The 93143-nt window shown below is 33.5% G+C and carries 61 protein-coding genes and 1 pseudogene (1 of these 62 only partly in view); 38 read left to right on the top strand and 24 right to left on the bottom strand.

Annotated elements, in window-relative coordinates; all coding sequences use genetic code 11:
- Positions 1-146 (bottom strand): annotated as a pseudogene (locus KO527_RS12560) (transposase); the annotation flags it as partial.
- A gap of 477 nt (positions 147-623) precedes the next feature.
- Here KO527_RS12560 and KO527_RS12555 point away from each other — a divergent pair.
- The 13 genes from KO527_RS12555 (at position 624) to KO527_RS12495 (ending at position 10881) form a co-directional block, all read left to right on the top strand.
- A complete protein-coding gene (locus tag KO527_RS12555) occupies positions 624-3845 on the top strand; it encodes a S41 family peptidase (RefSeq protein WP_216040643.1) in 3222 nt (1073 codons plus the stop codon).
- Positions 3846-4038: 193 nt separating this feature from the next.
- The gene (locus KO527_RS12550; protein ID WP_216040642.1) at positions 4039-4950 is read left to right on the top strand and encodes an aspartoacylase; all 912 of its coding nucleotides are present in this window, start codon (positions 4039-4041) and stop codon (positions 4948-4950) included.
- A gap of 334 nt (positions 4951-5284) precedes the next feature.
- Positions 5285-5845: a hypothetical protein gene (locus tag KO527_RS12545; RefSeq protein WP_216040641.1), complete on the top strand. Its 561-nt coding sequence runs from the start codon at positions 5285-5287 to the stop codon at positions 5843-5845.
- Between the two features lie 76 nt (positions 5846-5921).
- Entirely contained in the window at positions 5922-6215 is a 294-nt protein-coding gene (locus KO527_RS12540; RefSeq protein ID WP_216040640.1) for a YciI family protein, read from the top strand.
- A gap of 184 nt (positions 6216-6399) precedes the next feature.
- Complete coding sequence (locus KO527_RS12535; protein ID WP_216040639.1) at positions 6400-6798, top strand: hypothetical protein; 399 nt, start codon at positions 6400-6402, stop codon at positions 6796-6798.
- A gap of 162 nt (positions 6799-6960) precedes the next feature.
- Positions 6961-7317 carry a hypothetical protein gene (locus tag KO527_RS12530; RefSeq protein ID WP_216040638.1) on the top strand — a complete coding sequence of 119 codons (357 nt, stop codon included), beginning with the start codon at positions 6961-6963 and terminating at the stop codon, positions 7315-7317.
- Positions 7318-7402: 85 nt separating this feature from the next.
- On the top strand, positions 7403-7756 hold the full coding sequence (locus KO527_RS12525) for a 5-carboxymethyl-2-hydroxymuconate Delta-isomerase (RefSeq protein ID WP_216040637.1): 354 nt from the start codon (positions 7403-7405) through the stop codon (positions 7754-7756).
- 134 nt (positions 7757-7890) lie between these two features.
- The gene (locus KO527_RS12520; protein ID WP_216040636.1) at positions 7891-8136 is read left to right on the top strand and encodes a hypothetical protein; all 246 of its coding nucleotides are present in this window, start codon (positions 7891-7893) and stop codon (positions 8134-8136) included.
- 115 nt (positions 8137-8251) lie between these two features.
- Positions 8252-8467 (top strand): hypothetical protein, encoded by a 216-nt coding sequence (locus KO527_RS12515; protein ID WP_216040635.1) that lies wholly within the window; start codon positions 8252-8254, stop codon positions 8465-8467.
- A 12-nt stretch (positions 8468-8479) separates the two neighbouring features.
- Complete coding sequence (locus tag KO527_RS12510; RefSeq protein ID WP_216040634.1) at positions 8480-8926, top strand: GNAT family protein; 447 nt, start codon at positions 8480-8482, stop codon at positions 8924-8926.
- Positions 8919-10016: a serine hydrolase domain-containing protein gene (locus tag KO527_RS12505; protein ID WP_216040633.1), complete on the top strand. Its 1098-nt coding sequence runs from the start codon at positions 8919-8921 to the stop codon at positions 10014-10016. The genes KO527_RS12510 and KO527_RS12505 overlap by 8 nt, the downstream gene beginning before the upstream one ends.
- A gap of 58 nt (positions 10017-10074) precedes the next feature.
- The gene (locus KO527_RS12500) at positions 10075-10551 is read left to right on the top strand and encodes a DM13 domain-containing protein (protein ID WP_216040632.1); all 477 of its coding nucleotides are present in this window, start codon (positions 10075-10077) and stop codon (positions 10549-10551) included.
- Positions 10552-10626: 75 nt separating this feature from the next.
- Complete coding sequence (locus KO527_RS12495) at positions 10627-10881, top strand: nicotinamide mononucleotide transporter (protein ID WP_216040631.1); 255 nt, start codon at positions 10627-10629, stop codon at positions 10879-10881.
- A 277-nt stretch (positions 10882-11158) separates the two neighbouring features.
- Here the strand turns inward: KO527_RS12495 and KO527_RS12490 are convergent, their stop codons facing one another.
- From KO527_RS12490 to KO527_RS12480, 3 genes are read right to left on the bottom strand one after another with little or no spacing between them, the layout of a single operon-like run.
- On the bottom strand, positions 11159-12313 hold the full coding sequence (locus tag KO527_RS12490) for a Rieske 2Fe-2S domain-containing protein (RefSeq protein WP_216040630.1): 1155 nt from the start codon (positions 12311-12313) through the stop codon (positions 11159-11161).
- Positions 12314-12335: 22 nt separating this feature from the next.
- A complete protein-coding gene (locus KO527_RS12485) occupies positions 12336-12536 on the bottom strand; it encodes a hypothetical protein (protein WP_216040629.1) in 201 nt (66 codons plus the stop codon).
- A gap of 1 nt (position 12537) precedes the next feature.
- Positions 12538-15636, bottom strand: coding sequence for a hypothetical protein (locus KO527_RS12480; RefSeq protein WP_216040628.1), 3099 nt, complete (start codon positions 15634-15636; stop codon positions 12538-12540).
- 133 nt (positions 15637-15769) lie between these two features.
- On the opposite strand from KO527_RS12480, the gene KO527_RS12475 reads away from it, so the two are divergent.
- From KO527_RS12475 to KO527_RS12465, 3 genes are all read left to right on the top strand, one after another.
- Positions 15770-16351: a TetR/AcrR family transcriptional regulator gene (locus KO527_RS12475; protein ID WP_216040627.1), complete on the top strand. Its 582-nt coding sequence runs from the start codon at positions 15770-15772 to the stop codon at positions 16349-16351.
- A 75-nt stretch (positions 16352-16426) separates the two neighbouring features.
- Positions 16427-17008, top strand: a complete 582-nt coding sequence (locus KO527_RS12470) for a hypothetical protein (protein WP_216040626.1) — start codon at positions 16427-16429, stop codon at positions 17006-17008.
- 9 nt (positions 17009-17017) lie between these two features.
- Positions 17018-17908, top strand: a complete 891-nt coding sequence (locus KO527_RS12465; protein ID WP_216040625.1) for a sterol desaturase family protein — start codon at positions 17018-17020, stop codon at positions 17906-17908.
- A gap of 34 nt (positions 17909-17942) precedes the next feature.
- Here KO527_RS12465 and KO527_RS12460 read toward each other — a convergent pair whose 3' ends face one another.
- Positions 17943-18512, bottom strand: a complete 570-nt coding sequence (locus tag KO527_RS12460) for a helix-turn-helix domain-containing protein (RefSeq protein ID WP_216040624.1) — start codon at positions 18510-18512, stop codon at positions 17943-17945.
- Between the two features lie 99 nt (positions 18513-18611).
- On the opposite strand from KO527_RS12460, the gene KO527_RS12455 reads away from it, so the two are divergent.
- Positions 18612-19148 (top strand): dihydrofolate reductase family protein, encoded by a 537-nt coding sequence (locus KO527_RS12455; RefSeq protein WP_216040623.1) that lies wholly within the window; start codon positions 18612-18614, stop codon positions 19146-19148.
- A gap of 19 nt (positions 19149-19167) precedes the next feature.
- On the opposite strand, the gene KO527_RS12450 is transcribed toward KO527_RS12455, so the two are convergent.
- Entirely contained in the window at positions 19168-20058 is an 891-nt protein-coding gene (locus tag KO527_RS12450; RefSeq protein WP_216040622.1) for a LysR family transcriptional regulator, read from the bottom strand.
- A gap of 110 nt (positions 20059-20168) precedes the next feature.
- Here KO527_RS12450 and KO527_RS12445 point away from each other — a divergent pair, with 110 nt between their 5' ends.
- Positions 20169-21035: an MBL fold metallo-hydrolase gene (locus KO527_RS12445; RefSeq protein ID WP_216040621.1), complete on the top strand. Its 867-nt coding sequence runs from the start codon at positions 20169-20171 to the stop codon at positions 21033-21035.
- A gap of 49 nt (positions 21036-21084) precedes the next feature.
- Here KO527_RS12445 and KO527_RS12440 read toward each other — a convergent pair whose 3' ends face one another.
- The gene (locus KO527_RS12440) at positions 21085-21462 is read right to left on the bottom strand and encodes a hypothetical protein (RefSeq protein ID WP_216040620.1); all 378 of its coding nucleotides are present in this window, start codon (positions 21460-21462) and stop codon (positions 21085-21087) included.
- Complete coding sequence (locus KO527_RS12435; RefSeq protein ID WP_252733670.1) at positions 21452-21778, bottom strand: monooxygenase; 327 nt, start codon at positions 21776-21778, stop codon at positions 21452-21454. Before KO527_RS12435 ends, KO527_RS12440 begins: the two co-directional genes overlap by 11 nt.
- A gap of 121 nt (positions 21779-21899) precedes the next feature.
- Here KO527_RS12435 and KO527_RS25905 point away from each other — a divergent pair, with 121 nt between their 5' ends.
- Positions 21900-22796, top strand: a complete 897-nt coding sequence (locus KO527_RS25905; protein WP_216040619.1) for a LysR family transcriptional regulator — start codon at positions 21900-21902, stop codon at positions 22794-22796.
- Here the strand turns inward: KO527_RS25905 and KO527_RS12425 are convergent.
- The gene (locus tag KO527_RS12425; RefSeq protein WP_216040618.1) at positions 22793-23686 is read right to left on the bottom strand and encodes a LysR family transcriptional regulator; all 894 of its coding nucleotides are present in this window, start codon (positions 23684-23686) and stop codon (positions 22793-22795) included. The two genes, KO527_RS25905 and KO527_RS12425, sit on opposite strands and share 4 nt — an antisense overlap.
- A 103-nt stretch (positions 23687-23789) precedes the next feature.
- On the opposite strand from KO527_RS12425, the gene KO527_RS12420 reads away from it, so the two are divergent.
- The 8 genes from KO527_RS12420 (at position 23790) to KO527_RS12385 (ending at position 31456) form a co-directional block, all read left to right on the top strand.
- Positions 23790-24779 carry a zinc-dependent alcohol dehydrogenase family protein gene (locus KO527_RS12420; protein ID WP_216040617.1) on the top strand — a complete coding sequence of 330 codons (990 nt, stop codon included), beginning with the start codon at positions 23790-23792 and terminating at the stop codon, positions 24777-24779.
- A 111-nt stretch (positions 24780-24890) separates the two neighbouring features.
- A complete protein-coding gene (locus KO527_RS12415; protein WP_216040616.1) occupies positions 24891-25697 on the top strand; it encodes an SDR family NAD(P)-dependent oxidoreductase in 807 nt (268 codons plus the stop codon).
- Positions 25698-26200: 503 nt separating this feature from the next.
- Positions 26201-26953 (top strand): DUF3450 domain-containing protein, encoded by a 753-nt coding sequence (locus KO527_RS12410; RefSeq protein ID WP_216040615.1) that lies wholly within the window; start codon positions 26201-26203, stop codon positions 26951-26953.
- A gap of 99 nt (positions 26954-27052) precedes the next feature.
- The gene (locus KO527_RS12405) at positions 27053-28423 is read left to right on the top strand and encodes a MotA/TolQ/ExbB proton channel family protein (RefSeq protein WP_216040614.1); all 1371 of its coding nucleotides are present in this window, start codon (positions 27053-27055) and stop codon (positions 28421-28423) included.
- A gap of 3 nt (positions 28424-28426) precedes the next feature.
- On the top strand, positions 28427-28954 hold the full coding sequence (locus KO527_RS12400; protein WP_216040613.1) for a MotA/TolQ/ExbB proton channel family protein: 528 nt from the start codon (positions 28427-28429) through the stop codon (positions 28952-28954).
- 75 nt (positions 28955-29029) lie between these two features.
- Positions 29030-29440 (top strand): biopolymer transporter ExbD, encoded by a 411-nt coding sequence (locus KO527_RS12395; RefSeq protein WP_042143242.1) that lies wholly within the window; start codon positions 29030-29032, stop codon positions 29438-29440.
- Between the two features lie 23 nt (positions 29441-29463).
- The gene (locus KO527_RS12390) at positions 29464-30069 is read left to right on the top strand and encodes an energy transducer TonB (protein WP_216040612.1); all 606 of its coding nucleotides are present in this window, start codon (positions 29464-29466) and stop codon (positions 30067-30069) included.
- A gap of 79 nt (positions 30070-30148) precedes the next feature.
- On the top strand, positions 30149-31456 hold the full coding sequence (locus tag KO527_RS12385) for a hypothetical protein (protein WP_216040611.1): 1308 nt from the start codon (positions 30149-30151) through the stop codon (positions 31454-31456).
- A 9-nt stretch (positions 31457-31465) separates the two neighbouring features.
- Here KO527_RS12385 and KO527_RS12380 read toward each other — a convergent pair whose 3' ends face one another.
- Positions 31466-31930 (bottom strand): RES domain-containing protein, encoded by a 465-nt coding sequence (locus KO527_RS12380; protein ID WP_216040610.1) that lies wholly within the window; start codon positions 31928-31930, stop codon positions 31466-31468.
- Positions 31931-31975: 45 nt separating this feature from the next.
- The gene (locus tag KO527_RS12375; RefSeq protein WP_216040609.1) at positions 31976-32419 is read right to left on the bottom strand and encodes an antitoxin Xre-like helix-turn-helix domain-containing protein; all 444 of its coding nucleotides are present in this window, start codon (positions 32417-32419) and stop codon (positions 31976-31978) included.
- 580 nt (positions 32420-32999) lie between these two features.
- On the opposite strand from KO527_RS12375, the gene KO527_RS12370 reads away from it, so the two are divergent.
- Together KO527_RS12370 and KO527_RS12365 are read left to right on the top strand one after the other, a co-directional pair.
- Positions 33000-35780 carry a hypothetical protein gene (locus tag KO527_RS12370; RefSeq protein ID WP_216040608.1) on the top strand — a complete coding sequence of 927 codons (2781 nt, stop codon included), beginning with the start codon at positions 33000-33002 and terminating at the stop codon, positions 35778-35780.
- Between the two features lie 83 nt (positions 35781-35863).
- Complete coding sequence (locus KO527_RS12365) at positions 35864-38512, top strand: TonB-dependent receptor (RefSeq protein WP_216040607.1); 2649 nt, start codon at positions 35864-35866, stop codon at positions 38510-38512.
- Between the two features lie 679 nt (positions 38513-39191).
- Here the strand turns inward: KO527_RS12365 and KO527_RS12360 are convergent.
- Complete coding sequence (locus KO527_RS12360; RefSeq protein ID WP_216040606.1) at positions 39192-39530, bottom strand: hypothetical protein; 339 nt, start codon at positions 39528-39530, stop codon at positions 39192-39194.
- Between the two features lie 342 nt (positions 39531-39872).
- Between KO527_RS12360 and KO527_RS12355 the strand changes: the two genes are divergently transcribed.
- Positions 39873-44072 carry a response regulator gene (locus KO527_RS12355; protein ID WP_216040605.1) on the top strand — a complete coding sequence of 1400 codons (4200 nt, stop codon included), beginning with the start codon at positions 39873-39875 and terminating at the stop codon, positions 44070-44072.
- Between the two features lie 55 nt (positions 44073-44127).
- On the opposite strand, the gene KO527_RS12350 is transcribed toward KO527_RS12355, so the two are convergent.
- Positions 44128-45432, bottom strand: coding sequence for a hybrid sensor histidine kinase/response regulator (locus KO527_RS12350; protein WP_216040604.1), 1305 nt, complete (start codon positions 45430-45432; stop codon positions 44128-44130).
- Between the two features lie 311 nt (positions 45433-45743).
- Here KO527_RS12350 and KO527_RS12345 point away from each other — a divergent pair, with 311 nt between their 5' ends.
- From KO527_RS12345 to KO527_RS12330, 4 genes are read left to right on the top strand one after another with little or no spacing between them, the layout of a single operon-like run.
- Entirely contained in the window at positions 45744-50027 is a 4284-nt protein-coding gene (locus KO527_RS12345; protein WP_216040603.1) for a response regulator, read from the top strand.
- 14 nt (positions 50028-50041) lie between these two features.
- On the top strand, positions 50042-50872 hold the full coding sequence (locus tag KO527_RS12340; RefSeq protein WP_252733668.1) for a CheR family methyltransferase: 831 nt from the start codon (positions 50042-50044) through the stop codon (positions 50870-50872).
- A complete protein-coding gene (locus KO527_RS12335) occupies positions 50865-51443 on the top strand; it encodes a chemotaxis protein CheB (protein ID WP_216040602.1) in 579 nt (192 codons plus the stop codon). The genes KO527_RS12340 and KO527_RS12335 overlap by 8 nt, the downstream gene beginning before the upstream one ends.
- A complete protein-coding gene (locus tag KO527_RS12330; RefSeq protein WP_216040601.1) occupies positions 51436-52707 on the top strand; it encodes a hybrid sensor histidine kinase/response regulator in 1272 nt (423 codons plus the stop codon). The genes KO527_RS12335 and KO527_RS12330 overlap by 8 nt, the downstream gene beginning before the upstream one ends.
- Before the next feature lie 2 nt (positions 52708-52709).
- Here the strand turns inward: KO527_RS12330 and KO527_RS12325 are convergent, their stop codons facing one another.
- Together KO527_RS12325 and KO527_RS12320 are read right to left on the bottom strand one after the other, a co-directional pair.
- Positions 52710-53504 (bottom strand): transporter substrate-binding domain-containing protein, encoded by a 795-nt coding sequence (locus KO527_RS12325; protein ID WP_216040600.1) that lies wholly within the window; start codon positions 53502-53504, stop codon positions 52710-52712.
- Between the two features lie 169 nt (positions 53505-53673).
- Positions 53674-56514 carry a pitrilysin family protein gene (locus KO527_RS12320; RefSeq protein ID WP_216040599.1) on the bottom strand — a complete coding sequence of 947 codons (2841 nt, stop codon included), beginning with the start codon at positions 56512-56514 and terminating at the stop codon, positions 53674-53676.
- A 150-nt stretch (positions 56515-56664) separates the two neighbouring features.
- Here KO527_RS12320 and KO527_RS12315 point away from each other — a divergent pair, with 150 nt between their 5' ends.
- The 3 genes from KO527_RS12315 (at position 56665) to arsH (ending at position 59256) form a co-directional block, all read left to right on the top strand.
- The gene (locus KO527_RS12315; protein WP_216040598.1) at positions 56665-57330 is read left to right on the top strand and encodes a transporter substrate-binding domain-containing protein; all 666 of its coding nucleotides are present in this window, start codon (positions 56665-56667) and stop codon (positions 57328-57330) included.
- Positions 57331-57460: 130 nt separating this feature from the next.
- Positions 57461-58288: a prolipoprotein diacylglyceryl transferase gene (locus KO527_RS12310; protein ID WP_216040597.1), complete on the top strand. Its 828-nt coding sequence runs from the start codon at positions 57461-57463 to the stop codon at positions 58286-58288.
- A gap of 266 nt (positions 58289-58554) precedes the next feature.
- Positions 58555-59256 carry an arsenical resistance protein ArsH gene (gene arsH, locus KO527_RS12305; RefSeq protein ID WP_216040596.1) on the top strand — a complete coding sequence of 234 codons (702 nt, stop codon included), beginning with the start codon at positions 58555-58557 and terminating at the stop codon, positions 59254-59256.
- 67 nt (positions 59257-59323) lie between these two features.
- On the opposite strand, the gene KO527_RS12300 is transcribed toward arsH, so the two are convergent.
- The 9 genes from KO527_RS12300 to KO527_RS12260 form a co-directional block, all read right to left on the bottom strand.
- Complete coding sequence (locus KO527_RS12300; protein ID WP_216040595.1) at positions 59324-59731, bottom strand: hypothetical protein; 408 nt, start codon at positions 59729-59731, stop codon at positions 59324-59326.
- Positions 59732-59922: 191 nt separating this feature from the next.
- Complete coding sequence (gene gltS / locus KO527_RS12295; RefSeq protein ID WP_216040594.1) at positions 59923-61116, bottom strand: sodium/glutamate symporter; 1194 nt, start codon at positions 61114-61116, stop codon at positions 59923-59925.
- A 59-nt stretch (positions 61117-61175) separates the two neighbouring features.
- A complete protein-coding gene (locus KO527_RS12290) occupies positions 61176-65714 on the bottom strand; it encodes an EAL domain-containing protein (protein ID WP_216040593.1) in 4539 nt (1512 codons plus the stop codon).
- A gap of 51 nt (positions 65715-65765) precedes the next feature.
- Positions 65766-70007, bottom strand: a complete 4242-nt coding sequence (locus KO527_RS12285) for a transporter substrate-binding domain-containing protein (protein WP_216040592.1) — start codon at positions 70005-70007, stop codon at positions 65766-65768.
- Positions 69998-71632, bottom strand: coding sequence for a response regulator (locus tag KO527_RS12280; RefSeq protein WP_216040591.1), 1635 nt, complete (start codon positions 71630-71632; stop codon positions 69998-70000). Before KO527_RS12280 ends, KO527_RS12285 begins: the two co-directional genes overlap by 10 nt.
- 4 nt (positions 71633-71636) lie before the next feature.
- Positions 71637-72905, bottom strand: coding sequence for an EAL domain-containing response regulator (locus tag KO527_RS12275; RefSeq protein WP_216040590.1), 1269 nt, complete (start codon positions 72903-72905; stop codon positions 71637-71639).
- 193 nt (positions 72906-73098) lie between these two features.
- Positions 73099-75066 (bottom strand): tetratricopeptide repeat-containing diguanylate cyclase, encoded by a 1968-nt coding sequence (locus KO527_RS12270; RefSeq protein ID WP_216040589.1) that lies wholly within the window; start codon positions 75064-75066, stop codon positions 73099-73101.
- A gap of 665 nt (positions 75067-75731) precedes the next feature.
- Positions 75732-76211, bottom strand: a complete 480-nt coding sequence (locus KO527_RS12265; RefSeq protein WP_216040588.1) for a hypothetical protein — start codon at positions 76209-76211, stop codon at positions 75732-75734.
- 376 nt (positions 76212-76587) lie between these two features.
- The gene (locus tag KO527_RS12260) at positions 76588-77589 is read right to left on the bottom strand and encodes a tetratricopeptide repeat protein (protein WP_216040587.1); all 1002 of its coding nucleotides are present in this window, start codon (positions 77587-77589) and stop codon (positions 76588-76590) included.
- Positions 77590-78361: 772 nt separating this feature from the next.
- Here KO527_RS12260 and KO527_RS12255 point away from each other — a divergent pair.
- On the top strand, positions 78362-93143 hold the 5' portion of the coding sequence (locus KO527_RS12255) for an Ig-like domain-containing protein (protein WP_216040586.1). 22748 nt of this gene lie beyond the right edge of the window; the window shows 14782 of its 37530 coding nt (coding positions 1-14782); it begins with the start codon at positions 78362-78364; its stop codon lies beyond the right edge, outside the window.

Genomic DNA, 93143 nt, shown 5'->3' with positions numbered 1-93143 from the left:
AACTTTTGAACACTCGGGAAGCGATTAATATCACCAATCTCGTAAATAATTGTCAGCGCGAGAATACGACCGATGCCATTAATGGTTTGCAAAATATTTAGATGAACGGGGTTATGTTGCTTGGCCATCTGTTCAATATAATGCTCTAAAGGCTTGATGTAATGGTCAAGTTAACTTGGTGACTTCTTTAGGCACTTTTTTGTAATTTATTTAATATATTTTAGTCGCATGAATGCGTTTATTGAGCAAAGAATTTAAAAAACTAAAAAATATGGAGGCTTTACACTTTGCAAGCATGATAGGTTTAGAGTTTATAAATATACTTAGAAATAAACGCCAGCCTACTTTTCCCCATTTTATTGCGTTGCTAAAACCAACGTTCTGAATCCAACTAATGATTTGTTACTTTTTATCTTTGGGTATCTGTTCCTATTTATGTAATATAGCGGGTGTTTTATAAAATATTTTATTGGTTTATGTTGTACTTTAAAGCAGCTAATTGGTTGTTCGTCTATTTACATTTGCATACCGCTAGTATTGTTATAATATCACAAAATCCGCTTATAGCGGTGTTCAATAATAAAAAGTGATGGTCCTACATCATCTTATTAAAGGAAGTAATAATGCATAAGTCAAAGTATGCGTTGTCAGCCCTGGCTATGTTTGCCAGTGTTGCCGGTGCCGCTGAAAAAAGCGAAGAATGGTTTTTACATAGTAGTATTTCACCTGATAGTAAAACCATTGCATTCTCATATAAAGGTGATATCTATACTGTACCAGCTAAAGGTGGCACAGCGCGCCCTTTAACGATTCATAATGATTGGGATGGTCATCCTATTTGGTCACGAGATGGTAAAAGTATTACTTTTGCCAGTGACAGAAATGGCAATTTAGACGTATACGTAATGCCAGCTAAAGGTGGTAAAGCAAAGCGTTTAACATACCACTCTTCTCATGATATTCCTCAAGATTTTACTAAAAATGGTGAAAGTGTTTTATTTACTTCGAGCCGAATGGATTCAACGCAATCAACGGTTTTTCCAACCTCGCGATTAACTGAAAGTTATACTGTTTCAATCAAAGGCGGCACGCCTCAGATGCTTGCAACAATTCCTGCTTCTGAACTTCAGTTTTCTCCAGATGGTAAGCAAGTTCTTTATCGTGATGAAAAGTCATATGAAAATCAGTTTAGAAAACACGATGTGTCTGCTTTTGCGCGCGATATTTGGTTACATGATTTAAAGTCTGGTTCACATACTCAGATCACTTCATTTAAAGGTGCTGATCATAACCCTGTATGGAAAGACAAAAATACTTTTTATTATACAACTGAAGAAAAATCAGGTGCTTTTAATGTATGGCAATCAGATTTAGATGGTAGTAACAAAAAGCAAATAACAAAATTTAAATCTCATCCTGTTCGTAGTTTATCTATTAGTAACAATGGTACGTTAGCTTTTGCTCATCATGGCAGTGTTTACACGCGCAAAAATGGGTCTGCTAAACATGTTAAAATCTCAATAGCCAACGATATACAAGAAGATGAGTTATTGCCGGTATCATTAGGCGGTAAAATTACAGAATATGCTGTATCTCCTGATGGTAAAGAAGTGGCTTTTGTTGCCCGCGGTGAAGTATTTGTTGCTAGCACTGAATTTAAAACAACACGTGCAATCACGAATACTCCACAGCAAGAACGTTCAGTATCATTTCACAAAGACGGTAAAACATTATTATATGCAGCTGAGCGAGAAGGGCATTGGGGCTTATACGAAACAAGTATTAAAAATGAGTCTGAGCCATATTTTTTTGCTGCAACAACTTTAAAAGAAGAAGTTGTTCATTTAGCTGATTCTGATAGTTTCCAACCAGTTTATTCACCTGATGGCAAAAAAATCGCGTTTTTATCGAATCGTGATGAAGTTCAAGTTATTGATCGTAAAAGTAAAAAAGTAAATGTAGCGCTAGGAAAACAGCATAATTACTCTTATGCAGATGGCGATATTTCGTTTGCTTGGTCGCCAGATAGTTACTGGATGACAGCAAGTTTTGCTCCCAGAAGCCGTTTATTTATCAATAATATAGGTGTTTTTCCAGCGGATGGTTCAGCTGAACCAAAAGACATTAGTTTATCTGGTTACAATGATGCAGCGCCAACTTGGCATACTAATGGTCAAGCTGTGCTTTGGTGGAGCTCACGTTTTGGTAAAAGAGATCATGGTAGTTGGGGTCGTCAAGGTGATGTTCTGGCTGCATTCTTAACGAAAGACAGTTATGACAAATTCAGTATGTCAAAAGAAGAGTACGCGCTACAAAAAGAGTTAGAAACTAAAAAAGGTGAAGCCAAATCTAAAGATGAAAAAGCTGACAAAGATACCGACACAGATGTGAAACCAGTCGATATTGAATGGGACAATTTAGATAGCCGTACTGTTCGTTTAACTGTTCACTCTTCAAGTTTAGGTCAGGCATATTTAACTAAAGATGCCAAAGCGCTTTATTATTTAGCTCGCTTCGAGAAAGGTTATGATTTATGGCGTCAATCTATTCGAGATAAAAAAACAGAGCTTGTGGCAAAACTGAATGCTCGCTCTGCAAGTATGTCTTTTAGTGAAGACGGCAAGAAAATCTTTATTCTTGCTGATGGGCAGTTAAAGCAAGGTGATATAGGTAAAAAGATTGCTTTGAAGCCAATCAGTGTTAACCCTGTAATGCAATTGAAAGCAGCTTCTGAGCGTGAATTTATGTTTGATCACAGCTGGCGCATTATAAAAGACAAGTTTTATCGTGATGATTTTCACGGTATAGATTGGGATGATGTAGGTCGCGATTATCGTAAAAAGCTTTCTTCTATTGGTCACGGTCGTGATTTTGCCAATATGTTTGCTGAAATGACAGGTGAGTTAAATGCATCACATATTGGTTCATCTTATAGACCTAAACCAACAAGCACTGATGACAATACAGGACGTTTAGGGCTGTTCTTTGATTCTAGTAAAGGTTTGTTAGTTGAAGAAGTTTTGGCAAAAGGACCATTTGATACAGCAGTTAGCCAAGTAAAGCCTGGTGTTGAACTAACTGCGGTTAATGGTATAAAGCTTACTAAAAACCAAAATTTATATCAGTTGTTAAATCATACTGTTGGCAAACGAGTCAGATTTACGTTTGAAGATGTTAAGGGTAAAAGTTTTGATGAAGTAATAAAACCTGCACCTGCGCAAGCAATAGATAACTTATTGTACGAACGTTGGGTCAGTAATCGCGAAGCATTAGTAGATAAATTATCAAATGGTCGTCTTGCTTATGTTCACGTAAGAGGGATGAATGATCCAAGTTTTAGAACGGTTTATTCTCGTTTACTGGGTAAGCATTTTGATAAAGAAGCTGTAGTAGTTGATACGCGTTTTAATGGTGGTGGCTGGTTACATAATGATTTAGCTAAATTGCTAAGTGGTAATGAATATTTCACTATGCATGTTCGTGGACGTCAATATGCTGGTGATCCGCTCGATCAGTGGAATAAACCATCAGTGCTATTAATTAATGAAGGTAATTATAGTGACGCGCATGCTTTCTCTTATACTTATGATGAATTAGATTTAGGTGAAATGGTCGGTATGCCAGTTCCTGGTACTATGACAGCAGTATGGTGGGAAATGGGGATTTCAGGTGATTTCCGTGCAGGTGTGCCACAAGTAGGTATGAAAGATACAAAAGGTCAGTATCTAGAAAATAGTCAAACAATGCCAGATCATATGGTTAAAAATGACCCTAAATCTACCTCCCAAGGGCAAGATAAGCAAATAGAAAAAGCGGTAGAAATATTACTTAAAAAATTGAAATAGTATGCTTTAAATTTTAACTATTAGATTTGCTATATGGTCCGCATTTTATGCGGACCTTTTTTTTGCTTGATTGTAGCCTACTTGAAAAAAATGCAATTGATTCAGTGTTGTTCTTACAAATAAACAATGCTTTTTATATGATGCTCCAGTACGATAGACTCTCATTTCAACTTGATCAAAGGGATTACTTTTAATGAAAAAAATTGAACATGTTTCAGTTGTCGGTGGCACGCATGGCAATGAGTTCAGTGGTATATATCTATTAAAAAAATGGCAAAAATCGTCGCAGTTAATCGCAAGAGAAGGATTAAATGTTAATACCTTATTTGCCAATCCTAATGGTTTTAAAGAGAACAAACGATATATTGATTGTGATTTAAATCGTCAATTTGCATTAAAAGACTTAGCCAATGAGACGCTTGCTAATTACGAACAAAGTCGAGCAAAGGTGATTAACGCACAACTTGGCCCTAAAGGTAATGCAAAATCTGATTTCATAATTGATTTACATAACACCACTAGTAATATGGGACCTACGCTTATTTTATTAAAATCTGATGATTTCAATAAAAAAATGGGGGCGTATGTATTATCTAAAATGCCTGAAGCCATCATAGTATTTGAAGATCATGTTGACATGCATGAACATTACTTTTTGGCTTCAATTGCTGAGCAAGGTGTTATTGTTGAAATCGGCCCGCAACCACAATCTGTGATCCGCCAAGATGTATTAGATTGGATGGAAACTATGACACACGCGATTTTAGATTTTATTGCACTTTATAATAAAGATGAAGTACCTAGTTTACCCAAGTGTTATGAAGCTTATCGTTATGTTGAAAGCCTTAAATTGCCAGAGGACGATGATGGCGAACGAATAGGAATGGTGCATAAAAATGTGCAAGATAATGATTTTAAACCGCTAAAATCTGGCGATGCCATTTTCACTTTATTTGATGGCACAGAAGTTACCTATCAAGGTGATTATGAGGCCTATCCGCACTTTATAAACGAAGCCGCTTATTATGACAATAATCTCGCAATGTCGCTGGGAGAAAAAATTGTTATCAAATTAGATAATGATAAATCGGTTGATAGGTTTTAAATAAAGCACTTCTCTAAATTAAAGTCCTTTTTTGCAATAAATATTTATGACGTTTTATTTTTCTATTTATGCTGGATAAACCTTTGGTCAGTTTTGCTTGTAAATCTAAAAATTTTCCAAAAAACTTAGAACATGCAGAAGTTTATAATGCAAAGATACATCAATGATAAAGTCTGCTAGGTATGTTTTATAACAGATATGTACATAGTTTTATATCAATAGATGCTTTAATTTTATCATTTATGACACTTGTAAAATTTGTTTTGAAGTTACTATAGCTCCGCTTTTAGTTTTGTCTGGTAGTTTGGTTTTATAGCAAAAAGGAGTACTAAAATTGAACTATTTTAAAATCCCTGAATTTCTTTTTGATGTACTAGGCGAAAAACAATCAATATTTGAAGTGAGCTGTACAATATTGTTTGCTTTAATAGGTAGCGGTATTGTTTATTATGTAGCTGATTTTCACTTAGATAATTGGAAATCGCTTATCGCTTTTATATTAATTACAGATGTATTAGCTGGTTGTATTGCCAATTTTAGCCTAGGAACCAATGATTTTTATGCGCACAGACCTAAAAATCGTCTTATATTCATAGCGATTCATGTTCATATTCTAGCTATTGCATGGTTACTTTCAGAACCTATGAGCAACGCTTTTATTATTTGGGGTTACACTATTGTTTCTGCATCAGTTGTTAATTCGTTAAAGGGAAGACCGATTCAAATGTTTGTTGCTGCAAACCTAATGTGTTACGGCATATTCTTATTACTGTCTTTATCACTTCAAGTTTGGTTTTTAATGGTGAGTATGTTTTTTATGATCAAGGTGTTATTTAGCTTTGCTGTAGATCATTTTACACATTTAAATCGGGCTTCATTGAAAAATAAAATATAAATATTTAATCAAATATTAAGTGAAACTTATTTTAGATTGTTGAATATTTATTTTTACGAAGATAAAGGAGAATAAAATGTTTATCGTATCATTAACTTACAAAGTTGAACTGTGCGAGGTTGACCAATATATTGAAGCACATATTTCATTTCTTGAAACTTATTATGCAGCTAATAAATTTATTGCTTCAGGACGCAAAGAGCCAAGAACGGGCGGGGTTATATTAATAAATGCGCAAGATAAAGCTGAAGTAGATGCAATTATAAATGAAGATCCTTTTTATATCGCGGATGTTGCTCATTATGACGTTACTGAGTTTATCCCTACCATGGCTGCTAAAGAGTTTGAGGCTATAAAAGACTTGATATAAAAAGTCATACTTTAAACTATTAAGATTTTTTTGAGTTTGAGGTTTTAGTTAATGATTTAATCGTTGATATTTTATTTATTAAGCATTTAAAATCATGACTTTAAGGGTTAAAAATAATCTGTACCTAAAATTATTTTTACTGTAAAATTTACTTTGATTAATAGTTATTTTAAATGGAATATAAATGAACATTAAAAAGTTAGGATTGACTGTATTGGCATTAACATCACTATACGCCAGTGCTGCAAATGATGTATATGGCACAGTAAGTGAATTAATTACGCGCTCTGGAGATAATAGTGATAATGCAATTTATTTTCGTATGAATGTAATGACTGATTATTCTACATTCGAACCATGTGTTGTGGATGGTACTTCCCTTATGTGGTATGTAGACTTAAATAATCCGGTTTCAAGTTATCAATATGACTTGCTGCTAAAATCATACACGCAAAAATTACCTATAAGGTTAACCGGTCAAAATAATGTATGTGAAAACGGTAATACAGATTCAGATAAAATATTCGAATTAAGTCCATGGTCATGGGATACAATATTAAACCCTGAAGTAGATGATGCCTAAATTGAATGTTAATTGTTCAGTTATAATAATTAACGATTATGACTGAACAAGAAGTTCCATACTTCGAAAGTAGGTTTTAACTCATATTAGGCAATATAATTAAAAATTCTTTACTCTATCTCCATCTTTTTTTTACATTAATTACTTTTATCGGATATTAAAATGACAAACCCTGCTCACTCTTTTGCGGCTTCTATTAGTGATGAGTTAAATAATACATCAGACGCACTGCAAACCCTGCGTGATTATGCAAATAACAATAGAACAAAACAGTCTCATAATACAGATTCAGATACGCCTAGATTTACCTTAGCTACAGCCCAAGGCAATGTTATTTCAGTTTGGCCAACTAGCAATGAAACATTTTCGGTAGATATTGGTTTTGAAGATGAATTATCTGAGCATGGCCGTTTTAGAGCTTGTCACAAAAATGTTGATTTGAAAGAGATAGAAAGTTTAGTCAGTGATGATTGGCACTTACCTGAAATTTTACGCTTTTGGCAGCCAAATAAATATTAATTTTGTTACATCTTGAATTTATTACATCAATTGATTTGTGTTAGTGTATTAAACTTATTTTAATTCATTATATATAGGAGCTTGCGTGCCACATTTTGTTTTAGATTGTTCCGAAGATATTCTAGCTATTGTACCTGAAGTTGAAATTTTAAGGCAGCTTCATGGTGTTGCTAAAGCATCAGATTTATTTGATGAAAGTGACATAAAAGTAAGAATCAATCCATTTAAAAATTACTTAGTGGGTAATAATAAAACAGCTTTTATGCACGTTTTTGCGCATATTATGCAAGGTAGAACAACTGAGCAAAAAGCGAAACTTTCAAATGCAGTAGTAAGCACTTTATGCGATATGTTTCCTGAAGTAACAAATATTGCAATGAACATTACTGACTTTGAAAAGGCGACTTATTGTAATAAACATATGGTCGTCCAAGAATAAGCTTTCATGACATATATTATTGTAACCAGTATTTTTACTTTAATTGGTCTCTTTACATTTCTCCCTAAATTTCAAAAATATTAAACAGTTATAGTGTTGGGGTTAATTACTTTTTAACCTTAATTGCAACTTTAGTGGGTGTTTTATTAGCGATTGCCATTACAAATTATGAAGATTCTCAAAAAGAGAAACAAGATTTAATTAAGTTACTCAATGCCTCTATAGAGTCCGTTGATACCAGCTATGATTATGCGAATGAGCTGGTTAAATTTGAAGAAAACTTGAAAGCAGGTAATGATAAAAAACAAGATTTTTTTGTTAATAACCCAGCGCCGTATCCTGAGTATTTAGATACTTTCATTATGCAAAATACAATTTGATCAACAAGGTCTCATTTTAAAGGCATCAGGGTTGAGTTATCAAATAATTAAAAATTAAAAATTAAAAATTAAAAAGTTAAGAGTTATATTTATACACATTACAAAAGGATGAGTTATGAATAACGATATTAAAGGTATGTGTCTGTTTTTGGGGATGATAGGGCTAGCTTATGTTGCTTTATTAATATTAGTAGCGCTGTTTACTGGGGCTAAAATTATTAAAAGTATTATGTTTATTTTAGCGTTTTCTACTGGATTAATCAGCTTAGGTTTAACGACTCAAGTAAGAGCGCGACTATTTAGTTATGCTAAATCTATTATTACTAAATAACATGACTTTAAAATGATTAAGTTAACCCACGCGCAAGAACAAGATATTTCTCGTTTTATAGAGATGGAAAGTGCGGAAGATACGAATGAGTTTATAACACCTTACTCATTAACACAGCATCAAAATGAAATGTCAAAAAGTAATGTTATTTATTTGTCTATTATATCAGGTCAACAAGTTGTGGGATTCATCATTCTAGCAACAGAAAATAACTTTGTTGACGTTGAGTTTAGACGAATTGTTGTTCCAGCAAAAGGAAAAGGGTTAGGCCAGTTAGCGATTATAGCGATGGAACAGTATTGTTTTAAACAACTCAATTCACAGAGAATTTGGATAGATGTGTTTAAAAATAATGAAAGAGGGCAGTACATTTATAAAAAACTCGGTTTCAAAGTTTTTATACCATCAGATAAACATCATGGTAGTTTAACCTTCTACCAAAAGGTCTCCAATGTATAGGCTTTATTCTCTTGTATTAATATGTATGCTGATGGGCTGTAGTTGGCAATCGACAACATTAACACAAAAAATAACAACGCAGCTTATCAATAATGCCCAAACGCATGGCATACCTGAGCAATCATTAATGATTATGCATAATCAAGAGGTAATATATCGCAATAACTATGTCGATCATGAATTGATTAAAGCCGTCTCAGAGCCTGAAAAGGTGCTTTATCCTATATACTCAGTTACAAAGTTATTTGCTAGTACTTTGCTTATGCAACTAGTTGAAGAGCAGAAACTAAAATTAACAGATAAAGCGTCTAAATATGTAGCCAATTTACCTTCTACTTGGAAAGATATTCGAATAGAGCAATTTTTAAATCATACATCTGGTGTACCTGAGTATTGGACATATAAAAATAATGAATTTATTTTTCCAACGTCTATGAATGCGGCATTTAAACAATTAGAAAACACACCTTTGTTATTTTTATCCGACAGTGAAATTCGTTATACACAAACTAATTATTTAGTGCTTAAAGCTGTCGTAGAAGCGTGTGCTCAATTACCTTATGAAAAACTGATCACAAACCGTATTATCAACAAATTAAATTTAACACAGACATGGCTCGGTTTTGAGAATGTACCTAAAGCACAATTAAAAAATGCATATTTACCTAATAGTGGGGATAACTTGATCGAAAATACTATTTTATTTCCTGATTATGCAATATCTCACTCTGATGCTTATGCTAGTTTGAACGATATTACACTGTTTATGTCTGCATTGGCGCAAGGGGAGTTAGTTTCTAAACCGTTATTAATTAAACTATGGCAACCTTACACTCTTTTAGATGGGGATAAAGGGTATTTCGCAAGTGGTTGGGATTACGATACGTCAGGCGTGTGGCAAGAATTAGGGCATGATGGTGGTGGTGTGTTACGGGTTCGACTCATGTTTAAATCTGATTTAAATGATTATTACATATTTGTATATTTAACAAATGGTAATAAAGATGGTGTATGGTCTCGTACTTTAGTTGATTCAGTGCAATATTATGTCATGCCTGATTTTATTTCTCGATTAACAACACTATTTTAAGGTGATCATCTCATATAAAATGTTGTTTAAAATACACTCCTTACATTATGGATATTAGATGAACTTTCAAAAAATACTATTATTACTCGTATCACATATTATCATTGGCTTAATAGGTGTTTTTATCGGTATTTATAGTTTGCCAATATTAACTGCACCAGATGCGCCAAATGAGCATAAAATACAGCGCATGTCATTAAATGCCAGCTATACAACTGAATTTAAAAGAAACCTTAAAGATAGCGACATATTTCATTGGGGCGAAGGCACGGTTTCAATAGGTGAAAGTTATGTCACTTTAATGGGGAATCTTGCACCAGGGCCCGATTATAAGCTTTATTTATCACCTAAATTTATTGAAACCGAAGCACAATTCGAACAATTTCAACATTTAATGATCCAACTGGGTGATGTTAATACTTTTAATAATTTTGTAGTTGAAATTGCACCAGATACGCCTTTAGAAGAATTTAACACTATCGTGGTTTGGTGTGAGTCATTTGGAGAGTTTATTACATCGGCAAAATACCGTTGAATTGAATTTGACAAAAAACACGCTTATTAACTAAGTGATATATATAATATGGAGTAATAATAAGTGGAAAATTTATTGTCGCATTACGGCATTGATTGGCTTGCTATGGCATTAAGTTTATACGGAGCGTATTTACTAGGTAATAAGAAAGAAGTAGGGTTTATAATATTTGCGATTTCTAATGTCATTTGGATTTTATTAGGTTTATTTTTTATGTCTAGTTATGGCATGGCTATCGGAAATCTTGCATTTTGTCTTATTAATTTAAGAGGTTATATTTCTTGGAAAAGAAATGACAACGATCCGAAAAATAATGACGTTAAAGCATAGCTTGGCCATTTCAGTAAACGGATTTAAATATCGGCTAAAACTGAAAGAAAAACATATATTTGAATGCTCAAAGATAGTTTTCATTATTAAGTTCTTAATGAAGTTAGAAACTTAAAAAATAGTATTTCATCGGCGATAATGACTGTTTCATCTGATCCATTTACATAAGAAAAAGTGTAAAACATTTTTATATAAGGAAATTTATTAGACGTTAGTGAGTATTAATTTAAAATAAGTAAACCAGCTATAATTAACCGGTTTACTTAGTTTTTAAATTTTAATGATGCTTCCAATAAGGTTTAATTAATTGCCAAACTAATTCTCTATGATGTTTTACTGGCTGTTCTCCCTTTTGTGCTAAAGCTCCAAATTCAAAATAAGGGCTATAAAATGATTTTTGGACTTGTTCACATATAAAAATATCTTCTTTCATAAAATCGGCTGAACCAAGCGGGTGATCATCTGCATATTTTGCATTTTTAGGTTTTATATTTTTTTGCCAAAAACTAGCAGAGCGGTAACTTTGCTTCAAATATTCAACAGATGAAGTATTTTTCATTTTTGTACGTATTACAACTTGGGTTTTATCCACGCTAATAGGTTTTATATGAAAAATAGACCAAGTAGATTCTGATTCAGTTAACCCTATACCAGGAAACAGCATAGGAACCCAAGTTCCTAAGTTCCCTTGTGACACATCATAAAGTAATGGGTAAGGTGAGTTATTTTTAATATCGTCAAAATAGTTTTTGCTTAAAGGTTGCCAAAATCGAAAGTGATGACCAACAAAACCAAATTCAGCTTTTTTATGATCATACATATTAAGTGTGCCAGCATGTAGTTGCGCTAGGTGGTAGTGATCTATATAGTTCTCAACAACTACTTTCCAATTAGCATTGATCTCTTCAATTACAATACTGTTATCAGGCTCTATTAATTGTTCAATTTGATGAGGGCCTAAATAATCATTGATCACCCCAAACCAGTCTTCAATAGATTCTGAATCTTGATTTGGGTGCACCCAAATCATACCTCGCCAAATACCGATATTAGCTTTAATTAAACTATTACAGGATTTATCTAAATCTGGAAATTCTGTTTTTACTTTAGGTAAAGACAATAAATTACCTTTTAAGTCATAACTCCAATCATGATAAGGGCAGATTAATTTTTTATCTGTATTGCCTTTACCTTCTAATAATCTGGTGCCTCTGTGACGACACATGTTATGAAAAGCAACAAGTTCTCCATTATTTTTTATAATTAGAACATTATTCAAGCCTGCTTGAACGCTAAGATAATCACCTTCATTTGGTAAATCTTCAATAAAGCCAGCAAACGCCCATGTTTTTGAGAAAATATGTTTGTGTTCAAGATCAAAAAACTCAACAGACGTATATGCGTCAATCGGTAACTGATTATTATGTGTCATAAATTTTTCCTTGAAATATAAATTAACCAAACGGCCAATTAGGAAATATGAAACAACTTGCAGCAACGAGTGCCCAAATTAACATAGTAAACCAATACATGCCTGGTTCAGAACAACGACTATATGATTGCCATATATAAGCATGGCCTCTGAACAAGTCAAATAATAGCCAAGCGATTAATGCAAAACCTAACCAATATGACCAAGATATTGAAAGCAACATATTACCTCTCCTCATCAGCATTTAAAATGCCGTCTAAATCATAATCTAAAGCTGACTGCCAGCCTTTAAATGGCACCATACAAGTATAGGTTAGATTATTATTTGGTTGTTTAGCTAAACTCATTAGTTGTTCAGGTAAAAGTAAGGCCTCATTTGCAAAATCACTACGATAATTTTTTGTTTCGATATCATAAAAATACCCTCTTTGAGTCCCATTAATCATACCTAACGAAATTAAGTCACACTCAGTCACTTCACCGCCTAAAATTTTTGAGGTAAAAGCTGTTGCTGCGCGCTGCTCTAATAAAGTTACCCTTTGTTCAACATCGGGCGAAGATGTGGCTGATAATGTGATTTGTTGGCCTACGATTGGTGCTAAATCATTATCAAACTCCATCATATAATCAACTAAACCGGAACGAGTTTCTTCATCAGGAATACCAATTTCGCCGGCATTAAAGTGACAACCATAACGTTCATCGGCTCCTTCTGGGCAACCTATTTCTCCATTGTCGAATACACCGCCTTTTAAAAAGTTGAGTAATTGATCTGTCGCACCATCATGTAGAAAGCCAAAACCTCTAATTTGCGGACCTTGAAATTGTTTTGTATGCGAAGGTAAAAAACCTTGTCTATCAGGTAAACCAAACATCCCTACGCGTGTATATAAATTACGTAATTGTGGTACTTTTAATATTTGAATTTCTCCACCATGAGCTATTTCGCCTCTGGTGCCGAAAAAACCTTTAGCGTGATCTACACCATGACAGCCTTCGCAATTCACGCCATCAGTATTATCTCCATTTAATGAAGTATCTTCTGCAGCACCATCAGCTCTGCGCTCACCATGAAAAAAATCAGAACCTGTTTTCGCAGAAACGGATAGAGTATTGTCTAAAGACCTAATTGGATTAGGAGGCAGGGCTACACGAAGCATAAAATCAGCAAATTTATCTATATCTTGTTCGAGTTTTATGACATCGGTTGATTTACTTTCAGCATTTACAGAGCTAGGCAGGTCAATATCTAAACCAAGTAGACCTTCAAAAGCAACAATGAAATTTTTGAAAGAGGTTTTTTCATCTAAGGTATGTTCAATATCATTACCAAAATAACCAACCGAGCGATCACCCCGCCAATGCATATGACCATGATTACGCATGCCACGTAATGTTTGTGTGATCATTGGTCCTTTCATAGATGCAAATGCGCGTTCATCTCCATTACCGTTAATGATCTCTAATAATTGACAACTCTCTTCTTCAGGGCCGACGAGTAAGCAGCCTAGTTTACTTAAATTTTCTGTTGGAAAGGGTTGTGGGTTTTGACCATTTGAATTATCTGGATTACCTAAATTCCAACTTAAGTGATCAGTATCTCCAAATATATGACAACTCGCACATGAAGACTCACCATTTGATGAGGAGCGTGTGGCATCATAAAGTATCGAACGTCCTGCCATATATTTTTTAGGCTCTAAGCTTGGCACAATAATTCTTTGTTTTTCTTGTTTGTCAGTTAAATCAATGCGAACTAAAGCATTATCAAAACGTGTAAACACATATAAAGAATTAAGTTTTTCATCGAGTAAAAGTCCAGATGGTCCACCAGGAATAGATAAATAATTTTTACTTAATTGGGTTGGGTCAAATTCTTCTCCTTTATCATCCCAAAAGTAGTTTTGTTCTAACTGCACAGTAGGGATCACTGCAACTTTATTCGAGCCTATCACTGCGGTATAAAGCGTCTTACCATCTTGAGAAACAGCCAATTGCATAGGTGTAGATAAACTATGTTGCTTTATAGATGAATTACCTTTGAGATTGTCGTAATCTATATGGCGATTTAAATGTCTAGGCATTACTTTGCCTGTGGATGGTGAAATCACCGTGATACGGCTTTGAGCGATATTCCCTTGTACAGTTGAACCTGCAAATTCTCCTGGGCCTTCGAACCGTGTTGCATTGTTAGCCTCAGTATTTGATACATATAGGTGTCCGGATTTAGGATTAACGGCTAAATTAAATAAACTCGTGCCAACATGTGAAAAAGCATTTTGCTGGGTTAAAGTTTCAGCGTTGATTTCAAATACATCTAAATCAGGTAGTGAAAAGCGAATACCATTAGAAAAATTACGGCCTTTAGTGTCTTGCCATTGTCCTGATTGACGATCGTATTTGACTATCATACTGGTCCAAGGCTGTGGGACGCCATCTGCATTAATTCCAGGTGCGGTTCTTCCTCCTGGTAGATAACCTTCAGCTAAACCATTTGGACTTTTTATTTCATCTAACACTTTACATGGAAATGCACCATATTCATCATCTTCAAAGCCATAACAGATAACGGCTTCATGAACTGCAGTCGTTTGATTTCCAGAATTTAAAACACCAGCATAAATGCTTTTATTATCTGGGCTAACAGCTAAACCCCGTAAGGTATCACCAAATAAAGAGAGTATTTTTATCGGTTTACCTCCTAAGGTATTGCCTATATTTTGAGTGTTAAATATCCATATATCTGAGCGACCCTGAGAAGCGGTATGTAGCTTCGGATCTCCTGCACCAACCACTTCCTTTAAGTTAAGGTTCATTCTTTGTTGGTCCCGATGAGCTGTCGTTATAAATGCATTATTATTTGCAAAAACAATATCCCTGGGCTCATCACCAACGAGCAATGTACGTTCAACATAGGCTGTATTTTGGCTTAAGTTAATAATACTAACTGAGTCAGAAAGATGATTAACAACCCATGCTTTTTGATCATGAATAGCGACAGCAACTGGCTCTAGACCTACGGTTAATGATTGCTGATGAGCTGCATTACCAGCGGAGTCTAATTTAAATATCTCAATGCTATTGTTTGATGTATTAGTGACGATTAAACGTTGTCCATCAACTGTTTGAGCAATAGGGCGCACGGGGGCTGATTCAAAACCAATAAAGTCAGACTTTGTTTTTGGTGGTGTGACGATAGTTGGTTTAGGTGGTAGTAATGACGGTTTAGTCGGTTGATTATTTCCCTTATTCGAACTGCCACCACAGGCCCAGAGCATACTGATGGTTAAGGGGATTAATAGTACATTGATTATATTTTTCATTTTATACCTAACTTTTTTAAAGTTTATTGTCACTATGACAATTTATAGGCTGGCCTAAAGTTAACTAAATTGTCAATGTGACAATTTAAATAGTTTTGTTATAGTAATCAGACAAAATTTATTGGAGGAATATATGGCAAGGCCGAGCATGGCAGCGCAACGTAAGGAAGAAATTTTAGATGCATTGGAAATTTGTATTTTAGAAAAAGGAATACAAGCAACATCACTAGAAAACATTGCCGACACAGCAAAAGTGAAAAGAACGATTTTACGACATTATATTGGAAATAGAGATGATATTATTTGTGCTCTAAGTGAAAGGTGGACTACTAAATATACCCAGCAATGGCTGGACTTATTATCTTGGATGCCGACTTCTAATAGAGTTGAAGCACTTGTAGATGCGATATTTTCTGCTAGAACTAAAGATATGACTAATAATACAATTATTGGAGAAGCTTTATTTTCTGAAGCGAAAAGGCTCACGCCTATAAAAGATCATCAACAACAGATCATGCAAGAGTTCATACAACATTTAATGAATGAATTCTCATCACAATACCCAGACACAGAGAAAGCTAAAATTGAATTAGTGGCATATGGTATTTATTCAAATTATTTAATGAGTGAATCACTTTTGCCTTTGGGTTTATTTGATGAAATGTATAAATTAAAACAAGCTTCAACGCTTTTATGTAATGTGTTAAAAAATTAAAGTATATTTTCATGTTGACAATTAACTTGGTTGTACGTAAATTATGCAAAATAATTTACGTAATAGGTGTGTCGCATGAATTTTATTTTTTCAATGTTTACTTCTTTTTTCATCGTTATAATTTTTTGGTCTCTTGCTTTATTTCAAAGTAATTTGGCACAAGCATTTGTTCAAAAAACAGTAGAAAAAAAAGTTAATAAAGAAAACGAAATAGAACAAGTAATAAGAAGTACAGAGATAAGGAAACAAGTTGAACCTGAGCTAATTAAGCTTGCTGGAATAAAGCAACATATTAAACTTCAAGACATAAAAATATTGTGGGGTAGATTTAATGAATCGACCGAACTCCATAATAAGCTTAAATCCCAGCCTAAAAAAATCTATGTTGCTTATCAAAAAATATCAAATAATTATCAAGAAGCTGATGTCACCATTGGGTACAATATCAATGAGATTACTGAATTTAATAATGTATATTCAGTTGATACCAGTGAGCAAGAGATCTTATTACCAAAAAAACAATATAATGAGATTGCATTAGCCGAAGCATGGGAAAAAATAAACTATAGTAAAAACATACATCATATTCTTGAAATTCATAGTTTGGACTTTGCAGGTAAGACAACTGCAACCCAAATGTTTGTTTCGTATCAGTAGGGGATAATTATGGAATATTTATTTCAATTATTTACGCCAGAAGAGATTTGGGGCATAGAGTTTTGGATTGATGATTGGTTTTTTGTGCTTGCAGCGGCTTTATTTGTTATTGAATGTTTACGTTACGCATTTAAGAAGAAATTCACAAAAAATCTACTGGGGGATAGTGTGGTTAATTTTGTAACTTTAGCCTTATTTATACTTATAGTTGCTTTAGTTGGTGCGTTATATATTAGTGTATTCTTTTATGTTTATGACAACTTTAGGCTAGTAGATTTACCATTAAATGGTTGGACAATTTTATGCTGTATCGTTTTGGCTGATCTTGCTTATTATTGGGAACATAGATTTTTACATATGAACGGTTTTGGTTGGGCTACGCATACGGTACATCATAGCTCGCCTCACTTTAATATTTCGGTGGCTTATCGTTTTGGTCCATTAGATTGGTTTTTTCCATTATTTTTCCACCTTCCGCTCGCATTGCTAGGTTTTCATCCATTTATGATATTTTTAGCTGAAAAAATAGTGCAAGTGTACCAAACATTATTACATACAGAGACAGTAAAAAAATTACCTACATTTATTGAAAAGGTATTTAATACGCCATCGCACCATAGAGTACACCATGCTACCAATAAGCAATATCTTGACAAAAACTACGCTGGAATTTTTATCATTTGGGATCGTATGTTTGGTACATTTGCGGAGGAAAATGAAACGGTCAAATATGGTGTATTCCCTAAAGTGAATAGCATTAACCCAATTAAAGTGTTCTTTGGGGGTTATGTGACTTTAATAAAACGTTTATGGCGAGCACCAAATTGGCGTTATCGCATGAATCTTTTAGTCAAGTCGCCTACTTGGGCATGGCAGCAAGAGCAAAAGTCTGCTAAATAACTTATAAATGCCTATAATATTTATTACAGGCATTTTATTTTTGACCGATTTTTAAATCTATTGCACCGTATAGTAATTCAAGCGGCTTTTCTATTTGATTTATAGTTAAAGTATTTTTTTTATCGCAACTCATCGCAATTGAGAATCCGTGAAGATAATCTACTAATATATTTAAGAAATCTTGTTCGATTTTTGGGTTTAGATTTAGCGACTTAATAATAAATTTAAACTTATTGATGAATACTTTAGCAGGGTTATTTGATTCCATTGATAGTAATATTTGCAGTAAACCTTCAAATTGATTTAAAGTTTGTAGGTAACTTTTGCATAAAATTAACAATCCTTGTTGCCACTTTTCATTATCATCTGGTACTTGTATATCACTCATAATTGAGGTGGTGATGCTTTCTAATAACGCATTTTTATTATTAAAGTAATAATATAACGCCATAGGATCAACTTTAAGTTGAGTCGCTATTGCTCTGATACTAGGGATCTTACCATTTTCTATCATCATGCTCTTAGCTGCATTAATGATGATGTTGGTAGATAGGTTTTTGTTATCTTTAAGCGGGCGACCTCTTTTTTGTGCAATGTCTTTCATACGATTAATTTTATTCTTTACTTAAAATTTCTACAGTGTAGAATTATTTTATATTATTCTACACTGTAGAATAAAGTGTTAATTAATAACGAGGATGATATGTCAAATACAGTTTTTATTGCGACCAGTCTTGATGGTTATATTGCAGATGTAAAAAATGAGATTGAATGGTTACATTCAATTCCTAATCCAGATAATTTGGATATGGGATTTGAGCGGCATATGTCGCATGTTGATGCTTTAGTAATGGGGCGAAATACTTATGAATTAGTTTTCAATATGGCATGTGAATGGCCATATTCTAAACCCGTTTTTGTATTAAGTAATACCCTAAAAGCAATTCCAGCATCTTTAAAAGATAAAGTATTTATTATCAAAGGTGAATTAAAAGCACTGACAAAGCAACTAAATACTCAAGGATATCGTAACTTGTATATCGATGGTGGGCTCACAATTCAAAACTTTTTAAAAGCAGATTTGATTGATGAGATGATAATCACGACTATCCCAATTTTATTAGGGGGTGGTATTGCTTTATTTGGTGAACTTGATCGGGCACTTGAATTTAGATGTGTAAGCTCAGAATTATTTAATAATGGTATCTGTCAAAATCGCTTTCAAAGACATCGAGATTAATCAGGTTCAGACAAATAAATTAATCCCAAGCATTATCTATGAAATATTCGGTTAAATAATCTATTAATGCTCGCACTGTTGGCGAAAGGAATTTACGTGATGAGTAAAGCGCATAAATGTTCATTTCACTTGGTGACCAATCAGGCAATACAGACACGAGTTTATTTTGTTTAATTAATGGATTGACCAAATAAGTGGGTTGCATCGCAATGCCTGCGTCACAGCAAACGGCATCGAGTAAAATTGTGGCATCATTTGCTGTTAATCTACTATTGATGGATATTGCTTGATGCTCGTGATCACGATTTAAGTGCCAAATTTCTTTTTCAAAATTACTATGAGATAGGCATTGATGCTGTGTTAGATCTTGAGGTATTGTTATTTTAGGCATCGATTTTAGGTAATTCTCACTTGCCACTATGACTGAGCGACATATGGCGATCGGTTTACCAATCAAGGATAGATCTGGGCTTGAAGCGATTCTTATCGCTAAATCAATTCTGCTGTTTATTAAATCAGTTGTATTATCTTGCACATCAATATCAATTTTTATTTGAGGGTGCTTTTGAATAAAAAGGCTAATAGGGCGCATCAATTGTGCATGTGCTAATGACATACTGGTCGCAATTCTAATTTTACCAGTTAATGATTCACTTGATTTTACTTTTGATACTAATTCAAAAGCGGTATCGAGCCAATTTTCAACCTCTTCTAAACATTGCTCACCTACAGTGGTCAGTGTAACTTTTCGTGTTGTACGATGTAATAACCTGGCATCAAACCAATTTTCCATGGCTTCTATATAGCGCGTGACCATTGAGCGGGACATAGATAATCTTTGTGCTGTTGCAGTAAAACTGCCTGAACGTGCAACATCAACAAATACTTGTGCAGCGGTAATTCTATCCATAAATATGTTTGATATCTGAAACAATGATGTGCATTATTGTATGTTTATTCGAGCTAATCAATTCATTATTATTTACTTCATCACAATTAAGCGTCAAATTAGGATTTAAAATGAATAAAGTAAATGGGTTAATAGCGACAGTTTTATTGAGTGCCGTACCACTTTTTGCACAAGCTAAAGCGTTAGAAGTGAAGGTATATAATGCAGACAGTCATAGTTTTCATGTCAATTCAACATTAGTGTATGGTGACACAGAAGCTGTGGTATTTGATGCTGGATTTACTAAAGCAGATGCTATGCGTATTGCTGCCAACGTTTTAGATTCGGGTAAAAATCTGACTAAAATTTTTGTCAGTCAGGCTGATCCTGATTATTACTTTGGTGCTGAAACTTTAAAGCAAATTTTCCCTAAAGCACAGATACTAGCAACACCAAAAGTACGTCAAGTGATTGCAAAAAAAATGCAAGCAAAACTCGGTTATTGGGCCCCTAAAATGGGTGATAATGCACCAAAATCTCCTGTATTACCCACTGCGTTTAATCAATCTAGCTTTACAATTGATGGCTATAAAGTTGAAATTAAAGGCACAGATGGCTTGCTAGCCCATAGACCATATATCTGGATCCCATCAATCAAAGCTATCATAGGTAATGTTGCTATTTATGGTGGTTTACATGCTTGGACTGCAGATACGCAAACGGTTGACCAATTATCATCATGGAAGCAGCAATTAACACAAATGCAGGATTTGAAACCGCAAATTGTTGTGCCGGGTCATATGTCAGCTGAAAGTAAAACAAATGCTGAAAATATTAGCTACACATTACACTATTTAAATGTATTTGAGCAATCAAAAGCAAATAGTAAAAATGCGGAGGGCTTGATAAATGACATGTCGACATCATTTCCAAAAGCACAATTACCAATAGCACTCAACATAGGTGCAAAAGTGCACATGGGAGAAATGAAGTGGTAAATTGTAATCCATAATGTAAATAACTGCAGGCTATTAGCCTGCAGTGATGCTACTGATTTAATCTTTTCAATTGTAAAAAACTCAGGATAGATAATATGGTAAAAAATAGAGGATCACTCCAACCAAATCCAACAAAAATTCCCTGAAAACAAGCATAGCTGGTGATCAATATGCCAAGTAAGTTAGTGAACAGTAATGCTTTTACGAGTTGTTTTACCGCTTGTTTGTCTTTAACAGCGTTAAAAAGAAAACTTACAGCACTCAATCCACCTAAAAATATACTTGTATGCTGTGATAAGAAATACGCATATTGATCATTAATTTCTAAGCCGTAGAGTGGCCAAATCACACTTGGTAAAAAGAATAGGCCAAGCGCAAATATTGCATAAATACTGCCATGAAATATAAAAAAGGGATTATGTTTCATGCTCACTCCTTGGCATAAAAACAGGTCCGTTATTTACTTTGGTCAAGGGTAAATTGATATCAAAAATGACGCCTCGCACTTCATCTACCCCCATTAGTTTTAAGCGTTCAGTATGCATTTTTAAATACTTTTGTGCGCTGGGTTCATCTTCAAAAAGATAAACACCACCACTGAGTTTATTTTCAAAGTTTTCAGTCCAAATCTTCCAAATCATACCTGTTTCTTTATTTATTGATTTAGCTAAGTCAACTAATGATTGTGACATGGCTTCACCCATTGGGCCTTTATATTCAAAATCTACTTGTAATAGCTTCATTGTGATCTCCATTTAAAATAATGTATCTGTGTGATGTGTTAAATTCATTATTAACTATAAAAAGTAGACAGAAAAGTTCATAATATTAAGATTAAATGTCTAAAAAACTGACAGGATTAATGTGAGATTAAAAAGTACGCTTGATCAATGGATAACACTTCAAGAGATAGATAAAGCTGGAAGCATTCAGGCGGCAGCACTTGCTTTGAATAAAAGTCACACCACATTAATTTATTCGATTAAAAAGTTAGAAACACAATTTGACGTGCAACTTTTAGAAGTGAAGGGGAGGCGGGCGATTTTAACTAACCATGCAAAGTCTTTGCTTCGAAGAGCTAAAACAATGATTGATCAAGCAAAAGATTTAGAAGAAATGAGTTTACAGTTATCTGTGGGTATGGAGTCAGAGATAATTATCGCCATGGATCACTTATGCGACCCTACATTAGTGTATCAACCTATGAAAACGTTTTTAAAAACGAATACTAGGTCATCAATTCAAGTTAAAGAAACATCTCTAACAAAAACAACCGAAATGGTTACAAAAGAAGACGCTGATATCGCCATAATTACACTACCAGTCACTAATTATTCAGCGGAAGCATTTTCATTAACAACTATGGTTCCTGTTGTATCTTTGGATCATCCTTTAGCTTCTCAAAAGCATATCAGCATGAGTGATTTAACGTTATATAGTCAAATTGTGATCAGAGATTTAGGTGCCAATGAGTCTAGTTCGCAAACAAAAAATGTGGGTTGGTTAAAAGCAAATCAACGCATAACAGTTGATAATTTTGACCATGCTTTTAGGGCGATTGAGCAAGGTTTAGGTTTTTGCCGTTTACCCGAACATATTTTAAACCAACGAGGTAATAGCGCACTTAAGGTAATAAAATTAGAACTCAACGAAAAATACCAAGTACCGCTGCACATTACTTTACCTAAAGGCAGTCAAACAGGCCCCGCAGCGAAAAGCTTTTACGACATTCTGTTATCTCATGCTACAAATCGTATTTAAATTTCCCAATAGGGCTGACCACTAAATTGTTCTGCTAAATAGTCGATGAAAGCTCTTACTTTAGGTGCTAATAAGCGAGAGCTTGGATAAACAGCCCAGATTGCAGAATCAGATATGATCGGATACTCTTTTAAAACTTGTATTAAGCTGCCATTTTTCAAGTGTTGATAAGCACTCCATTTTGAGTTTATGGTAACCCCTAAACCATTAATGCAAGCATCACGCACAGCTTCACCATTATCTACCCTTAACTTTCCTTTTACTTTGACGTGAGTTACATCATTACCTTGTTTAAAGTGCCAGGTATCTAAGCCCATAAGTGTAATACAATGGTGGTCTTTTAATGCTTGAGGATTTTTTGGCTCACCATACTTGGCTAAATAATCTGGTGACGCAGTTAAAATACGATTATCAGGCGCTAATTTTCTAGCAATTAAGCTTGAGTCTTTTAATGGCGAATTTCTAATAGCGATATCGAATCCTCCCTCAACTAGGTCAATAATCGTATCAGAGAGTTTTAAGTCGATATTTAATTCAGGGTATTGCGTAAAAAACCCATTTAAAGCTGGTAAAAGGTGCATTCTGCCAAATGAAGCGGGTGCTGCGATACGTAAAGTGCCCCTTGGGGATGAATTGCCTGCACCCACTGATGCGCTAGCGGCATCTATACTGGCAAGTACATCTTCAGCATGGGGTAAAAAAGCATGACCTTCTTCTGTTAAAGATACTTTACGTGTTGTGCGATGAATTAGTCGCACACCTAAGCCATCTTCTAATTTATTTATGTGAGCACTGGCAACTGCGGGTGAAATACCTAACTCTTGCCCCGCTAAACTGATGTTGTGTGTCGTGGCTATTCTTACAAAAAGCTTTATATGTTCTACATTCATTATTATCAATAAAATCTATAAAGTGATTCCTTATATTGCTATATTATCAATTTAATTACTAGTACATATACTGTCTTTCATCAACTAAATGAGAGGTATTATTATGAAAGCAATGATCGTTAATCAGTATGGTATTGAAAGTGTATTTGAGCCTGCTGACATTCAAAAACCCGAAGCTAAACTTGGTCATGTGTTAATTAAAATAGCAGCAACAAGTGTTAATACAGTTGATACTATGATCAGAGCTATGGGAGATGAGTTACCATTAGCACCGGCACTTCCGGCTGTTTTAGGGATGGATTTTTCTGGCACGATAGAATCAGTTGGTGAGGATGTCACAGACTATGCGATTGGCGACGAAGTGTACGGTTGTGCAGGTGGTTTAGCTGATCTGCAAGGTACATTAGCTCAATATATGGTGGCAGATGCAGATTTAATTGCACATAAACCTAAAAATTTATCTATGAGAGAAGCAGCCGCTTTACCTTTAGTTGCCATTACTGCATACGAAGGTTTGATGAGAGCTGGCATTAAAAAAGATCAAAAAGTGCTAGTACATGGTGGTTCAGGTGGTGTTGGTCATGTGGCTTTACAATTAGCTAATCATTTTGGTGCTCAAGTTTATGCTACTGGCGGTGGTGATGCACAATTAGCGTTAATAGAACAATTAGGTGCTAAGGGAATTAACTACAAAACAGAGACTGTATCTGACTATGTTGCTAAACATACTGATGGAGTTGGTTTTGATATTGTTTTTGACTCAGTTGGCGGTGCAAATATGTTAAATTCATTTGAGGCTGCAACGTTAAATGGACAAGTGGCATCTACGGTTTCTATGGTTGAACTTGATTTATCTACTGCTCACTTTAAAGGTTTATCATTACATGTTGTCTTTATGCTGATCCCTATGTTACATAATCATAAAAGAGCACAGCATGCGGGTATATTAAAAGCGCTAACACAGATTACTGAAAATGAGGGCCTAAAGCCTGTGTTAGATGAAAAGAAATTTTCATTATCAGAAGTTGGACAGGCACATGCGCGGTTATCAAGTGGGGCGGCTATGGGTAAAGTTGTTGTTGATGTAGCATAAAAACGCAATTTAAATTAATAAAGAGGTGATCGCCATTGCCTCTTTTTAAAACATCTAAAATAAAATTTTATTAAATTTGACTGTTTTATTGATCGATCAATGGAGAATCCCGTGGCTAAAACAATTTTAATAACAGGTGCTACAGATGGCATCGGACTCGCTACTGCTAAAATGTTAGCTCATTTAGGGCATCGTATTGTGATCCATGGACGCAATATTGAAAAACTCAATTATGTAAAAAGTGAATTAACACAATTATCTGGTGTGAATGCTATTGATACTGTTTGTGCTGATTTATCACAATTAACTGAAGTGATTAATTTAGCAGATAAAATCAAATCTAAGTATCAACATATAGATGTATTGATCAACAATGCAGGTGTGTTTAAAACATCTCATCAAATGACACAAGATGGCTTAGATATTCGTTTTAGTGTCAATACAATAGCGCCTTATATATTGTCGATGAATTTACTCAAAACTTTAGGCCGTAACGGTCGTGTTATTAATTTGTCTTCTGCAGCGCAATCATCTGTTGAAATAGATGCACTTACAGGCGATAAATCATTATCAGACATGGAGGCTTACGCACAAAGTAAATTAGCAATTACCCTTTGGAACCAAATTTTAGGCCAAAAATACAAAAATAGTGGACCAAGTTTTATTGCTGTCAATCCAGGGTCGTTATTAGCCAGTAAAATGGTAAAACAAGGATTTGGTGTTGCCGGTCATGATATTAATATAGGTGCAAAAATTTTAACTGATTTATCGATAAATCCGCAAATGGATTCTAAAAGTGGTCAGTATTTTGATAATGATAAAGGATCGTTTAGTACACCACATATTGATAGTCTTGATGATAATAAAACGCATAATGTTATGTCGGCAATAGAAGCTGTTTCAAATAAATATTGTTAAGTATTTTAACCTTAACTTAAAAGCTATCAGTCAAAATTTTGAAGTCTGATTAAGTTGCTACAATAAAACTCAATTCTTTGTATCAACTTATTGGTTTAAACCAGGTCAGGTATTGTATAAACAACAAGAACACTATAAGTATTACATTGCACACCATCTATAGCCCTTGACAGCTCTTTTAGTTTCAATCCACCGTTATTAAAGCAATTAGTGAGAGTGCTATAAGTCTGTTTTCATTTATTTTATCTTTAATTACTATCTTGCCTGGTACAGACTGATAGATAAATGATTAATAAATATGACTTGTTAATGTCATTTAATAGTCAATATTTTGTATTATTGTAGAAATTGTTAGCTTGATATAATTTGAGATGACTGACTGTAAATAAAATGACATATTTTTAAAACAAAAGTGTCACCTGTTCGAAATCTAAGTGTAATTATTTCCCCCTAAACTCCTGTGTAATGTTTTTGTAAAGTAAATTACCTATAGGGTTGTAGTGATGAAATGCGTTAAACCTCTGTTGTTAGCCACAACAATTGCAATGAGCTTAAATAGCTTTGCCAGCGACTTAGATAAAGTGGTTGATTCTATTAATAAAATCAATCAATCAGCAATAAAATCACAAGATAAAATCAATAAAATTGCAGATTCAATGCAATCTAGATTACAGCAATTTAAAACCTTAAATAAAGAAATTGATGGACTTGAGGTTTATAACCAACAGATCACAAAGCAAATCAAAAATCAGATCATTGAAATGGATGATATAAATGCATCAATGGATCAAGTCTCTGTTATTGAACGTCAAATTACACCTTTAATGTTACGTATGATTGCAGGCCTTGAGCAGTTTATTGCTTTAGATATTCCTTTCTTAACGCAAGAACGTACAGAACGAATCAGCAAATTAAAAACAATGATGGATAAAGCTGATGTCGCTTCGAGTGAAAAATTTAGACGTGTATTGGAAGCATATCAAGTTGAGGTGGATTACGGTCGCACAATCGAAGCCTATACGGAACTTTTAACTGTAGAGGGGATGGAGCGTGAAGTTGATTATTTACGCATTGGTCGCTTAGATTTAATTTATTTGACACGTGATGGTAAAAAAGCAGGTATCTGGGATAAAGAAACTCAATCTTTCGTTACTTTACCTGATTCAAACATTAGTCAAATTAGTAAAGGTTTACGCATAGCACGTAAGCAATTAGCTCCAAACATGATCAGTTTACCAGTACAAGCTGCGGAATAAGTGAGTAAATGACAATGAAATTAATATGCAAAGAAATACAACTTAGCACGTCAAATAGCAATCATTTACCAGTACAAGCAGCAGAGTAGGAAAATAGTAATGAAATTTATTAAATCACTTATTTTAACGGGTGTACTCTCTTGTACTTCTTATGCAAATGCACAAGCGGTTAACTTAGATGACCTATTAAAAACAATTGAGCAAGGCCAAAAGGCGCAAACGGCTGAAAATATTTCTCGTGAAAAAGCATTTATAGCGAGCCAGTCAGAACAAGTTGCGAAGTTGAAGCAAGTTACTCAGAACAGAAATAACTTGTTGCAACAATCTTCAAATTTAGAAACTCAGTTTGAAGAAAATGAAATAAAGCTTGGTAATTTAACCGGTGCACTGAATAAGCGTATGGGTTCATTAAAAGAACTTTTTGGTGTATTACAACAAGTTGCTGGCGATACTAAAAATAAACTTGCGACATCAAATGTGTCTGCACAGTTACCAGGTCGCGGCGTATTTATGGATGAACTTGCGCAAAAAATGGGTGCAAGTTCGAAGCTTGCGTCAATCGAAGATATTGAAAAAGTATGGTTCGAATTACAACGCGAAATGACAGAGCAAGGCAAAGTAAAGCGCTTTGAATCACAAGTAATTATTGCAGGTGGTCAAAAAGTACAGCAAGAAGTTGTTAGAGTTGGTGCGTTTAATTTAATTTCAAACGGTAAATACTTAGAGTACAACGATGCAACTAACACGTTAGCTGAATTAACGCGTCAGCCAACGGGACGTTTCTTAGCAAGTGCGCAAGCTATGCAAGATGCTAAATCAGGTTTTGTTGATTTTACGTTAGATCCAACAGGCGGTTCAATTTTAGGTTTATTGGTGCAAGCACCGGGTACTGAAGAACAGGTTCATCAAGGTGGTACTGTAGGCTATGTAATCTTAGCTGTTGGTTTAATTGCATTACTTATCTCTTTAGAGCGTTTTATTTCACTGTTTATTATTGGTGGCAAAATGCGTCGTCAATTAAAAGATACTGTTGCACGCGACGATAATCCATTAGGCCGTGTGATGAAAGTGAAAGACCAATTTCCACATGTTACTTATGACACGTTAGAGCTTAAATTAAGTGAAGCAATATTACGTGAAATGCCAAAAATAACACGTAACTTAACATTGATTAAAATTATCTCAGTTGTGGCACCTTTATTAGGTTTACTAGGTACTGTTACGGGTATGATCAATACCTTTCAAGCGATTACATTGTTCGGTACAGGTGACCCTAAGTTGATGGCTGGTGGTATTTCACAAGCGCTTGTTACAACAGTATTAGGTCTTGTTGTCGCCATTCCTACGGTTTTTCTTTACACAATACTAAATACGCGTTCTAAGGGCCTGTTATTAACACTACAAGAACAAAGTGCGGGCATTATCGCTGAGCGAAGTGAAGCTGTTGAGCCAAATAAAGAAGGAGCTTAAGTCATGGTTCTGATTCTGGATGCAATTACTGCTATCCGTGAATTTTTAGACACCGGTGGCCAGGTATTAGTTGTCATTGGTGTGCTGATATTTGCGATGTGGTTATTGATATTAGAACGCTTTATTTTCTTATTTGGTGGATTTAAAGCGTACAAAAAATCATTACAAGAAAACTGGTTTGGGCGTGCTGAACGTAATAGTTGGAATGCACAACAAATCAAGCAAGCAAATGTGTGTAGAGCGTCAATGAAACTGAATGCCAATTTGCCGATGATCAACGTCATGGTGGCACTGTGTCCATTACTTGGTTTGATGGGAACAGTAACAGGCATGATTGAAGTATTTGATGTGATGGCAATTACAGGTACTGGTAGTGCACGTTCTATGGCTTCAGGGGTATCAAAAGCAACAATCCCTACAATGGCCGGAATGGTAGGTGCGTTATCGGGTGTATTTGCATCTACTTATTTACAGCGCAAAGCAAAAAGAGAAGTTGAACTGTTAGAAGATAAAATGGTTTTAGATCATTAAAACAGTTTTCACAGTTAATTAGAGCGAGTCTCTCGCTCTAAATATTTCACTCAAAATAGTGATGAGAGCAAGATTATGAGAGCACCATTAGCACAAATTTTTCAAGAAGATGAAGCTGAAGAAATTAATATGACACCTATGTTAGATGTTGTATTTATCATGCTTATTTTCTTTATCGTAACAGCTACTTTTGTAAAAGAATCTGGCATTGATGTTAATCGTCCTGAAGCGGCTACTGCTGTAAAAAAAGAACGTGCCAATATCCTTGTCGCGATTTCTGATGAAGGTGCGATTTGGATAAATAAACGTCAAATTGATATTCGTGCAGTACAAGCAAATATTGAGCGTTTAAAAGCTGAAAATCCGCAAGGTTCAGTGGTGATCCAAGCTGATAAAAAATCAACAACAGACACTTTAATTAAAGTGATGGATGCAGCACGTGCGGCTGGTGTTTTTGATGTATCAATCGCTGCGCAAGAAGCATAGTTGATAATAAGAGGATAAAAACAATGCGTTATTTAGTGTCATTTTTTATCGCTGTATTTATTACTTTAGCTTTATTTTGGGGCATGCAATCTTTAATACAAAGTGGTGATGGCCAGTTAAGTGAGCCTGCCAAAGGCAATGTATTAGATTTTGTGCGTTTAAAAACAGAGCAAGCGGTTGAGAAAAAACAACGTAAACCACAAAAGCCACAAAAGCCTAAAGAGCCACCGCCGCCGCTGAATTCACCTAAGATGGATCAAAGTAATGCACAAGCTCAAACAGGAAATTTTGATTTTGGCGCCGATATTGAAGCTGATTTAAATTTATCGGGTGGTTTATCGTTAGGTTCAAGTGATGGCGAATATTTACCAATTGTAAAGGTATCACCGGTTTATCCAAGACGTGCATTATCTCGTGGGATTGAAGGGTATGTGATTGTTGAGTTTACAGTAACAAAAAGCGGTACGGTTTCGACTCCAATTGTTATAAATGCCAAGCCTGAAGGTATTTTTGACCGTGCTGCTATGGATGCTGCACTTAAATTTAAATATAAACCGCGAGTGGTTAACGGTGAAGCAGTTGAGGTTGCCGGTGTGCAAAACAAAATCAGTTTTCAGATCAGCGGTTAATTAACCTTAAACACTTAAGTGTCAGATAGTTTAGCTATGAATAGGCGATTTGATTCGCCTTTTATATGAGAGAGCTCAAATGAAATTTTTAAAATCAACAATAATTTACAGTGCTTATTTTACAGCTGCCATTACATTGCCCAGTATAAGCTCACTGATCCCAAGTATCAATTTAGATACTGTGTACGCAAATGAAGTAAAAACTAAAAAAGTACCTTCTTTACGAAATAAAGTCTACTCGCAATTAGCAAGAGCACAGAAGTTAGCGGATGACGGTAAAGTTGATGAAGGTATAGCTGCACTTGATGATATACAGCGAAAAAAGGCTAGCATGAATGATTATGAAGTTGCGATGATGTATAACTTCTATGGGTTTATTCATTACAATCAAAATGATTTATCAAAAGCAATGACTGCTTTTGAATTAGTAGTAGCTCAAGAAGCGATCCCGGAATCTTTAAAACTATCGACTTTATTTAGCCTAGCGCAACTTGCTATGGCTGATGGCAAATATAAAAAAGTGACAAATTATTTAGCTCGTTGGGATAAAGTAAATTCAAAACCTAAATCAGATGCTTATTATGTATTAAAGTCGCAAGCTTTATACCAAGATAAGCAATATCAAGCGTCACTTGACAGTATCTCACAAGCGATTTCACTTGCCGAAGGCAAGCAACAAATACCCAAAGAAAATTGGTTAGTATTACAGCGTGCTTTATTTTATTCATTGAATAAACCACAACAAGTGGCTGACGTTTTGGAGAAAATGGTTAAATTATTCAATAAACCAGAATATTGGCTACAATTGGGCAATATGTATGGTGAATTAGGAGAAGAAACCAAACAGTTAGCAATATTAGAAGCGGCTAAACAGCAAGGCTTTATCACTAAAAAACCTGATGTTCGTAACTTAGCCCAAGTTTATTTATTTAATGGTTTAGCTTTTAAAGCGGCAGAAACAATGAAGTCAGGTTTAGATACCGGTTTGATTGAAAATACCAATAAGAACTTGGCTTTTGTTGCTGAATCTTTTATGCAAGCAAAAGAAGATAAAAAAGCGATTACATTTTTTGATAAAGCATCAAAATTGACGAAAACGGGTGAGTACGATCAAAGGTTAGCCGAACTGTATTTGAATAATGAAATGTTTGAAGAAGCAGCTGATTCTGCTCGTGAAGCATTAGATAAAGGCCTCAAAAATGGTGACTCAAATACTTATATTGCATTAGGTATGGCGCAATATAATTTAGAGAACTTTGATGCGTCAATTTTAGCGTTTGAACAAGCAGAAAAGCATAAAAAAGCTAAAAAGCTCGCATCACAATGGCTTAAATTTGTAAAACGTGAGCAAATGAATGCTAAAGCAATGAAAACAGCTTATTTATAACCAGAGGATTCATTTGATAAGCCTATTATCAAACTGAAAGTCTAATTTTACTTTAGATGATAGCAATTTGGAGAAGTTAATATGTTTTATATTGATTAAATAGTTAGCTTCTCTGGTGACGATTGTAGAAGGGATTTTAAGTGCTAAACTGGAATTTGATTTTAGCCAGTCGTCACCAATTTCAGCTGTTTCAGAAGGGGCTGGATCTGATTGCCAGCATTCAGGTAAAAATTCATGGTTTAACTCCATAATATCTTCAGGATTAATTTCTAGAGTAAACAGGGTATAGCTGTCTAAAGTATCGGAATTATCTAAATGTACTAATATTTCGAGGATCGCAAGAGATTCTGAACTTGCTAGATATACGCAAGCTTGGCCTTTGCTATTCCAACGGCCTCCGTATAGGCGAGCGCCTTCACCATCAAAAGCATGCTTAGCCCATTTTGTTTTTACTATTCTATACGCAGTAATCATATTAATATTAAGTTTGTATTTGCGAAGTGTGAAGTTGAAATATGATCACGCAAAAACACCATGTTCTAATCTGCCAATTAAATCTAATACGGCTTCTGTTTCTGCAGAGGTTGCAAGCATATCGACAGGGCGTTTATTACCAAGGCCTCTTACTTGGCTTTTTAGCCACAGAGATGCTCTGTCATTATTACCTTCAAATAAATCTAAAGCCGCTTTAAATACTTCGGCAAAACGATAAAGACGGTCGCTTTCATCGCGGTTAAACTTGCCAGATTTTGCTCTTCTTTGTAATGTGGCACTGGCAATAACTGTTGCACTTGCGAGATCTGATTTATCAAGACCTGATAATTTAGCAAGCTTAGAATAGACATCAAATGGAAACCCTTCATGTAAGGCTTGATGTAATTTAGGGCCACGAGCAGGAAAGCCGACTTCTCCCCAAAACCCCATAGGTTTATGGCTAGGTGTGAATACATTCGCTTGATTCATCAAACCGTTCCAAGTTTATCAATTGATATGGTAAGTATATATCAAATGGTTATTTAATCAATCATGGTAAGAGAACCTAATGCTTGTAGCATTCAATAATTCAATAAATACTCAATTTACTCAGATTTGAATTAAATCGCATTATTAGAAATGATGTAGAAACTCTGTGTTTATAGACCTGAGATATTTTAATAGACCAATAATTATTATGTAAGATGAATAAAAAATAGATACATGGTTTGTATAGACAGGTAAGCAAAGATAAACACGCTTATCAATTTTTAAAAGTTTTTAATGACATTAATTCATACTTTACTAGACTGATAGCTAAATAGGCATCTGTTATATAATATGAAAAACCTAGTAACTTTTTGAAAAACATCTTTTTTTTGCCTAACTGAAAAATTTTTGAATTGGAAATTTTATATCATAATATTTAAAAATTCTGTCATACTTTAATAAATATAAAACAAAACTGTCATCTTATCTTTAAGAATCCGTCACCTAACTGTCACACGAAATAATTACCTTATTGCACTAATTAATTTAGTTAAAGAATTAAAACTTAGTGGAGATGGTAATGAAAGGTCCTGAATTATTTAAAGTAAGTATGCTGACTTGTGCTTTAGCGTTAGCAGGTTGTGGTGGTAGTGATATTAATTTAAATGTTGAAGGTGAAACTGTTGTAGCACCTTCACCAACTATTCCACCAACAGGCGGAACTGATAAAGTACTTGCTGGTGTGCACAGCCCAAGTTTGTCAGCAACTGTATCTGCTGCTTTAGGTAAAGATGTAACGGTTCAAGTTTTAACAGGACGTATTACAGCTGATACTGAATTAACAACAGATGCATTTTGGGCGTTAGATGGTGCTGTATTTGTAGGTGATGATAATGCATCAAGTGCAACATTAACTGTTAACCCAGGTGCAGTCGTATTTGGTAACAGCGGTAAAGATTACTTAGTAGTAAGCCGTGGTTCAAAGATTGAAGCAACGGGTACTAAAAATGACCCTATCATTATGACTTCTTTGCAAGATGTAGTTGGTGATACAACTGCTTCAGGCCAATGGGGCGGCGTAGTTTTATTAGGTAATGCACCTTCTAATAAATGTCCTGCAGATGGCGATTGTGCACTTCAAGTTGAAGGTGTTGAAGCTGGTGCGGTATTCGGTGGCACTAACTGGGAAGATAACTCTGGTACTTTACAATATGTTGTTGTAAAAAATGCCGGTTACGAAGTTGCTCCAGGGGATGAATTAAATGGTGTGACATTTGGTGGTGTTGGTTCACAAACAACAGTTGATTACTTACAAGTGCATAATAACTCTGATGACGGTGTTGAATTCTTTGGCGGTGCAGTCAATGTTAAGCACTTAGTGTTAACAAGTAATGATGATGACAATGTTGACTGGGATAATGGCTACAAAGGTAAAATGCAATTTGTTTATATCGAACAAGATAAAAACTCTACAGATGCTAACCGCGCTATCGAAGCTGATAATGATGGTAACAACCCTTCAAAGGACCCTAAATCACAACCTATCATTTCAAACTTAACTGTAGTTGGAAATAATTTTAAAGGTGAAGATGAAGCTGAAGGTATCTACTTACGTGAAGGTACAGGCTTACATTTATACAACTCAGTGATTTCAGGTCCATCTGAAATGGGCGAATGTTTAGAAATTGAAGGTATTCCTGAAGATTCTGAATTAACTGAGAGTGAAACAGTTATTAATGCAAATAACGGTATTATAAAAATAGAAAATACGGTTATGGCGTGTACTAACGGCGAAAACTTTAAAAACCCTAAAGATCAAGACGGTAATATTTTACTTGATTTAGAACCTTGGTTTACAGCGCAAACTGGTAACAGTGTTAATGACAAAGCTATGATTGGTGTAAATGGTGAACCATTATCAGGCTCTCCATTATTAGAAGCAGGTCAAGATGTAAATAACACAGTTGATTCTTTCTTCGACTCAGTAAATTACATTGGTGCATTTGACGGTCAAAACGATTGGCGTGAAGGTTGGGCATTCGGTTATGGTGGTGGTGAAGTAACTGCACCTGCAGAGGTTGCAGGTTGTCCAGCAGGAACACAATCAATTACACCAATAGATGGTTCAACAACAACATGTGAAATTAATGGTCGAATTACAGCTGATTTAACTCTAACTGCTGGTAATTTATATGCATTAGATGGTGCTGTTTTTGTAGGTGGAGATAAAGAAAGCTCTGCAACATTAACAGTAGAGCCTGGTGTAACTGTGTACGGTCGTAATGGTGATGACTATCTTGTTATTAGCCGTGATTCAAAAATTGTTGCAAATGGTACACAAGATAACCCAATTAGCTTCACTTCTAGTCAAGATGTTTTAGGTGAAGAGACATTTGCAGGCCAGTGGGGCGGCATGGTTATTTTAGGTAATGCGCCTTCTAATAAATGTCCTACAGATGGTTCTGATTGTGCTTTAAAAGTTGAAGGTGTTGAGAGTAGTGCTGTATTTGGTGGTACTGACACATCTGATAATTCAGGTACTTTACGTTATGTAAGAGTCATGAATGCCGGTTATGAAATTGCACCTGGTAATGAATTAAACGGTATCACATTTGGTGGAGTAGGTGCTGGTACTACGGTTGAATATTTACAAGTTCACCAAAATGCAGATGATGGTGTTGAGTTCTTTGGCGGTACAGTTCAAGCTAAATACTTAGTTTTAACTAGCATTCAAGATGACAGCATTGACTGGGATAATGGTTTCCAAGGTAAACTTCAGCATGTTTTAGTTAAACAAGCAGCTGATAATTCTGATGCTAATCGTGGTATCGAAGCTGACAATGATGGTAATTCGCCAGACAAGACGCCACGCTCTAATCCAACTTTATCTAATGTAACGATTATTGGTAATAACTTTAAAGGTGAAGATGAAGGCGAAGGCATTTACTTCCGCGAAGGAACTGGTGCACAAATGTACAACATTGTTGTTACGGGTGCACAAGGTATGGGTGAGTGTTTAGAGCTAGAAGGTATTCCTAAAGATTCAGTTTTAACACATAGTGAAACAGTTAAAAATGCACAAGATGGCACTATTAAGTTTGTTAGCTCTGTCATTGCCTGTTCTGAAAACTTTAAAAACCCTTCAGATGTAGATTTCAACTTGAGTGATTGGTGGAGCAACGTATTAGGTAATAAAGTTGCACAAAGCCAAGAAAATGTAGTGAATGGTATTTTCACTACTGATGCAACAGTTGCAACAGATGTTAAAGCAATCGATGGTTTCTTTGATACAACAAGCCACATTGGTGCAGTATCTGAAGATAACAATTGGACTGCAGGTTGGACAGTCGGTCTGGAATAAGACTAAACCCACACTATGCCAAGTTAGCAATAGCTTGGCATGCTTAAAGTGAATTAATTTAGCTTATTTCGTCGAGGCAAAAAATGAAAAACACATCAGTTAAATTCGGGTTATCAGCAATATCTTCAGCAGTTTTATTATCACTAGCTGGAACTGCATTTGCTAACGAAGTTACCGAAGTACAAGATGAAGCAGTATTAGAAGAAGTTGTAGTGAGTGCAAGCCGATTAAAAGGCACGGCGACAGCAGTTTTAGAAGAGCGTAAGCAGCAAGCTTTTGTTGCCGATATTATGGGCTCAGAACAAATTTCACGAAGCGGTGATAGTGATGCAGCAGCGGCACTTCGACGTGTAACAGGTTTAACATTAGTTGATGGTAAATTTATTTATGTACGCGGTTTGGGTGAACGATACTCAAGTACGCAATTAAATAGCTCAGCTGTACCGAGTCCAGATCCGACTCGCTCAGTTATTCCATTGGATTTATTCCCTGCTGACATTATTGAAAGTCTATCAGTTCAAAAATCATTTTCACCTTCAATGCCTGCATCATTTGGTGGTGGTAATGTAGATATTCGAATTAAAACAATTCCAAGTGATTTTGTATTTAATATGAGTGGCTCCTTAGGTACAAATACTAATAACTCAGATGATGGCATCGAGTATAAAGGTGGGAGCGATGATTGGCAGGGTCTAGATGATGGTACACGTAAACTGCCAGCTTCGATAAAAGCAGTTTATGACTCTGGTCAGTCACTGGATGATTTATCACCTGAAGATAGTAGACAATTAGTCACAGATTTAAACCGAAACTATGATCCAAAATCGACTTCAATTGACCCTGATCATAGTGTTAATTTTACGCTAGGAAATAGCGCTGAATCAGGCGATTGGCGTTATGGTTTCTTATCATCTATTAGTTACGATAATTCGTATTTTGTTGGAAAAGAATATCAAGGTGAAAAGTTTTTACTCGGTGAAAATAGTGCTGCTATGGTACAAGGCTATGATGATGTTAATACAACAGAGCATAGTGTTAAATGGTCGGGTATGCTTAACTTTGGTATCGAGTGGCAAAAGAATCATCGCATTGATATGAGCACAATGATATTACATGATACTGTTGATACTATTAGAGACAAAAGTGGTATCTCAGAGAATGTAAATGAATCAGATAATCGCCGTATTCGCTCTTATGATATAAAGTATGAAGAAAGAGAGTTAATTGTAAACCAACTTAAAGGTATGCATACATTTGAGCAATTAAACTATGCAGGCTTTGATTGGAAGTATTCACTTGGTCGCTCTAATCGTTATGCGCCAGGTAATATGAGTTCACGCTTCATTGTAACGGATCATAATGAAGATGATATTTATGACGTTGTTAATGAAGGTGCGCTTTCAAACTCTACAACAGCTGCACGATATACTTTTCAGCAATTAGATGATGAAGTAGAGAATTATGGATTTAACTTTACTGTTCCTATTTCATTTAATGCATTAGAAGTCGAAATTAAAACGGGTGCTGATTATATTTCTAAAGAACGATCAGCCAGTAACCGTAGATTTGATATTAATACTCGCGCTTTTAATGACGTCGATCTAACTGGTAGTGAATTAAACGAAGTACTCTCAGATGATGTCATTCAAAATGCAACTTTAACACGTAGTATCTTAAACGATACAACTATAGATGGTGATGATTATTTATCAGCTCAAAAAGTTGATGCTTATTATTTAGAAGCTGACTTTTTCTTCGATAACAAATTTAGAATCAGTGGTGGTGTTCGTTGGGAGGATTTCAGACAAATATCTGTACCTTTAGACCCATACACAGGACAAATTGTATTAGCAAGTGATGCAACTAATGAAGATTATAAAGAATTAGCATTTCAAAGTGATGATTTTTATCCTGCATTAGCGCTAACATATTTATACGATGATGAAACACAATATCGTTTTAGTTTTGGTCAAACAACAGTGAGACCTGATTTGCGTGAGATAACTAAATCAAACTATATAGATCCATTAACTGAATATCCTGTAGGTGGTACGCCAGGGTTGCGCGCAACTTCAATTAATAATTACGATTTTAGATACGAGAATTATTTTGATTCTGGGGAAAACTTTTCAGTAGGTGTGTTCTATAAAGATATGACAGATCCAATTGAGACTGTGCAGTCTTCAGGTCAAGATGGTCCGCCTCTCGTTCGAATTGCAAATGCTGAAACAGGTTATGTTGCAGGCGTTGAATTTGAATTCTTGAAAGACTTTTCTTTCTTAGAAGGTATTGGCCAAGATATTTTTATGTCGGGTAATTTAACCGTTAGTGACTCTGAAATGGAACTAGATCGACAAAATATTGTTGATCAAGCAGGTGTATCTGCTGCAGTTACCAATACTAAACGTCGTTTAACGGGTCATTCAAAATATGTTGTAAATATGCAGTTAGGCTATGACGCGCCTAATGGCAATCATGCTGCAACTCTGATCTATAACGTATTCGGCGAAAGAATTATTATACCAGGAATAGAAGGGCAGCAAGATGCAATGGAACAACCATTCCATTCACTTGATTTGAACTATAGCTACTTTCCGGATTTTAATTCGAGCATTAAACTTAAGCTTAAAAACTTGTTGAACGAAGAACAAGAGATTTTAGCGAATAATGTGTTAGTTCGAAGTAAAGAGAAAGGGACTGAATTTTCAGTTCAATATACTTACCAATTTTAAAGTTATGTAACGTAGCTTAAAACCGAGCAGTCTTCTCACTTAGGTGAGCGGCCAAGCCCCTTCAAACGAAGGGGCTTATTTAATCCAATTTAGAACCAATTTTAAAGTTACGAAAGTAACTTACAACCGAGCAGTCTTCTCACTTAGGTGAGTGGCCAAGTCCCTTCTAGCGGAGGGGCTTATTTAACAGCGTTTAAAACTAATTTCAAAGTTACGAAAGTAACTTACAACCGAGCAGTCTTCTCACTTAGGTGAGTGGCCGAGTCCCTTCTAACGGAGGGGCTTATTTAACATAATTTAGAAGCAATTTTAAGTTACGAAAATAATATATAACGAACCATCTTCTCGTTTAAAATAGCAGTCTAAGTTTCTTAAAGACTGGGATTTATCTTTAAATGCATTATTAAGTAATGAAAATATTTGACCTAGAGATTTAAATATTCTTGATGAAATCTGATAAACTTATTTATTCTATTTGAGTGTAATTTTGAATAAACTTGTCTAATTTATTAGATAATAAGTAAGCAGGGCTCAAGTGGTTCAATGATCTCGGATACCATTTTTATTGAGTTAAATGTCCAACATAGTGCTAAATATTTTTAAGATTGTAACTATGTAAAATTAATAATCATTATAAGTAGAACCCTTTCAAGTTGAAAAGGTCCTTTGTTTCAGAGGCTTACTTTTTTATAATCGCTAATAACTTGCCTGCACCTTCGTCATTATCGTTGCACTTTTTATCGCCAGTATCTTCATGGTGCAGTACAAACGTATGCACGCCACCATCATGTTTTGCGGCCAGCGCATCAACTACTAACGCAGACTTGTCCGCAGAAATAGTCGCGCCATCTAAATACCAGCCACCTTTATGTTTTAACTCTACAAAAATAGATGAACCATTGCCATAAAACTCAACACTTTGCACTATTGCATCACACGTAAATACGCCTGCTTGTGATACAAAAGAAGTCAATAAAGTTGCTGAGAAAGCTGAAGCTTTAATAAAATGTTTAAACATAAAAAATCCTATAAATTTAAGTTGTACCTTATTTAGGTTTTTATAATTTACATTGTAAATATGACTTTTTGACTTCAATTGTATGACATTGGCATTTATAAAATTAAGGATATTGCTATTGGGTCTTAAAACATTAACCTTAGGGTCATAAGAGAGAGCAAAGTAAAATAGGTTGATCTACGATTTTTATCAATCAAATTGTTATTTTTAAAATACAAAGTATTTTTAGATGAATGATGATTTATGTACTTATTTATGAAAGAGAATTATCTATGTTATTTAGACGCCTTAGTTAAGTTGAACTAACCTATTAAAGAGATTTATAAGATAAAGGTTAAAACTGTGAACTTTACAATAGGTAAAAAAATAGGCTTTGCATTTTCTGTTATTTTATTTTTCCTTATTGCTATGGGTTCTACGGTGTATGTTCTCAATGCTTCGGTTCAATCCGATACTCAAAATATACAAATCGATGATGTTCCAGCGGTTATTCTTTATTTACAAGTACTAGATGAAATAGGGGATATGCATAGTAATGTAATGGAGTACACCACGGGTGAACTAGACGAAGTTGAAGAGTTTAATGCAAATTATCAAGAATTCTTAGGCTTCTTTTCACAACTAAAACCACTTGAGTCTAATAGACAATCAGATATAGACAAAATGAATCTGATTGAAGGTTTAGTATCAGATTATGTAAAAACGATCAATGAAGAAGTATTTAATAAATATCATCCCGAAGATGAAATTTGGGCAAAGCAACTCGTAGATGATTTAGAGCACAAACAAGGTGAAGAATTAGAAACATTGCTTGATGCATTAAAAGAGCAAGAATTTCAAGAAGCATTAAACACTTCAAGCCTTGAAGAAGCGATAACAGATGATTTACCTGGTGTAAGATATTATCTAGAACTGGTGGATGAAGCAGGGGATATGCTGGGTTCTTTGAGTGAATATGTAGGCGGAGAATCAGATGAAGAAGAAGAATATCGAGCAAACTCAGAAGATTTTGCTCGGTATTTTAGTTTATTAGAACCACTAGAAAAAAAACCAACAGAAATAAGAGATTTAATTACGATTAATCGTTTATATACAGATATCAATCGAACAGCAGACGCTGTATTTAGACGATATCACCCTGAAGATCGTGCAAAAGCATTAAAAATTATTGATACACTTGAGCATGATGTGATTGATCGTCTAGAAAAAATAGTTGACTCATCTGCTTTAGATGAGCAAAAAGATGCAGAAGAATCCTTATCCCGTTTATTTGACACACTCAACACAATTAATATTCTGATAATTATTTTGGCTACACTTTCAGTTGTGATTGGGGGGATTATTAGCTATTGGATTACAAACACAATATTAAAAGCAGTCGGTGGCGAACCTCATATAATAGAAGGTTTAGCGAATAAAGTAGCTAAAGGAGATATCAATATTAAAGTAGATGGTTTAAATACTAACCAAACAGGCATTTATGCTGCTTTACAAGAAATGATATCGGCTTTAAAAATCAAAGTTAAAATGGCAGAGAAAACATCTCAAGGTGATTTGACCAGTGATATAAACCTTGCATCTGATGAAGATGTTTTAGGTTTGGCATTAAATAAAATGCAGCAAAACTTTAGAGACATGGTGAAACAAGCAAATAAATTTGCAACTGGTGATTATACCAGTCAGATTACGCCTCGTTCTAAAACAGATGAGTTAGGCATAGCTTTATCTCATATGATGCAGCAAGTTACAGATAGAAACTCACAAGTTGAATCTCAAAATTGGATGAAAACTCAAGTTGTTAAAATTAATAAGTTGTCACAAGAAGCTAAAGAAAAACGCCAGCTAGCTCAGGTGATAATTAATGAGATTTCACATATTTTAAAAGCTGGTTATGGTGTATTTTATTTGTTAGAAAATGATAAGGATAAAAAAGAAGAGCAATTCAAATTACAGGCGAGTTATGCATATACAGAACGTAAAAATATTTCAAATGCATTTTCTTTAGGAGAAGGATTAGTTGGTCAATGTGCTCTAGAGCAACAAGTGATTATTTTGACGAATGTTCCTGATGACTATATTCAAATATCTTCAGGGTTGGGTGAGCAAAAACCAGAAAATATCATAGTATTGCCTATTACATTTGAAAATAAATGCATAGGCGTTATAGAAGTAGCAAGTTTTACTAAATTTACAGAACATGAAATCGAGTTTCTCAAACAAGCTATGTCAAATTTAGGCATTGCGATTAGTAGTTTAGTAAGCCGACAACGAATAGAAAATTTACTACAGAGATCTCAAAGTCAAACCGAAGAACTGCAAAGTCAATCTGAAGAACTACGCTCTGCTAATGAGGAATTAAAAGAAAAAGCAAAAGCGTTAAATATTCAATCAAAAGAATTACAACTTGCTAATAAAGATCTAGAAGAAAAAAGTGAAATATTAGAAACAAAACAAAAAGATATTGAAATTAAAAATGAAGAAATTGAACTTAAGGCTAAAGAGCTTGCAATTGCGAGTAAATATAAATCTGAATTTTTAGCTAATATGTCACATGAATTAAGAACGCCATTAAATAGCTTATTGTTATTAGCAAAAGGTTTATCTAATAATAAAAAAGGGAATTTAGATCCTGTTCAAGTAGAGGATGCACAAGTTATTTACGAAGGGGGCAACAATTTACTATCGTTAATCAATGATATTATGGACTTATCTAAAGTAGAGGCTGGAAAATTAACAATCCATCATGAAAAGATTTCGTTAAAAATAATAAAACGTAACTTATTAAAAATGTTTGAACCTATTGCTGCAGATAGAGGGCTAGAATTTAAGATCGATATTTCAAAAAATATTGAAACACATTTTATATCAGACGGTTTAAGGTTAGAGCAAATTCTCAGAAATTTATTATCAAATGCAATGAAGTTTACGCAACAAGGTAAAGTTAATCTAACCGTAGATAAACCAAATAAAGATATCATATTCAGTCACAGTAAATTAAATCATGACTCAACAATCTCATTTTCAGTAACGGATACAGGTATAGGTATTCCATTAGATAAACAACAGGCAATATTTGAAGCATTTCAACAAGAAGATGGTACTACTAGTCGAAAATATGGTGGCACGGGATTGGGTCTTACAATTGCGAGAGAGCTAACCCGCCTTTTATCTGGAGAAATTCAACTTAAAAGTGATTTAGGCAGTGGTAGTACTTTTGCACTCTATTTGCCGCTGGGTTCTAATCTTATTGAACATCAAGAAGACATAAAACAATCAGAATATGAAAGAAATATGACTCATATAGCTAAAGAGACGGATGGAACAAAGCAAGAATCCGTTTTCATTGACGATGATAGACGTAATATCCATGAGTCAGACAATGTTTTACTTATAATAGATGATGATGAGAATTTTTCTAAAATCTTAAGGGATTTAGCACAAAGAAAAGGTTATAAATGCATTGTAGCTGGTGATGGACGAGCTGGTATTTATTTAGCTAAAGAATACCAACCTAAAGGCATTATTCTAGATATTACTTTACCTGATATTGATGGGTATAAAGTGTTAGAGCAATTAAAATTTAGTTTAAAAACAAGGCATATACCTGTTGAAATTATATCGGGGCATAGTGATGCAAAACAAAAAACATTACAACAAGGTGCCATAGGATTTTTATCTAAGCCAGTAGAAGAACAGCAACTAATTGAAGCCTTAAGCAATATAACCCAATTAGGTAATAAAAATATAAGCGATATATTAATAATTGATGATGATGAAGTAAATCAAAAGGCAACGACTCAATTACTAAACAGTAAAAATATTCGCATTAAAAATGTTGGTACAGGGATTTTAGGGTATGAAGAAATTAAAAAAAATAAATATGATTGTATTATCTTAGATTTAGGGTTACCTGATATGTCAGGCTTTGAGGTACTTGAAAAAATAAATCAGTCAGATATTCAAAATTTACCACCTATTATTATCTATACAGGTAGAGAGATCAGTGAGCAAGAGCAAAAACAGTTAGATATATATTCGTCTTCAATTGTTATAAAAGGAGTTGGATCTGCAGAAAGGCTATTAGATGATGTCTCATTATTTTTACATCATATAAATGAAAATGAAGCCGTAAATATATTACATGATGAAGATGAACTCATAAAAGGCCGTAAAGTATTATTAGTCGATGATGATATGAGGAATTCTTATGCCTTATCAAAAAGCTTATTTGAAGTGGGTGTTGATGTTGAAATGGCAACAAATGGGCAGGAAGCCGTTGATATATTAGAAAAGGATAGTTCTTTCGAACTTGTGTTAATGGATACTATGATGCCTGTTATGGATGGAAATGAAGCCACGCAATTAATACGTAAAATGCCAAAATATAAAAATATTCCAATTATTGCGTTAACAGCTAAGACAATGCCAGAAGATAGAGAAAAATGTCTGAAATCTGGGGCATCAGAATATATAACAAAACCAGTTGATTTTGATGATTTAATGTCGATTATGCGTATTTGGCTATTTCAGCACAAAAAATAAGTTTTAGCTTATTTATCGGAATTGGTATTTTGGGTAGCAGTATAGAATAGTAAAACTAATGGGCTTGATTTTTTATATTGAGAATCATTTTTTTGGGGAATGAAATATTAAAATGAGTACCTTCGCCTTGTTTACTATGACAGGTTATATCTCCAGACAATGTTTGGGTAACTAGATTATGCAATATAAACATACCTAAACCACTACCGCCAGACCCTCTACGTGTTGTATAAAAGGGTTCAAAAATTTTACTTTTGACCTCTGAGTCCATTCCACTGCCATTATCACTATAATTTAGTCCGATGCGATCTTCATAGCTGCTCAATTTGATAAGAATATTGCCATTTTTTGCTTTATTAAATCCATGGATCAGAGAGTTCATCACTAGATTTGTAATTATTTGGGAGATAGTACCGGGATAGGTTTCAACCATTAAGGCATGGTGGCCCTCAATTGTAATTTCATGATTTCCTTGACGTGTTTCGGGATGCAAACTGTGAACTATTTTAGAAATATAATCATATAAATTAAACTCTCTTACCATATCACTAGAAATATCCACAGCAACAAGTTTAAAGTTATTGATGAGATCTGAGGCGCGGTTTAAATTAGATAGAATAATTTGTGTTGATTCAGGTGCTTTTGAAATAAAGTTATTTAAATCAGCTTTTTTCATCTGACCATTTTTATAGGCCTTAATTAATGCCTCCATAGACTCACTTAAAAATGATGAAGCCGTAATGCAGACACCTATTGGGGTATTTAGTTCGTGGGCAATGCCTGCAACTAATCTGCCTAACGATGCCATTTTTTCGGATTCAACTAATTGAGTTTGAGCTTGGACTAAGTTTTCTATAGAGTTTTGTAATTCTACTGATCTTTTTGTAACAATATCTTCCAGTTGAGATTTATCAACTCTCAGCTCTTTTTCTATTTTTTTTCGAAATTGGCATTCTTCATCTAGATTGTTTTTATCTTTATGCAAATCAAGAAAAACTCTCACTTTCCCTAAAACAATTTCATCATTAATCGGTTTTACTAAATAATCCACTGCACCAGTAGCATAGCCTTTAAATTCAAATACTTCATCACGGGCATATGCTGTAATAAAAATAATAGGGATATGAGTTGTTTTGGGATGATCTAATATTAAAGATGCAGTTTCAAAACCATCCATACCAGGCATTTGAACATCCATCAAAATTAAAAAAAAAGTATGTTTATGTGCCATTGCTAATGCTTGAGGGCCACTCAAAACATGTACAAATTCTAAATTTAAAGACTCTAATGTTCTTTCATATACACGATGATTACTTGGTTCGTCATCTACAATCAGTATTTTAGGTAAGCTATCACTCACAAAAAAACGGCCCAAATGTAAGGAATATTTAATGTTAACTTATTCATAAAACCCTTAAATTAGATATTTTGAAAAATACAGAACTTTCTTAAGTATAGGGTGAAAATGAATGGCTTCAAGTTTGAATTAGGAACAGAGTGATTAGTTATGTAAAGTTAACAAAGGCTCAAAAATTCACAGTTTTACATTTATTAACTATGCTTGTATGACATCAAAATAATATATGGTTTAAGTGATTCTTATGCTTCACTATATTTAACCAAACTTCTCTTAAATTGTTATCAAAACTTAGTGGTTTTAAGGTTTCGTAAATGAATAGTAATAACAATGAAATTGTTAAATTATCTATCTTACAAAAGCTATTCGGTGCTGCGCTTATCAATATTTTTTTTATGGCTATAGTGAGTTTTTATGCTATTAAACAAATGAGCCTTATTGGCATCGAAATAGAGGAAATCACCCAATTAGATATGCCTTTACTTGTATCTGTTACCAATATAGAAATACATCAATTAAAACAAGCAATATATTTAGAGCGGGCATTAAGAATCATACAAGATCTTGACTTTAACGCTAATGAAAATAAAAAAATTAAATCAGATTTTGATCTCGTAATCAAAAAATTCAATAGTCGATCACAACAAGTAAATCAAGCGCTTATTGATACTAGAAAGCAAGTGAAAACAGATATTAGCATAGTTGAATCTTATGAAGATGCTAAAGAGCTAAATTTTGTACTTGATGCATTAATAAAAATAGATGAAGCACATAAAAACTATGAAAAACACGCGCTTGAATTGGTATCAGAAATTCAATTAAATCAACTAGATTATGCCAGTATCTATCACGCAATAATGTTAATTGAAGAAGAAGAAGATCAACTTGATGGTACTATTAAAAATTTATTAAAAGAAATATCTCAATTTACAGCCGTGTCTTTATTAAGAGCACAAGCGCATGAAAAAACCGCATTACAGAACTTAATCATACTAAGTTTGATTGCCATTATATGTGGTTTGTTTATTTCTTATTTTATTACCAAATTCATCACAAGGCCTATTTTAGAATTAACTCACCTAACAAAAGAAATAGCAAAAGGAAAAATAGATAAAAAAATACAAAAAATTGGTTCAGATGAAGTGGGGGTTTTATCACATTCAGTCAATCATTTAATTGTAACTTTAAATAAAACAGCAGACCAAGCAAATGCGATTACCTTAGGCGATGAAAGTATAGAAATAGAACCTATGAGTGACTTTGATAGACTGGGCGTCGCTTTAAGGGAGATGAAGCTACAAATATTTTCTACACAAGCATCACTTAAGCGAAGCAATGCCTTAACAACGGGAATTTTAGATACCGCTGAAGATGGTATTTTATCAATAAATGAAAAAGGTGATATTTTATCATGTAATCAAGCAGCATCTAGGTTGTTTCAATATTCAGAAGAAGAGCTGTTAGACCTAAAGATAAATATGCTAATACCCGCAACCTTAAATGCGGATCAAGGTCATTATTTAAACAGAAACTTAGTGTCTGACATTAAAAAATCGATAGGTTCAGGTAGTGAATTTCTGGCGTTAAAAAAAGGGGATTCTCAATTTCCTATATTCCTGCGTATAGGTGAAGTAAAACAAGTCGATTCCACTGTGTTTACTGGATTTATTCGGGATATTACAAAAGAAAAAGAATATGAAAAAAATTTACAAAAAACAAATTATGATTTAGCACATCAAAGTGAGCTTAAGTCTCAGATAGCCAGTATTACTGAGCTCACACAAGGAGCTACTAAGTTAGGACCATTAGCGGATAGTATCATTTCATCACTAGCAACTATGACTGGCTCTGGACATGGTGTTTTCTATATCAGTGAGAAAATCCGTAATATATATAAAATCGATAAACCTAAGTTATCAGCAGAGGTGTTAATACTGGTGGGTAGTTATGCTTTTAAGCAAAGAAAGAATGTGACTGAAAAAATAGCCATTGGGGAGGGTTTAGTGGGGCAGTGCGCTAAAGAAAAGAAGTCAATTTTGTTAACCCAAGCACCTAGCGATTATATTCAAATAAATTCAGGATTAGGTGAGCAAGTTCCCCTAAATATATTGGTAGAGCCGATTATATTTGAGAATGAAGTCATGGGGGTTATTGAGCTCGCTTCCTTTAACGAATACACCCAATTACATCAAGAGATGCTGCATGAAGTGATGCAGACTTTAGGTGTTGTCATCAATAGCATTAAAAATCAAGAAATGACTCAGAACCTGTTAAGAGAGACTCAAGCGCAAGCTGAAAAATTAAAAACACAGCAAGAAGAACTAAAAAGTACTAATGAAAGTTTACAGGTACAAACACAATTGCTCAAAGTGTCAGAAGAAGAGTTAAAGCAGCAAAGTGAAGAGCTAAGAGTTTCAAATGATGAATTAGCACAAAAACAAGTATCATTACAAAAACAAAAAGATGAAATTGAGATATCGCAAAAGGAATTAACAGTACAAGCAAAAGAATTAACTTTAGCAAGTAAGTATAAATCGGAATTTTTAGCAAATATGAGTCATGAGTTAAGAACTCCCTTAAATAGCTTACTATTACTATCTAAAGGGCTTGCAGATAATAAAAAAGGTAACTTAAACCTCTCAGAAGTAGAAGATGCCAAAATTATTTATGATGGCGGTAATAGTTTATTATCTTTAATTAACGATATTTTGGACTTGTCAAAAGTTGAGGCAGGTAAATTAAGTGTTCATATAGAAGATCTTAATATTAAGACTTTGATCAATAACCTGCAAAATATGTTCAACCCGATAGCAAATCATAGGTCGATAGATTTCAATACAGAACTTGGTGATGATGTACCTAAAATAATTATCAGTGATAGACAAAGAGTTGAACAAATTTTACGAAACTTATTATCGAATGCGATGAAGTTTACAGAGCAAGGCTCTGTTACGCTTCGTATAGATTTAGCTAAATCTGATACACGGTTTGTTCATAGTGATTTAAGTGCCGAACGTGCAATCGGCCTTTCAATTATTGATACCGGAATAGGGATTTCTAGCCATAAAATTCAAGAGATATTTGAGGCATTTCAACAAGAAGATGGCTCAACGAGTCGCAAGTTTGGTGGTACGGGACTTGGTTTAACGATAGCAAGAGAACTAACTAGGCTGCTAGGGGGGGAAATTCAATTGCAAAGTAAACAAGGTGAAGGGAGTTGTTTTACCTTGTATTTACCCTATGAACTGACTAAAAGCGCACTTGATGAAAGTTTAAATGAAAGCACTGATCCAATAGAAATAATACCTCCTAAAAAAGAAAAGATCATGGAAGAAGTGAATATTAAAGCAGATAAAAAACCTGCAGCACAATATTCAGCACAATTTATCGGAGACGATAGAGATAATATCCAGAGTGAAGATATGTCAATTTTAATTATTGATGATGATGAAATGTTCGCAAAAATATTACGAGATTATGTAACAGAGCAAGGTTATAAGTGCTTAGTTGCTGGTGATGGTAGAAGTGGAATTTATTTAGCGCAGCAATATCTGCCAAAGGGGATTTTACTAGATTTAAAACTTCCTGATATAGATGGAATGCAGGTATTAGAGCAACTTAAATATAGTTTTCGCACTCGTCATATACCTGTAGAAATCATCTCAGGGCATAGCAAAGAAAAAGCTGAAGTGTTACAACAAGGCGCTATTGGTTTATTAATTAAGCCTGTATCAGAAAATCAACTACACGATGTGCTTATTAATATTTCTGATATCAGTTGCAGTGAAGTTAAAACTATTTTAGTGATAGAGGACGATCAAGGTAATCGAAAAGCAACAACAAACTTATTAGAAAACAGCGGTATAAAAATAACCAGTGTTGCAACTGGGGAAGCGGGGTGTGGCGAAATTTTAAGCCGTGATTATGATTGTGTTATTTTAGATTTAGGCTTGCCAGATATGACTGGTTTTGAAGTGCTAGAAAAGGTTAGTGAAGATACTAATTCAGTATTACCTCCCTTTATCATTTATACAGGTAAAGAAATAAGTGATGATGAACAAAAGGCATTACAAAAATATTCTTCAACAATTGTTATTAAAGGGGTGGGATCCGCTGAAAGGTTATTGGATGATGTTTCTTTGTTTATGCACAATATTGAGTCTAAGCAAATAGATAGTAAAGATAAAATACGATTGTTGCATAATGAAGACGCCATGCTCAAAGATAGGAAGTTACTATTAGTTGATGATGATATGAGAAATAGCTACGCGCTTTCTAAAAAATTAATAGAAGTGGGTTTTGATGTTGAAATGGCGAATAATGGTAAAGATGCCCTAGAGATCCTTGAGCAAGATGATAAATTTGAATTGGTTTTGATGGATATCATGATGCCTGTTATGGATGGTAATGAAGCAACTGAAAATATAAGAAAAATCCCAAAATTTAAAAATTTACCTATCATAGCTTTAACAGCTAAAACAATGCCTGAAGACAGAGAAAAATGCTTACAAGCAGGCGCTTCTGAATACATTACTAAACCAATAGACTTCGATAAATTATTGTCGATTATGAGAATTTGGTTATTTAAACGGTGTTAACTAAGGAAAGTAAATTGAATAAAGCTTATTCTTTAGAATTTGAAGTTAATATGTTGTTAGAAGCGATATTATTTCGTTATGGTTATGACTTTAGGCACTATGCTCGCGCATCATTAGAGCGAAGGGTACTAAATCGCGTTCAATTGTCAGAGTTAAATAGCGTATCAGACATGATCCCTAAAATAATGCATGACCCCAGTTTTTTTAATTTATTCTTAAAAGATATGTCTATCACAGTGACTGAGATGTTTAGAGATCCTTTTGTTTTTAAAAAAATTAGAGAGTCAGTATTTACGCAATTAAAAACCTATTCACGAGTTAATATTTGGCATGCTGGCTGTGCGACAGGTGAAGAAGTATATTCGATGGCGATTATGTTAAAAGAAGAAGGCTTGTTAAAAAGGACTCAAATTTACGCCACAGACTTTAATAATCACTCTTTAGAAATAGCAGCTAAAGGTATTTATCCAGCGGGGAAAATTAAACTATTCACAGAGAATTATTTAAATTCAGGAGGAACCAAGTCATTTGCCGATTATTATCAGGCTAAATATGAATGCGCAAAACTAACAGAATCATTAAAGGAACATATTACATTTGCAAATCATAATTTAATAAAAGATCAGGTATTTGCACAAATGCACTTAGTGATGTGCCGCAATGTTTTGATATATTTTGATCAAAATTTACAAAACAGGGTATTAAACTTATTTGAACAAAGTTTAATTCATCGTGGTTTTTTAATCTTAGGAGACAAAGAATCGTTAGACTTTTCAACTGTAAAAGATTCTTTTGATAAATATCAATATCCTGAACGTATTTATAGGCGAAGTGCTTATGTATGAGGCTTTGGTGATAGGTGTATCTGCTGGTGGTCTACATGCCTTGTCTCAGATTGTACGTGAGCTACCTAAGGCTTATCCTTTGGCTATTATAATTGTGCAGCATAGGTTAAATGATCATAATAACTTTCTTGCAGAGTATTTAAATAATTTATCTGAGCTAAAAGTAAAAGAACCGCAATCTTTAGAGGTCATTCTACCAAGTCATATTTATATTGCTCCAGCGGGATATCACTTATTAATTGAGCGAGATAAGACATTTAGTTTAAGTGTGGATCTGCCAATTTGTTATTCAATACCTTCCATTGACGTTTTATTTGAATCAGCTGCTAAAAGTTATCAATCTAAATTAATAGGTATGATACTAACCGGCGCTAATAGTGATGGTAGTGGTGGCCTTAGTGTAGTTAAAGAGTATGGCGGTTTAACTGTAGTACAAGACCCAAGTACGGCAGAGGTTGATTTTATGCCAAAAGCAGCTATAAATAATACAGATATAGATCATATTATCCCCTTAAGCCAAATAGGTCTTTTTTTGAAACAATTAGAATTTAATCGGGTAATACATGAATAATAACAGGCCCAAAATTTTAATCGTTGACGATGAGCCTAGTAATCATCGTGTATATGAACGAACCTTAGAGTCCTTAGATTTAGAATTTGTGAAAGCGATGTCGGGACAGCAAGCCTTAGCTGTTGCGCATAGGCATGATTTTTTTCTTATATTGATGGATGTTCAAATGCCAGGTATGGATGGCTTTGAAACAGCGTCATTAATTTTAGACCATCCAAAAACGTGTCATATCCCAGTCATATTTATCACCGCTTTTGCTAGAGATGAAATGTTTGAGTTTAAAGGCTATGCAAGCGGTGCTGTTGACTATTTAGTTAAGCCTATTAATGATGAAATTGTAAAAAGTAAGGTGGGTGTATTTCTTGAGCTTTATGAAGAAAAACTCAGATTAGATAATGCCTATAAAATAAAGAAAAAAGCAGAAGAAGAGCTAAGAGAGCACAAAGAGCACCTCGAAGATTTAGTTAAAGAACGTACAGAAAAATTACAGCAGTCATTAGATAATTTGATGGAAACACAAAATCAACTTGTCGAGTCTGAAAAAATGGCTTCTCTTGGTCGCCTAGTTGGTGGTGTAGCCCATGAATTAAATACACCTATAGGTATTTGCATTACGGCAATTTCTCATTTGCAGGATGAAACAAGTAAATTTAATGGTGCTTTTCTAGGCTCAGGCTTAACTAAAACTGGCTTTAGCCAATATATAAACGCATCAAACCAGTCTTCTGAGATAATAGCTTCGAATTTAGAAAGAGCATCAGAATTAGTTGAGAATTTTAAATTAATTTCAGTGGATACAAAAGCACAATTAGTAAATGCTTTTAACTTGATGGAGTATTTTAAAAATTTAATAACAACGCTTCATTCACAAATAGAAAGGACGGGATTTGAAATTGAAGTTACTGGTGATGACAAGGTGTCAGTCGAGACTGATCCGGGAATTTTATCGCAAATTCTCACTAGCCTAATAACTAATTCATTATTGCATGCTACTGTTGAAGGACAAACCGGTAAAATTGTATTAGATATTCAATGTCGAGAAAAGCAATTATATTTAACTTTTTCAGATGATGGGAAAGGCATGACAGAGGATATTTCTACTATGATATTTGAGCCCTTTTTTACCACACAAAGAGGTTCTGGGGGCAGTGGATTAGGTATGTACATTGTTTATAATTTAGTAACGCAAGCGTTATGTGGTGATATAACTTGTGAGAGTAATGAGGGTGAAGGCTGTACTTTTAAGGTCTCTTTTCCGATTTGATATTAATTATTGCTTCTTTTTGGGATAAAGAACTCTGATGTGTATTTTGTAATTAATTTGTCATATTCACCATTTTCTTTTAGTTGATTAATAGCCCTACGAAGTTGGTTAATTGTTTCATCAGGGGTGTTTAAACTGGCAGCAAGGTACCCTTCAGTTTTGGCTTCTTTAATTTGCGATAAAATATTGAGCCTATGTTGGACTATACCATAAGTCTCTAAATGCTCAGCAGCGACCCAGTCGTTTGACATAACTAGATCTGCTCTACCTTTTAATAGCATATTCCATTTGTCTTGCTCAGAGCTGGACAACATAAGGTTTTTATTAAGTTTGAAATTATTGGCAAGTAAAAATTGGGCATCATACCCTTCACGTGTCGCGATTAATTTATATTTTTTTGCATCCTGCAAAGAATGAGCTGTTATGTCATTTCTATTAGATAAGCCAAATAAATAATATCGATAATCTACAATATGACTAACCCATTTAAAAAGGGGTTCCCTTTCCTTACTTCGAATAATCACAAAAATAAATGTATTGGGTTGTGTTTGTGCGTATTTAAAGGCTCTAGACCAAGGATATACGCTAAACTTGGCATTAAAACCAGTCAGTTTTAATGCCTTTTGGACTAGCTCAACACTAAAACCTGCAACTACTTTTTGTTTATAGGTATATTGATATGGTGGCAAATGTTCAGTTAAAAAATGAAGGGACGTTTCTTTAGCGGGCGTATTCGCACTATAAATTAAAGTACAGAAATAAAGGAAAAAACAATACTTGATATGACTTATGTCCATTTGACCTTTACCTCTTAAATTAACAATCTAATCTAATAGCTAGTATTAAAATAATAACACTAATTTTGAGAAGTTCATCTTTTGTTATGAACTAGTGAAGACTACAAAGTAGGTATTAGACCTTTAAATACATTGCTAACTCTATTTTAAGGTCTAAAGAAGTTATAATTTATGGATTTAGTAGAATTACCTCCCCTAAGGCAAGACCTTTTAAGCGATCAAATTGTGTTTTAGCATCACCTACCACTAAATAAATCATTTTATCAGGGTGTAAGTAATCAGATGCCAGAGCCTTTACATTATTTAGTGATAAGTTCTCAACCATATTAGCTCGTTTTAATACATAGCTTTTAGGTAAGTTATATTCACTCATATCTCTTAAAACGGATAATTTGGCATTAAAAGTTTCAAATTTACGAGCGTTACTTTTTAAGAAGTAACTCTTTGTTGTTGCTAGGTCTTTTTCACTAAAATCAATTTGATAAGAAGAGACTATATCTTTAATGAGAGAAACAGCTTCAAGAGTGACATTGCTGCGCACACCCGAGCTTATCATGAATTTACCTGAAACAGGTGAAGCATAAAATCTAGAGCGTATGCCATAAGTATAACCTTTTGATTCACGCAACTCTTGTGTGAGTTTTGATGCAAAACTACCGCCTCCTAATTTGTAATTCATTACCGATGCTGCGTAATAATTTTTATTCGTTGCATTAATAGATGGATAGCCAATCCTCAGTTGAGACTGCTTAGAATTAGGTACATCATAAAAATATAGCTGAGCATGGCTAGGTATTTTTGTATCAGCTAACTTAGGTAAACTTAAGTATTTTTTAGGCCAAGCTTTTGCTAGTGGCGCTAAAGATTTAAGTACAGCTGATTTTTCAATATCGCCCACGATATGAAAACGACTTAAATTAGGCGATAAATTATTTTTATAAAAAGATTTTAAATCAGCTAGTGAAATATTTTTAACCGACTCAGTTGTACCAAATAAATTATGCGCCAAGATATTATCTTGGCCATATAAAAGTTTATCCATTTGAATATTAGCAAGCATGCTCGGATTCATTCGTTGCTGTTTGATTTGGCTAACAACCTCCTTTTTAGCTAAACTAAACTCATTTTTGTCCCATCTAGGGTGTAATAACATTTCAGTCATGAGGTCTAAGGTAGCTTGGTAATTACGTGACAAGGTCTTTACGTTGAATGATATTTTTTCTTTAGTAGTATAAACATCAATACTTGCGCCTAAATTTTTTATTGCTTCTTCTAGTTGTTGTGGCGTTTTATCTTTTGTTCCACGATTTAACATTTTTCCAACAAGATTGGCAACACCTGTTTGATCGAGAGAGTCAAACAACATACCGCCAGAAATATCGAGATTAAATTCAACTAATGGAACTTCAGAATTTTTAATACCTAATACATGAATGCCATTAATTAACTTATTTTGCCAAACATCTGGTACCGAAATGATAGGAGATTTGCCATATTTAGGCTCTTGGCTGCGATCAAAGCTAGAAGGCGTTTTAGAATATGTGGATTGCTTTGATGCATCAAAGGTTTGTTCAGCACCTTTAACTATTTGCTCTTCGACAATATCGGCTTTTATAGAATCTTGTAAAGCTAAATCCTTTTGCCCTTTTGGTACAAAACTTGTCGCTATAAAAGATTTATCTTTAATATAGTGTTTGTAAACTCGCCAAATATCATCTTCAGTGACTTTGGATATATTTATTGCATCTTGGTTTATATAGCCTGGATTTTCAGTGAAAATATTATATTGGGCTAATTGAAAACCTTTACCTAATACACTTGATAAACCACTGTAAAACTCAGTTTCTAGACCCGCTTTGATCCTAGCTAAATCATTTTTGCTAAAGCCATCATTTTCAAAGTCTCGAAATGCTTTCTTTAAAGCTCTGGCAACATGATCTAAATCTGTTTTTTCAAATGCACGTACTTTTAGCATCATTTGTCCTGCAAGTTCAGACTGGTAATGGTACATGTTTATATTTGATGTGATTTTAAGGTCATCAATTAATTTCTTGTTTAAAGGGGCTTTTTTACCTTCTGTTAATAGCTGAGTTAAAATATCCAACGCATAGCTGTCTGTATGATATTGCTCAATTGTAGGCCAAGTTACTGTGAGCTCAGGAAGCTTGGCAAAGTTATCTTCATGGTAGAGCTTTTTAGTCTGTGCTAAGGTTATTTTGGTCTTTAGTTGATTTTTAACTTCTTTACCAGGTTTAATGTCATCAAAATATTTATGGATCCAAGCAGTTGCTTGTTTTTCATCAAAATCACCCGATACAACTAAGGTAACATTATTAGGCACATACCATTTATTATAAAAATCTTTAACATCTTGTAATGTCGCACTTTGTAAATCAGTTAATGAACCGATTACTTGCCAACTATATGGATGACCTTTTGGGTATAGGTTTTTGTCTATTACATATTGTGTATGACCATATGGTCGGTTATCGTTACTTTGACGTTTTTCGTTTTTAACGACTTGCTTTTCTTTCGCTAATACTTGTTCTGTTACTGTATTAATGAAAAAACCGAGTTTGTCAGCTTCCGCCCAAATCATTTTTTCTAATGCATCATTGGGGACTGTTTGAAAATAGTTTGTGCGATCACGGCTTGTTGAGCCATTTGCTCCTGAGCCACCAATACGCGCGCTCATTTTATCTAAACCGCCTTTGCCTAAATTTTCAGATTCCAAAAATAACAAATGTTCAAATAAGTGTGCAAAGCCAGTTCTCCCAGGTATTTCACGAGCAGAACCTACATGAGATGTTAAAGCCACTGCAACTACAGGATCTGAGCGGTCAATATGAAAAACAACTTCAAGTCCATTTTTAAGTACAAATTTTTTATATTCAATGTTGACGGCATTAGTTTTAACTGGCTTCAACTCTTGGGTCGTATTATTTGAATTACATGCTGTTAAGGATAATAACGCAGTTAAAACTGCTGTTGTTATAAGGTTCCGTTGCATTTTTTTTCCTTGTTGGAAATTATTGTTAATTTAAGAACTTTTACATTGTGCCTACAAATTAAATTAATACCATATGTAATAGAGATTATGTCTGGAAAATAAGTCATCTCTTCTATACTTATTAAATATTCAGTTTAGTTGGTAAATTAAGTGTTAAAGCTTTTGTTATGTATTTTGATTTTATTTATACACGCAGTGTCCGCGTGTGAATTAAAAGTTGGCGTTAGGGAGTACCCACCTTATAGTCATAAAGATAGTGAAGGTACTTGGTCAGGTATTGATATAGATATATTTAATTATTTGATGGCAGAAATTAAATGCGATAAAGAATATATAGAAGTTTCGTTTGGTCAAGGTGTTCAATTATTAAAAGATGGTAAGTTAGATGGCTTATCACAAATGTCCATTACACAAGATAGATTAAAAGCAATTGAATTTATTGGGCCAATTAGAAGTGAAACCCTCTCTTTGATAACCTCAAATGAAGTAATCGAAACTATCACCACATTTAAGAATATAGCTGGGCTACCTTACTTTTTTGGTAAACGAAAAGGTACATATATTGGTGAAGAATTTAATGAGTTAGTCCGTAAGAATCAGGTTTTTGCTAGTAAATTTATAGAAATGGATAATGCGAACCCAAGAATAGACTTAGTGATTAAGGGTCGAGTGGTTGGTTTTTTTGATGAGCAGAGGTTTAATAAATATATGCTAGATAACTCTCATAAATATATAAATATGAAAGTTCAGCCTTTGAAAATAAATAATGGTTTAGTTAAAAATTCTAAATACAGTGAGTTAAAAAGTATCAAATGATTTACTGTATTGTGCTTATTATTAAGAAGAATATAATTATAAAAGTATGTGATTATATTGACATTTTTGTTGCGATAAGTAGGCTACTTTAAAAATAGCTGATCTCCAGCTTTGATTAACGGAAATTATCATGTCTTATCCTTATTTAGAAAGTGTCTTACTGGATTTAACCGGTATTGATACTGGCACACAGTTTATTCCTATGTTTGGCCTATTAGTGATCTCAGCTTTATTGATATCATTGCATTTTGGTAAAAAGAAATTAGTAGAACTTAATGTTAAAGATTTGGATGGTGAATATTTTGAAACCACCATATTTTATGCCTTTGTAGGTGGTTTGATAGGTGCAAAACTATTACATGTTTTTGAATTTAGAGAATATGGTATCGCGGACCAATTATTCTCGCGTGGTGGTTTTTCAATTTATGGTGGTTTAATTTTAGGTTTTATCACAGCCATATTTATGCTTAAACGCAAGAAAATTGCAATCTTATCAGCAACTGACATTGCTGCTCCTTACATAATGCTTGCCTATGGTATAGGAAGAATAGGGTGTCAAATATCAGGTGATGGTGATTGGGGTCAAAAAGTGAATATGGCAGCAAAACCGAGTTGGTTACCTGACTGGTTTTGGACTCAAACTTACGATAATAATGTAGCAGGGCAGCTTATACCTGTGCCAGGTGTTTACCCAACGCCTATGTACGAAACGCTATTAGCCTTTGTTAGCTTCTTTATACTACGCGCTTGTTTCAAGTTTAAAGCGTCAGCAGTTGGCTTCACTTTTGCTATGTACTTAATATTATCAGCCGTGAATCGCTTTATGGTTGAGTTTATTCGTATTAATCCAAGATACGATGTTTTAGGTTTTGAGTTATCTCAATCACAAATCATTTCACTCGTTGTACTAAGCGCTGGCTTATTCTTCTTAGTCAAATCTTTAAAACAAAGTAAGTAAAACCCTCCTATTAGATATTGGCTGTTAATTCAGCCAATATTCTGTAATTCTAGTTAAATCAATTGCTATCAAAATTCTAAATAATTTCATCACATAATCTCATTTGTACATAGAAAATTCTATACGTTTAATATAATTCCTCCCTGAATTGTCTAACATGAGCCAAATTTAAAGCGTCAATATATTTCGGTAATTATGGAATTATATTGACTGATGCGCATTGTCAGTATAATATTTTGATTATTCTAGAATTAGGGATGTATCTTATGTTTAATAATTTACCAAAGCACTCAGTTGCAAGTATTACTGAAAAGCTAAAATCGGCAACAACCCAAACACATGCCCCAAGAGTATTAGTTTTATACGGTTCATTAAGAGAAGGTTCTTACAGTAAGAAGTTGGCGTTAGAAAGTGCTAAGATCTTGACAGAATTTGGCGCTGAAGTACGTATTTTTGATCCAACAAATTTACCAATTTTTGATGGTGAATCAAGAGGCCATCCAAAAGTAAAAGAATTAGTTGAGCTTGCAATATGGTCAGAAGCTATGGTTTGGAGCTCCCCTGAGATACATGGTAATTTTTCTTCAGTATTCAAAAATCAAATTGATTGGATCCCGCTAAGTATGGGTGCCGTTCGTCCTACTCAAGGGCGCACGCTTGCTGTTATGCAAGTATCGGGGGGATCACAATCATTTAACGTGGTCAATAACCTAAGAACTTTAGGTCGCTGGATGAGAATGTTCACTATTCCAAATCAATCTTCTGTTCCTATGGCATATGAAGAATTTAATGAAGACGGATCTATGAAACATTCAAATTATCGTAATCGGGTTGTGGATGTTATGGAAGAATTATTTCGCACTACATTACTAGTACGTGGTAATACTGAGGAGTTAACTCATAGATATTCTGAAAATATATCTGAGTATCAAATGACACGCACAAAAGAAATTTTGGAAACCGTTTGAATATCATATTATTAATTTTTGAGTATATAACGACAGTGGAATCACTCTCGTTATATACTATTTCATTTTAGTATTCACATACCCAACGTGTTTGGGTACGGCAATTATACTTTTCAACGCCAATTTTCACTTTATCTGTACGCCATTCTGTTTGTGTTAAATCGTATCGAACATTGCCAATGTATACAGGGCCTTGACATTGATATCTACCTGGCGTGGTAAACGAGTATGTTTTTTCTGAAGGCATGGCTTCGTAATGACATTCAGTGATTTCTTTATCTTCATAAATCGGTCTTTCATCACATACTTGATAGCTTTCTCTTATCAAAATGCCATCACACCAACTAGATGCTTCTGGACCTTCGGCAAGAATAGATTTGCTCACCGGCTTTAACAATTTTTGAATATCAAAGTCTGCTGAAGCTGCGAATGCAGTCAATGGTGAAAGACACAATAAAGCGATTAATTTTTTCATTATTTTTCCTGTTGCTATGATTTGTTTTTGTTGTGGGTACAAGTTATATTCAATTGCAATGAATGTAAAGTTATTGGGTACTAAAAGTGATTAGCGGCTGTTTATTGTGTGCTATAGGTGGGTTTTTCATGGTTATCGGAGGGTAACCTTCAAATATAAAAATAATATTTGAAGGTACTTTACATTTGCGCTCAATTTATCCAATTTAGCATCATTTGGATAATAACAGCGTTGGTTAAATCAATAAAAAATGCGCCAACTAGCGGAACTATAATAAAGGCTTTTGGTGATGCGCCGTATTTTTTTGTAACAGCTGTCATATTAGCGATTGCTGTTGGTGTTGCACCTAAGGCAAGCCCTGCATAGCCTGATGTGATCACCGCTGCATCATAGTTTTTACCTAAAAATCTAAAAACGAAAAAAATACTAAAGCTGAGGGTTAAAATGAGTTGTGCAGCTAATATGAGTAATATTGGACCTGCTAAATCAATTAATGCCCACAATTGTAAACTCATTAAAGACATAGCTAAAAATAAACCTAAACTCAGATCACTTACTAATGCCAGAGTGGGTGTTTGACTTACCCAAGAGATTTTTTTAAAAATTAAAGGAACAGAGTTAGTTAATAAAATACCTGCAAATAAACAGGGTACAAAAATGGGTAACATGACGCCCATTGAAGCTAATAATTTATGTAGGTTAAGGCCTAATCCTACTGCAATACTCAATACTAATAATAAGGTTAAAACAGAATCTACACTGATTGATTGTTGTTTTTCATTCTTTATGCCAACACTCAATTGTGCTTTGCTTGTAGATGATAAATTATGTTTATTGATTAGATACTTAGCGACTGGGCCACCGATCACACCACCTAATACTAAGCCAAATGTGGCACATGCAATGCCTATTTCAGCAGCATTAATCACACCAAATCGGTTTTCAAAACTAGGTGCCCAAGCTATTGCTGTACCATGGCCACCACTAAGGGATACTGAACCGCCTAAAACACCTGTTGCCGGTGGTAAATCCGTCAGCATAGTCGCGCCAATACCAGTTAGGTTTTGTAAAAACAAATAACAAATTGCTAATAGCAGTAATATAACAAGTGATTTTCCTCCTTCCAATAAAGTCGAAAATTTAGCATTTAGACCTATCGTAGTAAAAAATATCACTAATAAAACATCTCTTTGCATTAAAGAAAAACTAATGTTGAAGTCGAAAATAACATAAATAAGACTAAAACATACTGAGGCTAACATACCACCAGTGACAGGCTCGGGAATATTAAACGCTTTTAAAGCATTTATACGCTTAGTTAAAAACTTTCCTAAGAACAATACTAATACGGCAATTATGACTGTTTGTCTTGGAAAAAACTCCATACTTATGATGATCCTTATACTATAAAAATAGGTCCTCAAGCACTGCTTGATAAGCGATATTATGCGACATTAGTCGTTTTATTATTTAAGATAAACTGGGCACTAACAGGTTTACTATAATAATACCCTTGTATTAAATGACAACCTCGGTCAATTAAATAGTCATGTTGTAGTTGTGTTTCTATACCTTCTGCAATACATGCCATATTTAAGCTTTTAGCTAATACTAATGTTGCATCAATTATGGCCTCGTCAGCTGGGTTTTCATTAATACCCATTACAAAGCTTCTATCTATTTTTATGATATCTAAAGGTAATTGCTTTAAATAAGACAATGACGAAAAGCCGGTACCAAAATCATCTAACGCGATTTTTACGCCTGTTTTAGAAAGGTCACACATAATCTTGATTGCTTTTTTAGGATCTGATATTAGCATGCTTTCAGTCACTTCTACCCGTAATGTCTCACTTGAGATATCAAATAACGACAATTGTGATTGTATAAATTCAACTAAATTATCTTGCATAAAATGCTTAGGTGATAAATTGATAGATAAATAAAAGTCAGGGTGTGTTTTTTGCCATTTTTTAAGATCTGTTAACCCGCGTACTAAAGCAGCTTCTGTCATTTGAATTATTAAGCCAATTTCCTCTGCAATTGGGATAAATTGAAAAGGGGAGATCAGACCATTTGGACTATCCCAACGCATTAATAACTCAACACCAACAGCATTATTATGTCTGCCATCCACAATTGGCTGATAATGATTAATAAATTCATTATTATTATGCGCCATTTTGATATTCGATTCTTTCTCAAGTCGCGCTGTAGCCTCAATGTTCATTTGCGGCGTATAAAATTTATAATTATCTCGTCCAACATTCTTGGCACTATACATAGCCAAATCAGCTGATTTGAGCAATTTATCACTAGAATCACCGTTATTAGGATATAAAGAAATACCTATGCTGGCACCAACACTCACAATTGTATCGTTTAACTTAACTGGTTTTTGAATCTTTTTAATAATTTTATCCGCAATATAGCTAGCAGATTTTTGATCAACACCGATATCTAATAAAACAACAAATTCATCACCACCAAGGCGAGCCACAGTATCGTTACTTCTTAAAGACGAGGTTAATCGATTTGCGATTTCTTTTAGTAATATATCACCCACAGCATGCCCTAAAGAATCATTCACTTGCTTAAACCTGTCTAAATCAATAAACAATAATGCAAAGCTTGTATCATTTCGTTGTGCACAGCTGATGGTTTGATTCACTCTATTTAACAGTAAAGTACGGTTTGGTAAGTTTGTTAAATGATCATAACTTGCTAAGTGTATTAACTCTTTTTCAGCTTTTTTTAATGCACTTATATCGGTCATAACACATAGATAATGATAGCCTTTTTGGCCAACAGTTTTACACATACTGATATTAATAATAACATTTCTTTGTGACCCATCAGGCATTTGGATTACTTCTTCAGTACGGCAGTGTTCATTCTGATTTAATGAATCTATTAGTTGGTTATATTGCGCAACTCTTTTGGGTTCAAAACCCAAATACTTTGGGTCAAAACCTATTTCTGAATGGGGCAAATCAAAAGCACGGTAAAATGTTTGGTTCGCAATCATTTTATGACAGTCTTCAGAGATAATCATCACCCAATCTTGGGTGTTTTGAAATGCTTCTCCATAATATTGGGAGCGCTCTTCATCAGCTTTAGTCTGGGTTATATTGCTATAAGCACCTGTAATTTTAGTCGCTTTACCTTCGTTATTTGTAGAAACAACTTTGCCAAGATCGCGATACCATAACCAATTTCCTTCTATACTTTTTAGTCTGTAAGTACATGAAAAGTTGTCTTGTTCAGAGTCCAAATCGTATTGTTTATTAACAAAGTTAAGCCAAGTTTCAAGATATTGCTCTATATCATCTGGGTGAATTAAATTAAAATATTGTGGCATAGAAACAGAGGAGGTGTCGTTATCATAACCTAGCTCTTTTGACAGTCGCTCGGAGTATTGATGATTATTTTTTAATTGCCACTCCCAAACATCACTATTACTTCCTTTAAGGGCTAATTGAAGTCTATGTTCGCGCTGCTTAACTTGTTCATGCGCATTAAGTAACTCAGCTCTTTGTTTTTGGCGATATATAAACCATTTAGCACCTGATACTCCGAGTATAATGGCATAAATTGTATAGGCAAAAGGAGATAACCAAGGGGCATAATCTACAATTAAAGTGAGTTTACTCGGGGAAGAATAGGTTCCCGTTATTGGGCTCTGTACTTGTACTTCAAAAATATGTTTGCCTGATGAAAGATTAGGAAAAACAACCTGATTTTCAAATGATTCAGGGTAAGTGAGTGTACTATCCCCAGTTAGTTTATATTTATATTTTACGTGCCCATTATTTTGATAGTTTAAATTTGAAAAACTGATTTTTATGCCAATATCATCATGTTTTAATTTTATTATCTGATTTTTGTCAAAAAGTAGCGGTGAATTTATTGTTCTAGAGAGTACTTCAACTCCAGTGATCTTCGCAGGTAGTTGTGTATTTGTAATGGTTTTTTTAAGTTTCATAGGATCAAATACGCTGACACCAGCGGTTGAGCCAAATGCAAAGCTGCCATCTGATAATTGAGTTGTTGCATTGCCATTAAACTCACTTGCTGCAAAACCATTAATTGTATCGAAATGGCGTATATGATGGGTTTTGCTATCTAATAGATAAACACCACTGTGACTTGAGAACCAAAGATCGCCATCTAAATCTTTATTAATGCCATATATTACATTATCTATTATTGAATTTTCGTTGTTGAATTGATATTTAATGGACATATCATCAAGAGATAAACCTACTAAGCCTTTGTTATAAAAAACTAACCATAAAATTTCATCATCTACTAACCAGTTAAGTATATAGGGATATTCACTTTTTAAACTGTTATCATGGCGGTAAACTTGAGTATAAATTCCTGTTGAAACATCTAATGACCACATGGCATCCCAAAAGGATAATAAAAGTAAATTAGAGTTGGGTAAGTAACCTAAGATACTATAAATAGTATCAAGGTTTAATTTAGAATTGGCGCTTTTAAAATGACTGACTTCATTATTATCGATGGATATTTTGAAAATACCTTTAGGGTTATGAAGCCAAAATTCACCTGATTTAGTTATGAAGCCACTTCCTTCTTCAAATAATAACTGAATTTCATTACTTGTATTAAGCTTTATATACTGATTTTTATTAGTATCAAAAAAACGGATACCTCTTGCTGTATTTAATAATAAAGTAGAACTATTAAATTGAATTATGTCAGATATGTGATTTTCAGAATATGATTTTTCAACCCGAACACCATTAAAAAAACGAGATACTTTGTTATTTCGACGATCAATTAAATTAAGACCATTTGCCGTGCCAGCCCATAATAAATCCTTAAAAGTATTATGTTGTAAAACTGTCCAAACTTCACCATGACTTAAGCTCTTGTCGTTATTTTTCATGTGCTGAAAGTTAGTAATTAATTCTCTTTTGGGGTCCCATTTATATACACCAGTAGCTGATGAGCCTAGCCAAAAGTTATCTTGTTGATCGATCATGATAGATAATAAATGATCACTTGATAAATACTCAACAGCATCACTAAAACCAAACATGCGTTTAATTGTATTTGTAGTCATATCAAGGTGCCAAAGGCCTGTTTCGGTGGCAAAATATAAGTCTTTGTCTTGAGCGAAAATAGACCAGGTAGAAATGTGTTTACCAATCAGTTTAGGAGAGTTTAACTGTTGCTCTTGTTTAATGAATTGTGAGATATTCTCAATATTTAAACTAAAAACACCGTCGTTAGTGGCCATATATAAAACACGATCATCATAAACATGTTGTGCATATATTTTTTGTGCTTCTATGGGATTAAAAGCTAAGTCATTGTTTGAATTTGTTATAAAATCAGGTATTTTACGAATAAGGTTATCGATTACATCATATACAAATACGCCTAGTTCTGTACCGATATATAAAATGTTATTACTAATGGTCACAGTAGATATTTTTGTTATGCTTGGGAGTTTTTTAGTTAAATCCACTGAATGAGATATTTTATGTGAATGAAAATTATACTTTAATATTTTTTTTGCAGTTGTGATCCAGATATCACCATTATTACCTTCTATTAAATCGGTAACAAAAGAGGCATTGTCATCAATTTCATTTTTAAATATAAGTGTGTATTTATTTTTTTGTGGATCAAAAGTATATAAACCTTTTTGAGAAAAGTTAATCCAAATTAACCCTCGAGAATCTTGCTTTAATACATTAACTTTAAAGCTTTTGTATCCGCCATCTGGGCCTATGAGCTTTTTAAAATGATAACCATCATACACATTGATGCCATTTTCTGTTGCAATCCAAATAAGACCTGATTGATCTTGCAATATGATTTTTATTGTACCTTGCGTTAGCCCTTGCTCAACAGACAGCTGCTGTAATTTTAAATTATGGAAATCACTGCTTGCACTACTGTGATTTAAAAAAAATATTAATGTAAACGTTAAAATAAACTTCATATATAAAGTTTCTATCTTGTAATATCTATAAATATTAATCATGCCCATTGCCTAGATTTGTTCAGTAGCGCTAGATAAACTCTCTAACGCAATAGGGTAATGCTGGTTAAATCGGGTAAATTCGTTTGTCATAACATTAAAGCTTTTTTGTACAGAAACTTGGTTGCTATCTTTACAATCATTTTCAAGCACTTGGCATGCTTTCTTTAAATTAGTTGCAGATATCATGCTTGCAGCTCCTTTGATTCTATGCGCTATTAGTGCGATATCTTCTAGTTGTTTATCCTTTATTAAAGCGCAAACTTCTTTAATTGATTCTTGTGTTGTGACTATAAACTCCTGTAATAAAGTTTCTATTACATCAGCATCACCAAACATTTCATTTAGTTTATTCATATCAATGATATCTGTTGTAGTCATTGAGTTAGAGTCAACATTTGGTAGCGTTTTTATTTGAGCTTGTTCAGTGTTACTTAGGATTGATTCTAAATCGGCATCAAAATCTTCAACCTCAATAAAATCAAGCTCCAAATCAGCGGTATTAAATATTAAAGCATCACAATTATTTTCGTCATTAACATCACTAGGGTGGCTGAGAATGCTTTGTAGGGCATCTTCAAGACCATCTCCTTGTAATAACGCTTCATCACAGCCATCAGTATTTTTAGAAAACTCTAAGGTATTGTGATCAGGTAAGAATTTTTCAATGACTTGTTTTAGTAAATTAATAGAGACAGGTTTAGTTAAAAAATCATTCATACCTAAAGATGCACAATGCTCAGACTCACCAGTCAGTGCATTTGCAGTTAGGGCAACAATGGGAATTTGGTTATTCTGACTTCGTAATGTTTTTGTTAGTTCATAACCATCTAAGTGAGGCATATGACAATCAGTTAATAACAGACCATAGCTATTTTTGGATATGGCTTGTAACGCTTGTAAACCATCGTCGACAAAATCTGCATAATAATTTAGTTTCTCAAGTTGCCTTTTTATTACCATTTGGTTTGTTGGATGATCTTCAGCAACTAATATAAGTTTTCCATTGTGTTCAGCTTGATGTCTTGATAATTGTTCTGTTGGTAGAATTTCATCAAAAGAAACGATTTCATATAGCTCATCATTTCTTTCATTTTGAGCTTGATTAAGCGTTTCAATTAAAGAAGTGATCAGTAAAGGTGCTGTTGAAATAATATGTTTACCAGGTTCAGGTGAAAAGTTTCGTTTACTTAACTCTACCCAAATAGACTGAGTGTTTTCTGCTATTAAGTTATTTTGCGAAATGATTAGCTCATCACAAATAAAAATGCATTTACCTTGAGGCAAAGTTGCTTTAAATTTTTCTATATTGTGATTGTTAAATGGTAAACCAACTAAAGGGATTTTCCAGTTAGAGAAGTAATTTATGATTTTCCTACTCGCTCGGTTATTTTTATCGATTAACACAAAAGGTAAATCTTGATTTATGTGAGGCGCAAATATTTCATCAATATATTCAAGGGTGAGGTTAAATGAAAATTCAGTTCCTTTGCCCAATATACTGTTTATTATAATTTCGCCACCTAAGCGTTCAGCAAGCATTTTACATATTGCGAGTCCTAATCCAGTTCCGCCATATTGGCGTGATGTAGAGTCTTGTGCTTGTACAAAAGGTGTAAACAACTTTCTTTGATCATTGGGTGAGATCCCTATGCCGGTATCTTTGATGCTAAAGCAGATTGTTTGATCTGTTTCGTTTAGTAACGTTTGCTCTAGTGACAGTGTGACATGGCCCGTTTTTGTAAACTTTATGGCGTTCGATACTAAGTTATTTAATATTTGTAACAAGCGCATAGGATCTGTGAAAATTTTGTGATTAAGCTTGGGATCAAAGTCTAAATATAAAGATAAGCCTTTTGATGCTGCTGTATGGGCATGATGCTTTATAATATTTTCTGACAACTCAAGAAGATCACATTCAATGTTTTCAACATTAAATTCACCAGTTTCCATTTTTGAATGATCTAATACATCATTTAAAATATGTAATAAATTATTGGCGCTATTATCAATTGAATTTAAGTCATTTAATTGATTTTTAGTTAAAGACGAGAATGAAAACAGCTCAATCATACCAATGATGCCACTGAGTGGTGTTCTGATTTCATGGCTCATCATAGCTAAAAAGCGAGATTTAGCTTTATCAGCTTGTTCTGCAGCGACCTTAGCTTTTGATAATGCAAACTCTTGTTGTTTTCGTTCATTTATATTGAGTAAAACGCCATTCCATATTCGTTTATTATTAATCTTGGTTGGAAAGGCTGTTATATGCAGCCAATCTAAACTGTTTTTATCAAATGATGCTCTAAATTCAACGTCAATTTCTGTACCTTCAGAAGCTGATATTCTCTTAGTTTCAATTAATTTATCTCTATCTTCTGGAATAATCGCACTAAAAAACAACTCTGGGCTAGCCATTATCTGGGACTGACTAAAAGGACAAAAGCGTTCAATCCCACGACTTAAATAACTAAACTCTAACTGATGTTTTTCATTAATTGAGAATTGTGTAACAGCACCAGGTATCGCATCAGTCACAGAGTTAAGTTCACATTCAGCTTTGATAGCTCTTTGCTCAGCTTTGGTTCTTTGTGTCACTTGTAATTGAAGGGTACGATTCCAATATAAGATGCTAAAAATGACAATGATCACCAATACTGAAGCAATGAAAATATAGAAAAGAAGATCTTGGAGGTCAGTTGATTGTTTAATATTTACTTTTGACCATTTTTGATTTAATTTATCGAGTTCATTTTTACCTATTTCGTTAAGTACTTTGTTAATAATATTTAGCAATACCTTGTTCTTTTCTGTACTCCCAAAATGAATATCTACGTTTTGATCTGCAGTTAAATTGTTAATAATTTTGAATTTACCAGCATTCTCACCTTGTAACCAAGGATAAATATTAGGAAGTAGAGAAAACATAAAATCCGCTTCACCAGATTTAATAAGTGAAATACTATGCTCTATATCTTGTGTATTTAAGATATTAGCTTTAGGGAACTTTAGTGATATTTGCTTATTTGTTAAGACACCAGAGAAGTCAGCTAGTTTTAAATTTTCAGTAAATATTTGTTCGAATGTAATATCATTATCTGCTTTAGTCAGAATAACCCAAGGTGATACATGATAACGATTTGATGTATATAAATTATGAGATTTGGCTTGAAATTCACTTAATGTAGGTAATAAATGTATTTCATCATTTCTAAGTTTAGTACTCGCATCGAACCATGAAGTTACTGGTATAGGTTCAAACGTCACACCTAATTTTTCTTGTATAGTTTTAATTAAATCAATTGTTAGTCCTGTTTGAACTCCATCTTCTAAATAAGCAAAAGGATGTAAATTTGTGAAGGCAGCGTATTTGATTGTTTTGTGTGAATTTAACCAAGCTTGTTCTTCTTTTGATAGTATTAAAGCAACTTTCCTCTGATTATGGGTTAAATTAGACTTATTCCATCTAGCCCTGATATAAGCATGAGTTGCTTGATCTATAGATGGTAAAATCTTATTAATGGTGGTCTGTAAAATACCTAAATTGGCAGATACAGCAAACCTTGAAATATCTGAAGGCATATCAGTTATTGTTATTAATTTTAAGTTGTTATTTTGTCCTTTATCTAAAATAAAGTTATTAAGAATATGATCACCTAAATAAGCGTCAGCTAACTCAAATTTGACAGCACTAATCGCTTCTTCGGTACTTGTAACATCAAATGTTTTTGAATGGGGCAGGTAGTCATTTAATTTAGCCTGGGTAGCAAAACCTCGTTCAACAGCAAAACTAACATCTCGAAAATCATTTAATTTGCTATTAGGATTAAATTGTTTCGTTTTATTTACTAAAATAGATCGTGGAATACTCATGAATGCATCGGAGAATTTAATAAACGAAGATCTTCTTTTTGTTTTTGATAAACCGGCTACTATATCAACCGCACCTATTTTTAATTGGTTTTCAATGCCTTTTACAGAGGATATAAATTTATATTCAAGAGCTAAGCCTAATTCACTTGATATTAATTTTAAATAATCAGAGTATATCCCTAAAACTTTACCTTCATTAGTGTGAATAACATAAGGGGGGTATTCAAAATCTATTATACCAACTACAAGTTTTTTCTTTTGTTTTAACCATCTGGCTTCTTGTGATGTGAAAACTGTTCCCGTTGCATTAGATGCGTTTACATTAATCGTAAATATTAAAAAGATGAAATATATTAATATGTATCGTATTTCTAATGACATGAGTGAGTTTCCAGCTGATCAATGGCTTGTTTTACATTCTGATTAGTTTCTACGAACCATAAGGGTCTTTGTGCTTTTGATAGACTTAACTCAACAGTCTGATTTGCCTCAAAATATACTTGTTTTAGTTTTGTGATAGGTACAGACATAGGCAGTGCATTAGAAAAGCTTTTAATTAATGCTAAAGCCGAATTGATTTCAAAAGGTTTTAGCTCCCAAATTGCTAACCACTGGTTAACTACTGATATAAAATCGTCTGTTTGACTTGCCATTGCAGCTTCACGTTTTAAAAGGGTTATTTTATTATCTCTAGTTCTTTGAAATTGTTCTTGCGAATTAAGTAAACTCTTTTTGGTTAAATCTAGGTCTGATGTTGTTAAAGGAGGCAGTAAAATTTCCCTTTTTTTACCTAATGATTGCATAATATGTTGTTCATCTAGATACGCGTAAAAATCATGTGTTTTTAGCTGATTCTCATCTAAATATGCTTGGTAGATTGCAAGTGCATCTTTGATCTTACCGTTAAGCAATTGAAAACGACAATTTAATAAATCTCTATGAAATTGATAATCAGAAAGGCGAAATTGTTTTTCAGTTAATTTTAAGCGTTTTTTGAACTCCATTAAATGTGTATTCCGTTTCAATGGATCTTGCTCTTTTTCGGCACAAATTAAATGGCATCGCGCAGAATTTAATGAGTAGTCAACTGTATTCCAAATTGAGTTTGTTAATCTTGTATTTATTTTATTACTTAAAATAGGCAATAAGTCACTTTGATCTAGCTGTAGTGATAAATTATAAACACACAACAGTCGCTCAACATTATTTGACGAAATCTCACAAATTGCTAATAAGGCATCTAAAGCATCTTGCATTTTATTTTGTTTTAAAAAACATTTTGACTGTATCTGTAAAGCATTGAATCTAAATTTTTTATCTTTAATTAAAGGCTCAATTACTTTGAGTGCCATATCATATATTTTCTCATTTAATAATAAAGTAGCCAATAATAGACGTGCTTTGCTGTCATTATTTTTAATTAAATTAATATATATTTTTTGTGCGGCTGCAAAATCTTTTTCGTCTTCATATATTCGTGCTTTGATATATGCAACAGCAGGGGCTTTTTCATACTTCTTGCACATTTCAAAAGCACTTTGTTTACCTTCTTTCAGATAGGTATTTCGGACTTTTTTGACGACTTGTTTCTGTCGGTAGCAGTTAATTAAACGCGTAACAATTGAATTGATATTTAATGGTTTAATTAAGTATCCATCAGGCTCATATTCAGAAAAACCATAAAATACACTTTTACTCATTTCCCCGGTAACCACAAATACAACGGTATTTTCTGGTAACAGGTTTTTTTTATTTAATTCTTCAATTAACTGTAAGCCATCACTGCCACTGCCTAAGTTGTAATCACACAGTATAAAATCAAACTTGTGAGTGGTGCATGCGGATAATGCTGTTTTAGCATTTTTAACTAAAATAATATTATTTGGCGCACAACCATGGCGAACTAACATTAAGCGCGTGGCATTTAAAATAATTTGACAATCATCGAGTACCAACACTTTTTTATTTTTAAAAAAGTTTGCATTGTTTGTTTTTGAGATCGACATAAAATTAAAGCCCTTGTATCGTATTGGCTAAGGAGTCGAACTGGCGTGGATTAATTGATGCTAATGTTTGGAATTGTTTTTGCCATTTTTCATTCACAATATGAAGATTTTCAATAGGAACAGGTTTACTAATAAAATAACCTTGTGCAACATCACAACGTAACTCTTTTAATAGCTTCCATTGATGAATGTTTTCTACTCCTTCGGCAACTATACGTAGTCCTAGATTTTTAGCCAATAAGATGCAAGATTCGACGATAATATACGCACTTTCTTCTGAATCCATTTTTGATACAAATGCACGGTCAATTTTCATCTCATTAAATGGAAATTGACTGATTTGTTCCATAGTCGAATACCCAGTGCCAAAATCATCAACTGCGAGGTCAAAACCGCGCATTCTTAGACGCGACAATATTTCAATCGCTGATTTATATTCAGCGATGCATACTTGTTCTGTGATCTCTAAGGTTATTTTTCTTTGTTGCATAATGTGATCAGTTTCGAGGTTTAATAACAAGTACTCAACAATATTATTATTTAAACTTGATGCAGAAATATTTATCGATAGATTCAAATGCTTTAGCGTAACAGGGAGTTTTGCCATTGAATTTATGCTTGTGAGATACATAATTTCAGTAAGCTCAGCCATCATGTTATTTTCTTCGATGGCGTCTAAAAATGCGATTGGAGATAATACACCATATTTAGGGTGTTTTAGTCTAACCAAAGATTCAACAGATATGATGTTACCAGTTTCCATACATATTTGAGGTTGGAAAAATGGCACTAGATCTTGATTTTTTATAGCTTGTTCAATTTCATTATGAGTGAGTTTTATACTTAAATTTTCGTTTAGTTTATTTTTCTTAATTTGATAATGACTTAATAAATATTTTAATAATGTTTTAGGCTCTGCTGGCTTATTGATAGCGCCTAATAATTTTAAACCATAGGTATTAATCATATTAGTGGCACTACGGATTAAACTTCTATCCATGGCACTTGATAGTAAAACGCTACCGGTAAAGTTTTGCTCCGATAGCTCACGGATCAATGCTAAGCCATCCATATTAGGCATAGATAAATCGCAGATAATGATATCTACATTACGATTTGACAATATTTCTAATGCAAAAATACCATCTGATGCTGTTTCAACATCATGAATATGGAGTCTATTTATCATGTGCACTAAAGCTGTTTGTTGAAAATGATCATCTTCAACAACTAATACTGATAGCTTTTTTAATGCGCGAATGTATTTTTCCATACCAACCTCTAATAACTGAAAGTTAAGTATAAAAAAACGGCTTTTAAAGTGATGCTACAAAGTGTAAAACTAAGCAATGAAAATGTAATTAATTGAAATAAATTCCATTAAGTAATATGCTATTTTGATTTAAAACTAGATATGAATATCAATAAATCAATCACTTGAATTTATTTCCTACTGTGTTTTATGGTTACATTTTATCTGTGTATACAATCTTATTACGACCAGTATTTTTAGCTTTATAGAGCGCCTGATCAGCAAATTCTAATACTTCAGACCAAGTGCTTGATAATGATTGTGCTTTTATGTCACCGCTAGCACCGATAGATAGTGTGATAGATAAAGCACCTGAGCTAGTTTGTATTTGTGTATTTTGCACCGTATGTTTGATACGCTCTAAAACAGTTTTTATATCAACTGGCGGAGTTTGCGCTAAGGTAACGACAAACTCCTCTCCGCCCCAACGGGTAACAAAGTCATTTTCTCTAATATTGTCATTTAATATTTTAGCCAGTTTGCATAACACTTCATCGCCAACATCATGACCGTATGTATCATTAACCTTTTTAAAGAAATCGATATCGATAATAGCTAATACATAGTTATTATGATCTTTGAGTTGAGAACTGTTCATGTGTTCTTCAAAGTAACGCCGATTGTATAAACCAGTTAAAGCATCATGATGAGATTGCTCATATAATATATGGTTTGAAGTTTCTAAAGAACCAGTGTGTTTTTTTAATATCCAATACCGACGTACTAAGAAATATATTAAGATTGCACATACTATTATAAACAAAATTCCGAGCGACTCTCTAAGTGATTGCTGCTCTAATTTAGATGCTTGCAAAGCATTTTTTGTGTTTAGTAATGCAATTTCTTGTTGTTGGGCTTGGGCTGCATGTTCTTCTTCTAATGCATTTAATTGTACTTGGCGCTTACTAAATAAGTTATTTAATTTACTGTTAAAATACAGCTCATTGTATAGGTGTGCATTTTTGTAATCTTCTTGTTGTATGTATAACTTTTCTAACTGTTGATAAACTAGTCTCAAACCTTCAGCCATTTCTAGTTCAGTAAAGTAATTTAAACTGGTTAAAAGTAAGCTTTGAGCTTGATTGTTTTGTTGCTGTTGAACCTTAACTTGCCCTTTAAATAAATGGCAATAAGCTAATGAAAACTTAAACTTTATTGCTTTTGCATTTTTGATACATTGATCAGCATAATTTAATGCAAGTTTGTTTTTACCACTTTTAAACCAATGATCTGATAAATTAGATAAAACATTTGTTTGAACATACAAATTTCCTGATTTTTCTGCGTAATCTTGTGCTTTAGCTAAGTGTTTTCTTTGATTTTCTAATGAATCTGACATATTACCTTTACGGTGAATAAAAGCTGAGTTGATATGAAGCTTTGCAATTTGAGCTAAACTATTTATTGGGCTTTCATGATAATGTTTAATTGCTTTTTGGTTATATATGAGTGCTTTATCCCACTGCTCTAATTGGGCAAAAATAATAGAAATGTTTGAAGTAACCTTACTTAGATAGGGATCTTTAGGGTAGTTATTAAAAATTTCTAAAGCGCTAAAATAGGACTTTCTAGCTTGTAAAAGCTTACTTTGTTGGCTGTAAATTATTGCATAAAGATTATGAATACGCGCTTGCAATCGAAAGTGTTGTATTTCGTTTGCGATAGGCTGAGCTTGTTCTAATAAATAAAAAGCTTGATCAAACTCTCCTTTTTTCACATGGAATGTTGACAGTAATGTATTTGCTTCTGCCTTTATCCATGAGGTTCCTTTTGCTTGTGCGAAATTAAACAACTTTTTAATTGCAAATTCTGAAGCTAAAGGTTGACTTCTTGCAAGTTCAAGTTTGTGCAATATGCGGTAATAAGCAAATTGATATATTGGGTTTTCGTAAAAATATTCAGTTTTACTGATGTTAATGAGTGAAGAATAAACTTCATCAGGTGATTTTTCTGCCTTTTGATAGAGTTTGAATAAACGTCGACCAAATTTTGTTTGATTTAATTGAGCAATAGGTGAAAAACCTTTTTCCAATGCTTTATTGTTAGTTTTTGGGTCAGCGAATGAAAATAAGCTATAAAAGCATATACTTACAAAAAAAATAATTGTTGATGGTGTTTTCATATACGAATATTAATCTTAATTGGCTTGTTTTGTTGTTTATATAAACAAGTATATTTAATAGGCGAGGATAATAACCAAAAACCTTAACGATAAAAGTATGAATTTGTAATGCAAAGTACCTTTAATGTAATGAATGTTGGCATTGAAGTTTTCTTTGTTAGCACTAAAGTATGAGTTTTTAGGGGTTAAAAGTTAAAGCTTGATCATTTGGTTGAGTTGTATCTGTATAAACTTAGGCTTAAGCACATTAAATCAATATTATTGGGCTAGTTTAATAATAGATTTTACAAATGGAAATTCATATTAAACTATTTTTGATTATATTTAGGTTTAGTCTGGTTATGGTTGCAAGTTTAATACTGTTAATGCAGAAGAGTTTAGACAAGGGTATGATTGATTATGTGAACAGATAATCGTGTTTTCATTGATTGGACAACTGACAGCCATATCAAAAAAATTTCGAAAAAACACAATGAAATTAGCCCTGAGTAAGAGCTCATACAATCTGTAAATGGTGCAGGTTTTATGTGAACTTTTAGAAGATTAGCCTTGTTAAGAAATCAAAATCTGGATTTTAAACAAGACTAATTCAATATTTAAGCCTGTGTATAAATGCTTTAATCAGAAAAGAGCAATATATGGGTTATGTCACCACTTATAGGACTTTAAATCTTAGGTGTTTTGGGTGGTTTTATAACCAATGATTGTTGAATGCTTTGTATAATTTCTGATAGCGTTTGGTTGCCCATTCCCCAGTCACCGTTCCAAAATAAGGTGGCCATATCAATTACTAACCATTGCTCAAGTTGATTAAATTGTAGCGCGATTTCTACAATTTCGCGGTGTTGTGGTGCGAGTTCGTCAAGTTCATTTGCACCTACATGTTCCATTAGGTCTTTTGCAACATCAGCATAAGGTTTGTCATGAGATGCTAAGTTTGCAGAATAAGCTTTTAATATAAATTGCCATTGAGTACAGTCTAATGTTGGTAATGCATGTACCATTGCCAGATCAGCAAAGTGCACTGATAGGTTGAGGTTTTTACCGTATTCCTTGCCTTCACTTTCAGTCGCTCTATTTGCTACAAACTTTTGAGCTTGCTCACCAATTGATACTTTTTTTGTAATTGCTTTTTGTTTTTTCATTATTTTGCTCAATGACCTAACTTAAATTTAATTTAAGATTTTTTAGAAGAGTAATACTTGCGACTATTATAACAGTAGACACTGTAATAACACGTTAGATTTCTAATTGAGTTACTTTTATATAAGAAATAAAACAAGAGCATAAAAAACAAACAAAAAATATGCCCTAAGCGTATTTACTTCACCATTTAATTCTTGTGTATAGAATCAATTTATAAATTTTATAATATAAATAAGTATCGTTATGGGTGTCGATTTTTAATATTTCATCACCTTTACCATGCCTAATTGTGTTAATACCACGATAGTATCCTGTGGATTAAAAAAGAAATTCACAAAGGCTTCCATGATAAAATAACTTAAGTTAATTCTCTTATTACCATTGGCAGGATTGTACTAATTTAAACCAATCTTGATTAAAGGGGACTTTTTTAGGTTGCGCTTCTAACGCAAATGAAAGGCCAAATAGAGGAGATAAGTGCTTTATAACCGTTGCTTTAACTCTATATGTGCCAAGCTGATGAAATGTTTTGGTTAGTTTATCTAACTCCTCGGTTGTGATTTTTTCATTATTTTTAGCTTTAAAACCAATATATGTCCAAAATAAAAATGATTTTTTTGACTTGTTTGGATATCCTGCGGTCATTCTCTCTATTCGTGGATAAAGTCTTTGAAAGTTGACTAACTCATCCAACAGTACAAATATAAATAATAAGTTTCCTGCAGCAGTTACTTCGCCTGAGCGCTTAGCAATTGCTTGGTAGTTATCTAATGCTTTTTTAAAAAACTGTTTCGCAAGTGTCAATTCATCAGCCTCAATTGCGATAAGTCCTAAATTGTTATTTACAACAGATTGATAATTGATGTTATTAATCTCTTTAGCTATTTTTGATACTTGAATATACAAAGCTTTAGCTTCTTTAATATTTCCACTATTCCATAAAACAAGCGCACGACTATTGATCAGCATCATTGTTTGTTTTTTTGTATTTGCATACTTAAGTGCGCACTTTAAGCTAATATCAGCTTCATAATAATAGGATTTTTTTCGCAACCAAATCCCTAAAGCGCTCAAAATGGTTGGCAGATTTTCTTTAAAGTCTGGATGATTTTTTTCATGGATCAATACTGCTATAGATTTATTTAATTTATCCAGTTGATTTGTGGGAACAGCCGCGCGAACTAGTAATAGGTGCCAATGGAACATTTGTTCTGATGATAAAGAATTTTTAACCTTATCAAGTAATAATAAAGATCGTGAAGGCTTAACATATAAAAAATCTTCTATTTCTTTTAAAATCTCATTTGTATTATTAGACTGATTTGACACAATTGAAAAATGGGACAGCATTAAAATCAGATACATGAGAGTTTTCACAGTATTCCTTATTTTTAGTAAAGCATTATTTAAATCTAGAACGACTGATTGAACTTGTAAACCTTGTTTGAGTCATTTAGTGTTTTATGTCGGAATTCCAGTCATTTATTTAACAACAAAACCGATACTTTTTTAGTACGTAAATATTCAACAAAGACTATGAATATTAAGTGTTTTATATAATTTAAAGTTAACATGCTCTAGAAGTCGTTTACTTGTAAAAGGTTAATTTTAGAGTCTTTAATCGATGTGTTTATAGAGTTTTTTATATGGTGATGATGTATTTTTAGGATAAAGTTAAACCGTATACCTACTTGAATAGTTTGTAGAATAAAGTTCCTTAGTTCTTTATTTAGAAAACAGTACGCTAACTTTTAAGGCTCTAAAGCTTCGCTTATGAATTGCGCTCATGCGCATTGGCTATTAATTAAATAGGTCCAAATATTCATACTTCCCCCTAAAACAAAGCCCTGATTAATTCAAAATGAAATTGTTAACCTTACTGGCGTAAATTTAAAATAGATTACTTAGCGAGTTAAGTTTTTTAATATCAAATAAGTATTTAACAACAAATAAGTTCCTAAGTCTATAAAAAATAAATAAATAAAGTTTTATTTTACTAATTTTAAATGTTAGTATCTGCGCGGAATTACAATTATAGGTACAGCAGTGTTGTAATTATTTACGGAATTACCATCGTGTTCTATGTATCTAGTATTTTAGATAGTGAAAATGAGGAATTTCTTGCTATTAAAGATATATAGGATTTGTAATGTTTAAAAGGATTTTAATTTTAGGGCTTTTGATTTTAAGCCATGTCGCTTTATCTGAGCCTAATTTTGATATTCGAATCTCAGGGAAATTAACCACTAATAACCTGCATAGTTTTGTTTTGACAATCGATGATTGTACTTCTATATCCTACGTTGAAACCGAAATGGAAGGGAAAACGCTCTTATTACAATCATCCGTAAATCAGTCTTCCTTCATAGGTTGTGAATTTACAATTCCGGTGTCTTCTGATACGCCTTTCACTCCCCAAGCAAAAATCACCTTAAAAAATGGGACACTACTAAATTACACTGAAACTTTTGAAATTGAGAGCAATGCTCCTGTATTTGAATATAAAGGGTTATCTATAAATGATAACGATAATACTCAATCAATTTCAGTTCAATTTGATAGCTCAGATGATATTGATATTCAATATGTTGCTGTTGATATTGTTGGTTTTAAAGCTTCATCACTTAAAAATGTCGGAGGTATAATAGATGAAGTAAAGCCTTTAGCTTTTGCGAATAGTCAAGGGTACAAACGTATATTTCCAAAAATGGATAATCAAACTGGTTTTATATTAGACATACCACTTATTACCACATTAACTAAAAATCAAATAGCAAGTGATGGCTTAGTCTTAATAGATGCATATGTTGTCGATTCTTCGGGAAATAAAACCGCATTTTCTTCTATTGAAACAACGGGTGGAGAGATAGAAGAAAAAGCTATTTCTTGGACTTCTCAACCATTAAACATTGTTATCACAGATATTTTACAATCTATTTCTATAACTCCGATTATTAATTTTGAATTTCGAGGAGAAGTTGAGATGATGGGCTCTGGAAGAGGTGTTACTTATACCTCTTTAGATCCGGAACAAATTTTTATTTCAGATTCAGGAGTTATTTACGTTGATTCAGAAATTGAGAATATTGATAGCAAAGTCATACTGTCATATCCAGGTCTGCCCGACTTACAGATAAATGTTCAAGTGGATTTAAGTAAAGAATTAAAAAGTTTGCAGTTTAAAGGTTTTTCAGATGAGAAACTGATAATTCCTTCTTTAAACCAAAGTATCGTTTTACCTGAAATTGAAGCAATTTTTGATGACGGTTCTTCTCAGGTTTTAGCAGACCAATTTCCATTAACATTATCTCTCCCCAGTTCAGCTAAGGGAGTGTTAGAGCTATCAGGTAATTCAATAAAAGCATTAAAACCAGTATCTATGAATGCTCCAATACCATTAAGTGTTAAATTAACCGGTGATGCTAGCGTTGCTGGTTATTTAAATATTGTTGCTTTAGATGCTAAACCAATTATCAGCTTAGATATAAAAAATAAAATAGTGTCTGGAGAAGTTTTAACTATTAAAGCTAAAGCAACTGATGATGTAAAAATTCATAAAGTTAACATATCAGTTGATGGCACTATTATAGCAAGCCCATTAAGTGCTCCATTTAAAGTCGAACTACCAATCACTGATGATCTCATAGGTCAAACTCTAAAAGTTGAAGCTGCTGCAATTGATAGTGCGGGTCAATTATCTCCAATAGTCACTCAATCAGTGCAAGTTTTAGAAAAAAGTGAAATAAATTTACCTGAATTTAGCTTTGAATTACCATTAGATAATCAAAGGGTTATCGAAAAAAGTCCACTACTTTTCCAAATTACGCATGAGTTAGGCCTTGCAAAATATGCTTACGATAAACAGTCAGGTATAAAAAAGATTGAATTTTATTTAGACGGTGAGCTAATTGGTAAAAGTAAAAGTCCTGGGTATATAATTCGAAAAAAAGAAACAGTTTCAGGTCCAAAAGATTATATTTATGAGAACTGGACTTATGAAGGGATTACGCCGACGAGTGTACTCACTGAAAAAGCTTTACCTGTTTTTGCAAAGATATTTATGGGTAAAAATGGAGAGAATACAGATACTAAATTATTAAGATTACTAAAAAATTCTCCTGCTCATGTATCAATTTTAAAACCTCATGCTCAAAAAAATGTAATTGCGGGGCAAAAAACAAAAATTGAATTAACAGTATCAGACGATACTTTATTTTTTGGTACAGATGTTGAAATTTTATTAAATAATGAAGTAATAAAAGAAATTCGCTTTGCAGATAAACAAAAACAATTAACTACCTCTTATGAAAAAAACTCAGAAATCATCTTTGATAATATTCATATATCAAATGAAAAATTAGGTGAATCTATTCTGTTTGAAGTAAAAGTAACTGATTTTCATGGTGAAATTTATAACTCAGAACAAATCAAACTAAATGTTAAAAATGACCAACCCCCTACAGTAGGTATTAAAACTCCATTTGAAGGCGATTCATGGGTAGCTGGTTTACCTATTGAAATAATGGCTGAAGCATCTGATGATATGAAAGTAGATAGAGTTGATTTTTTTGTAAATGAAAAAATAATAGGTTCTGATATTACTCCTCCATATAGTATTGTTTACCAAACTCCAATAATAACTCAAGGAGAACAGGTACTTGTGGTCAGAGCCGAAGCAACAGACTCAAGTCAGCAAAAAGCGTTAAGTCAAAATGTAAATGTGACTCTTGGTTACGATCAACAGTCTCCTGTAAGTCATTTTGTTTCACCACAGATAAATGGTACCACTGGCAATAATAGTACAGTAAATGTAGTAGAAAACACTTCACATATGGTTAAGGTAACAGGATATGACAATGTGGGCGCTAAAGCTTTTAAATTAACAGGGTTAAAAAAAGAGGGGGCAATTTACAAACTAACAGGTAAACCTCAAGATATCATCACAGAAAATGATATTCCATTGCAGCTCCTCCCTGGAGGAGCACATGCATTTTCAATTGTAGCATATACTACAATGCCGAATTTTATCGGGCATGGTGGTAGTGATTTTGATGTGTATAGTTTAAACATTGAAGTACAAGACGAGAGAGGTAATATAGGAAAATCTGATCTTCAAATCTCAGTAATAGAAGATTCTATTCCGGAAGTTACTGATATACAGGTGACAAAATCACAATACAGAATAAATGATAATTTAGATGTCACCATTTTTGCAAAAGATGACGTTGAAATTAATACTATTCAATTAAAGATACTTAACTCACAAAATGAACTGTTATCCGAATTATTATTAGATTCAAATAATGGATTAAAAACTCACGCAAAAACCCATGGTACATTTACTTTTGATCTAAAAACTTTAGATCTTGAAAACCAATCACAACAATTAAAATTAGTTGCTATTGCAAAAGATAGTTCTGAACAAGAGTCAATTCAAAAGAGTAAATCTATTAACGTTGTCATAGACGATAAAGGACCAATTTCTAGTATAAATAAACCAGTACCAGGCTCTGTTATACAAAAAGGGATTGAGCATGAAGTTCAATGGTCAGTAAAAGATGCATCTCAGATAAAAAACGCTCAATTAATGGCTAATGGTATAATGATTGACTCATTTTCTGGGAGCGAAAATGCTTTTTCAAAATTAGTTAAATATACAGTAAACCAGATAGGTAAAGTCGTTTTTGAAATTAAAGCATCAGATAGTTTAGATAACTCATCAGCCAAAATTTGGGAATACGCAGTAGAAGAAGCAGCGCCTCCAACAGTAAAAATAACGCAACCAATATCTGGTGAGCAAATATATGAAGGTGAGAATTTTGCCATAAACTCAGTTATTAATGATGATGGTTTGGTTTCACAAGTAACTTATGAATTACTTGTAAATGATGTAATAGTAAGAACTGAAATAGTTAGCCTTGACTCAACTAAAAATGTTGAAAATTATTTTAGCACGTCGATGCGATTGCCTAATATCTCCCCTAACTCTGTTGTGAAGTTAAGAGCTATCGCATTAGATAATCATAATTTAACAGCGAGTAGTGATGTAGAAATTAATGTGTTGAATGATATAAATAGCCCAAGCCTAATTATATCAATACCTGGAAACGATATAGATCTATTACCTGGAGAATATTTAAATATCGAAGCCATAGCAATTGACGATATATATATAAAGGATATTCAGGCAATATTAACTGATGGAGAATTAAATGAAGTCGTACTAGCTTGGGATCAATTGAGTAGAACTGATTCAATCAAAAGTATTAAAATCCCAGATCCAATCACAATTGGCTCCACTATAATTAAAGAAAAATTTCAAACTGATATTGTCGGAAAAATTAAGCTTCAGTCTCATTTATATAACAATATAGATATGCCTTATCAATTAAAATTAAGGGCACAAGATGAGGGGATCAATGTAACTGAATCTGCAAGTATTACATTAACATTAAAACCTGACAACGTACCGCCAGAGGTAACAGTAATATCACCTGTTGATCAATTTGTTGCAAATCAAATTGTACCTTTAAAAATTAATATTAAAGATAATGTTCAGCTATCAGGCTATAAAGTATATTTCCAGGATAACAAAGATTCACCAATCGTCTCAGGAACAGGTTTACAGGTGTCAGAAGTTCTTTTAAGCCCTGAGGATGATAGTTCTGAGCTTAACATTAATTTGAATGACTTTTCACCTATTCCAGAAGAAGGTAAAGTGATTTCAATTATTATTGAAGCATGGGATAAAGAAAACAATAAATCATCTATCGTACATCAATTTAATATTGTTCAAGATAAAAAGCCATTAATTACTGTATCAGCACTACATCCCAAAAAACCTGTACAAGGAGGGGTGGTATTTTATCAAACACAAGTATCAGATGATTTTGCTCATGAAAACGAGCCAGTTATAGCTGCAGCATTAACAACAAGTTTTGATTTTTCTGATAATAAAAGGAAAAGTCGATTTTGGCGAGATTCAGCTCAAAGTATTGAAGATAAAAAAGATGATTTTCTTGTTTTTGGATTAGATTATCCTGAATCAACGAGTAACTGGGAATTGAATATAAATGATGAATATTTGGTTAAGTTTATACCTGGTGAATTACAAGTATATAATAGGGAATTTGATTTAAATAAGGTACTAAAACTTAATTCAGTAAATAATGATGTCGTTAATTTCAAGCTTAAGTATATCACAGATAGTGTCTGCCCTTCATTATGGCAAGAATTAACAATAGATGCGAATCAAGGAGTTAAGTTAGCCGATATTTTACCTTATGGTGTAACTGAAGTTGTTTTAATACCAGTTCTTGAATCAGATCTGCCTCATCCCTTTATAAGACAAATTAGAGTTGATCTTCAAAAGCAAAGTGAACTGAAAGTATTTCCTGGAGAATCACAAGCAAATAAAGTTTTAACAAAAGAAGCAAGGATAAGTATTGAATTAAAAGATGTGTCTGTTATTGAAAATAATTCATGGATAAATATCGGTCATTTAATTAAAAATAATGGTGATAAGTATAATAAAGTAACTCAAACCACAGGCGATCTTTCGCTATTGTCTGATTATAAAAACATTGAAAAGCTAAATGTTTTAGTTGCAGCGGCAGACCGTAATACCGCTCTGAATACACCTCAAGAAATTCAAACTATTCAATCTATTGAAATAGATATTGATATGGAAAGTCCGCAGTTAGCATTAAATAATCCTTCAATTAACTCAAGTATTACAGCAGGACAAGTCTTAGATATAGATTCAATCATTCGAGACAACTCAAATCAACTTAGAAATGTTGAATATTTTTTTAATGATCAGAAGATTGCTGAACAAGGTTCTAGGTTATTCAATCCACAATACAATTTGTTGTTACCAATAGCCACAGATCTAATCCCTGGTAGTCAAGCAAGCTTGCGTATAGCGGCAACGGATATGTATGGAGAACAAGCAGAAGAAATACTGTATTTTCCAGTTACTAAGAACCAAAATCCTGAATTATATATCAATAAATTTAAATCTCATCGTTTAATAACAGATACGCTCCGATTAAACTATGGAGAATTCTGGGTGAGACAAGGTGGAGAATTTAAGGTTTCTTATGATGTTATTGATGATACAGGTATAAAAACAATAGAGCTTATTAGGTTATTACGTAATGGTTCTGAAGAAGTTGTATACAAGAAAGACTACCCATTAACATGTTCAGAAAAACCCATTACAACAGATGTTGTAACATTATCTACTATATTTTCATATGCTGAATTACAACAGTACGAAGTAAGGATCACTGATAATGTGGGTAACCTAAATAGTAACCGTTTTTATGTGCATCCATTAGAAAATATAGTCCCAGGTATTCGAATAACATCTCCAGCCGAACAATCTTATATAACAGCTGGAAGTTTTAACCTTAAAGTTCGCGTTGTAGTAACAGATGATATGCCGATATCGGATGGAAAAGTTGTTATGTACGCTAATGGTTTAAAGTTACAAATGTTAGCCGATTCTCTAATCGATACAGAATTAAATTCAACTGATATTCAATTTCTAAATGAAATCTATGATGACTTTCAGCGTAACTATGGTACTGATGTTGCAAATGACTACGCTAAAATCAACAGTGCGAATGTAAGAGTTTATGAAAGTATAATGCAATTACCTATTCAGCTAGTTAAAAGTAACCAAGAAGTTGTTTTAACCGCGAATGTAAAAGATTCTGAAAATAGTATTGGAAGTGATGAAGTGATCTTTATTGGTGCTTCAGATGATATCCAACCTGAGGCTGCAATTATATCTCCAGTAGGAAACCATTTTGTAACTGAAGCGAGTGATTTCGAATTACAGTTTAGAGCTTTTGATAATGTAAAAGTTGCAAGCCTCGAATTATCTATAGCATACGGCGTAAATTCAGCAAATAATTATATAAAAAATGATTATGAAACTTCTATTCGTATTATAGATTCAATTCCTGCAAGAGATTTTGAAACTATCACCAGTCAAATCGATACACCGATTTATTTGAATAATGTATTTGTGCCGAAAATAAATGATTTATACACAAAGTTTCAAGGCCTAGCTTTTAATGAAGAAAATATATTTGATGTGTGGGTTAAGTTACTAGCAAGAGATCATTCAGGAAATACTTATGAAGTTGAGAGAGCTTATAAAGTAAGGGTAGATGAAAGACCTGTAGTTGACATTGTAAGTCCTCTAAGTGGGGATAAAGTTGTCGAGAATAGTTTAGTTTCCGTCAATGTCCATGCTTATGATGATGTCTCTATCGCTTATGTCAATATGGTGGTAACTAAGGGAAATAAAGAAATATTCCACAAGAAACTACGCCAAGGACCCTATACATTTACATTTGAGGCTCCAGAATTAAGTGAGTCTGCAGCCGACAATCAGTTAGTTATTAAAGTTAGTGCAATGGATCACTATGGAATTAATAATAATGATCCAGATAGGCACGTTGCAACGGAAGAATTAATATTATCTATTAAAGGCGATGAACCTCCCGTAGTCGCCATAGGGGCACCAAACCAAGGCGAGGAATATATTGAAGGACAGCATGTTTTAGTACAAGTTAATGCAGCTGATGATATAGGTATTAAAAACGTAAGCTTAATGGTAAACGGCTTAATCACAGGTGAAAGTATATTAACAGATGCCCGGGCACCTTATGAATTTTTAGTTGAAATACCATATGGGCAAAAAGCACGCGATGTAACATTTATTGCCACAGCTACAGAGCATCGAGTTATAGAAGAACCTCGTATCGTTAAATCTCAGCCAGTAAATATTTTAATAAATAATGATATTACTTCACCTGAAATTACTTTTGAGTCACCACTATCAGGACAGGTTGTGGTTGAAAAAGGTAATTTAAATTATTATTTATTGCCTACAGATAATGTAGAGGTTACATCGGTTAAGCTGGAAATATTTGCATTAGATAGTTCGAGTGGAGACAGTAAGTTAATTGAACAAAAATATTTATTAACTCCACCTTATTCTGGCGACTTCCAATTAAGTACCATAGAAAATTATTTAGGTACAACTCAAGATGGTGTATCAACATTAACATTAAAGATGGTTGCAACAGCCTTTGACGGTGCTGGTAATAAAGGGAATAGTTCTGTAATTATTACATTGATTAATAATTCTAAGCCTGTTGTAGAATCAATTAAACTTATTGATCCTCAAGGACTAAATTATGAAAATGATAATGAAGTGACGCAAGGAAGAGAATTTTTAGTACAAGTTTCTGCTACTGATGTTGAAAAAGGAGTTGATAGTATTCGTTTGTTTAAAGCAATAAACGCAAGTGAGCAAACGGAATATACTTTAGTAAGCGAAGACAACGTAGCGCCATTTCAATTTAGCCAAGATACCTCAACTTTGATACCTGGTGATATTTTATCTTATAAAGCAATAGCTAAAGATCAAGATGGCTATTTTTCTCCCTTATCGAGTGCATTCGAATATAAAGTTATAGCCGATAAGCCACCTGAAGTTGAAATAGTTAAGCCTTCTAGTGATCAATCTTATGTGATTTCGGGTGAATCAATCGAAGTTTTTGCACAGGTTAATGATGATCTAGGTGAGAAAGGAATCGACCGAGTTGTATTTATGATGAATAATGAAATTATAAATACTCAAACTAAGACATACAAACCTGAAACATTATCAACAGTCAATAATCTGTATCGCGCAATAATTACACCCCCTGAAAATATAAAGGGCGTAAATATTCAAGTTGTTGCTTACGATAATCTAAATCAGTCAGGATTTTCGGATGTGTTAACTCTAGGAATCGTAGAGGACACAGTTGAACCAATAATTTTAGCTATATCACCTATAGACGGAGATATACTTCAATCTGGTACTAATCTTATTGCAAGTGTTGTAGTTCAAGATATGGGATCTGTAGAGCAAAGAACCGTTGTTCAAGAATGGGTCCGAGAATATAAAAATAACTCTAATCAATGGCAAGTGCTAGCTAAAACGACAAGAGAGTTATTATTAAATGATGACCTCGCAGATGAGAATGGTTTGCCTAAGAGTGAACCAGAAAAATATACTTATACTTACTTAACAGAATTTACTGATGGTAATATTCTAACAGATCAACAGTTTGACTTAGAAAGAGTAAGAGTTGTTACACGTATTAAAACAAATAATCATGATATAGAACATCAAACTACACATGAAATTTCAATGCCCATTAAAGAAAGGAAGTTTTGGCTACCAAGTAATGAGGCATCTAAAAGCTCAGAATCGAGAGCTGCAGCTAAGAATGTATATTATTCAAATTTAGCACAGTTTTCAGACTTAGGTAAAATACAAAGTTTAACATCATCTTGGTCTATTTTATCAACTTTTCAGGTCCAAAAAGGGTTTAGTCTGTATGAAGGCATTGAAAATACAAACGAATTAGATGAATTTAAGCCATATACAGGACTATTTTTAGCCGATTTTTATGATCATCACGGAGCGAGTGAAAATGGTGAAAGATATATATTTTCTGACTTAATGAATGGAAGTGCTGAAATTTTTTCTGGAACAATAACTGATATATCAGCACAGGATAGTATCTTATTAGCGACTAAATCAGGTGATACGTGTATCACTTGTAAATATGAACCAAAATTTTATCAGTTATTGGTTGATGAAATAAATAAAAATGATGAAACAGGTAAGGTTTATTTAGATAAATCAGCTGAATTACTACTATTTAATAAACGTAATGAAGATGAGCAATTTGGTATTCCATATTTACTAGCTGGTTCTGTTGAATTGCCATTCAATGATACATATGGAGTCGAAAGAACGGGGGAGTTAGCACTTGTTGCCAATGGTTCCGGAGGTGTACAAGTAATTAATATTAGTGATATAACTTCACCTTATCACATTGGCTATATTAAACCGGATGGATTTACACGAGATGTTAAAGTATCTGGGCAATATGCATATATTACTGCTTCATATCAAGGTTTAGTTATCGCTGATATAGCAAACCCGCAAATGCCTATTATTGCTACCTTAGATATTGCTGGTATTGCAAATAAAGTAGAAATTGTTGGAAAAAAAGCTTACGTAACTGATATGGGGTTATGGGATGGTGCTGGCGCATTACATATTATTGATATTAGTGACCCGGTTAACCCTGTTTTAGAACTCACATATACTTTAAGCGCACAGAGAAAAGATTTTAAAAGTGCTGGCGCTTATGATGTTGAGGTTGTGGGTAATAAAGCTTATGTATCCACTTTTTATGTAGATCAAATGGGCAAAGCTATTGAAGGTTTAGTTGAAGTTATTGAACTTAATCAAATATTAAGTTCGGCTTTAGATCCTAGTCATCCTGTAATTACGCATAGGCCTGCTTCAGCAAACGATTTTGTAACAACGGATATCGCATTAGCGCATGGCAGAGTTCAATTAGCAACGGGCAAACAGGGTATTTCTGAAATTAGTTTTCCTTCATTGACTGTTACGGATCATTCACCATCTTCAGGTTCACAGCATATTCAAACATCTGATTTAGAAATTGATATTAAGTTTTCAGGATCGTTAAGCCCGGCATTAAATTTTGAAGAGTACATATCCATAACTCATGGTCATCCAACTATAGGTGAAGATGTTAGCCATTTATTTGAATTTAATTTTAAACAGCTTATTGATGGTTCTAATTCATATAACTCTATCCTAGCAAAATTAAAACAAGGTGAAACTTTACAAAGTTCAGCAAAATACTTTGTAAAAATCAAATCAGGATTAAAACCTCTTTCTGGTTACGCCTTAGCGTCAGATTACTTTTTTAATTTTTCTACAATTTCTGTAGAGTCAAAAAATATACCTAAATTCTCTAGTATTACTCCTAATATTGGAGATATTGCTGGCGGAACAGAAATTACAATTGTAGGCCATTATTTCTCACCAAATATTGAGCTTAATCTAGGTGGAATCCCTTTAAAAATTAAAAGTTTAACTAAATTATCAAATGATAATGAATTTGATGTTATAAAAGCCATTACAGTTCCAAATTATCCAGGTCCAGCTACTTTAAAGTTAACTAATCCTGGTGGGGTTGAATCGGTTATCAATGGAGCATTCACTTATGTTGATGAATTAAGATTATCTTTTGTAACGCCACCATTTGTTAGTGTTAGCCAAAAGGGTGAAAATAATTTTGTTAGTTTAATTGGGCATGGATTCAACCCAGGTATTACAGTCAAATCTTTTAAAAGTGATGGCACAGGTGAGGCTATTATTCAAACTATAGATGGAGATGCTTTAAGTTTATATAGTGCAGAACAAATTAATTGGCAGGTACCTGATTTTGGCGATAATTTCAGAGGATTTGTTGATATTGAAGTTACAGATTTGAGAGGAAGAAAAGCGACACTATCAAGGGCATTATTTTATGGTGGTTTAGTTATAGACCGTAGCTTAAAAACTGAAAAGCCACTTAGCCTTACCCAGATAAAAGAATATAATTCTGGCGGTAAAACCAAGTTGATAGATCCTTTAAAATTACCTCCTGGTAGGATTACTGATATAAAATCAGAACCAGATTTAAATATTATTTATGTTCTTGGACAAGGAATAAATGCACCTGAAGTCTTATCAGAGTCCTCTGTAACAGAAATGAATTATGTAGAACAATACTATGCACCTGGTTGGTTAGCTTTGGTTAAATATAATCCATTAAAATTAAATGAAGCCGCTCCAATGCATGGGCTAGGGTATTATGATTTCCCTCAAACTTTGCAACCTAAGAAATTAGTTATAGGAAAAGATAAAGTTTTTGTTTCAGCAAAAGCAAAAAGTTTTCCTTATCTAGATTTTGATTTTGAAACTAATGCATATTTACTGGTTTTAGATAAAGTTAAAAAATTACCAGGTTCTAGCAATGATACGGAAAATAGGAGTATTACAAATAGCATACGTCTACCTGTTTCAGATGCACCTGACTATATGAAAATTAAAGATAATATACTTATTGCAGCAACATCAAATAAATTATTGATTATCGATATTTCAGATCAAAATAATCCCTTCGTTTTAAAAAGTTGGGAGCAAGAAATAATTGATGGCGCTAAAGTTAATTTAAGAATTCAGAGTATAGAATTAAAAAATAACCAAATATGGGTTACTGTACTTAATTCATCTAAATTTGGAGCCCGTTTCAAAAATTTGGTATATGATTTAAACAAACCAAATATACCATTAATAGCAACAAATTATTTATCATCTCCTGGATATATCACACCTTTAAAAGGTAACTTTAATGATGTTCAATCTCAGCTTAGTAATTGGAATATAGACACAGTAAATGCACCTAAATTACAAAGAGAATTCAAAGGGTTTGGTTTTGAACTTTCTACAAATAATAATGAAACAGTTCAAACAATTGGCACAGATACTTTGGCATTGCAAAATATCAGAGCAACAGCTGAAGAGATGAAAAATAATGAAAATGCGCATTCTGAACTCGCTATTTTCGACCTATCGAAGTCAAATCATATATCATTACATGATGTAATAAATATATGTGACAATACTTGCTGGCCAGTAAGTATCGATAGGTCTGAAGATGGTGTTGCATTGGTTGTTTCTAAATATATGAATGGTGGGACTTATAAGCTAGATCTTATTGATTTACATACACAAGATATAATGGATACTTATCCAAGAGCATTTCAAAATAATGTTGAAACAGATGTTGTAATTAATATTACTTTTAGTCAAAATTTAGATTTCAATGGCGAAACAGTAGAGCAATTTTTACAAAAATATATCAACTTAATAAAAGAGGATGGCACTGAAAAAGGTGAATTAATCGCTTTTTCAGCTGAATTTGATCAGCACAATTCAAATAAAATTATCATTACTCCAATAACAACTTTGTTACCTTTAACAAATTATAAATTGAAACTGACAAGTGAAGCTTTAAGTCGCAGAACAAAGGGGCTTGTCGATTATTCATTTGATTTTAAAACAGCAAATTCTCCTGGAAAACCATTCAGCATAGATGATGTTATACCTCATTCTGTAAGTACTTCAGGAGGAACTGTAACTGTTACATTATCAGAAGCTGCAATAGAGCCGCGTTTTTATATTGCAGGTAAACTATCAAAAATTGTTGAAACTCATGAAGTTGGAAAAATTTACAGTATTTTATTGCCTGAAAACGAGAGCGGTTCAGCTACATTAAAAGTGGTAGATAATCGAGATTTTTCAAGCGAAAAAATTGGTGCAGTTAATTTTATAAGTCAACTTAAAGTTTTATCAGTTAGTCCAGATGTTGGCAGTGTCACAGGTGGTGATAAAGTCTTAATTTCCGGGAATGGATTTGAACCAGGAACACAAAGACTCACCGTCAAATTTGGCGGAGTGCCTGTATTAAATCAAACAATAAATGTGATTGATACAAATCATATTGAAGTGATCACCCCAGCAGGTACATTAGGTCATACAGATATAAGTATTGATTATTCTGACGGCCGTAGCAGCCACATTAATAATGCATTTGAATATAGAATGCCTGTTAATTTCGAAGTGGATGGTATCGGTCGAATATTTGATACAGTATTTGATCCGTCTGGAAATTATATGTTTTCTGCTGTCGGAAAACATGGGATATACCTGCATGATTTAACAAAAATACAAGACAATAAAGACTCATTAGCTGCAAAATATGCTTTACCTTCAGGCTATTGGGCATTAGGAATAGCAGGATTTTTTGAACGAAATAATGATCGAGTGTTTGTAACTGCTGCGAAGTTTGATTTTGATGGCAAGCCTTTGAAAGATTCAGGGACACTTTTTATCTTTGCTATTGATAGTTATGATATAACACAGTCTACATTAGTAAATCAGTTACCTTTAAATAGCCAGTTTGCGAAAGGAATTATAGCTGAAAATTACGCTGTATATACTGCGTCTGCAGAAAAAGGATTCATTAATGTTGATACTTATTTGCATTCAAAAATATATGTTTCCAAAGAGCTTGAATTAAACTCGCAATCAGCATTAGATGTTTCAAAAATAAAGCTATCAGAAATTTCATCACATTATGTTGTCGCAACAGGTGATTTTGATTTTAAAAATAACCGGTTGGTTAATACAACTTTAGATTCTGGCGGTATTTATTTGGTTGAAAATAGTGCTAAATCAGGACTAAGTCATGTTAGTGATATTAAAATTCCTGCTTCTAACGTTGTTAGCCAAGGTAGTTTTGCGTATACAGCATCAGGTGATTTAGGCGCGGTAATTATTGATTTCTCAATACCAGAACAACCTCTTGTATTACGAAGAATAGCAGATTATGGCCATGTATATGATATTGCAATTAGTGGGCATATTATTTATCTCGCATTGGGTGAAAAAGGTATCAAGGCGCTTGATATTTCAGATCCTGCTAACCCTATTGAAATGAATGGTTTAATTCAACAACAATATAATGTCGAAACTTTAATTGTATCTAATTATGCTGTCTATGGTGCTGCACATATAGACGGAGATAAAGGCATATTACATAAATTAATTAGCTTTAATGACATTGCATTAAAAATTATAGGAGTAACCCCTGAAAACTCGGTTCTGACAAATGATAAATTGATCCGTGTTCGTTTTAATAAAGCGATTGATTTATGGCAGCAGAACATTAATAAAGTTACTTTAAGTAAGTCAGATTTAAGTATATTGACACCTAAAATAGATATTTTGAATAACGATGTAGTAATTAATTTAGATAATCAAATTGTGGACCATGGTGAATCTATTTTATTAAAGATAAATGCAGGCATTAAATCTGTTAAACCTATATCTGGCAATAAAACTAAAACATTATATGAACTAAAAAACTCGAAAGAATTTACATTTAAATATCTCAACCAGTCAATTGAGCAGATAAAGTTAA

The sequence above is a fragment of the Pseudoalteromonas sp. C2R02 genome (assembly GCF_018860845.1).
Taxonomy (GTDB): domain Bacteria; phylum Pseudomonadota; class Gammaproteobacteria; order Enterobacterales; family Alteromonadaceae; genus Pseudoalteromonas.
This window is presented reverse-complemented; position numbering and strand designations above follow the sequence as displayed.

Bases quoted from the DNA above. Each gene is read 5' to 3' on its own strand.
- KO527_RS12530 (WP_216040638.1), top strand. From the start codon at position 6,961: ATGACAAACCCTGCTCACTCTTTTGCGGCTTCTATTAGTGATGAGTTA.
- KO527_RS12550 (WP_216040642.1), top strand. From the start codon at position 4,039: ATGAAAAAAATTGAACATGTTTCAGTTGTCGGTGGCACGCATGGCAAT.
- KO527_RS12485 (WP_216040629.1), bottom strand. From the start codon at position 12,536: ATGTTGCTTTCAATATCTTGGTCATATTGGTTAGGTTTTGCATTAATC.
- KO527_RS12445 (WP_216040621.1), top strand. From the start codon at position 20,169: ATGAATAAAGTAAATGGGTTAATAGCGACAGTTTTATTGAGTGCCGTA.
- gltS (WP_216040594.1), bottom strand. From the start codon at position 61,116: ATGGAGTTTTTTCCAAGACAAACAGTCATAATTGCCGTATTAGTATTG.
- KO527_RS12515 (WP_216040635.1), top strand. From the start codon at position 8,252: ATGAATAACGATATTAAAGGTATGTGTCTGTTTTTGGGGATGATAGGG.
- KO527_RS12330 (WP_216040601.1), top strand. From the start codon at position 51,436: ATGAATAATAACAGGCCCAAAATTTTAATCGTTGACGATGAGCCTAGT.
- KO527_RS12385 (WP_216040611.1), top strand. From the start codon at position 30,149: ATGAAATTTTTAAAATCAACAATAATTTACAGTGCTTATTTTACAGCT.
- KO527_RS12420 (WP_216040617.1), top strand. From the start codon at position 23,790: ATGAAAGCAATGATCGTTAATCAGTATGGTATTGAAAGTGTATTTGAG.
- KO527_RS12285 (WP_216040592.1), bottom strand. From the start codon at position 70,007: ATGTCATTAGAAATACGATACATATTAATATATTTCATCTTTTTAATA.
- KO527_RS12375 (WP_216040609.1), bottom strand. From the start codon at position 32,419: ATGAATCAAGCGAATGTATTCACACCTAGCCATAAACCTATGGGGTTT.
- KO527_RS12265 (WP_216040588.1), bottom strand. From the start codon at position 76,211: ATGAAAAAACAAAAAGCAATTACAAAAAAAGTATCAATTGGTGAGCAA.
- KO527_RS12410 (WP_216040615.1), top strand. From the start codon at position 26,201: ATGAAATGCGTTAAACCTCTGTTGTTAGCCACAACAATTGCAATGAGC.
- KO527_RS12500 (WP_216040632.1), top strand. From the start codon at position 10,075: ATGAACTTTCAAAAAATACTATTATTACTCGTATCACATATTATCATT.
- KO527_RS12345 (WP_216040603.1), top strand. From the start codon at position 45,744: ATGAATAGTAATAACAATGAAATTGTTAAATTATCTATCTTACAAAAG.
- KO527_RS12270 (WP_216040589.1), bottom strand. From the start codon at position 75,066: ATGAAAACACCATCAACAATTATTTTTTTTGTAAGTATATGCTTTTAT.
- KO527_RS12470 (WP_216040626.1), top strand. From the start codon at position 16,427: ATGAATTTTATTTTTTCAATGTTTACTTCTTTTTTCATCGTTATAATT.
- KO527_RS12360 (WP_216040606.1), bottom strand. From the start codon at position 39,530: ATGTTTAAACATTTTATTAAAGCTTCAGCTTTCTCAGCAACTTTATTG.
- KO527_RS12535 (WP_216040639.1), top strand. From the start codon at position 6,400: ATGAACATTAAAAAGTTAGGATTGACTGTATTGGCATTAACATCACTA.
- KO527_RS12400 (WP_216040613.1), top strand. From the start codon at position 28,427: ATGGTTCTGATTCTGGATGCAATTACTGCTATCCGTGAATTTTTAGAC.
- KO527_RS12380 (WP_216040610.1), bottom strand. From the start codon at position 31,930: ATGATTACTGCGTATAGAATAGTAAAAACAAAATGGGCTAAGCATGCT.
- KO527_RS12540 (WP_216040640.1), top strand. From the start codon at position 5,922: ATGTTTATCGTATCATTAACTTACAAAGTTGAACTGTGCGAGGTTGAC.
- KO527_RS12310 (WP_216040597.1), top strand. From the start codon at position 57,461: ATGTCTTATCCTTATTTAGAAAGTGTCTTACTGGATTTAACCGGTATT.
- KO527_RS12390 (WP_216040612.1), top strand. From the start codon at position 29,464: ATGCGTTATTTAGTGTCATTTTTTATCGCTGTATTTATTACTTTAGCT.
- KO527_RS12395 (WP_042143242.1), top strand. From the start codon at position 29,030: ATGAGAGCACCATTAGCACAAATTTTTCAAGAAGATGAAGCTGAAGAA.
- KO527_RS12335 (WP_216040602.1), top strand. From the start codon at position 50,865: ATGTATGAGGCTTTGGTGATAGGTGTATCTGCTGGTGGTCTACATGCC.
- KO527_RS12275 (WP_216040590.1), bottom strand. From the start codon at position 72,905: ATGGAAAAATACATTCGCGCATTAAAAAAGCTATCAGTATTAGTTGTT.
- KO527_RS12405 (WP_216040614.1), top strand. From the start codon at position 27,053: ATGAAATTTATTAAATCACTTATTTTAACGGGTGTACTCTCTTGTACT.
- KO527_RS12365 (WP_216040607.1), top strand. From the start codon at position 35,864: ATGAAAAACACATCAGTTAAATTCGGGTTATCAGCAATATCTTCAGCA.
- KO527_RS12370 (WP_216040608.1), top strand. From the start codon at position 33,000: ATGAAAGGTCCTGAATTATTTAAAGTAAGTATGCTGACTTGTGCTTTA.
- KO527_RS12490 (WP_216040630.1), bottom strand. From the start codon at position 12,313: ATGACACATAATAATCAGTTACCGATTGACGCATATACGTCTGTTGAG.
- KO527_RS12325 (WP_216040600.1), bottom strand. From the start codon at position 53,504: ATGGACATAAGTCATATCAAGTATTGTTTTTTCCTTTATTTCTGTACT.
- KO527_RS12320 (WP_216040599.1), bottom strand. From the start codon at position 56,514: ATGCAACGGAACCTTATAACAACAGCAGTTTTAACTGCGTTATTATCC.
- arsH (WP_216040596.1), top strand. From the start codon at position 58,555: ATGTTTAATAATTTACCAAAGCACTCAGTTGCAAGTATTACTGAAAAG.
- KO527_RS12455 (WP_216040623.1), top strand. From the start codon at position 18,612: ATGTCAAATACAGTTTTTATTGCGACCAGTCTTGATGGTTATATTGCA.
- KO527_RS12510 (WP_216040634.1), top strand. From the start codon at position 8,480: ATGATTAAGTTAACCCACGCGCAAGAACAAGATATTTCTCGTTTTATA.
- KO527_RS12555 (WP_216040643.1), top strand. From the start codon at position 624: ATGCATAAGTCAAAGTATGCGTTGTCAGCCCTGGCTATGTTTGCCAGT.
- KO527_RS12460 (WP_216040624.1), bottom strand. From the start codon at position 18,512: ATGAAAGACATTGCACAAAAAAGAGGTCGCCCGCTTAAAGATAACAAA.
- KO527_RS12290 (WP_216040593.1), bottom strand. From the start codon at position 65,714: ATGAAGTTTATTTTAACGTTTACATTAATATTTTTTTTAAATCACAGT.
- KO527_RS12435 (WP_252733670.1), bottom strand. From the start codon at position 21,778: ATGAAGCTATTACAAGTAGATTTTGAATATAAAGGCCCAATGGGTGAA.
- KO527_RS12465 (WP_216040625.1), top strand. From the start codon at position 17,018: ATGGAATATTTATTTCAATTATTTACGCCAGAAGAGATTTGGGGCATA.
- KO527_RS12505 (WP_216040633.1), top strand. From the start codon at position 8,919: ATGTATAGGCTTTATTCTCTTGTATTAATATGTATGCTGATGGGCTGT.
- KO527_RS12300 (WP_216040595.1), bottom strand. From the start codon at position 59,731: ATGAAAAAATTAATCGCTTTATTGTGTCTTTCACCATTGACTGCATTC.
- KO527_RS12440 (WP_216040620.1), bottom strand. From the start codon at position 21,462: ATGAAACATAATCCCTTTTTTATATTTCATGGCAGTATTTATGCAATA.
- KO527_RS12425 (WP_216040618.1), bottom strand. From the start codon at position 23,686: ATGAATGTAGAACATATAAAGCTTTTTGTAAGAATAGCCACGACACAC.
- KO527_RS12475 (WP_216040627.1), top strand. From the start codon at position 15,770: ATGGCAAGGCCGAGCATGGCAGCGCAACGTAAGGAAGAAATTTTAGAT.
- KO527_RS12450 (WP_216040622.1), bottom strand. From the start codon at position 20,058: ATGGATAGAATTACCGCTGCACAAGTATTTGTTGATGTTGCACGTTCA.
- KO527_RS12280 (WP_216040591.1), bottom strand. From the start codon at position 71,632: ATGTCGATCTCAAAAACAAACAATGCAAACTTTTTTAAAAATAAAAAA.
- KO527_RS12480 (WP_216040628.1), bottom strand. From the start codon at position 15,636: ATGAAAAATATAATCAATGTACTATTAATCCCCTTAACCATCAGTATG.